Consider the following 113078-nt stretch of genomic DNA (forward strand, 5'->3'; position numbering starts at 1 on the left):
GTTACGCAGGCCGGCTTCAACGCTGTAACCGTCGAAGCTGATGTTCGGGGTGTCCAGGTCCAGCTTGCGGTAGGCAACGCGAGCAACGAAGTCGGTGCTGGTGGCGATTTCCTGGTTGTAACCTACGCCGACGCCCCACTGCTGGAAGTCGGAGTTGGAGCTTTCGAACACGTTGTCGTTGTCGTCAGCGTTCTGCTTGCTGTAATCGCCGAACACGTGGAAGTTCGGAGCGACGGCGTAGGACGCCTTCACGCCCCAACCATCAGCGTCGCGGCCTTCGGTCGGGGTGCGCACGTAGTCACCTTCGACGAAGTTGTAGGAGAGGTTTTCAGCAGCGGAGGCCGCAAACGGCAGGGCTGCGAGAAGGCCGAGGGCCAGCAGGGAATTCTTCATGATCGATACCTGTACTTATGGTTTGGGCCGGCGCTGAGGCGGATGCCGTTCGCTGCCGAGATGTAAATTCTCCGTTATTCGATGGAACGCGACATGAATTTTGGACTGACTGGTCCATGAATCATCGCGCCCAGTTCAGCTCCGCTTCCTTGTCATCAAATTGCAATGCGCGTACCGCACGCGCAAAGTGTGATGCATTGGCGGTTACATCGCGTCGATGTGACGCGCATGTATAGAAGCGCCTGTTTTTCAGTGATTTTTACCGCGTTTGCGGCGTGCAAGCACATTGCGCTGACACTGTGACTGGGAGCATGCCAGGCTTGTCGAACAAGCGTGGAGCTGCATCGTGGCGAAGAAAAAGACGTTGGCGCGGTTTCTGGCCGAGACGCTGCAGAGCGCGGGGGTGGAGCGGATCTGGGGGTTGACCGGCGACAGCCTCAACGGCCTGACCGATGCCTTGCGCGAGATGCAGACGATCGAATGGATGCATGTGCGCCACGAAGAGGTGGCCGCATTCGCTGCCGGCGCCGAGGCGGCGGTGACCGGCAAGCTGGCGGTGTGTGCGGGTAGCTGCGGGCCGGGCAACCTGCATCTGATCAACGGGCTGTTCGATTGCCATCGCAGCCGCCAGCCGGTGCTGGCGATCGCCGCGCATATTCCCTCGTCCGAGATCGGGCTGAACTATTTTCAGGAGACGCATCCGCAGGAACTGTTCCGCGAGTGCAGTCACTTTGTGGAGTTGGTGACCAATCCGGCGCAGCTGCCGGAAGTGCTGCACCGCGCGATGCGTGCGGCCATCCTGCAGCAAGGCGTGGCGGTGGTGGTGATCCCCGGCGATATCGCATTGCTGGAAGTGGACAGGCACATTCCCACGGCCTGGCCGCAACTGCGCCAACCGCGCGTGCTGCCGGCCCCCGAAGATGTGCAGCAACTGGCCGCGCTGCTGCAACAGAGCGAAGCGATCACGTTGTTGTGCGGCAGCGGCTGCGCGGGCGCACACGATGCGGTGGTGGCATTGGCCGACACCCTGGGCGCGCCGATCGTGCATGCCTTGCGCGGCAAGGAACATGTGGAGTGGGAGAACCCGTTCGATGTCGGCATGACCGGCCTGATCGGTTTCAGCTCCGGCTACCACGCAATGCTCAACTGCGACACCTTGATCATGCTGGGTACGGACTTCCCGTATCGGCAGTTCTATCCGAAGGACGCGACCATCGTGCAGGTGGACCGCGACCCGAGCGCGCTGGGACGGCGCACGCCGTTGCAGCTGGGCATCGCAGCGGATGTGGGCGAAACCATCGCCGCCTTGCTGCCGCAGCTGCAGCGACGCGAGAAACGCGACTTCCTGGACAAAGCGCTGGCGCACTATCGCAAGGCGCGCGAGGGACTGGACGATCTGGCGGTGCCGGCCGATCCAGGCGAGCCGCTGCATCCGCAATTCGTGGCGCGCATGATCAGCCAGATCGCCGACCAGGATGCGGTATTCACCTGCGATGTCGGCACGCCGACGGTGTGGGCCGCGCGCTATCTGCGCATGAACGGACAACGCCGCTTGCTCGGTTCGTTCAACCACGGTTCGATGGCCAATGCGATGCCGCAGGCGCTGGGTGCGCAGTCGGCGTATCCGGGCCGTCAGGTGATTGCGCTGTCCGGCGATGGCGGTTTTGCGATGCTGATGGGCGATTTCATTTCGCTGGCGCAGCTGCGCCTGCCAGTGAAGATCGTGGTGTTCAATAACGCCTCGCTGGGATTCGTGGCGATGGAGATGAAAGCCGCCGGCTATCTGGACACCGGCACCGAGCTGCGCAATCCGGACTTCGCAGCGATGAGCAATGCGATGGGCATCCTGGGCATCCGGGTCGATGAGTCCGCGCAACTGGAGCGGGCGTTGCGGCAGGCTTTCGCGCATTCCGGTCCGGCACTGGTGGATGTGCGCATCGCCACGCAGGAACTGGCGGTGCCGCCGGCAATCAAGCTGGAACAGGCCAAGGGCATGGGCCTGTATCTGCTCAAGGCAGTGATGAGCGGGCGCGGCGACGAGGTGATCGATCTGGTCAAGACCAACATGCGCTGACACAGTTACCGCGTTCTGAAACTGTACGTCTTTACCGGACCCTCGCATGCCTCGTTCGTTGTTGCGCCAGCTGCTGCTGATCTGGGTGGTGATCCTGGCTGCCTGCGTGGGCGTGGCCACGATGCTGTATGGCCTGTACCGACAGACCGAAGGCGTGCGACTGGACGATGCGCGCCAGCAATTGACCGCGCAATGCGCACGCATCGTGCAGCGCTACGCCGGCGCAAGCGAGGCGGCGCGTAGTGGCGACAACGGCGCCGGGCTGGCCGCGGTGGTGGTGCAACTGGTGCTGGCCGATGCGCCCGGGGTGGAGGGCGGGGTGTGGAACCTCGACAAGGGATTCGTTGCCTACGCCTATCCCACCTACGACGGCAGCGATCACAAGACCGATATCCCGGCCGCCGAGTGGACCACGATCGTCAGTACCGCGCGGCAGAGTGCGGTGGGCAACAAGGCCGTGGATTTTCGTCGAGACGGCAGCCGCGAAGTGGTGTTGATCAGCGCCTGCCCATTGGCCGCGGGCACCGCCGCTTGGACCATGTCGCGGGTGCCGGCCAGCACCTCCGATGCCTGGCGGCCACTGGCGATCGGCATGCTGCTGATCTTCGCCATGGTGGCGGTGTCGGCGATTGCCCTTGGCGTGGTGGTACGGCGCTGGAGTCAGCGCCTGCAGCGCATCCAGCAGGCGCTGGCCGCCGATACCGAACTCCCGCAGATACCGGTCACCGGCGCACCCGAGCTGGACCGGCTGGGCGCTGCGGTCAGCGATTACGCACAGCGCAATGCGCAGGCCTTGGCGCAGACGCGGCGGCTGGCCGACGAGCTGGCACGGCACGAGCGGCTGGCCGCACTCGGGCGCCTGACCGCCACGGTGGCGCATGAGATTCGCAACCCCATCGCCACGATGCGCCTGGCGGTGGAGAACGAAATCGCCACGCGCCAGGGCACGCCGGACGATGCCGCGCACGGTGAGCTGATGCTGGGGCAGATCCGTCGCCTGGATGGGGTGGTCGAAAGTCTGCTCGGCATGGTGCAGCCAATCCGGCTGCAGCTGGAGACGGTGGTGGTGCAGGACTGGCTGGCGAGCTTGCTCGATCCTGCCGTGCTGCCGCCGGGCGCGCCGGCGCCACAGCTGCGCGTCCCGGACGCGCCGCTGCAGTGGATGCTCGATCCGCAGCAGCTCGGCCGTGCCGTCCACAATCTGCTGCGCAACGCGCTCCAGCACGCCGATGCAGGCAGCGCGGTGACACTGGAGGCCAGCGCCCGCGATGGGTTGCTGCAGCTACGGGTGAGCAATCGTGGCGCGGCCATCGCCGATGCCATCGTTTCGCAATTGTTCGAGCCGTTCGTCAGCGGCCGCGCCGACGGCAATGGCCTGGGGCTTGCGCTGGTGCGCGAGATCGCCCGTGCACATGGCGGGCAGGTGCGTTATGCACACGCCGACGGTATGACCCATTTCATTCTGGAGCTGCCATGGCGCGCATCCTGATCATCGACGACGATGCGGCGTTTCTGGCCACCTTGCAGGCAACGCTGCGCTCGCTCGGCCATACGGTGATCGCGGTCGACAACGGCGCCGACGGTTTGCTGCGCCTGAACGAGGGCGGCATCGAGCTGGCGTTCGTGGACTTCCGCATGCCCGGCATGGACGGAATCCAGGTGCTGCGTGCGCGTGCAGACGATCCCCGCGCGCGCCAGGTGCCGCTGGTGATGCTCACCGCGTACGCCTCCAGCGGCAACACCATCGAAGCGATGACGCTGGGCGCGTTCGATCACCTGGTCAAGCCGGTGGGGCGTGCCGATATCGTCGAGGTGGTGGAGCGTGCATTGGCAAGTCGCGCCGATGCCAACGCAGATACCGCAGCGAGCGAACCACCCGACGACGACGACGGCCTGGTCGGCCACAGTCCGGCGATGCGTACCGTGCATAAACGCATCGGGCTGGCGGCGGCCTCCGATCTGCCGGTGTTGATCACCGGCGAAACCGGTACCGGCAAGGAGCTGGTCGCGCGCGCGCTGCATCGCGCCAGCGCACGCGCAAATGCGGCGTTCGTGGCAGTCAACTGCGCGGCGATCCCGTTGGAGTTGATGGAAAGCGAATTGTTCGGCCATCGCAAGGGCGCCTTTTCCGGGGCGACCAGCGACCGCATCGGCCTGATTCGCGAAGCCGATGGCGGCACGTTGTTCCTGGACGAGATCGGCGACATGCCGCTGCCGATGCAGGCCAAGTTGTTGCGCTTCCTGCAGGAGGGCGAAGTGACGCCGCTGGGCGGGCGCGGCGCGCAGAAGGTGGATGTGCGCGTGCTGGCGGCAACGCATCGCGATCTGGCGGCGTGGGTGGCGGCAGGACAGTTCCGCAGCGATCTGCGCTATCGCCTGAATGTGGTGCCGATCGAACTGCCGCCGCTGCGCGAACGCGGGCAGGACATCGTGCTGCTTGCGCAGTATTTTTTGCGCAGCGGCGAAGGCGCGGCGCGTACGCTGTCGGCGGACGCGCAAGCGCGGCTGCCGGCCTACCCGTGGCCCGGTAACGTGCGCGAGCTACGTAACGTCATGCAACGTAGCCAGCTGCTGGTGCGCGGCCACAGCATCGTTGCCGCGGATCTGGACGACGCGCTCGAGTACGATGCCGAGCAGCCCACGACTGCAGCGCCACCGGAAGGCACCTTGCCCGAGGCGGTGGCGCGGCTGGAAAGGCAGATGATCCAGGACGCCTTGGCGCACAGTGGCGGCAACCGCGCCGAAGCCGCGCGCCGGCTCGGCATTCATCGCCAGCTGCTGTACCGCAAGCTCGATGAGTACGGCCTGTAGTAGTTGCAGCGATCAGACCGGACGCGATGGTGCAGGCTGCCGCTTCGGTCACGACGCAGTACGCGCACAGCAGCACGTGCACCTGTTGTCATGCGCACCTGTTGGTTGCATGCCGCCGCTGCCACTTGCAGCATTGGCCAATGGCCTTCCCCCAGCAAACGGTGCAGCCGGAAAGCGCAGCACCACGCGTTCGAGATCCAGCCCGGACATCGGCACGCGCACGCTACCGTCGAGGATGCTAGGCACGTTCTTGCCTTGCAGGGGTGACACGCAACCAGCTGCAAAGTGTCTGCAAAGCGGACAGTGGTGGATGAAACGCAGACGATTGTCCGCGCGCGTGCAGACACAAAACCCTTGTAAAACAACGGATTCCCTGTTGGCACGATTGCTGCTTTATCTCCAGGGCGAGCGGCGCTCCTGCCGCGTTGGAGACATCGCATGATTCGTCAGACCGCACTTGCTTTCGCACTGGCTTGCAGCGTGGCAACCGCTGCCGCGCAGGCTCCCACACCGCCGGCAGCACCGGTGGCGCCGCGTGCGCCGGTCGGCACGCCACCGCCGGCTCCGCCGCTGCCGCCCGCACCGCCCGCACCGCCTGCGCCGGTGGCCGCCACCCCGGTGCGCATCACCGGCACGGTCGAGCGCTTCATGCTCAATCCCAATGGCGAGGTCGACGGCCTGTGGTTGCGCGATGGCACCCAGGTGGCATTTGCACCGCATCTGTCCGCACAGTTGCAGGCTGCGGTGCGCCGGGGCGATACGGTGAGCGTGCAGGGCTATCGCCTGGGCAGCCTGCCGGTGCTGCGCGCCAGCAGCATCCGCTCCAATCGTGGTGGGCGCGAAGTGGTCGACCAGCCGCCGGCGGGCGCCATGCCGCCGGCGCCGCCAGCACCTGCCGCGTTGACGCCGTTGCAGGCGGAAGGACGCATCGAGCGCTTGGTCTACGGCCCGGGTGGCGAGACCAATGGCGCGTTGCTGAGCGACGGCACGCTGGTGCGGATGCCGCCGCATCTGGCGCTGCAGTTCGGCGATCTGTTGCGGGCCGGTGCGCCATTGAGCGTGAGCGGCTTCGGGGTTGCCACCGCCAACGGCCGCGCCATCGAAGCCACCCAACTGGGCCGCGATCGCGCCTCGCAGCGTGCGTTGTTCAGCCCGCCGCGCCCGGACGGCCCGGTGCCGCCCGTACCACCGACACCGCCTGTCCCGCCGGCCGCACCGCCAGCGCCGGCCCCGGCGCCGCGTTGATCCAGGGCGCCGCCGCCCACGCGGCGGCGCTCACATCGTTTCGTTCCCCTCTACGCACCTGTTCACCACGCCGCATGCGTGGCGACGGGTGCGGCTTGCCGGCATTGGCCGGTTCTCACTTCTCTGGAGTTTTTCATGCATTGGGTCGACCCTGATTTCCTTCCCGAAACCCGCGGCACGCTGGCGCGCTTTCTGCTCAATCCAAAGGCCGATATCGACGGCCTGCTGCTGACCGACGGCACCGAGGTGCACACGCCGCCGCACCTGTCCGCCGCCTTGCTCAAGGCGCTCAAGCCCGGCAGCACCTTGAGTGTGCGTGGCCTCAAGCCGCGCGATGTGGACATGCTGGTGGCCCTGGCGATTGATCCGGAGGGTGGCAAGCGCATCGTCGATGAAGGCCCGCACGGGCCGCATGCCAAGCCCAAGCCCAAGCCGCCCGCCGGCAAGCCGCCCAAGCCGCAGCTCACCCAGCACAGCGGCACCATCGCGCGCCTGCTGCACGGCCCGCACGGGCAGGTGCATGGCGTGTTGCTGGACGACGAGGTCACGGTGCGGTTCCCACCGCATGCCGGGGCCGACTTCGCCAAACAACTGGTGGTCGGTAAGACGCTGGTGGCCGAAGGCGATACCAGGACGACCCCACACGGGGTGCTGATCCACGCGCATGCCTTGGGCGCCAAGGCCGCGTCGCTGAAGCAGATCGAGCATCCGCATGGTCCGGGTGCGCATAAGCCGAAGCCGAAGCCGAAGCCGAAGCACTAGCAGCCTGCAACGCGACTGCCGTGTTGGGCGCCGCGCGATCGCAATTGGGTCGTGCATGCAGGCCGGCGCGCGCAGTCGCCTTTCATCGTTTCGTGGAGAGCGCCGATGCGCATGAGCACACCGCATCCCCGTGGCAGCCGCGCACTGGAGGCGCTGCATTTCAGCGTGGCCGATGTGCAGGACGGGCTGGGGCCATTTCTCAGCGTATTCCTGCAATCCAGGGGCTGGTCGGTGGCGGCGATCGGCACGGTGATGAGTGTGGGCGGCATCGCCGGCATGCTCGCCACCACCCCGGCCGGTGCACTGGTCGATAGCACCCGGCGCAAGCGCGCCGTGGTGGTGGTGGGATGCCTGGTGATCCTGTTGGCCACGGCGCTGATCTGGCTGCATCCGACCTCCTCCGGTGTGGTCACCGCGCAGATCGTCTCGGCGTTGGCGGCAGCCGGCATCGGCCCGGCACTCACCGGCATCACCTTGGGGCTGGTGCACGCGCGCGGATTCGATCATCAACTGGCGCGCAATCAGGTCGCCAACCACGCCGGCAACATGCTGGCTGCGGTACTGGCCGGCTGGCTGGGCTGGCGCTACGGGTTTGCGGCGGTGTTCGTGCTCACCGCCGCGTTCGGTGTGCTGGCGATTGCGGCGGTGCTGATGATTCCAGCTGCGGCCATCGACCATCGTGCCGCGCGCGGCCTGGGCCACGCCGACGGCGCGGACACCCTCAGCGGCTGGCGGGTGTTGTTGACCTGCCGGCCACTGGCCTTGCTGGCCATCACCCTGGGGCTGTTCCACCTGGGCAATGCGGCGATGCTGCCGCTCTACGGCATGGCCATCGTGGCCGCGCATGCGGGCGATGCCAACGCGCTGACGGCGACCACCATCGTGGTCGCGCAGGCCACGATGGTGGTGGTGGCGTTGCTGGCAATGCGCTGGATCCGCGTGCACGGACACTGGTGGGTGCTGCTGGTGGCCTTCATGGCCTTGCCGTTGCGTGCATTGGTGGCGGCGTCGCTGATCCATGGCTGGGGCGTGTTTCCGGTGCAGATCCTCGACGGACTCGGCGCCGGCCTGCAGGCCGTGGTGGTGCCGGCACTGGTGGCGCGATTGCTGCAGGGCACCGGGCGCGTCAATGTCGGCCAGGGCGCGGTGATGACGGTGCAAGGTGTGGGCGCGGCGCTGAGCCCGGCGTTAGGCGGCTGGCTGGCGCACGCCTTCGGCTATCGCATCGCGTTTCTGGCGCTGGGCGGCATCGCCTTGCTGGCGGTGGCGCTCTGGGCAGGCTGCCGCGGCATGTTGCAGGCAGCGACCGATGCCCAGGTGATGCAATGAGGTCATGGCAGCGGCGCGGAGCAGCATGCAAACGGCAACGCCCGCGACTGGCATACGCACGGAGCACGCTTTGAATGACAGACCGATACGGGAACCATGCTGCGCGCCGGGATTGGGCCAGACGATGCCGCAGTCAGCCAGCCGTCTGCATTGCCACGGTTATCGGCCGCCGCTGAAGTCCCACTGACGCCAGGCTTCGAACACCATCACCGCAACGGTGTTGGACAGATTGAGGCTGCGGTTGTCTGGGCGCATCGGCAGGCGCAGCCGGTGCTGTGGCGGGATCGACTCCAGCACGTCGGCGGGCAAGCCGCGTGTTTCCGGGCCAAACAGGAAGGCATCGCCATCGGCAAATTGCGGTGTGTCGTAACGCACGGTGCTGCGCGTACTCAGTGCAAACACGCGCTTGGGCGCGATCGCGGCCAGGGCGGTGGGCAGGTCGGCATGCACCTGCAGGCTTGCGTATTCGTGATAGTCCAGGCCGGCGCGTTTGAGCTGCTTGTCGCTGAGGTCGAAGCCGAGCGGCTCGATCAGGTGCAGGCGCGCGCCGGTATTGGCGCACAGGCGAATCACATTGCCCGTATTGGGCGGAATTTCCGGCTGAAACAGGATGACATCGAGGACGGGGGCTGACATGCGCGCAGTGTAGCTGCGCGCGTGCTCAAAGGCTGATGGCGGCGTTGACCAGCGCTTCCAGTTCGACCGGCGACGGCTGCAGCTGCGGCACCGGCAGGTTGACGATGACCTGGCCCATCAGCGCGCCGATGGCGGCAGCAGCTTGGCCGGAGGTGCTCTGCGCGCTGGCAGCGGCGTTGCGGGTCACCAGGTCGGCGCGCTGGTCGGCGGACGGACGCACCTGCACCGCAGCCAGGGTGAGGATGCGCGGGCCGGCCTGCTCGGCGGCGAGGGCGGCCAGTTGCTCGGCCGATGGACGCACCTGCACGGCGGCCAGGGTAGGGATGTCGCTGCTGCGCTCCAGCGCCTGCTGGGCGATCTGGTCGGCCGACGGGCGGACCTGCACGGTGTCCAGCGTGGTCAGGCTGGCGGCCTGGGCGAAACCGGCCAGGGCGGTACCGGCAAACAGAGCGGCGGAGAGGGCGATGCGCAGGGTCTGGGTCTTCATGGCGAGGTCTCTTGGTGTGGGTGATTAGTGGTGTGGTAGTAATGTAGTACACCGTTTCGGTAAGTGCAATAACTTTCGCGGCGCAGTTTTATTTATTCAGCTGGCAGTCATTTTCATTGATCGAGGTCGCTGCCCGCTGCTTGCCCATGCCATGCAGCAAACCGCGTGCCAGTTCCAGTGGATTGTTTTCAAAAGGATTTATGCGCCGCAGCGGTGTCCGCGTCCGGACACCCGGACGCGGTTGCGGGCGCCGGACACCGGCCGAAGCGAGAGAACATGACGATCTGCGTGGTGTTCAGCGCGATGAATGCGCGGCGTGCGGGCATGCAGCGCACGCCGATCGCCACCCGGCAACTGCGGCACAATCCGGCTTCGTCCTCAGGTGTCTAAGACTTATGCGCGTGCTGATGCTGTCTGTTCTGGTTGCCACCACTGCCACGGCCTGCACCTGGGTGCCGATCGAGCAAGGCGGCAAAGGCGTGCAAGTGCTGCCCGCAGGCCCTGTGCCAGCTGGCTGTCAGCAGCAGGGCGAGGTGGTGGTATCGGTCAAGAGCAAGGTCGGCTTCTACAACCGCAACCCATTGCGGGTGCAGGAAGAACTGGAAACGCTTGCACGCAACGAGGCGCCGGGCGCCAATGCCAATACGGTCCAGGCGCAGGGCCAGCCGGCCGATGGCAGCCAGCGTTTCAACGCCTTCCGCTGCCCGCCGCGCTGAACCGTTGGGCTGGGGCGCGGCCGCTGCAATTGTAAAGATGCGGTAAAACCAGCCAGCGGCTAGACTAGCGCCCCCTCGCCTGACGCCATGGCGCTACTTCGATGCTCTTCCAGAATGTCTCCATCGCGGGACTGGCGCATATTGATGCGCCGCACACGCTGACTTCCAAGGAAATCAACGAGCGCCTGCAACCGACCTACGACCGCCTCGGGATCAGAACCGACGTGTTGGGCGACGTTGCCGGCATCCATGCACGGCGCTTGTGGGACCAGGATGTCCAGGCCTCGGACGCTGCCACCCAGGCTGCGCGCAAGGCACTGCTCGACGCCGGCATCGGCATCGAGAAGATCGGCCTGCTGGTCAACACCTCGGTGAGCCGCGACTACCTGGAGCCGTCCACCGCCTCCATCGTGTCCGGCAACCTCGGGGTCGGCGACCACTGCGTCACCTTTGATGTCGCCAACGCCTGCCTTGCCTTCATCAACGGCATGGACATCGCCGCCCGCATGCTTGAGCGCGGCGAGATCGACTATGCGCTGGTCGTCGATGGCGAAACCGCCAACCTGGTGTACGAAAAGACCCTCGAGCGCATGACCTCGCCCGACGTCACCGAAGAAGAGTTCCGCAACGAACTCGCCGCGCTGACCCTGGGCTGCGGTGCTGCAGCCATGGTGATGGCGCGCACCGAGCTGGTGCCCGACGCCCCGCGCTACAAGGGTGGCGTGACCCGCTCGGCCACCGAGTGGAACAAGCTGTGCCGCGGCAACCTGGACCGCATGGTTACCGACACCCGCCTGTTGCTGATCGAAGGCATCAAGCTGGCACAGAAGACCTTCCTGGCCGCCAAGCAGGCGATGGGCTGGGCAGTGGACGAGCTGGACCAGTTCGTCATCCACCAGGTCAGCCGCCCGCATACCGCCTCGTTCGTGAAGTCGTTCGGCATCGACCCGGCCAAGGTCATGACGATCTTCGGCGAACACGGCAACATCGGCCCGGCTTCAGTCCCGATCGTGCTGAGCAAGCTCAAGGAGCTCGGCCGCTTGAAGAAGGGCGACCGCATCGCGTTGATGGGGATTGGCTCGGGGCTGAACTGCTCGATGGCGGAAGTGGTCTGGTGAGTTGCAACATGTGACGTGTTAAGAAAAATGGATTTTTAGTACACGTCATTGCATCATGTTCGCTCTTGCAACATGACCGGTGTAGGCATGGACGACGCGCTGGTGTTCAATCCCGAGCAGCCCTACAACGCGCTCCCGCCGCTTCCTCCGGCGGGAGATATCGAAACGCGCGCCTTGCTCAAGGCCTGCATCGTGGCGCGCACTGCGTTGGCCGAGCTGAAGCAGGCCACCGCATTGCTGCCAAATCCGGCAGTGCTGATCAATACGATTCCGATCCTGGAAGCACAGGCGAGTTCGGAGATCGAAAACATCGTCACCACCACGGATGACTTGTTCCGTTATGCAGACGATCAGGAGCGCGCCCAGAATCCGGCAACCAAGGAAGCCCTGCGTTACCGTAGCGCGCTCTACGAAGGGTTCCAGTCGCTGCAGCAGCGACCGCTATGTACAGACACCGCCGTGGTGGTGTGCAGCCGCATTAAAGCTGTGCAAATGCAGATCCGTCGCGTGCCCGGGACGGCGCTGGCCAACGATCAGATCCAGCAGATCATCTATACCCCGCCCGTCGGCGAGACATTGCTGCGCGACAAGCTGGCCAATTGGGAGCGTTTTATTCATGAATGCACCGATATCGATCCATTGATCCGGATGGCGGTCGCGCACTATCAATTCGAAGCGATCCACCCGTTCACCGATGGCAACGGGCGTACCGGACGTGTATTGAATCTGCTGATGCTGATCGAGCAAGGCCTGCTCGATATCCCCGTCCTGTACTTGTCGCGCTACATCATTCGCCATCGCAGCGACTACTATCGACTGCTGCTGGATGTCACCCGGTACGGTCGCTGGGCCGAGTGGATTCAGTACATGCTTGCCGCCGTTGCAGAGACAGCTGCGTGGACGACGGCGAAGATCCAGGCGATCCGAGGATTGGAGACGCAGGCGCGTGATCATGTGCGCGAACACGCCCCCAAGGCCTACAGCCGCGAACTTGTCGAAGTGGTCTTCAATCAGCCCTATTGCCGCATCCAGAATGTCGTGGACGTGATGGGCGTGACTCGGCAGACCGCTGCACGCCATCTAAAGGAACTGGTGACCATCGGTGTGCTGCAAGAGCAGCGGCTGGGCAAGGAAAAACTGTTCCTGCACCCTGCATTCCTGAAACTTCTGTCCGGCGATGGTCATCAACTACCGCCTTATCCAATGCCTTCGACGGAAGCGCGATGAAGCCTGTAATTGATCCAGGTAGCCGTCTTGCGCGCAGTGGGTTGAGCATGTCGCAGCGTGGCGACCACTATGATGTCCAATCTCTACGCACGGCAGGCCAACGCTTGCGCCATGTGCGCTCTCTCGAATCGAATCGGATGCGTTTGGCATGAACTACCCCGGCTATCCCTTCACTCCCCAGCGCCTTGAGGTGCGTCCCGGCATTGCGATGTCGTATCTGGACGAAGGTCCGCGCGATGGCGAGGTGGTCGTGATGCTGCACGGCAATCCGTCGTGGAGCTATCTGTGGCGGCACCTGGTGAGCGGCCTGTCGGATCGTTACCGCTGCATCGTGCCGGACCATATCGGTATGGGGGTGTCCGACAAGCCGGACGATGCGCCCGACTCGCAGCCGCGTTACGACTACACGCTGCAGTCGCGCGTGGATGATCTGGACACGTTGTTGCGGCATCTGGGCATCACCGGTCCGGTCACGCTGGCGGTGCACGACTGGGGCGGCATGATCGGGTTCGGCTGGGCGTTGTCGCATCATGCGCAGGTCAAGCGGCTGGTGATTACCAACACCGCCGCATTCCCGTTGCCGCCGGAAAAACCGATGCCGTGGCAGATCGCGATGGGTCGGCATTGGGGACCGGGCGAGTGGTTCATCCGCACATTCAATGCGTTTTCCTCCGGCGCGTCCTGGTTCGGGGTGTCGCGGCGGATGCCGGCGGATGTGCGTCGCGCCTATGTGGCGCCCTACAACAATTGGCGCAACCGGATCTCCACCATCCGCTTCATGCAGGATATTCCGCTGTCGCCCGCCGACCAGGCCTGGTCACTGCTGGAGCGCTCGGCGCAGGCATTGCCGTCGTTCGCCGATCGCCCGGCGTTCATCGCCTGGGGCCTGCGCGATATCTGTTTCGACAAGCACTTCCTGGCCGGCTTCCGCAAGGCATTGCCCAATGCCGAGGTCACCGCGTTCGACGATGCCAATCACTACGTGCTGGAAGACAAGCATGAAGTGCTGGTGCCGGCGATCCGTGCGTTTCTGGAGCGCAATCCGCTGTAAGCGCTGCTGGCATCGCCGCGCAGGCACTCGCTAGGTGAGGGCCTGTGGTGTGCAGACCGCGGATGCACTAGTGGATGGGACCGGCAATGCCGTCGGTCTGTTGGCCGTTGCGAGCGGATGGCGTAGTCACTCGCAGCGGTGGCCGTTACAACGGCGGCAGCGGATTGCGTTGGGCCTCGTCGACGCCCAGCCAGTCGGCGTCGGTCAGCGCGTGCAGGCCGTGCGCCAGCCGGGATTTGTCGCATTGTGCGCTGCGCTGGCCGAATTCCAGCGACGCCGGCACAGCGGCGCAGGCGGAGGGCCGGCGATCATGGATGCTGCAGCGGCTGTAGCGGCCGATGTCCGCGTCCAGCGCGATGCAGCGCGGCTGCGATTGCGAGGTGCCGCGCATGACGCGCTCGTGCGTGCGCAGCGCATCGGTCAGCTCGATCGGTACCCTGCCGCCCAATGCGGGATCGGCCTCGCTCCAGTGGAAACTGACGCGGAAGTAGGCGCAGCAGGCGCCGCAGGTAAGGCAGGGATGTGCCATGGAATGCCGGGCCTTGCGCGGCGAAACAACGTGGTGAGCGCGGCATTCTGACCGAACCACGCTGCGATACAAGTGGCACGGCTGCGCGCCGGTTAGCGGTTCATCTGCATCGCTCGACGCAGCGCGTGTGTGCACCGCGGGGCGCCTCGCGCAGGGCGGGGCATTTCACGCTAGCACTGCGCTGCATCGTTGCGGCCAGACGACGCGCAATCACCGCGTCAGCCATCGCTGCGATGGGAGCACGCACCAGCGCAGGCGCTTTGAGCGCGATCAAGCGGCCGGCACCGTCGGCGCATGGGTGATAATGCGGCAATGACTACGACGACTCTCTGCAATATCGCCGCCACCTTGCCGGAACTCGCGCGCGAGCGCCCCGAGCAGATCGCCATCCGTTGCCCGGGCCGCCGCGCCGCCAACGGGTTTGCCGCCTACGATGTGACCTTGAGCTATGCCGAGCTGGACGCGCGCAGCGATGCGATCGCTGCCGGCCTGGCCCTGCACGGCATCGGACGCGGTGCGCGCGCGGTGGTGATGGTGCGCCCGTCGCCGGAATTCTTCCTGCTGATGTTTGCCTTGTTCAAGGCCGGTGCGGTGCCGGTGCTGGTGGATCCGGGCATCGACAAGCGTGCGCTCAAGCAATGCCTGGACGAAGCGCAGCCGCAGGCATTTATCGGCATTCCGCTTGCGCAGCTGGCGCGTCGTCTGTTGCGTTGGGCGCGCTCTGCAAAGCAGATCGTCAGCGTCGGTGGCCGTTACGGCTGGGGCGGGGTGACACTGGCGCGCGTGGAGCGCGATGGCGCCGGCGCCGGCAGTCAGCTGGCCAACACCGGGCCGGACGATGTGGCCGCCATCCTGTTCACCAGCGGCTCGACCGGCGTGCCCAAGGGCGTGGTGTACCGCCACCGGCATTTCGTCGGCCAGATCGAATTGCTGCGCAATGCCTTCGGCATGCAGCCCGGTGGCGTGGATCTGCCGACGTTCCCGCCGTTTGCCCTGTTCGATCCGGCACTGGGGCTGACCTCGGTGATTCCGGACATGGATCCGACCCGCCCGGCTACTGCCGATCCGCGCAAGCTGCACGATGCGATCGACCGCTTCGGAGTCACGCAGTTGTTCGGCTCGCCGGCATTGATGCGCGTATTGGCCGACTACGGCCAGCCCTTGCCAAACGTGCGCCTGGCCACCTCGGCCGGTGCGCCGGTGCCGCCGGACGTGGTGGCCAAGATCCGCGCGTTGTTGCCGGAAGATGCGCAATTCTGGACGCCGTATGGCGCTACCGAATGCCTGCCGGTGGCAGCGATTGAAGGGCGTACGCTGGACGCCACCCGCGCGGCCACCGAGGCCGGTGCCGGCACCTGCGTCGGCCAGGTCGTCGCGCCGAACGAGGTGCGCATCATCGCCATCGACGATGCGGCCATTCCCGAGTGGAGCGGCACGCGCGTGCTGGCGGTGGGCGAGGTCGGCGAGATCACCGTCGCCGGCCCCACCACCACCGACACCTACTTCAACCGCGACGCGGCCACGCGGATTGCCAAGACCCGCGAGCGCAACGCGGATGGCAGCGAACGCATCGTGCATCGCATGGGCGATGTGGGCTACTTCGATGCCGAAGGGCGCTTGTGGTTCTGTGGGCGCAAGACCCACCGCGTGGAAACCGCCACCGGCCCGCTCTACACCGAGCAGGTGGAGCCGGTCTTCAACGTGCATCCGCAAGTGCGGCGCACCGCCTTGGTCGGTGTCGGCGCACCCGGACAGCAACAGCCGGTGCTGTGCGTGGAATTGCAGCCTGGCGTGGCGGCATCGGCATTTGCGCAAGTGGAAACCGCATTGCGCGCGCTGGGCGCTGCGCACCCGCACACGGCTGGAGTCACGCGTTTCCTGCGCCATTCCGGATTTCCGGTGGACATTCGCCACAACGCCAAGATCGGCCGCGAAACGCTGGCGATCTGGGCGGCGCAGCAGTAGCGCCGAGCCTCACGATGCGCGCGCGTTATCGACTGGATGACCTGCGCATCGATGTGGCGCGCCAGCGTGTGGAGCGTGACGGCGTCGCACTGGAGGTCGGCGGGTTGAGTTTCCGCCTGCTGCACTATTTGCTGCAGCAGGGGCAGCGGGTGGTCGGTTTCGACGAGTTGATCCAGAACGTGTGGGCACCTGCGCTGGTCAACGAAGAAACCGTCACCCAACGTGTGCGCCTGCTGCGGCAGGCCTTGGGCGACGACTCGCGTCAGCCGCGTTACCTGCGCTCGGTGCGCGGGCAGGGCTATCAACTATGCGTGCCGGTACAGTTGGAAGAGCTTCGCCTGCATTTGGGGTGCGGCGGCGTGGTGCCTGGATCATTGCGACAGGCGTGGTGCTGCTCTGCGTTGGCGCGACCTGGCGGCTGCAGTCGCGTGACACCCCGCCAGCACAATCGGCCTTGTTGCAGCGTGCCGACTACTATGCCGGCATCGGTCAGCGCGACGACAACGAACGCGCCATCGGGCTGTATCGGCAACGCTTGCAGCAAGCACCGGACGATCGGCAGGCTCAACTCGGCCTCAGTCGCGCCTACAGTGCGCGCGTGTGCCAACACGACGCCGATGCGGCGTTTGCGCAGCAGGCCTTGCAACTGGCCGATGTGGTGCTGGCAGTGCAGCCGCGTCTTGCCGCGGCATACGCGGCGCGTGGCTACGCACTGGATTGTCAGGGTCGCAATGGCGATGCGCTGGCGGCCTACGAGCAGGCGTTGCAGCTGGATCCCGCTGCCGATGCGGTGCGCGGCTCGGCCGCCTATCTGTACGAACGCCAGGGGAAACTGGTGCAGGCGCTGGTGGCCAATCTGGCGGTGCGCGATCCCTCGCGCGTGCGGTTCTTGCGGATCCAGATCGCCAGCAATCTGAGCCTGCTCGGCTATGCGAGCGCCGCCGAGGCGCGCTACCGAAAGAATTTTCAACTGTATCCGGACGACCCGTTCTCCAATCTGGCCTGGCCCAGGTTCCTGTTCGACCATGGCCGCGCGGCTGAAGCGCAGACCGCCCTGAGCGAGGCGCTGGGCCGCGGCACCGAGTATGCGGGGCTGTCGTTGCTACAGGCCGAACTTGCCTGGGTGCGTGGTGACAAGGCGCTTGCACATGCAGCGGTGCTACGGGCGGCGCAGCTGCGTCCACAAGGTAGCTTTGCGCAGACCGTGGCGTGGACGCTGCAGGCGCAGCCGCCACCGGCAGCCGCGACGCTGCAGGCGCGCGCACAGGAATTGCTGGTCAGCGTGGAGCGCGGTGGCGATCCGTTCGATGCAGTCGATGCGGCGGTATTGCTGCTGTGTGCAGAGGCGCCGGATGCAGCGATGCGCGCCCTGCAGCGTGCCGAAGCCGCCGGCTACCGCAATGCCGGCTATCTGCGGCAGTCACCGCTGCTGCAACCGCTGCGCACGCTACCGGAGTTTGCTGCGCTGCTGGCACGCATCGATGCCGATCTTGCTGCCCAGCGTGCGCAGCTGCGTGAGCGCAATCTGCCGCCGGCAGAAGCGACGTCCGAGCGGGGCTAAGACACTGCAATGTGTCGTTTGTGCGCTGCATGCTCAAATCGCATTGCATGCGCTGCGTGCCTCATAGAACAACTGCGCTTGCTGGTTGCGCAGTCGTATGGTGAACCGCCTTGGAAAACTGCTAAGCACGCCGCCAGCCGGGCGCAGCCGGCTTGTGGTTCCCATCCGCACACGACCATGTTGGCAGGTGAGATGTCCTTACCGCTTGCGGGGCCCTTAGCGGCATGGATGCTGCCAAGGAGCCTCTAGGGACGGAGTTACGGCGTGTCCCGCAAGCGTTAGGGCATTGGACTCCCTTGGCAGCATCCAAACGACGCTAAAAGCGCAAACCCTTGGCCACGTCGAGAAGTGATCGAGCGGTGTGGATGCGTCTGTCAGTTGCTTTCGGGGAGCGCCTTGAGCACATAGTCGGTCAGCAACCGGTGTGATTGCTGGTGCATCTGCCGGGTGTTGTAGGCACGGCGGGTGAGCACGACCACTAACCGCTCTTCGGGCACGACGAATACGTAGTTGCCGCCATTGCCGGACATCGCCCAGGTGTCGCGTTGTACGCCGCGTACAGGAAACAGGAAGTGCCAGAGTTGATAGCCATAATCGGCATCCTCGCGTGCCTGCGCATGCACGCTGGTCATCGCCCGCACCCAGTCTGCGGGAATGACCTGGCGGCCTTGCCAACGCCCCTGTGCGAGCAGCAGTTGACCGAGTTTGGCCAGGTCGCGGCTGCGATAACGGGTGCCGCCACCGCCCATACCCACTCCTTCGGACGAGACGTTCCATTGCGCCTGCGTGATTCCGAGCGGCGTTTCGAGGACCTGGGCTGCGAATGCCTGCAACCGCTGTCCTGTGGCTCTTTCCAGCAATGCACCGAGCAGGAAGGAGCCTGCCGTGCAGTACGAAAACGCGCGGCCGTGCGGACTTTGCGCAGGCCGCTGCATCCACGGCGCGTAGCCACGGATCGGCAGATCTAGGGCGAACTGGGTCCAGTCCGCACTCACGTACATGCGCTCTTCGTTGCCGGCAGAAAATTCGTTGTCGTCGTTGCATTCCAGCTGCGAGCTCATCGTCAGCAGGTCCTCGATGCTGATGTCGCGCTTGCGCGGATCGGGATGCTGCCACTGGTGATCGCCAAAGTAGTCGTAGACCTTGGCCTGCGCGTTTGGGATCAGTTTGCGCTCGATTGCCGCACCGACCAGCAACCCGGTGACGCTTTTGGTCAGCGAGCGGGTGTCGTGCAAGATCTGGCGATCGGCACCGCCCAGGTAGTTTTCGTAGACCAGCACACCGTCGCGCACGATCAGCACGCTGGTGGTGGATGGCGCCAGATCGGCGGCCAGCGCCTGTTCCATCTGCGCGAGCACGGTGCGGTTCCAGCCATGGGCGGCCGCGCTGGCGACCGGCCAGCCGTCATCCAGAGCAGGTGGCGTGGCGGCCGTTGAAGCTGAAGGTGTCGGAGTGGTGGCCGTCGGCGTGGCAGCTCTGGGCGTGGCAACAGGTGGTGCGGCGTGCAGCGCAGAGATGGCGAACAGCGCGGGTAACAGCAGAGACGGGCGGGTCATGGTGGCTCCAGAGATCGACGGAGCCACCATGACGCCAGCGGTGCGAATGAACTGCCTGATGTCTCGATGAAGATTTATGAAGCTCTTTGCGATCAATGGCTTGCGTCTGGCGCAAACGGTTACCCGTCTGCGCCGCGTCGCGATAACGGTCCGGTCCGGCTATTGTGTGCGCCCTGCAGGAGCGATGGGTGTGGCGCAATGAAGGTGTTGGTAACCGGTGGTGGTGGCTTTCTTGGCCAGGCGTTGTGCCGCGGCTTGATCGCGCGTGGGCACGAGGTGGTGAGTTTCCAGCGCGGCGATTATCCGGTGCTGCAGAGTTTGGGCGTGGGCCAGATCCGTGGCGACCTGGCCGATCCGCAGGCGGTTCGGCATGCCTTCGCCGGCATCGATGCGGTCTTCCATAACGCCGCCAAGGCCGGTGCGTGGGGCAGCTATGACAGCTATCACCAGGCCAATGTGGTGGGCACGCAGAACGTGCTCGACGCATGTCGGGCCAATGGTGTGTCGCGCCTGATCTATACCTCCACGCCCAGCGTGACCCACCGCGCCACCAATCCGGTGGAAGGGCTGGGCGCCGACGAAGTGCCGTATGGCGAGGACCTGCGCGCGGCGTACGCGGCGACCAAGGCGATCGCCGAGCGCGCGGTGCTGGCGGCCAACGATGCGCAACTGGCGACGGTGGCCTTGCGTCCGCGCCTGATCTGGGGCCCGGGCGACAATCATCTGCTGCCGCGTCTTGCAGCGCGCGCACGTGCCGGGCGGCTGCGCATGGTCGGCGACGGCAGCAACCTGGTGGACAGCACCTACATCGACAACGCCGCGCAGGCGCATTTCGATGCGTTTGCGCATCTCGCTGCAGGTGCTGCGTGTGCGGGCAAGGCGTACTTCATCTCCAACGGCGAGCCCTTGCCGATGCGCGAGTTGCTCAATCGCCTGCTGGCCGCGGTGGATGCACCGGCGGTGACGCGTTCGTTGTCGTTCAAGACTGCGTACAGAATCGGTGCAATCTGCGAGACCATGTGGCCACTGTTGCGTCTGCCTGGCGAAGTGCCGTTGACGCGTTTTCTGGTGGAACAGCTGTGCACGCCGCACTGGTACAGCATGGAGCCGGCACGTCGCGACTTCGGCTATGTGCCGCAGGTCAGCATCGAAGAGGGGCTGCAACGGCTCCGATCCTCATCTTCCAACGACATCGCCATCACTCGATAAAGACCGCCACATCTTCAGGATACGTCTGCGCCGATTCGGCACGACAACTTCTGGAATCCTTGCCATGCTGCATTACGCCATCATCTTCTTCGTCATCGCCATCATTGCCGCCGTGCTGGGCTTCAGCGGTATCGCCGGTGCGGCGACCAACATCGCCTGGATCCTGTTCGTGGTGTTCCTGATCCTGGCTGTGATCTCGATGTTCCGTCGCGGCAAGGTATAACGCCTAGCTGCGATACGTCACGGCAGCGGCGCTGCCGGTCGACGCTCGCATGGCCCGCTTCCGCAAGGAGGCGGGCCATGTGCGTTATGGACGCTCCATCGTTGAATCGCTTCTGTTTTAAAGCAGTTTTTCGAGATATTGCACGTGCTTGCCGTTGCCCAGCAGCGCATCGCCGATCGGCTGGAAACCCAATTGCAGGTGCAGCGCCAGCGATGCCGGATTGGGTGGGAGCAGGTTGACCTCGCAGACCAGGCGCGGTTGTGCCGCTGCACGTGCGGAGTGGATGAGTTCGCCATACAGCTGCCTGGCAAGCCCGCGCCGCTGCGCATGTGCAGCGACCACGATGCGGTCGATGTAGACAAAGCGCGCGAAGCGTTGCGCCATCCATGCAAAGTTCGGATTGGCGTATGCCGCGCCTTGATCCAGCGCGATCAGCAGGCCATCCGCGGGCGCGACGAGGCGTGCGTGCCACGCCAGTTGCAGCAATGCAGCCAGCCCTTCGGCATCCAGCAACGACAGCTCGGTGGCATGCGCATTGTTGAGCGCAAGCAGTGCGCGGTGGTCGTGCGGTTGCACGGCGCGCACAAGGGCCTGGCTCATGCGCCTGGCTCGACCGCGCTGCGCAGCAGCTGATCGTCAGCATGCCGTTGCAGTGCCAGCTCGATCAGCTGGGTGATCAAGCGGCGGTAGTCCAGCCCGCTTGCCTGCCAAAGCTTGGGGTACATGCTGATCCGGGTGAAGCCCGGCAATGTGTTGACCTCATTGATCACGATGCGGCCATCGGCGCACAGGAACACGTCCACACGCGCCATGCCGGCGCAGTCCAGCGCCTGGTAGGCCTGCACCGCAATCTGCTGGATGCGCTGCTGCGTCTGCGCATCGATGTCGGCCGGGATCACGACGTCGGCGCCGTGTTCGCTGATGTACTTGGTCTGGTAGGAGTAAAACGCGTCGTGCACCACCACTTCGCCGCACACGCTGGCCTGCGGGGTGGCATTGCCCAGCACGGCGCATTCGATCTCGCGCCCGGCGATCGCCGCTTCCACCAGTACCTTGTGGTCGTATGCCAGCGCCAATGCGAGCGCGTCGGCAAACGCATCGGCACTGCGCACCTGGCTGACACCGACCGACGAACCCTGGTTGGACGGTTTGACGAACAACGGCAAACCCAACTGCGCGATCAATGCATCCACGTCGGCATGTGCGGCGGTGTGGCGGTTGAAGCAGGCGAACGGCGCCACCTCAAGCCCGGCATCGCGCAGCACGCGCTTGGCCAGGTCCTTGTCCATCGCCAGCGCCGAGCCGAGTACGCCGGAGCCGACGAAGGGCAGATTGGCCATACGCAGCAGCCCTTGCAGCGAGCCGTCTTCGCCGAGCGTGCCATGCACGATCGGAAACACCACATCGATCTGTGCCAGCGCCTGCTCCGGCTGGGTCGGGCGCAGCTGCTGTTGCTGCGCGCCAGGCAGCAGGGCCACGCCGCAACCGCTGCGATGCAGGGCGATGCGGGCCGGGTCGTCGGCATTGAGCAGGAAGCTGTCGCGGTCGTTGACGTGCCACTGGCCCTGCTTGTCGATGCCGATCAGCACCGGCTCGAAGCGCTGCGGATCCAGCGCATCGAGAATATTGCGCGCCGATTGCAGCGAGACCTCGTGCTCGGCCGATTTGCCGCCGAAGATGAGACCGACCCGGATCTTGCGCATTGCCTGCTCCTGCCACCTGCATGATGAGGTCGCCAGCATGCCCGCGGCAGGCGCGCCGAAGGAAGTCCTGCCTGACCAAGACACGCGGCCTGGCCACAAGGCGCCCCGTCACGGTCGCCACCCCGGCCTCCGGCTTGCACGTGCCACACCACCGTCAAGCAGTGGCGACATGCGGGGACGGTAGAATGCGCCCATGCCCGGATCCCTGTTCAACTCACTCAAGCCGCTCGCCGGCCAGGCCCTGCAAGCCGCGCTCAACCGCGCGCTGGCACTGGACCCCGATACCCGCGACGCCCTGCTGCCACTGGAAGGCCAACGCATCGCACTGACCCTGGAGGCGCCTGCGCTGGCCCTGCAGATCCGCGTGCACGAGCGCCGCTTGCTGGTCGGCCCGGTGGACCAGGCACAGGAGCCGGACCTGGCCGTGCGCAGCAGCCTGGCCGGCTTGCTCGGCCAGCTGCCGTTCCTGGCCAACGCGCGCCGCAGCGGCGCACCGGCCGGGCGGCTGAAGGTCTCCGGCGATGCCGAGCTGGCGCGCCAGCTGCAGCAACTGGCCGGCCGCTTCGATCCGGATTGGCAGCTGCCGTTCGTGGCAGTGTTCGGCGAGATCCTCGGCGTGCAGATCGCCAATGCGGTGCGTGCAGCGCTGCAGCAGGCACGCCGCAGCGCGGTGGATCTGGCGCATAGCGCGGCCGAATTCGTGACCGAGGAATCGCGCGACGTGGTGCCGCGTGCCGAACTGGACGCCTTCCACGACGATGTCGACGAACTGCGCGACGACGTCGAACGGCTGGCCGCGCGCGTGGCGCGCCTGCGCGCGGCCGGAGGTGCGGCATGAAGGCGCTGCTGCGGGCCAGCCGCATCGGCCGGGTGATCCTGCGCTACCGCCTGGACGACCTGTTGCAGGACACGCCGGCCGAGCGCTGGCTGCGCCTGGCCAAGCCGTTCGTGCCACGCGCCAGTGCCGAAATCGCCGCGCAATCGCGCGGTGCGCGGCTGCGGCTGGCGTTGCAGGAGCTGGGGCCGATCTTCGTCAAGTTCGGGCAGATCCTGTCGACCCGGCGCGACCTGATTCCGGCCGACGTGGCCGATGAACTGACCCTGCTGCAGGACCGCGTCAAGCCCTTCGACGGCGAAGCGGCGCGGCTGATCGTCGAGCGCGCGCTGGGCCTGCCGGTGAGCGTGGCGTTTGCCGCGTTCGACACCGTGCCGCTGGCCTCGGCCTCGATCGCGCAGGTGCATGCGGCCACCTTGCCGCCGGATGCCAACGGCGTGCGCCGCGAGGTGGTGGTCAAGGTGCTGCGCCCGGATATCGAGCGCCAGATCGATGCCGATATCGCGTTGCTGCAGTCGCTGGCCACGCTGGTCGAGCGCACCCACCCGCGCGCGGACAAGATCCGGCCGCGCGAAGTGGTGGCCGAGATCGAAGGCACCCTGTCGGCCGAACTCGACCTGCAGCGCGAAGGCGCCAACGCCAGCGTGCTGCGCCGGTTCTGGGAAGGCTCAGACGATCTGTACGTGCCCGAGGTGATCTGGTCGCACACCGCCGAGCGTGCACTCACGCTGGAGCGCGTGTACGGCATTCCGTCCGACGACATCGCCAAGCTCGATGCGGCCGGTATCGACCGCAAGGCGCTGGCGGCCAAGGGCGTGCGGGTGTTCTACACGCAGGTGTTCCGCGACAACTTCTTCCATGCCGATGCGCATGCCGGCAACATCTGGGTCGACAGCGACCCGGAGCGCCGGCTCAATCCGCGTTTCATCGCGCTGGATTTCGGCATCATGGGCCAGCTCTCGCAGGAAGATCAGTACTACCTGGCCGAGAACTTCATGGCGATCTTCCACAAGGATTACCGCCGCATGGCCGAGCTGCACGTGGAGGCGGGCTGGATGCCCGACAACGTGCGCATCGACGAACTGGAAGCGGCCGCGCGCTCGGTGTGCGAGCCGTACTTCACCCGCCCGTTGTCGGAGATTTCGCTGGCCGAAGTGCTGATCAAGCTGTTCCGCGTCGCGCAGCGCTACGAACTGACGCTGCAGCCGCAGCTGATCCTGTTGCAGAAGACCTTGCTCAACATCGAAGGCGTCGGCCGCCAGCTCGACCCCAGGCTGGACATCTGGGCAGTGGCGCGGCCGGTGCTCGAACGCATCCTGCGCGAGCGTTACAGCCCGCGTCGCGTACTCGGCGAGTTGCGCAAGCGCCTGCCGGAAATCATGACCCATGCGCCGGACATGCCGCGCCTGGTGCACAGCTGGTTGAAGCAGCAGGTGGAAGGCCGCCACCAGATCGACATCCGCTCGGCCGAGCTGCGCGCGCTGGACCTGAGCCTGCGCAAGCTGCAGACGCGCGTGGTCACTGCCATCACCGGCAGCGGCCTGCTGGTGGTGGCTGCCGTGCTGTATGGCCTGCACCCGAATGGCTGGTACCTGGGCACGGTGCCGGTGTGGAGCTGGGTCAGCGGCGGCGCCGGCTCGGTGGCCCTGCTGGTCGCCTGGCTGCGGCGCTGAAGCACGAAAGCACTGCAACAGGTGGCCTGCCGCATCCGGCTGGGGAGCGGCAGCGCCTGCAGCGGCACGATGACGAAGCCGTCCCTGGCGAGGTAGTGATGATCGATCTGCAGGCGTTGAAGGACGAACTGGCGCGGTTCGGTAGCGACAACGATGCGCACCAGCCGGAGCGTGGCCGGCGCATGCTCAATATCACGCCCGACACCGGGCAATTGCTGGCCGTGCTGGTACGCGCCACCGCTGCGCGGCGCGTGCTGGAAATCGGCACCTCCAACGGTTATTCGACGCTGTGGCTGGCCGAAGCGGCCGCCGCAATCGGTGGGCAGGTCACCACGGTGGAGCTTGCGGCCGACAAGGTGGCCCTGGCGCAGGCCACGCTTGCACGCAGCGGCCTTGCGGCGTCGGTGGAGGTGGTGCACGGCGACGGCGGCGCGTGGCTGACCCAGGCCGCCAGCGCCAGCATCGATCTGGTCTTCCTGGATTCGGCGCGTGGCGAGTACGTGCGCTGGTGGCCGGCACTGCGCCGCGTGCTGCGCGGCGGTGGCCTGTTGGTGGTCGACAATGCGCTGTCGCATGCCGACGAACTGGCGCCGTTCACCGCGCTGCTGGCTGACGATCCGGCAGTCACCTGCAGCGTGGTGCCGGTGGGCAAGGGCGAATTGCTGGCGGTGTGCGGCGCGGCCTGAGCGTGCGTGGCCGAGCTGCCACGCCCTCAGGCCTCAAGGCGCGTGGTCGGCATGCGCCGTAGGGCGCGGCGACGCAGTGGCATGCGGTGTCGACGATGCGGATAATCCGCCGGTGAGCACATCCCCCAAGCACTTGCAGATTCTCTTCCAGGACGAGCTCCTGGCCGTCGTCGACAAACCCGCCGGCCTGATGGTCCACGACAGCAAGCTGGCGCGCGGGGAGGACGACTTCCTGGCCGACCGCCTGCGCGAACAGCTGGGCCGGCCGATCTTTCTGGTGCACCGGCTCGACCGCGCGACCAGCGGCTGCCTGCTGCTGGCGTTCGACCGCGAGGCCGCCAGCGCGCTGGGCAAGGCCTTGATGGCCGGCGAATTGGAGAAGGACTATCTGACCGTCTGCCGCGGCTGGCCGGCCGAGGAGCGCTTCATCGTCGACCACGATCTGGACGGCGGCCCCGGCAAGCCGGTCAAGAAGCCGGCGGTGACGCACTTCCAGCGCCTGGCCACCGGCGAGCTGGAGATCCCGTCCACCGGCTTTGCCACCTCGCGCTATGCGCTGCTGCGCTGCCAGCCGCAGACCGGGCGGTTCCGGCAGATCCGCCGGCATATGAAACACCTGTCGCACCACATGATCGGCGACACCAGCCACGGCGATGGCCGGCACAACCGCAGCTTCCGCATGCTCGGCATCCACCGCATGCTGCTGCACGCCGAGCGGCTGGGATTTCCGCATCCGGCCGACGGGCGGCGCATCAGCGTCACTGCGCCGCTGGATGTGGAATTTTCCAAGGCCTGCGCGTTGCTCGGGTGGGAGATGGCCGCGCTGGGAGCGGTGCAGACGGTTTGATGCGGTGTGCGAGGCTAACGGTCAACACGCCCACACGATCTGCTGAAGATCCGCACAACCGTACCTCACCTCAACCCCTCTCCCGCAGGAGAGGAGCCAAGCGCCTCCTCGCTGCATGGGACAAGCGGGTTGGCGCAATCATCGTCAGCGCCACCACCGCCACCGTCGCAAGCAGCAACCGCCGCAGCAGGCACGCTGTTCCGATTCCCCAATCCCCGCCCTTCAGGGCTTCTGCGGTGCCGCCGCCGGCGTATTGACGATCTTTTCCAGGTCCTTCTGCAGGTCGGCGAACAGCGGCAGCATCTTCTGCTGGATCGCGCCCATCAGGTTCTGGGTCAGTGCCGGGGTCTTGTCCAGCAGGCTCTGGCCGGCCGAGCTCTCGTAGAACTCGGCCATGGCCAGCACGTCCTCGCGCGAGAACGAGCGCTTGTAGATGTCCACATACATCGGGCGCAGCTCCGACCACGACAGCGCCTTGCGCACGGTCTGGCGGGTGCGCTCCTGGATGCGCTGCAGCTGGGCCTGCTGGTCGGCGTCGAGCTGGCGCTGGGCGGTGAGCTGGGCGAACTGTTGCTGCTGCATCGCCTCGATCTGCGGCAGCATCGTGTCCAGCATGGTCTGCGCGCGCGAGGCGGCCAGCAGGCGGTTGACGTCGGCATCGCTGGGCGCCTGCGCAAACGCAGCGGGCGTGGCAAGTGCCAGCGCGGCCAGCACGATCAGGCGGCGCGCCAAGGCGCGGGCGGCGGCAACGGAACGGGGCGGTGTCATCGGAGCATCCTGCACAGTCGGGGGAACCGGCCGCAGCATACGGGAAGCCGGCGTTCGCGCGCGCGTCCATGCCGGTGCCGATACAATCGGGTTGAATGGCCAGCGACCCGATCCAGATCACCCCCAGCCTGACGATCCCGCCCAGCGAGATCGTCGAGCGCTTCGTGCGCGCCAGCGGCGCGGGCGGGCAGAACGTCAACAAGGTCTCCACCGCGGTGGAACTGCGTTTTGACGTGGCCGGGTCGCCGTCGCTGCCCGAACCCCTGCGCGCGCGGCTGCTGTCGCGGCGCGACCGGCGCATGACCGCCGATGGCGTGCTGGTGATCGACGCGCAGCGCTTCCGCACCCAGGACCGCAACCGCGAGGATGCGCGCGAGCGGCTGGTCGAGATCATCAGTGCCTGCCTGTCGGTGCCCAAGCGCCGGGTCGCCACCAAACCGAGTCATGGTGCCAAGCTGCGGCGGCTGGATGCCAAGCGTGAGCGCAGCCATATCAAGCGTGGACGCTCTGCGTCCCACTGGGAGTAAGCGTGAGTCACACCGACCCGTCGTTGCCACCGGTAACACAGGCCAACATCCTGCTGCAGCCCTCTCCACCCAGAATGCCACGCGCCCATGGCCGCTTCGGCCGCTGGCTGGGGCGCACGGCACTGCGTCTGACCGGCTGGCGCCTGCTCGGGCGGCTGCCCGACGAACCCAAGCTCGTGATGATCGTCGCCCCGCATTCGTCCAACTGGGACGGCTTCCTGGGCTTTGCGGCCAAGTTTGCGCTGGGCTTCGACGTGCGCGTGCTGGGCAAGGCGCAGCTGTTCTGGTGGCCGCTGGGTCCGCTGCTGCGCAAGCTCGGCGCCATCCCGCTGGACCGCAGCTCGCCGCAGGGCACCATCGGCCAGGCGGTGCGGCTGATCCGCAATTCCGAACAGATGTGGTACGTGATCACCCCCGAGGGCACCCGCAAGCGGGTGGAGCACTGGAAGGCCGGCTTCTGGAAGATCGCCTCCGATTCCAAGGTGCCGATCCTGCCGGTGTATTTCGACTACCCCAGCAAGACCGTGGGTATCGGCGAGCCGTTCTGGACCGGCACCGACATGGCCGCCGATATCGCCGCCATCCGCACCTGGTACCGGCCGTGGCGCGGCAAGCATCGCGATACGCTGTGAGGATGCGGCCGCGTGCTTGAAAGGTTTTGTCGCTGCCGGTCGCCTGCAGTTATGACCGGCGCCGCCAGGCACCTCGCTGCCTCCACCGAGGAAACACCATGATGGGCTTGTCCGCACGCGCACTGTGTTTGTCGCTCTCGCTCCTGCTTGCTGCCGGCCCGCTGCTGGCGGCCACGCCGATGCTGGTGATCCACGGCGGCGCCGGGGTAGAAAAATCCAGCCTTTCCAGCGAGGAACAGGCGCAGGCGCGCGAGGCGATGCAACGCGCGCTGCGCGCCGGGCATGCGGTGCTGCAAGGTGGCGGCAGTGCGGTGGATGCGGTGGCGGCCACAATCACCGTGCTGGAGGATGCGCCGCAGTTCAACGCCGGGCGCGGCGCGGTGTTTACCCATGACGGCAAGAACGAACTGGATGCCGCAATCATGGACGGCGCCACCGGCAAGGCCGGCGCGATTGCCGGCGTGCACACGGTCAGGAACCCGATCCAGCTAGCGCGCAGCGTCATGGACCATTCCAAGCACGTGATGCTGGTCGGTGACGGCGCCGAACAATTCGCGCGCGAGCAGGGCGTCACGTTGGTCGACCCGGGTTATTTCCGCACTGACAAGCGCTGGCAGCAACTGCAGAAAGCGCGCAAGGCCGAAGCCGGTGACCGCCAGGCGCAGGCCGAACTGGACCTGGAAACCGCCAAGCATTTCGGCACGGTGGGCGCGCTGGCGCTGGATCGCGCGGGACACCTGGCCGCCGGCACCTCCACCGGCGGCATGACCAACAAGCGCTATGGCCGCGTCGGCGATGCGCCGATCATCGGCGCCGGCACCTACGCCAACAGCCAGTGCGCGGTGTCCGGCACCGGCTGGGGCGAGTTCTACATCCGCGCGGTGGCCGCCTACGACATCTGTGCACGCATGAAATACGCCGGGCAGTCGTTGCAACAGGCCGCCGACACGGTGATCGACCAGGAGATTCCCAAGGCCGGCGGCGACGGCGGCGCCATCGCGCTGGATGCGCAGGGCAACGCCGCATTCCCGTTCAATACCGAAGGCATGTACCGCGGCTGGATCGGCGCCGACGGCACCCCGCACGTGGCGATCTTCAAGGACGAGACGCTGTAGCGCGCGCATTCTCAACCGCACCCATCTTCCCAATCCAACGGCACATGCCGACGCTGCGCAAACCCGCTAGCGTGACCGGCTGCGCTACCCACTCAGGAATCACACGCCATGTCGCGTACCGTCGTTCTGGCCGCTGCCATCACCCTGGCACTGGCTGCTTGTTCTGGAAAAGATTCGTCCGGTAAGGAGTCCACCACCGTGCCCGAAAAGACCGCCACCACCCCGGCCGCGGATGCCGCGCCGAACCCGCTGCTGACCGCCAGCACGCTGCCGTTCCAGGCGCCGCCGTTCGACAAGATCAAGGACGCCGATTACTTGCCGGCCTTCGAAGAAGGCATGCGCCTGCACCTGGCCGACATCCGCAAGATCGCCGACAACCCCGAGCCGCCCAGCTTCGACAACACCATCGAGGCGATGGAGCGCAGCGGCGAAACGCTCACGCGCGTGTCGCGCATCTTCTTCGGGTTGGTGCAGGCCGATACCAGCGATGCACGCCAGAAGATCCAGGAAGAGATCGCGCCCAAGCTGGCTGCGCACCAGGACGAGATCAATCTCGACCCGAAGCTGTTCGCACGCGTCAAGACGATCTATGACCAGCGCGACACGCTGAACCTGGAGCCGGAGCAGAAGCGTCTGGTCGAGCGCGACTACGAAGAGCTGGTGCGTGCCGGTGCGCAGCTGTCGGAGGCCGACAAGGCCAGCCTGCGCAAGCTCAATATCGAAGAAACCACGCTCTCCACCCAGTTCCATACCCGTCTGGTAGCCGCCTCGGCCGCCGGTGCGGTGGTGGTGGACGACAAGGCCAGGCTCGACGGCCTGAGCGAGGGCGACATCGCCGCCGCCGCCGATGCGGCCAAGGCGCGCAAGCTCGACGGCAAGTATCTGCTGACCCTGCAGAACACCACCCAGCAGCCGGTGCTGGCCTCGCTGAAGGACCGTCAGCTGCGCGCCGACGTGCTCAAGGCCTCGGAAACACGCGCGGAAAAGGGCGATGCCAACGACACCCGCCAGACCATCCAGCGCCTGGCGCAGCTGCGCGCACAAAAGGCCAAGCTGCTCGGCTTCGACAATTACGCCGCCTACAGTCTGGGCGACCAGATGGCCAAGACCCCGGACGCCGCGCTCAAGCTGCTGACCGACACCGTGCCGGCCGCCACCGCCAAGGCGCGCCGCGAAGTGGCCGAGATGCAGAAGGTGATCGACGCGCAGAAGGGAGACTTCAAACTCGCCGCCTCCGATTGGGACTTCTACGCCGAACAGGTGCGCAAGGCCAAGTACGACCTGGACGAGGCGCAGATCAAGCCGTATTTCGAGCTGGACAACGTGCTGCAGAACGGCGTCTTCTACGCGGCCACGCAGTTGTACGGCATCACCTTCAAGCAGCGCACCGACATCCCGACCTATCACGCGGACATGAAGGTGTATGAAGTGTTCGACGCGGACGGCACCTCGATGGCGCTGTTCTACACCGACTACTTCAAGCGCGACAGCAAGTCCGGCGGCGCCTGGATGGATGTATTCGTCGAGCAGGACGGTCTCACCGGCGCCAAGCCGGTGGTCTACAACGTCTGCAACTTCACCAAGCCGGCCGCCGGCCAGCCGGCGCTGCTGAGCTTCGATGACGTCACCACGCTGTTCCATGAGTTCGGCCACGCGCTGCACGGCATGTTCTCCAAGGTGAAGTACCCCTCGATCGCCGGCACCAGCACATCGCGCGACTTCGTCGAGTTCCCCTCGCAGTTCAACGAGCACTGGGCGTCCGATCCCAAGGTCTTCGCCAATTACGCCAAGCACTACCAGACTGGCGCGGCGATGCCGGCCGAGCTGGTGGAGAAGATCAAGAAGGCCAAGACCTTCAACAGCGGCTACGCGACCACCGAGTACCTGTCGGCCGCGTTGCTCGATCTGGCCTGGCATACCCAGCCTGCCGACGCGCCGCTGCAGGACGTGAGCAAGTTCGAAGCCGACGCCTTGAAGCGTTTCAAGGTGGACCTGGCTGAAGTGCCGCCACGTTATCGCAGCAGCTATTTCGACCACATCTGGGGCGGCGGTTATTCGGCCGGGTATTACGCGTACTTCTGGTCGGAAGTGCTCGACGACGACGCGTTCGAATGGTTCAAGGAAAACGGTGGCTTGAACCGCAAGAACGGCGACATCTTCCGCGCCAAGATCCTTTCGCGCGGCAATACCGTCGACCTGGCCACGTTGTATCGCGATTTCCGCGGCAAGGATCCCAGCGTCAAGGCGCTGCTGGAAAATCGCGGTCTGACGGAGTGAGCGACTGGGTGACGCGCCTGCGTCGTTGGCGCATGCGTGTGCAGTAGCTGCAACAGCAATCGAAACGGGATGGCCACGCGCCATCCCGTTTTTGTTTGTGGATGCGTGCATCAGGTGATGGTGTTGCGACTGCCTTTGCCGGTGGTGCTTTGCTGTTGCCTTTTGGGGCCGCCAGCCCGCAGCGGAACTGGCAATAGCGGAGCAGTGACCGAAGCAGCATTCGAAGTAACACCCAACTGGTGCCATGCCTTTCGTCACTTCCACCGACCCGCTGCGCAAGCGCATCTTCAGCAGGCCATCCCCCGCCATCATTCACACCAACAGGTGCCTCATGAGCCAAGCCACTGCGACCACCTCACGTCTGCAACGCGCCGCGCACTGGTCGCGCAAGGAACTGCTGCCGTTGTTGGTGCTGCTGGTGCTGATGACTGCAGCGCGGTCCTCGTTCGCCAATCACTACCAGGTGCCGAGCGGTTCGATGCAGCCCACCCTGGAGCCGGGCGATCGGGTGGTGGTGGACATGCATGCCTACGGCTGGCGACTGCCGTTGAGCAACCGCATCCTCGTCGATGGCGATCGACCGCAGTGTGGCGAGGTGGTGGTATTCGATTCGCCGCGCGATGGCACACGCCTGATCAAGCGTGTGGTGGCGGTGGCAGGCGACCGGGTCGACCTGATCGATGGCCATCTGCAGATCAACCACAAGCCGTTGGCAGTGGAAGGTGGCGATGCCGAACGCTTCGGCGCGCACCTGGCGCAGTTGAATCTTGGCAATGGCGGCGGCCCGAACATCGCCGGGCTGACTGTGCCGCCCGGCAAGCTGCTGATGCTGGGCGATCACCGCGGCAACAGCCTGGATGGACGTTACTTCGGATTGGTCGATGCAGCGGCTGTCTACGGCAAGGCGGTGGCGGTGTATTACCGGCGTGGCGAAGGGCTGGAGTGGCAGCGCCTGTGATGCATGGTCTGCGCGTACACGCCAGCAGAAGCAACGGCGTTAGCGCCCTGCGTTAGCGAAGCAGCGCAGGGCTCTGTCGGCAGTTATCGCACACGTTGCTTCGATGGCAATGGCCCAGGCAAACGCGCGAACGCCACCACTCATGCATTGGCTAGCGCGGCGCCACCAGGCCATCCGACGCCTGAGTCGCAGCATCCTGTCGCCACCAGCGTAGGCGATTGCCGGGCGCGTTCAGATCCACCCGCTCGCCCATGCGCGGCGTCGCCAGCGCAACGCCGGCGCTGTCGGCCAAGGCCACGATCCGGTCCAGCGGTTCCTGCCACGCGTGCATGGCCAGGTCGAAGGTGCCGTTGTGGATCGGCAGCAGGGTCTGCCCGCCGACGTCCAGATAGGCCTGCAGGCTCTGCTCCGGCTGCATGTGCACATGCGGCCACTGCTGGTCGTAGGCGCCGTTTTCGATCAGCGCCACGTCGAACGGACCGAGCTGTTGGCCGATGGTCTTGAAGTGCGGGCCATAGCCGCCGTCGCCGCTGAAGAACACGCGCAGCTCGCGCTCCTGGATCGCCCAGGAGCACCACAGCGAACGCCCACTGTCGAACAGGCCGCGCCCGGAAAAATGCTGGGACGGGGTGGCGGTGAGTTGCAGGCCATCGATGTTGATCGTGTCCCACCAGTCCAGCTGGCGCACCTTGCCCGGGTCCACGCCCCAGCGCACCAGCAGATCGCCCACGCCCAGGGGCGCGACGAACACGCCGACGCGGTCGGCCAGGGCACGGATGCTGGCGCGGTCGAGGTGGTCGTAATGGTTGTGCGACAGGATCACCCCGGCCAGTGGCGGCAGCTCGTCCAGCGCGATCGGTGGCGCATGGAAGCGCTTGGGCCCGGCAAACGGCACCGGCGAGGCGCGCCTGGAGAACACCGGGTCGGTCAGCCACAGGCCACCGGCCAGCTTCATCAGCACGGTGGAATGGCCCAGGCGATACAGGCTGCGATCGGGCGCGGCGAGCAGCTGCGCGCGTGTCAGCGGCTGTACCGGTAGTGGCGCGGACGGCACCGTGGTGCTGGGTTTGTCGAAGAGGAAGGTCCAGATCAGACCGATCTGCTTGCGCAGGCTGAGCGCGGTGGTCGGCAGCGGCAACGCATTGCGGAACCGGCCGCCGCGGAACTGCGGCGAATCGGCATACGGGAAGGGGCGAGAGGAAGCCATGGGGAGTCCGACCGGGGCAGGGAACGACAGCAGGAGAAAATTACACTGAGCAGTGTAGTTTCATTCGGCTGAAAGTAAACTGTCCGGTGTAAAATGATCCGATGTCGAGCGCATCTTCCCCCCAGCCCGCGCCGCAGCGGCTGACCGACCGCAAGCGCCACGCCATCGTCGAGGCGGCCATTGTCGAGTTCCGCCGGCATGGCTTCGAGGCCACCAGCATGGACCGTGTGGCGGCCACCGCGGGCGTGTCCAAGCGCACCGTCTACAACCATTTCCCCAGCAAGGACGCGCTGTTCGGCGAGATCCTGCGCGGGCTGTGGCAACGCAGCGCCGACGCGGTGAATCTTGTCTACCGGTCCGACCAGCCGCTGCGCGCGCAGCTGATCCAGCTGCTGCAGCAGAAGCTACACCTGCTCGACGACCCGGCGTTTATCGACCTGTCGCGTGTCGCCATTGCCGAAGGCATCCATTCGCCCGAGCGCGCGCGTGCGCTGATCGCGCAATTGGGCAGCAAGGAAGAAGGCACCACCACCTGGGTGCGCGCCGCACTGGCCGACGGCCGGCTGGCGGGCGTGGAGCCGGAGGTCGGCGCGCAGCAACTGCAGGCACTGATCAAGGGCTTCGCGTTCTGGCCGCAGATCGCCATGGGCCAGCCGCCGCTGTCGCCGCAGCAACGCACCCAGGTGGCCGAATCGGCGGTGGCGATGTTCCTGGGTTTGTACGGGCGCGAGTGATGGCCCTGCGATGCGCGTGCCAGCGCCGCGCCGCCCCGCATCGCAGGCCGTATCTTCCTCGCATTGCAGGTCGACCGCAGCGCTGCAGGGCAACGACTGCGTCTTGCGCCGCGCTGTCTGTGCAACCCATGCCGCTGCAGCCTGCGCATGTTGCGCGCTCAGTCCTTCGACCACACCGCCAGCGTATAGCCATGCGGATCGGTGAAATGAAAACGTCGCCCGCCGGGAAACGCAAAGACCGGCCTGGTGATCTGCCCGCCCGCCGCTTCGATGCGTGCCTGGCTGTAGGCGAGGTCGTCGGAGGCCAGGACCACCAGCGCACCACCGGGCTGGGCGGGGCCGTGGAAGAAGCCGCCGCTCAGCCGGCCGTCGCGGAATTCGCAGTAATCCGGGCCATAATCCTGAAACGTCCAGTCGAAGGCTTGCGCGTAAAAAGCCTTGGCGACGGCGATCGAGTCGACGGCGAATTCGAGGTAGTCGATGCGGTGCTGCGGCGTGTTGTCGATCATGGCGTGGCGTCCTCCGGGAGTGGAGGTACAGCATGCAGTCGGCGCGCGTGCCTGGCTTGGCGAAAACGGCCAACTCAGCGTGCGTGGCGCCGTACCAACACGCGTGGGCTCAGGCCGGTGAGCTGGCGCGCATCGCGCACCAGGTGCGGCGCATCGCCGTAACCGGCATCCAGCGCGGCGTCGGTCAGACTGCGGTGCTGGCCGGCGATACGCAAAAAGCGCTGCAGACGCAGCACCCGCTCCAGCGTCTTGCTGCCATAGCCGAACGCATCCTGGCAGCGACGGCGCAACGAGCGCTCGCTGAGACCCAGGGCCTGGGTCAATTCGCTCAGCCGGGCGGGGGTGCCGGCACTCAATCGATCGAACAGCCACGCCATCTGGCGGTCTTGCGATGTGCCGTGCTGTCGACACAGCGCCTGCAAGGTGTGCAGCGGGTCGGCACCGTCTTCCAGGCGGTGTTGCCAGGTGCGCCCTTGCACGCCCCACAGCGATTCCAGTGCAACGCGTTGGTCGGCAATGGCATGTAGCGGGAGCTTCAGCAGGCCGGCTGCCGCACCCGCTGCCAGGCGCACCCCGCTCAGCGCACTGCCCGGTGCCAGCGCTGCCATGGCGGCGGTGCGATCGGGCCCGGCAACCAACAGCAGCGTGCCATCCCAGATCAGATCGACGCTGCCATCGGGCAAGACCAGCACGGGGTCCGTTGCGGCCGTGCCCTGGCGAAAACGCCAACTGCACTGCAGCTGCGCGTGTAACGCCGGCGGTGCCGGGCTCTCGGCATAACAGGACTCGGAGAGTTCGGACATCAGTGTGTTGTGCGAAGAGGTGGATGCCGTGCGGCTCGGTGGCCGCGGCGATGAGAGTGCATGGCGTCGACCGCATTCGGTCGACATCGCAGGCCCGCGCCGACGCAACCATCGTGGCCGCATCCGGCAGGCTGGCGCTGCCTCGTCAATGCGGCCGGTTGCCCGCGCCCAGCACGTTGGCGGTGACAGTGTGCCGGCCGCGTTGCAACCAGGCCACCATCGGCGAGGCCATCACCGTGGTCACCAGCGTCATGCCGAACAATAGGGTGAACAGGTCGGGCCCGATCACGCCGCTGTCCAGGCCGATCTTGATCACCACCAGTTCCATCAGGCCGCGTGCGTTCATCAGCGAACCCACGCTCAGGCTATCGCGCCAATCGTGGCCGCCCAGGCGCGCGCCCAGGGTGCAGCCGACCAGCTTGCCGGTCACCGCCACGCCGACCACCAGCGCAAAGCCGGCCACACCTGCGCCGACGAACACGCCGGGGCTGGTGGCCTGGCCGGCGACCGCAAACAGCACCGGCATCAGCAGGGTGATCGCCAGGGGTTCGATGCGCCCCGCCAGGTGTTCCAGCAGGCGGTCATCGCGCGGTACGCAGATGCCGAACAGGAATGCGCCGAAGATCGCATGCAGGCCGATCCATTCAGCCGCTGCGGCGCAGGCCAGCACACCGATCAGCACCCACACCAGCGCAGTTGACGCATAGCCTCCATCGCTTGCGCGCGGGGTGAGCACGCGCGCATACACCGGCTTCAACACGCCGAACACCACCTCAATCAGCACCACCGCACCGGCCGCAGTGAACGCAACGCCGCCATGGCTGTTGCCGCCGGTCAGGGTGAGCACGATCGCCAGGAACATCCACACCGTGGCATCGTCGATCACCGCCGCGCCCAGGGCCAGGCGGCCGGCCGGCGTGCGCGTCATGTTGCGGTCCTTGAGGATGCGCGCCAGCACCGGAAACGCAGTCACCGACATCGCTGCGGCAATGAACAAGGCAAAGGGCCAGAAGCCGATGCCTTGCGGAGCAAAGCGCGCAAACAACCACGATGCGGCGGCCAGCCCCAGCAGCAACGGCAGCACGATACCGGACAGCCCCACCAGTACTGACGCGCGCACCTGCGCAGTGGTGCCTTCCGGCGCACGCAATTCCACGCCGACGATGAACATGAAAAGCACCACGCCGATGTTGGCCAGGCCCGACAGCGGCGGCAAGCTGCTGGCGGCGAACAACATGTCATGCAACTCCGGCAGCCACGCGCCGAATGCAATCGGCCCCAGCAGCAGGCCGGCGGCCATTTCGCCGATCACCGGCGGCTGCCCGAAGCGTTGCAGCAGCGCACCGCATGCACGCGCCGCGCCCAGGATCAGCGCCAACTGCACCAGCAATAACATGGTCGGATTCATTGCGTCAGCCTTGGTTGGTTGAGTCGGCTCGCCCATGCAGTGCGGAACGGTTGCGCATCTGGTCAGTTGTTTCCCCGGACTGATCAGCGGTGACATGCCGTCCCCACAGCATCGGCCTAGTCTATGACGACAACCGCCGTGCGTTTGCATCGAGCCGACATGCTGCGGCAATGCGGCGTGGTTCGCGCTGTAGGCGGGAACCGTCGTCGGTGCTGCTTGTGTGCGCTTGCACGGCTTGATCGAACGACGCCTTCAACGGCAACCCGCATGTCGCACACGGCATCGCAGATGGAGCGCGCGTAGCGGCCTCATGCGCGGTGCCTGGCGAGCAAGCTCAGGCGCGATGCGAGCTCATGCCTGCACAGCAGGCAGCAGACTCACCGCTCCGAATCGCCACTCTCGTCATACCCGCGCGGGGTAAACAGATCCGGCTGGATCAGCTCGATAAAGGCACGCGCCTGCGGCGATAGATATTTGCCCTTGCGCACCACCACGCCATAACTGCGGGTGGGGAAGTAGTCCTTCAGCGAGCGGGTGGCGAGTTTGTCGCGGTCTGCATCGGTGACGCAGATCGCGGTGACGATGGAGATGCCCATGTCCATCGCCACGTATTGCTTGATCACTTCCCAGCCGCCCACCTCCAGCGCCACGGTGTAGGGCACCCGTGCCTGCTGGAAGATCAGATCGACCAACCGATAGGTCACCTGCCGGCGCGGTGGCAGGATCAGCGGATACGGCGACAGATCCTGCAGTGTGACCGTGGACTTGCTGGCCAAGGGGTGGTCGGGCGGGGTGATCAACAGCTGTTCGAAGCGGTACACCGGCGCGTAGTTGAGGTCGGCCGGCACGTCCAGCATCGAGCCGATCGCCAGGTCCACTGCGTCTTCGCGCAGTAGGTCGGTGCCGTCGGCGCTGATGGCGTTATGCAGGGTCAGCCGCACGTCCGGGTGGCGCGCGCGGAAGTTCGCCACGATGCGCGGCAGCAGGTACAGGATGGTGGAGCTGTTGGCGGCGATATTGAGCTCGCCCGCATCCAGCCCACGCACCTTCTCGCGAAAGCTCGTCTCCAGCCCGTCCAGGCTTTCCACCAGCGGCAGTGCCATGTCGTAGAGCAACTGGCCCTCGCGGCTGGGTGCCATGCGGCGCCCCGAGCGCTCGAACAAGGCCACGCCCAGGTCGCGTTCCAGCGCCTGCAGTTGCAGCGTCACCGCCGGCTGGCTCACGTACAGCGCCTCAGCCGCCCGTGAGACAGAACCCAGACGCACCGTCTGGCAGAACGCGCGCAGCGGCTTGAGCCGGTCGGATTTGTATGAAAATCGCGGGGTTGGCGCCATATGGGTATGTTCTGAAACCCAATATAAGTCAGGCTTATTTACAGCATTGATAAAACTGCTTTGTCAAATAGTTGCTAGCGGAGCACGGTGCAGGTCCGGACGCACAAGGACTCCCAGACATGTCTGCCACCGCTTTTGCCCCACGTCCTACCGAACGCGCCACGCCCGGTCTGTCGCTGACCATGCAGATCGCAGGCCAGGCAGAACTGCTGCCGGCCGCCGCGCTGGCCTTGCTGGTGTCGTTGCACCGCGCGATCGAACCCGGTCGCCAGCAGCGCCTGGCCCAGCGGCGCGCCCGCCAGGCCGAGTTCGATGCCGGCCAGCTGCCGGACTTCCGCCCAGACACCCGCGCCATCCGCGATGGCGACTGGCGCGTCGCCGCACTGCCGTCGGCACTGCAGGACCGCCGCGTGGAGATCACCGGCCCCACCGATCCGAAGATGGTCATCAACGCGCTGAACTCCGGCGCCAAGGTGTTCATGGCCGACTTCGAGGATTCCACCGCGCCGACCTGGCGCAACCTGCTGGCCGGCCAGCGCACGCTGGCCGCTGCGGTGCGCGGCGAGCTCAGCTTCGATGCGCCCAACGGCAAGCATTACGCGTTGCGCCCGGAAGCCGAGCGTGCGGTGTTGATCGTGCGCCCGCGCGGCTGGCATCTGGATGAGAAGCACGTGCTCATCGATGGGCAGCCGCTGGCTGGCGGCCTGTTCGATGCGGCGGTGTTCGCCTTCCATAACGGCCGCGCGCTGCTGGCCAAGGACCGTGGCCCGTATCTGTATCTGCCCAAGTTGCAGAGCATGGAAGAAGCCGCGCTGTGGGAGACCGCGCTGGCGCATATCGAAGCGATGCTTGGCCTGCCGCACGGGCAGATCAAGGTGACCGTGCTGATCGAAACGCTGCCGGCGGTGTTCGAGATGGACGAGATCCTGCACGCGCTGCGCGAGCGCATCGTCGGGCTCAATTGTGGCCGCTGGGATTACATCTTTTCGTATCTGAAAACCTTCCGCGCGCATCGCGACCGCGTGCTGCCCGAACGTGGCCAGGTCACCATGACCCAGCCCTTCCTCAAGGCGTATTCGGAACTGTTGATCAAGACCTGCCATCGCCGCGGCGCGCATGCGATGGGCGGCATGGCCGCGCAGATTCCGATCAATCACGACGAGGCCGCCAACGAGCAGGCGATGGCGCGCGTGCGTGCCGACAAGCTGCGCGAAGTCAGCACCGGGCACGATGGCACCTGGGTGGCGCATCCGGCGTTGATTCCGGTGGCGATGAAGATCTTCGACGAGCACATGCCCACCGCGCATCAGCAGCATGTCTTGCGCAACGACGTGCAGGTGACGCGCGACATGCTGATCGCGCCTTCACCGGGCACCGTCACCCGCGCCGGGTTCGAGGGCAATGTCGAAGTCTGCGTGCGTTATCTGGCCGCCTGGCTGGACGGCAATGGATGCGTGCCCATCCACAACCTGATGGAAGACGCCGCCACTGCCGAAATCAGCCGCGCGCAGCTGTGGCAGTGGTTGCATCACGGCCAGCACCTGGACGACGGCACTGCGATCGATCAGCCCCTGTTGCAGGCCACGTTGCGTGCGCTGCCGGCACGCCTGGGCGCGACCGATGCACTGCCGGGCGCCGCGCGCATCGACGACGCCATTGCACTGCTGGATACACTCAGCCATGCCGATGCGCTGGCCGACTTCCTCACCGTGCCGGCGTATCGCCTGATCGATTGAGCCAACGCTGCAGCGACACGCCGGCGCACGCGCGCTGTCGCTGCAGTCCATCCACGTCATGCACCACACCGCCGGTTGCGCCCACGCGCGCAACGACGGCCTTGCCATGCCCGGCGCGCGTGTCATTGCGCCCTTCCTTCCTCGTTGCATCCGTCGTATCCCTGCCAGGAGAACGCACCATGAGCAGCACACTGCAGACCGCCGAACAGATCCAGCAAGACTGGGCCAGCAACCCGCGCTGGGCCGGCATCACCCGCAACTACACCGCCGCCGACGTGGTGCGCTTGCGCGGCACCGTACATGTCGAGCATTCGCTGGCGCGGCTGGGCGCGGACAAGTTGTGGAATGCATTGCACGCCGCGCCGTTCGTCAATGCGCTGGGCGCGTTGACCGGCAACCAGGCGATGCAGCAGGTCAAGGCCGGGTTGAAGGCGATCTACCTGTCCGGCTGGCAGGTCGCCGCCGATGCGAACCTGGCCGGGCAGATGTATCCGGACCAGTCGCTGTATCCGGCCGACTCGGTGCCGGCGGTGGTCAAGCGCATCAACAATACCTTGTTGCGTGCCGATCAACTGCATCACGCCGAAGGCAACGACGAGATCGACTTCCTGCAGCCGATCGTGGCCGATGCCGAGGCCGGCTTTGGCGGCGTGCTCAACGCCTTCGAGTTGATGAAGGCGATGATCGAAGCCGGCGCGGCCGGCGTGCACTTCGAGGATCAGCTGGCGTCGGTGAAGAAGTGCGGCCACATGGGCGGCAAGGTGTTGGTACCCACCCGCGAGGCAATCGAAAAGTTGAATGCCGCGCGTCTGGCGGCCGATGTGCTGGGTGTGCCCACGCTGCTGATCGCGCGCACCGATGCCGAGGCGGCCGATCTGATCACCAGCGACGTGGATGCCAACGACCAGCCGTTCACCACCGGGCAGCGCACCGTCGAAGGCTTCTTCAAGACGCGCAACGGGCTGGATCAGGCCATCAGCCGCGGGCTGGCCTATGCGCCGTACGCGGATTTGATCTGGTGCGAGACCGGCAAGCCGGATCTGGACTTTGCGCGCGCCTTTGCGCAAGCCATCCATGCAAGATTCCCCGGCAAATTGCTGGCCTACAACTGCTCGCCGAGCTTCAACTGGAAGAAGAACCTGGATGACGCCACCATCGCCAAATTCCAGACCGAGTTGGCGAGCTACGGCTATAAATTCCAGTTCATCACCCTGGCCGGCTTCCATGCCTTGAACTACGGCATGTTCAACCTGGCGCACGGCTACGCACGCCGCCAGATGAGCGCCTTCGTCGAGTTGCAGCAGGCCGAGTTTGCGGCGGCCGAGATGGGCTTTACCGCGGTCAAGCATCAGCGCGAGGTGGGCACCGGCTATTTCGACGCGGTGACGCAGGCAATCCAGCAGGGCCAGTCGTCCACCACCGCGCTGCGTGGCTCGACCGAGGAGGAGCAGTTTCATGGCGAGAAGGCCGCGTAACCCAGCGCACAGGCGCCGCAAACGCCTGCCAGCAGGCCGCGGGATGGATCGGAGCGTGCGGTCTTTGCCCGCTGGCAAGCCCGCACCAGCACCGCAAAACGGCGCTCGTATCGCTCGCGGTCTGCTGCAGACGGTTGGCGCGCACTGCCAGGAGGGGAGAAGGGCTCGGGAAACCGAGCCCGATTTTTTTTGCCAATACCCGTCATTTCGTCTCAAGCTTAATGAGAGGGAGTGTGACCTGGTGCTGAACAAAACGCTCCTGTACGATGCTGAGGCAGGCCGGCGCTGCAGGTCGGTCTAAGGGATTTTGGGATGACGTGCCATAACACTGCCGGCGCAGTGGAGCCGACGGGGAGCGTTGCAAAGACGCTGTCGGACGGGCTGCATGCGCTCATGACTGCCGAAGAGCTGGGGTTTTTCGCCCGCTTTGGCCGCGCCCGCGAATTGGCCGCCGGCCAGGCGCTGTTCGAGCGCGGTGCAGTGGGCACGCAGATGTTCATCGTGGTCAGTGGCCAGATCGATCTGGATTTCGGCGAAGACCTGATGCTCAAGCACCTGGGCCCGGGCGAATTCTTCGGCGAACTTGGCCTGTTGATCGGCGACCATGCGCGCAGTGCCGGCGCCAGCGCATCCACCGACACCCGTTTGATCGAACTGGCGCACGAGGACTTCCAGCGCCTGGTCGATCACGACCCGTCGATGGTGGCGCATTTCCTGCGCCGCTCCATCGTGCGCGTGGTCAACAACGAGCAGCTGCTGATCCGCCAGCTGCGCCGGCGCAACCACGACCTGGAAGCGGCGCTGGACAACCTCTACGTCACCTCGCACCAGCTCAACCACACCGAAGAACTCAGCCGCACCGACGAACTCACCGGCCTGCACAACCGCCGCGGGCTCGCCCTGCATCTGCAGGAATGCCGGCGCGCCGGTCGCGTGCCCGGGGTGGGTCTGATCCTGATCGATTGCGACCGTTTCAAGCGCATCAACGACGAATTCGGCCATCTCGCTGGCGACCGCGTGCTGCAGAACGTCGCCCACGCGCTGCGTTCGGTGATCGCCGACGGTGACCTTGCCTGCCGGCTCGGAGGCGACGAATTCTGCGTGCTGGTCGCGCAGGGCACCCGGGAGCTGCTGCATCACATCGGCGAATGCATCGTGCGCGCAGTGGAAGCGCGGCTGTGGAACGGCCAGAGCGAGCAGGGCTGCTCGGTCAGCCTGGGCCTGTGCATGATCGATGCCGACGCGGCATGGAACGATTGGTACACGCTGGCCGACAGCGCGCTGTACGAAGCAAAGCGGCAAGGCGGCAATGTGCTGTGCATGCATGAAGCGCTGGGGTCGGGCAGCACGCAGCCAGCCGGCAACGCAGCCACGTCGGACAATCGCTGAGCAATGAGCGCCCGCACCCACGCACGCAAGGATGCGTCGTCGGAAGCGACCCAGGCGCCGCGCTTGCGCACCTTGCTGCTGACCGACCTGTGCGACTCGACCGCGCTGGTCGAGCGCATCGGTGACAATGCCGCCGCCGCGCTATTTCGCGAGCACGATCGGTTGGTGGTCAAACTGCAGCAGCAGTGGCGCGGCCGGCTGATCGACCGCTCGGACGGATTGTTGCTGTTGTTCGATCGCCCCATCGACGGCCTGGGCTTTGCGTTGGATTACGCCCGCGGCCTCAAGGCGATGGGCGATGCGCGCGCGCTGACGCTATGCGCGCGCCAGGGCCTGCACGTCGGCGAAGTGCTGACCTGGCGCAATAGCGACGAAGCGGTCAGCATCGGTGCCAAACCGCTGGAAGTCGAAGGCCTGGCCAAGCCCACCGCCGCACGCCTGATGTCGATGGCGCGGCCCGGGCAGATCCTGTTGTCGGCAGTGGCCGAGTCGTTGACCCACCGCGCCGCACGTGAACTGGGCGACCGCGGCGAACGCATCCTGTGGAAATCCCACGGCCGCTGGCGCTTCAAGGGCGTACCCACGCCTATGGAGATCTATGAGGTTGGTGAGATCGATGTCACGCCATTGCGCGCGCCGAAACATTCGCCGAAGGCATGGCGGGATATTCCGCTGTGGCGGCGGCCGGCGGCACTGTTGGCAGAAACTGCCTTGGTCGTCGCCGTGTGCGTGTCGGCGTGGTTTTTCACCCGTTCCGAGCCAGCCATTGCGTTCTCCGAACGTGGGTGGGTGGTGGTCGGAGATCTACGTAATCTCACCGGCAATACGTTGCTCGACAGTTCGCTCGACCAGGCGCTGCGCATCAGCCTGGAGCAGTCGCGCTACGTCAATGTCCTGAGTGAGATGAAAGTGCGCGACACCATGGCGCGGATGAAGCGCGATCCTGATCGCGTAATCGTCGATCGCGCGATCGCCTCGGAAGTGGCGCTGCGCGATGGTGCAAGCGCTGTGCTGCTGCCGACTGTCGCGGAGATTGGCGGCAAGCTTCGTTTCAGCGTTGAGTTGGTGGATCCGCGGACCCAGACCACGGTCTACTCGGAGTTTGTGCAAGGCGATGGCTTGCCATCGGCACTGTCCTCGGTGGATCAGGTGACCCGCAAGCTCAGGCAGGGCCTGGGTGAGGTGGTGGCTTCGATCGACAAGAATTCCGTGCCGTTACCCGCCGTGACAACGTCCAGCCTGGATGCGCTGCGGGCTTATGCCCTGGGGGTCGACGCGACGGCGAAAGGCCAATGGAAAGAAGGGCTGGAGCTGTTCGAGCGCGCGGTGGCTATCGATCCGGAATTTGCGCTCGCGTATCTGGGGGCGGCACGCATCAAGGTGGCGGTCTCCGATCGCCGTGGTGCGCTTCCTTACCTGGAGAAGGCAATTCGTTTCCGTCAGCGTTTGCCTGAGCGTGACCAGTTGTACATGGATGCATGGGCAGCCGAGTTGCTAGCACCCGACAAGGCATTGACGCTGTGGAGAACGCTGGCCTCGCTCTACCCGGACAATTTTGCCGGCACCGCGAACGCATCATGGCACTTATTCGTTGCCAATCATTTTGCCGACGCGTTGCCATACGCGCAGGCGGCCGATGTTCCGCAGGACCCGCTGCGCGCGATCGCGACCGATCGGGTTGGACGCATTCTGCTGGCACAGGGAAAGGCCGAAGCGGCACTGCAGCGTTTTTCCATTCCCGGTGATGCCGATCGTGCCGGCCCGCTTCGGCGCCAGGCGAACGCGCTGGCGGTGTTGAATCGCCATGTCGAAGCGAAGCAAACGCTCGACAGGATCGTCGAGAAAGGCTACGCCAACGACGATGTGGTGCCATTGATCGATCGCACCAGCATCGCAATCGATCAGGCCGACTGGACCGCTGCGCGTGCAGCGATTGCACAAGGTTTGGCGCGCAGCAAGCAAGGCGACGATTTCAACCATCGCCAATTCTCGGTCATTGCGGTGACGAGCGATGCTTTGGTCGATCCATCCCTTGCGACGGCGGCAGCGCTCAAGCCGACGTTTGATCGGTTGGTGTCTGCTGTCATTGACGATGGATCGGCAACGGTAAACCTGCAGGACAATGCCGCGATGGTGCTGATCCTCGCAAGCCAGGCGCAGCGGAGCGGCGATAACAGCCTCACCGCCCGCGCACTCGCAGCGATCAAGCCGGCGCTTGTGCATGAAACGCCGGTGCTTGCCGACCTGCGCGCCATTGTCGAAGCCCAGCAGTTGGCGTTGTCGGGCGACCGTGCGGCAGCCATCGCACGCCTGCCGGTCAGCGATGGTGATCTTTTTCAGACACGCGTAACGCTCTACACGCTACTGCACGAGAGCGGTCGGCACGCTGAGGCGTTGCAACAGGCACGTTGGCTGCTTCTCCATCGCGGGCGTGCTTACATCGAAGCAAATGCGTCGCAAACGCTGCAGCCGCTCAATGTTGCCGATGCGCGTCTGGCCCAGCTCTGGATGGCCGAGTCGCTGCACGCACTCGGCCGTACCCAGGAGGCGCGCGAACAGGCGCAGGCGTTTGCGCGCGCCTGGTCTTTACCGAATCTGCCTGCTTATTTACGCAGCAGGGTGGAACGCATGCTGTCCGACTCGAAGGCGAAGATCACGGTGTGATTGGCCTTTTCGGTCAGGTAGCTTTGCAGCTCGGCACGAGCCGCTGCAATGTCCTGCTTGGATGCGAGCTGATTGGTGTTCATGCAGTAATAAGCCTCTCCCACGCTGGGGACGGCGTTGTCCGCACTCACGCCAGGTGCACCGATCTGGGCAAGCGCCTGCGCCGGATTGCATTGAAAGCAGTCGCGGAAGTCGTCGTCGGTTGCCAGTAGCTCCAGCAGCTTGTCGGCTGTGGATGCATCAAACGGAAGATGGGTGTTATTGGCTGCGTCGGTCATGGTGTGGCTTACCTGGAGAGTGAGGGAGTGTGCTGTCGTATGACGTGGGACCTGACACAATATCGACCGTGCTCATGCGTCCTTGAGATGTTCCTATGCAAATTCGTCGCTGTACCACGTTGTTTTTTGAACTGCGCGACGATTCGGTGTTTGATCTTGCACGATTGCTTGCCGGGGGCGATGGCCTGCGTCGCCGCACACGATGGCTGGCGCTCGCGCCTCATCTTGAGGCGGAGGTGGAGGTTTCAAAGGAAGAGCGTGAATGGTTGGGCGAGTTGAGTCCCTCGCGCTTGCAGTCCATCGATCAGATGCAGCCGTTGCCAATCTGGACGGAGCGTTTGATCGAGCAAGGTCTTGTGATCAGCGATCAACCACAACATGTTCAGCACCGCCGCAACGACGAGTGCGTGCAGCAGCAGCGCTGGTGGCCATTGGCCGCGTTGTGGCATCGATCTGCACGCTGGAGCGGCGAAGACAGTGTGGCCACCATGGAAGCGCATGGCCTGACAACTGCAGAAGGCATGGTCGGCCGACTGGGCGCCCCCCCGGCAGAAATCGTAGACCGAGGCGAGGGTGGCATCGAAGCGCGCATTGCCCTGCCGCGGTCAACCCCGGGCACGTTCGATGAGCTGCTGTCGCGTCGCGTCACCTGTCGCAATTTCGATAGGCAGCGTCCACTGTCACCCATCTTGCTTGGCCAGATGCTTGAGCGCAGCGTCATGGCAAGCGCGCGCATCGAAGTGGGGCACGACACCGCGTTCTTGAAGAAGCCGGTACCGTCAGGGGGCAGTCTCCATCCCACCGAAACCTATCTGCTGGTCCAGCGTGTCGAGGGAATGACGAGCGGTCTCTATCACTATCGCCCTGTCGATCATGCTTTGCAGCCATTGCAGTCGCCACCGCAGCCGCTGGTGGACTTCGCGCGTCGTGCCGTGTCCGGGCAGCACTGGTTTGCCGATGCGCCGGTGCTGGTGATCCTGGTGCCGCGATTTTTACGCAGTTTCTGGAAGTATCGAAACCACGCCAAGGCCTACCGCGCAATGATTCTGGATGTCGGCCATATCGCGCAGACGCTTTATCTGAGCGCAACCGACCTGGGGCTGGGAGCGTTTGTCACCTCGGCAATCAACGAGGTGGACATCGAACAGGCGCTTGGCCTGGACGGCCTGCAGGACGGCCCACTGGCCATCTGCGGATTCGGTTGGCGTGGCGAGGAAATGAACAATACCGAGCTGGATCCCGGCGGGGCAGTGTGGCCGGCTGGTCGTGATCCAGAGGCGGCCAAGGACATCGGATCCCATTAGCGAGAGACCATCACACATCTCTCGATCTGGACCGCTTGGCGAGGGAAGTCAGGCATGCCGGCTAGTTGGAGAACCTCGCTACAACCGTCAGCGCTCGTCGTTGCAGGCGAACGCTGACGTAGATCCAAAGCAAGCACTTCGCAATGGCGTTACCGCCGAATCGCCTGCGTATGCGTCTTCAATGCATCGCTCAGACCGTTCACCTTGTCGGCGCCTTCCGGCACGGTGATGCTGGAGCCGGTCAGGTCGTCGCCGATCGGTTGCACGCGGCCGCCCAGGCACTGGCCCAGGAACCCTTCGGTCACTGCGTTGAAGGCCTTGCTGTTTTCCGGGCGGCGGAAGCCGTGGCCTTCGTCGGGGAACAGCACGTAGGTGACCGGAATGTTCTTGGCCTTCATCGCGTTGACGATCTGGTCGCTCTCGGCCTGCTTGACGCGTGGGTCGTTGGCGCCCTGGCCGATCAGCAGCGGCTTGCTGATCTTGTCGACATGGCTGAGCGGGGAGCGCTCGGTCAGCCACTGCTTGCCGGCCTCGGTGGCCGGGTCGCCCATGCGTTTGGTCAGCTGCTTGTAGAAGCTGGCCCAGTACGGTGGCACGGTGCCGAGCAAGGTGTTGAGGTTGGCCGGGCCGACGATGTCCACGCCGCACTTGAACGCGTCCGGGGTAAAGGTCAGGCCGACCAGCGTAGCGTAGCCGCCGTAGCTGCCGCCCATGATCGCTACGTCCTCGGGCCTGGTCACGCCTTGCTTGACCGCCCACTGCACGGCGTCGAGCAGGTCGTCATGCATCTTGCCGGCCCACTCGCCGTTGCCGGCGTTGGTGAAGGCCTTGCCGAAGCCGGTGGAGCCACGGAAGTTCACCGCCAGCACCGCATAGCCGCGATTGGCCAGCCACTGCTCATACGGCCCGTAGCCGTAGCTGTCGCGCGCCCACGGGCCACCATGCACGAACAGTACCAGCGGCACCGGCTTGTCGGCCTTGCCATCGTGATTGGCGTCAGCCTCGGCGGGCAGGGTGAGGTAGCTGACCAGTTTGAGGCCGTCGCGCGCGGTCAGTTCCTGCGGCCACATCGGGACCAGCGGTTTGCCGTCGAGCGCGGGGCGGGCGGAGAACAATTTGGTCAGCTTGCCGCCGTCTGCACGGTCGTAACGGTAGTAGCTCAGCGGTGTCTCTGCCGCCGAATACCCCACGATCCAGATGCGATCGTCGAGGGTGCGTGCGGCAACGCTGGCATCGCCGCTGCCGAGCGACTTGAGCTTTTGCAGGTCGGCGGCAATGCTGGTGTCCAGCGCCTTCCATTCCTCGCGCAGATAGTCGGTGGACACGGCTTGCACCACGCCGGTCCTGGGGTCGTTCAAGGTGGCGCCGACATCGGTGCGCGGGTTTTCGAACAGCAGCGTGCGCGCATTGCTGGCGGTGTCGATGGCATACAGCGCCGCGGTGTCGCGATTGCGCGAATCCTGCATGTACAGCGTCTTGCCGTCGTCGGTCAGCCCGTCGGGCGAGGTGTTGCTGACATCCTCGAACGGGATGCGGTCCACGCTCTTCCAGCGCTTGCCGTCCGGCACCAGCAGCTCTCTGCCGGCATCGTCGGTGGCGCGCGTGGCGTAGCGCAGCTGGTAGTTGCCGTCGAGCAGATAGGAATCCAGGCTGTCGGTGTTCTGCTGCACCAGGCTGCGCTTGCCCGAGGCCAGGTCCACCCGATACAGGTCATGCCATTTGGGATCGCGGTCGTTCATGCCGACCATGATCGACTCGGGGTGCTGCGCGCTGACGCGATACACCTCGGCGTTGGTCTTCTTGAACGGGGTGAGGTCCTTGCTGCTGCCATCGCTCAGATTCACCGAGAACAGATGGAAGTCCTCGTCGCCGCCGTTGTCGCGCAGGTACAGCAGCGTGTTGGGTTGATAGGTCCAGAAATAAGTGCGGATGCCGCGTGCGGTGTCCTTGGTGATCGCGCGCGCCTGATCCGGTGCATCCACCGGGGCGACCCAGACATTGAGCACGCCCTCCAGCGGCGCGACCCAGCTGAGGTATTTGCCGTCCGGGCTGATGCTCACGTTCGCCCGTTCCGGGTTGCCGAACAGCGCATCGCGGGTGATCAGTTCGGTTGGCGCCGCAGGTGCTTGCGCAGCGGCCGGGGCTGGCGCGGCAGCCTTGTCGGTGGTGGGCGCGGCGTTGTCGCTGCAGGCAGACAGCGCGAGCAGCATGCTGGAAACAAGAAGCAGGCGTTGCATGGACGTCTCCGGTCTGGGGCGCGGCCACTCCAGCCGCTTTCCCCACGCTAGGGCCAAGGCCGGCCGTTGCGGACGTGCCGTTGGTCACGCCGGCAGGTGCCGCTACGCAGACGCGGACACAAATTCCACCAACGCGACCCCCTCGGCGACCAGCTCGCCCTCGGCCACCAGGTACGCCGCCACGGTGCCGTCGCCGGGCGCGTGCAAGGTGTGCTCCATCTTCATCGCTTCCAGCACCACCAGGGCCTGCCCGCGGGTGACCGACTGCCCCACCGGGGCGACCAGCGACACGATGCGGCCCGGCATCGGTGCGGTCAGGCCACCAGTGTCGTGCGCGGGCTGATCTGCTTCGGCCAGCGCGTCATGGTGGCGGAATGTCGCCCGCTGCGTGGCATCGCGCAATGTCAGGGTGTCGCCGTCGCGCAGGACCTGCATGCGCCATTGCCGGCCATCCATTTCCACGCGCAGCGCATCGCCCTGCAGGTGGTAGCGCAACGTGTGGGTATCGCCTGCAGTCGTGACCTGCCAGCCATCGCCAAGCGGGCGCACGCCGAACTGGCGGCGCTCGCCCGCGGCCTCCAGCGTCATGCTGCGCGCCGCATGCGCGCCGATGCGCCAGCCATCGGTGTGTTGCCATGGCGAAAACGGGTCGGCCGGATCGGCGGCGGCCTTCGGCAACGCGTCGGCAATCAACGCCGCTGCCAGACACCACCAGGCATTGGCCGGACTGACCGCCTCGGGAAACAACATGGCCTGCTCGCGTTCGATCAGCGCGGTATCCAGATCGGCAGACGCAAACGACGCGGTGCCGATCAGGCGCGCAAGGAACGCGCTGTTGGTGGTGACGCCCACCGCATGGAATTGCGCCAGCGCCTCGCGCATGCGTGCCAGTGCAGCGGGGCGATCCACATCCCATACGATCAGCTTGGCGATCATCGGGTCGTAGTACGTGCTGATGCTGTCGCCTTGCTCCACCCCGGCATCGACGCGCACATGCGCACCGGCTGCGGGAAACTGCAGCTGCCGCAGCGTGCCGGTCGACGGCAGGAAGCCGCGGTCGGCATCTTCGGCATACAGGCGCGCTTCCAGCGCGTGGCCATGGATGCGCAAGTCCTGCTGCCGCAGTGGCAACGGCTCTCCCGCGGCGACATGCAATTGCCACTCAACCAGGTCGGTGCCGGTGATCAACTCGGTGACCGGGTGCTCGACCTGCAGCCGGGTGTTCATTTCCATGAAATAGAAATCGCCATCCGGGCCGGCGATGAACTCCACCGTGCCGGCACCGACATAACCCACGGCGCGCGCGGCATCCACGGCGGCCTTGCCCATGGCGGCGCGGCGTTGTTCGCTCATGCCGGGAGCAGGCGCCTCTTCCAGCACTTTCTGATGCCGGCGCTGCACCGAGCAATCGCGTTCGAACAGATAGACGACCTCGCCCCGGGTATCACCAAACACCTGGATCTCGATATGACGCGGCCGCTCGACGTATTTCTCCACCAGCACCTGCGCATTGCCGAAAGCCGATTGCGCCTCGCGCTGGCAGCTGGCCAAGGCCTCTTCGAAGGCCGCGCTGGTATCCACCCGACGCATGCCCTTGCCGCCACCGCCGGCGCTGGCCTTGATCAGCACCGGATAACCGATCGCATCGGCCTGCGCACGTAGGAAGGCCGGTGCCTGTTCGTCGCCGTGGTAGCCCGGCGTCAGCGGCACGCCGGCGTGTTGCATCAGCGCCTTGGCCGCACTCTTGTCGCCCATGGCGCGGATGGCTGCCGCCGGTGGGCCGATGAACACGATGCCGGCCTGCGCACAGGCATCGGCAAACGCCGCGTTTTCCGACAGGAAGCCATAGCCCGGATGGATCGCCTGCGCACCGCTTGCGCGTGCCGCCTCCAGGATCGCATCGCCACGCAGATAACTCTGCTGCGCCGGTGCGGCGCCGAGATGGATCGCTTCATCGGCCAGCCGCACATGCCGCGCATCGCGATCGGCATCCGAATACACCGCCACGGTCGCGATGCCGAGCTTGCGACAGGTGGCGATGACCCGGCACGCGATCTCGCCGCGATTGGCGATCAGGATCTTGTCGAAATAGGGCGGTCTTGCTGCGGTGGTGAGTTCGCGCTGGGTCATGACGAAGTTCTCTGCACGCCGCCATGCTGGCGGGCACTGCGATGGAAAGACGGTTGCATGGATTGCGTCACACGCCGTGCGATGGCTGCTAACGCCGCTGCGCCCCCGCGCGACGCGCTGCTCGACGCAGGCAACGCGCCCGGCCTCATGCACTGCTCCAGGCGACACGCAACGCCTTGCGTGCAGGTGTGTGTACACCGCCAGACAGCCAAGAGCAGCACCTGCAAACGGACATCACCACCTCACATCCGGAACACGCCAAAGCGTGTCGTCTCGATCGGTGCATTCAATGCGGCCGACAGTCCCAGCCCCAGCACGCGACGGGTATCGGCCGGGTCGATGATGCCGTCGTCCCACAGGCGTGCACTGGCGTAATACGGATGCCCCTGCTGCTCGAACTGCGCACGGATCGGCGCCTTGAACGCAGCTTCCTCTTCGCCCGACCAGGCGCCACCCCTGGCTTCGATCCCGTCGCGGCGCACGGTGGCCAATACGCTGGCGGCCTGCTCGCCGCCCATCACGCCAATGCGCGCATTCGGCCACATCCACAGGAAGTTCGGTGAGTAGGCGCGACCGCACATGCCGTAGTTGCCGGCACCGAACGAGCCGCCGATCACCACGGTGAACTTGGGTACCTTGGCGCAGGCCACCGCCATCACCAGCTTGGCACCGTCCTTGGCAATGCCGCCATGTTCGTACTTGCGCCCGACCATGAAGCCGGTGATGTTCTGCAGGAACACCAGCGGAATGCCACGCTGCGTGCACAGCTCGATGAAGTGCGCGCCCTTGAGCGCGGACTCGGAAAACAGGATGCCGTTGTTGGCGATGATGCCCACCGGGTAGCCATGCAGATGCGCGAAGCCGGTGACCAGGCTGCTGCCGTAGCGCGGCTTGAATTCGTCCAGCTGCGAGTCGTCGACGATGCGGGCGATCACCTCGCGCACATCGAAGGGCTTACGCGTGTCGGCGGGAATCACGCCATACAGTTCGTCGGCAGCGTAGCGCGGCGGCAGCGGTGCCTGCAGCGCCAGCGACGCAGGCGGCTTGCGCCAGTTGAGCCGCGCGATGATGGCGCGCACGCGTGCCAGGGCCTGCAGGTCGTTGTCGGCAAAGTGGTCGGCCACGCCGGAGATGCGCGTGTGCACATCGGCACCGCCGAGTTCTTCGGCACTGACTTCTTCGCCGGTGGCCGCCTTGACCAGGGGTGGGCCGCCGAGAAAGATCGTGCCCTGCTCACGCACGATCACCGTTTCATCGCTCATCGCCGGCACGTAGGCGCCGCCGGCGGTGCACGAGCCCATCACGCAGGCGATCTGCGGGATGCCGTTGGCCGAGAGGTTGGCCTGGTTGTAGAAGATGCGCCCGAAGTGATCGCGGTCGGGAAACACTTCATCCTGCAGCGGCAGGAACGCGCCGCCGGAATCGACCAGGTAGATGCACGGCAAGCGGTTCTGCTGCGCGATTTCCTGCGCGCGCAGATGCTTCTTCACCGTCATCGGGTAATAGGTGCCGCCCTTGACGGTGGCATCGTTGGCCACGATCACGCACTCCATCCCGGACACGCGCCCGATGCCGGCCACCACACCGGCGCATGGCACCTGATCGTCGTACATGCCGTGCGCGGCCAATGGCGCGATTTCCAGCAAGGCGCTGCCCGGATCCAGCAAGGCATCGATACGCTCGCGCACCAGCAACTTGCCGCGTGCGCTGTGCTTGGCACGCGCAGCCTCGCTGCCGCCCAACGCGGTCTGCGCCAGCGTGCGGCGCAGATCCTCCACCACGGTACGCATCGCAGCAGCGTTTTGTTGGAAGCTCTCGCCGCTGACCTGCAGCTGGCTGGTGATCACGCTCATGGTGGCTCCGTCAGGCGGTGCGTTCGAACAGCTCGCGGCCGATCAACATGCGTCGGATCTCCGAGGTGCCCGCGCCGATTTCGTACAGCTTGGCATCGCGCCACAGGCGCCCGGTGGGGTAGTCGTTGATGTAGCCGTTGCCGCCCAGCACCTGAATCGCCTGGCCGGTGAGCCAGGTGGCTTTTTCGGCCGCGTAGAGAATCGCGCCAGCCGCATCCTGGCGCGTGGTCAGCCCGGCATCGCAGGCGCGCGCCACCGCATACACGTACGCGCGGCAGGCGTTGAGCCCGACGTACATGTCGGCCAGCTTGGCCTGCATCAACTGGAAGGTGCCGATCGGCGCGCCGAACTGCTTGCGCTCGTGCACGTACGGCAGCACCACGTCCATCGCCGCAGCCATCAAGCCCAACGGGCCACCGGCCAGCACTACACGTTCGAAATCCAGCCCGGACATCAGCACGCGCACGCCGCCGTTGAGCGTGCCCAGCACATTCTCGGCCGGCACTTCGCAATCGATGAACACCAGCTCGCAGGTGTTGGAGCCGCGCATGCCGAGCTTGTCGAGTTTCTGCGTGGTGGAGAATCCCGGCATGCCCTTCTCGACGATGAAGGCGGTGATGCCGCGTGCGCCGGCATCCGGGTCAGTCTTGGCGTACACCACCAGCACATCGGCGTCCGGGCCGTTGGTGATCCACATCTTGCTGCCGTTGAGCACATAGCGGTCGCCGCGCGCATCGGCGCGCAGCTTCATCGACACCACATCCGAGCCGGAGCCGGCCTCGCTCATCGCCAGCGCGCCGACATGCTCGCCGGTGCACAGTCTGGGCAGGTAACGCTGCTTCTGTTCCGGTGTGGCGTTCTTGCGCAGCTGGTTGAGGCACAGGTTGGAATGCGCGCCGTACGACAGGCCGATGGCCCCGCCGGCCCGCGAGATTTCTTCCATCGCCACCACATGCGCCAGGTAGCCCATGCCGCTGCCGCCGTACTCTTCTTCCACGGTCAGCCCGAGCAGGCCCTGCTCGCCGAACAGGCGCCACAGCTGGGCAGGGAAGACATTGTCCTGGTCGGCCGCGGCGGCGAGCGGGGCAATATGGTGGCTGGCGAAGGCTGCCACGCTTTCGCGCAGCAGATCGATGTCTTCGCCAAGCGCAAAATTCAGGGACGGCACGTGCATGGTGCGACTCCGCAGGGATCGGGATGTGCCGGGTGGGAGCGGGCAGGCCGCACGGCGTTTGTGCGCAGCCTAGCGGTCCGCAATGAAAAAGTGAACTAAAATTCAACTATTGAACCCAGAATCACACCATGGCTTATCGACGCTCCGCCCTGATGGAAGAACGCCTGGCCGGCAATCGCGAACGCATCCTGCACGCGGCCCGCGCCCTGATCGCCGAAGGCGGCTACCGCAATGCGCCGGTGACCGCCGTCGCCGCTGCCGCCGGCGTGTCCACCGGGCAGATTTACCGCCACTTCCCGTCCAAGGCCGAGCTTTTCGTGGAAGTTCTAAACGCGGCAGTGCAGCGCGAGATGACCATCCTGCGCGCCATCACCACCACCCGGGCCAGCGCTGCCGAGCGCCTGCGCAATGCGATCGCCACCTTTGTGCGGCGCGCGTTGGCCGGCCCGGCGTTGGCATACGCCTTCATCGCCGAGCCGGTGGAAAGCGAGGTGGATGCCGAGCGCATCCGTGGCCGGCGCCTGTTCGGCGAGGTGTTCCGCCAGTTGCTCGCCGAAGGCGTGGCGGCCGGCGAGTTTCCGCCGCAATCGCTTGACGCGGCGGCGGCCTGCATCGTCGGCGCCTTCACCGAGGCGCTGGTGGGACCGATCGCCCCCAGTCGCGGCGACCCGCAGCAGGGCGAGCAACTGGTCGAGGCGATCTGCGGGTTCTGCCTGCGCGCGGTCGGCGCGCGCCAGCCGGCGGACTGACAGTGCACTGACTGAGCGTCCAGCTGGGCTGTATAGATGCTGCTGACTGTGCATATACTGTGCACTCGTCTTGCTGGAGTTGTGCGATGGTCGCCGTTCTCAATCCCCTGGCCCTGACCGAACGCCTGCGCGTGCCGGATCGCACCATCCTGTCGCCCTCGGCCATGGCCGGCCTGCTGGATCTGTCGCAGCAGGAGCTGGCCGAGCTGGCTGGTGTGCATCGCAACAGCCTGCGCGTGCATCCGGAAAGCCCGCGCGTGCAGGACCTGCTACGCAACCTGTCGCGTCTGCTGGTGGCGATGACGCAGCTCCAGCCGGACGAACGCCAGGTGGTGTTCCACCTCAAGAACACCCCGATCCCCGCGTTCGAATTCGCCACCTTGCTGGAAGTGGTCAAACAGGGCCGCACCGACGATGCGCTGACCTATCTGCGCACCGTCGCCTCGGGGGCCGCCGGTTGAAGCTGAGCGCCCCGGCGCACTGCACGCTGTATCGCGCCTTCACCCCGCGCTGGGCCGCCGAACCGCTGAGCGGTGCCGGTGCGGCACGCTCGGGCGGGCGTTTCAATCGTTTCGGGCAGCCGGCGCTGTATCTATCGCTGCAGCTGGAAACCGCTGCCGCCGAATATGCGCAGGCCGCGCTGTTCCTGCCGCCATTGACCCTGGTCAGTTACGCCGCCGAGCTGCCGGCGTTGGCCGATCTGCGCCTGCTCGATGCAAGCTGGGATCCGCTCTGGGCCGATTGGATCGAGGACTGGCGCAAGGCCCTGGTCAACAAGATCGAACCGGTGAGCTGGGTGCTCGGCGACATGCTGCGCGAGGCGGAGATACCGGGCGTGATCTTTCCCAGCATGGCGTTGCCGGAGGGCATCAACGTAGTGCTGTTTCTGGACATGCTGCAGCCCGAACAGGTGTTGCGCGTGCTCGACGATGGCCGCCTGCCGCGCGACGGGCGTAGCTGGGGCGATCCGCCGATCGAGGCGTAGCGGGGCCCTTCAACCCAGCAACAGCTGCAGCGCACCCGCCAGCACCGGCGCGGCCACAGCCGTGGGCAGAATCAACCCACGCCGATACGGCAGCAGCCACAGCGACAGCAGCGCGGCAGCGCCGGTCAATGTGCCCAGCCACAACACCGGGCCGATGCCCCAGCCTTGCGCGTGTACCGCCAGGCCGAAGGTGAGCAGCAACAGCAGCCAACCCAGCACGCGCAGTTGCCTTGAACGTGCGGCTCCCAGCGTGCGGCCACGCACTTCCTGCTGATGCTTGTCCATCGCCAGGCACAGCGCGGCGAATCCGGAAAAATTCAGCGCCAGCAACAGCCACACGCTCATGCGCTTTCCTGCATCGGCACGCTGCCTTGCGCAGGCGCGGCTGCAGTGGCGCGCGCGCGTCGTGCCGATGCCGGTTGCGGCGCCTTCCAGTGTTGCAGGCGCCATCCCGCGATCCCGAGGGACACGCCAAGGAACAAGCAGACCAGATCGACCCCGGCCAGCGTCCATTGCCCGGCCGGCAACGTCACGCCCAGATGCACATCGGTGGTGATCGCATTGACCACCGGCACCAACGCGAACAAGGCCGCACCCAGATACAGCTGCCAGCTCCACATCGCGCGCCGTGGCCACACGAACGCGGCCAGCAATGCAGCGGCCCATGCGACGAAGAACAGATTGGCCTCCATCGCCGCGCGCCCCTCCAGGCCCACCGGCAACAAGCGGTTGGCCCAGAAGAAACTGGCGAAGGCGATCGGCAGGCCGGCGACCGTGCCGATGTTGAGCGCATCCACCAACCGCAGCCCGAAGCCGATGCGCCCAGCCTTCAGGTGTTTGGGGCGTTCCTTCACTGCCCACATCACCACGCCGCTGGCCACCATCAGGCAACCGAGCAAACCGGAGCCGAAGAACAGCGCGCGCATCCACGGCCCGGCAAAGTGGGCGATATGCAGGCCCACCATCACCCCACGCGTCTGGCTGGCACCGCCCGGCGGCCCGCTACGCTGCAGGCGCTGTCCATTGATTGCATCGAACAAGATGGATGGCGCATCGGTGGAGAGATTGCCAGCGCGCTGGGTGACGCCGACCGCCGCATGCGCGTCGTTGGGAAGCGACACCGCCACATTGCCCACCTCACCGCCGCGCCAGTCGCTGCGCGCACGCGCCACGAATTGTTCCAGCGGCAGCATGCGCGCCGGCGTGCCGGAGGCGCTTCGCGTATCGGCGACCCGGTTGGCGGATTCTTCGTAGAAACGCATTTCGTTGTCGGGGTACTGCGCCTTGATGCCCCACGGCAGGTACATGAACATCAAGGTCACGATGCCGGTGTAGGTGATCATCGCGTGGTACGGCAACGCGGTTACCGCGCTGACATTGTGGAAATCCAGCCACGAGCGCAGGCCCTTGCCCGGGCGAAAGGTGAAGAAATCCTTGAAGATCTTCTTGTGCGTGATCACGCCGCTGATGATTGCCACCAGCATGAACATCGCGCAGAAACCGACGATATAGCGCGACCACATCACCGGCAGATAATGCAGATCGAAATGCAGCCGGTAGAAGAATTCGCCGCCCAGGGTGTCGCGTGCGGAAATCTCCTTGCCGGTGGCCGGGTCGATGATGGCGTTGCCGTACATCTCGCGGCGGCTGGCCGGTTTGCCATCGGCTGGCGCAGGGTTTTGCCAGTACATGCTGACTACCGGATTGCGCGTGTCCGGCAAGGTGATGTTCCAGCTCTGCGCATCGGCTGCATGCGTCTGCAGATACTGCTCGGCACTACGCAGCGCGGTTGCGTTGCTCACCGTGGTGGTGGGCAATTCCGGGCGCATCCAGCGGCTGATTTCGTCGCGGTAATAACTCGCCGTGCCGCCCATGAAGATCAACAGCAGCACCCAGCCGACCAGCAGCCCGGTCCAGGTATGCAGCCATGCCATCGACTGGCGGAATCCCTGCTTCATGCCACGCCCCGTTGCAGCCATGCGGCCAGTGCGAACATCAGCGCCGCCGGCACCGCGATGCCGGCCCAGGCGCGCCACACGCTGGCGGTGGCGAAGGCCCATAGCGGCGCGCAGGCGCACACCACGATGCCGACCAGCATGCTGGTCAACACCGCCTCGCTGCGTGGCATCGGCAGGACCAGCGCCAGCAGCAGATTGGTGGCGCTGGCGAGTGCATAGCCGCCAAACATCGCCGCCAGCGTGCGCCCAAGCACGCCCAGCCAGGGGCGCCTGAACCAGGGAAGCGGCAGGGACGGTGCGGTGGACATCGGATCAGCCAGGCGTGTGGCCGACTTACTCGGCCAGGAAGGTCAACGTGCTGATGTGATGGATCATCGACACCTGCTTGCCGGCGATCTCACGCTTCACCGGCTCCTTGTTGGTGGCGACCAGGATGTGCCGGCCGGCGCGCAGCTTGGGCAGGGTCACCTGGCCCTTGGCGTCGGAGGTCAGCGTCTTCTGCCACTTCTGCGGGTCGATCACCGTCACCTCGACCTTGGGCAGCGGCTTGTTGCGATAGAGCACGGTCAGCGTGTTGCTGTTGGCGGCGGTGGGCACCAGTTCGAAATCGAGCTTGGCCGAGGGCGTGGCGCGCCCGGCGCGTGCGTAGTAGCTCACGGTCTCGAAGCCGCCGGCCTCGCCCTTCCACGGCTCGAACACGCTGTCGTCGCTCAGCCAGGCATCGCCGGTGCCGGACAACGGCGCGGTGAGGAACTCGCTGCCGCGCTGCAGGGCGCCTGCCTTGCCGGCGTTGCCGAACACGGTCGGCTTGACCACGCGCTTGATCTCGTCCTCGCCGTGATCCAGGGCCTCCTGCGCCGGCTCGCCGAAGTAGATGCGTACCGGGCCGCCGCCGTCGCGCTCGATCCAGATCTCGTGAGCCTGGGCAGACAGACTGATGCTGGCCAAGGCCAGGCAGGACAGCAGGAAGGACTTCATCGCGGCGACTCCTCGTAAGCGGGACCGGGCGAGGCGAGAACCGCGTCACCGTGGATTGATGGGAATGATACGCAATTCCCTCAAGCGAGACCAACGTCTCATGCGGCATTGCGGCAATTCATCGGGCTGCGCAGACCGGCGTGCCTGCAAGACCCATAGCGCGCCAGGGCGCAGCGCACACCGCTGCAATCACTGTCATGCACAGTGGGCAGACGGGCGCGAACTGTGCTCTATACTCCGGCGCTAGCAGAGGTCTTCGACCAACAGCCAGGGGTGAGCGCGTGCGGAATTACGACCTCGAGTTCCTGAAGAAATTCTCGATGGTGATCGGACTACTGGTAGTGATCACCCTGGGCCTGATTGCCCTGGCAGCCTATTTGCAACGCGCCATTCCAGACGAAGTCTCGCCCACCGCGGCCAAGCGCGTGCAGCAACGCATCGCCCCGGCCGGCGCGGTTTATGCCGGCACCACCGGCGCGTCCGCACAGGCCGCAGCCCAGGCGGCAGCGCTGGCCAAGGCCGCCTCGCAGTCCGCCTACGGCGGCAGCACCGACGGCAAGACCATCTTCGACAACCTGTGCACCGCCTGCCACACCACCGGCGTCGGCAAGGCACCGACGCTGGACCATGCGCATTGGGACGCGCGCATCGCCCAGGGCAAGGACACCTTGTACAAGCATGCGATCGAGGGCTACACCGGCCCGGATGGGGGCATCATGCCGCCCAAGGGCGGCAACCCGGCGTTGACCGAAGAGCAGGTGCGGGCCACGGTCGACTGGATGCTGAGCAATCTGAAGTAGGCGCCTGCAGCGGCAACAAGCGACTGACACAATCGGTCGGGGTGCGGCCAGGTTGCAGCGCCTGCCGTGCGCGGGTGCGTCGACTGCTCAATCGTGAGGCTTGCGCGCGCTGGAGCACGCTTTGCTTTCGTAGGGCGGCAGCCATTGCGCGAGCATTTGCACTCGCTGCACGACGTGCTTGCAAGCTGACGTCAGCCTTGGTCACCCACGCCAGTGCAATTGCTTCGGGGAATGCCCGCAACTGCCGGCACCTGTGCACCGGCTAGGTTGCCCACGCAGCAGCTGGTCGCCACTCGCAACGTTTTGCTAGCCTGTCGCGGTTCTCGCGCGCCGCCTTCGGGGCGGCGCTTGCATGTGGTCTACGTCTTTCTGGAGTGTGTCGATGTCGCGTTGCTCGCTGGTTGTGCTCGGTGTGATCGGTCTGTTGGCGCCACTGCTGGGCAGCGCCGCCGAGGGCGCGCCGCAACGTCTGTCGATCGCCGACGTGCAGGGCGAAGACACCCGTAGCCCCTATGACGGCCGTGTGGTCGACGTGGAGGGCATCGTCACCGCCGATACGCGTACCGGCCTGGCCGGGCTGTTCGTGCAGCAGCCCGGCTTCGAGCCGCGGCGCTCGCACGGTCTGTTCGTCACCGGTGCCGGCGATGCCGACGTGGCGGTGGGTGACCGCGTGCGCGTCGTCGGCACCGTGCGCGAGGTGTCGGCAGGCGGCGAGGCGAGCCTGACCACGGTGGATGCCAGCAGCATCGAGCGACTCGCCAGCGGCCAGCCGGTGCCGGTGCGCATGCTCAGCGGGCCGCCGGCCAACTGGGAAGCGCTGGAGGGCGAGCACGTGCGTATCGCTGCGCTGACGCTCAATGGCAGCGATCGTCTGGACACCTATGGCGAGTTGGTCGCCGCGTTCGGCGGGCGCTTGTGGCAGCCCAGCGAAGTGGCCGCCGCCGGCACCCCGGCCTTCGCACAGGTGCAGGCCGACAACGCCCGTCGCCAGGTGTTGCTGGACGACGCGCGCAATGGCCGCAGCCCCAAGACGGTGGCCTATCTGCCGGCCGATCCGGTGCTGCGCAGTGGCAGCCTGCTCAAGTCGGTCGACGGCATCGTCGACCAGCGCTACGACGGCAACTACCGCATCCAGGTGCTGAGTCCGTTGACGCTACCGGCCATGCCGACCGCGGTGGCGCCACAGGTGGGCGGTGACCTGCGTATCGCCTCGTTCAATCTGGAGAACTTCTTCAACGGCAATGGCCGCGGCGGCGGCTTTCCGACCAAGCGCGGTGCGCGCACGCACGAGCAGTTCCAGGCGCAGCTGACCAAGCTGGTGTCCACCATCGTGCCGTTGCACGCCGATGTGGCTGCGTTGATGGAGCTGGAAAACGATGGCAATGACGCCGATGCGGCGGTGGCGCAACTGGTCGCCGCGCTCAACGCGGCCGACAAGGACAAGGACTGGCAGTTCGTCGACACCGGTAGCGGCCCGGGCGATGACGCGATCCGGGTCGGCATCGTGTACCGCAGTTCGCAGGTCACGCCGGTCGGCAAGCCGGCCACGCTGACCGGCGGGCCGTTCGACAGCCACAGCCGGGTGCCGCTGGCGCAGGCGTTTCGCAGTACCCGCGGGGCAACCTTCGTGGTGGTTGCCAATCACTTCAAGTCCAAGGGCTGCGGCAGCGCCAGCGGCGCCGATGCCGACCAGCGCGACGGCCAGGCCTGCTGGAACGCCACCCGCACCGAATCGGCCAAGCGCCTGCACCAGTGGCTGCAGACCGACCCCACCGGCGCGCAGACCAAGCTGGCCGTATTGCTGGGCGATTTCAACGCCTACGCGATGGAAACGCCGATGCGCAGCCTGCGCGCCAGCGGCTGGCAGGACGCCTTTGCGGTGGCCGGCGTGAAGCAGCCCTACAGCTACGTCTACGATGGCATGAGCGGGCGGCTGGACCACGCCCTGCTCAGCCCGGCGATGGCCAGGCAACTGCGCGGCGCGGTGGAATGGCATATCAACGCCGATGTCATGGACGATGCCGGCTATGCCAAGCGCAATCTGCCCGGCCCGTGGCGCAGTTCCGACCACGACCCGGTGCTGCTGGGTTTTTCGCTGTAGCGCGCTAGCTGGCACACGTCCCGGCACGGCGGCGCAGCCGCAGGTTGAGCAGGTGCGTGCTGGCCAGCAGCAGGCTGCCGGTCACCGTGATCGGGGTTTCCCAACTGCCGCCGGCAAGCCCGCTGGCGCCCAGCACCAGGCCGCTCAGCCCGAAGACCGCCAGCGCCCACACCGGCGCGGGCAGCGCATGCCGGCGATGGCTGCTCCACAGCGCGTAGCCGCTCAGCGGCACGGCAGCCGTGGCGAACACCACATGCACCCATTCGGCCTGACTCCAGGCACCCAGCAGCGGCAGTGCAGCGGCCAGCAATGGCAGCGCCAGACAGTGCAGCAGGCACAGGCTGGATAAGGCGATGGCCGAGTTGTCCAGCACGGAAGCGGTAACGCGCATCGGGGGTGTCCTGTCGAGCGAGTGTTATATAGTAACACTTCACTCCAGCCAGGCCCTCAGGATGTCCCCGTCCCCCAAGCGCGATTCACGCCTCCCCGTCACCGTGTTGTCCGGCTTTCTCGGCGCCGGCAAGACCACCTTGCTCAACCGCATCCTGCATAACCGCGACGGCCTGCGCGTGGCGGTGATCGTCAACGACATGAGCGAGGTCAACATCGACGCGCAACTGCTGCGCGAGGGCGGCGCGGCCTTGCGGCGCACCGAAGAGACGCTGGTGGAATTCAGCAACGGCTGCATCTGCTGCACGCTGCGCGACGATCTGCTGCAGGAGGTACGCAAGCTGGCCGAACAGAAGCGCTACGACTATCTGTTGATCGAATCGACCGGCATCGCCGAGCCGATGCCGGTGGCTGCCACCTTCGCGGTGCGCGATGCCGACGGCTTCAGCCTGGCCGACATCGCCCGGCTCGACACCATGGTGACGGTGGTGGACGGCAGCCGCTTCCTGCAGGACTTCGGCTCGGCCGCCACGCTGGCCGAACTCGGCCAGCAAGCCGGCCCGGACGATAGCCGCGGGCTGGTGCAATTGCTGGGCGAACAGGTGGAATTTGCCGACGTGCTGGTGATCAGCAAGTGCGATCAGATCGATGCACAGCAGCTGCAACGCCTGCGTGCGGTGTTGCGTGCGCTCAATCGCGAGGCGGCGATCGTGGATGCGGTGCATGGCGAGGTGCCGCTGCGCCAGGTGCTCGACACCGGCCGCTTCGATTTCACCCGTGCGCAGCTGGCGCCGGGCTGGATGCAGGAACTGCGCGGCCAGCACACGCCGGAAACCGAGGAATACGGCATCAGCAGCTTCGTCTATCGTGCACGCCGGCCGTTTCATCCGCAGCGTTTTGCGCGCATGGTGCAAGGCGGGCTGCCGCAGGTGATTCGCAGCAAGGGATTTTTCTGGCTGGCCAGCCGCATGGATTGGGTCGGCGAATTGTCCAGCGTGGGTGGCGCGACCCAGACCAATGCAGCGGGCTTCTGGTTTGCCGCACGCCATCGCGTGGACGCGCACGCCATCGGCGAGCCGCTGCAGACCAGCATCACGCCATTGCCGTATACCGATATCGGCTGGCAGCGTCAGCAGACGCAATGCTGGACCGCGCCGCTGCCGCAACTGCACGAGGTTGGCGATGCCAGCGAATACGCCGCGATGCAGCGGCTGTGGCACCCGCTGTGGGGCGACCGTCGCCAGGAGCTGGCGGTGATCGGCGTGGACATGGATGCGCCGCGCACGCGCGCTGTGCTGGATGCCTGCCTGCTCAGCGATCACGAACTGCGCCAGGGCCCGGCGCAATGGCAACTGCTGGACGATCCGTTTCCGCACTGGCAGCGTTGATCGCGGATTGGATCACGCTGTCGACATCCGTTCGCCCTTGGTTCCGGATGCAATCGGAAGCGGGCTTGTATCCTTCAGTGCGGCGTGCGGATGGGCCGCACTGGGCGGCGTCGCATGCCTCACCAGTGGCTGCCGCGCGGCGTGCACGTGCACGTGCAAGCTGCGCTGCCAGGATCTTCAGTAGTAGCCGTTGTCGATTGCCTCTTGATGGGCATCTCTTTCTTCTTCGAGCGACTGTCGACGCTGTTCGGCGGTGGTGGGGATGCCGGACATCAGGCGCGGCGCTCCCAACCTTTCCAGCTGGTCGTCGGTGCTTCTGACGATCTGTTCCAACGCAAGCATGTTCTGGTAGCCCTGCATCATGCGTTGCAGGCGCCGTATCTGGTCCTTGGGGGCGTCGCCTTGCTTCAATGACTCCAGGCGCCGCTGCGCGCGTGCGTAGTTTCTGGCCAGGGCGGCTCTGTCGACGGATTTACGCCGTGCCTTGAGCACTTCGCGCCGGTTGTGCTGCATGGCGTCCATCTGCACCATGGCCAGGCCGCTGCTCGTGGTGCGCGGTGCGCAGATGTCTTCCATCGGTGCCAGTGCGACCAGCAGTGCCTCGAGCTGACTATCGCGGACCTCGTTGCGCCATGCGATCAGGGCTGCACGTGTCTTGAGCAGGTGTTGCTCCTGCGGAGTTGCCTCGCGGTCCTCCATGAACAGCTGCTTTTGAATATCGCTGCACTGCCTGGTGATCTCTTCCAGTTGCAGATCCAGGCGGCGCAACGAGGGCTGCCGTCCGGGCTGGGGACGTGGGGAGGGCGGCGACGATTGTGTGGGCGTGATCGGCACTGGGGGCGATGCCGGCTTGCCGTGCTGCGGCGGCTGGCCCCCGTCACGGCGCATTCTTTCGGGGATGGGCGGTTGCATTCTCCGATCGACGGGACGTTGCGGCCCGTGCAGTTGCTGCGCAGGCGCTGGCTTGGGCGGAACCGACATCGACTGTCTTGTGGGCGGGGTCTGTTGCGGTTGCGGTCGCTGTACCCGCTCATGATCCGTTGCGTTGGGCACCGGTGGCTGCCGACGCTGATCGACACGGGCCTGCGTCCCGTGCTGTTGCTGCGCGCGACCGGGCGTCACGGCTGCCGTGTGCGCAGGTGGGCTTTCCACTGTTTCAAGCGTTGGAGAGCCCATGCACGTCAACGGCAACTGCTTGCGTAACGATGCCAGCGATTTACGCGCCGAGGCGAGCATGCCGCGATGGGATTTCGACGCGCCCTGTGCTGCTGCGGACTTGGGAGCCTGAGAGAGCGGATGCTGCGCTGACGCGCCTGGAATCAACGGCGTCGTCTTGGTCGGATTGGCGCCGTGCGGTTCCGGGGCGACGCGATGACGGCTGTTAAACAACTGACTCAGGCGCATCACACACTCCCTTGGGTCGTCTGCACGCATGATAGCCAGCGCTGCATCCCCCTCAAGGCGAGTTGCGAACCGGCGTCGCGCCGGCCGAATGCCGCCATCAGCCCGAGCGCATGCCCCAGGCGATCGCTGCGATTGCCGGCGCCGCCAGCAACAGCCCCACCCAGCCGCGTCGGCCGATGCGCTCGCCAAATGCCAGCTTGCCGACGAGTGCTCCCAGGATGACCACGCCCAGGTTCATGCTGGCAAAGACGGTGGCCGGGCTATGCGGCAGCAGCTGATGGGCGCGCACGTAACACAGGATGTTGCCGAAATTGAGCGCGCCCAGGAGCACGCCGGCGAGCAGGTTGCGAAAGCTCAGGCGCGCGACACCGCCCAGGCGAACGACTTGCAGGCCAAGCATCAGCACACCTGCCAGCGCAAAGCACAGCGTCAATGACGTCAGCGACGGCGTACCGGCCTGCGCGATGTGCTTGAGCAACAGATCGATCAGGGCAAAGCCCAGCCACACGCCTGCCAGCCATGGCCAGCCGATCGAGGCCGGCGCTGAATCCGCACCGGCGGCCTGCCGCGGCCGTTGCAGGATGCAGACGATGGCCAGCAGACCCAGGCCCAGTCCCGCCAGCTTCCAGGCATTGACCTGTTCACCGAAGAGCGTGAACGCCGCCGCCAGCGAGAGCAGGAGCGACAGGCGTTGGGCAATGTCGGTACGGACGATGCCGGCGGTGGCGACCGCGCGTGCCAGCAGCATGAAGATCGACGGCAGCGCCACCGCCAATGCAAACAGTGCCAGCCAGGGCGTGGTCGGCGCGCGCAGCGTGTCCAGTGACGGATGCAGGGTCAGCCACGCAAGCAGCGCGGCAGTGGCGTAGTTCCAGGTGATCGCCTGCGCAGCGTCCAGGCGATAGCGCGGCAGCAGCTTGAGAACCACCGACACCAGGACACTGCAAACGACGGCAAACAGCAGAAAATGCATGGGCAACGCAACGAAGTGTGCAGGCAGGGCGATGAACGCGGCCGGCGGGGCGGCTATTATGACGGTATGTCCAATCCCTTATTCCCCACCGAATCGGCTGCACTGACATTGGACGGGCCGGTCGGCCCGCTCGATGTCGCGGTCGATCTGCCCGAGCCGGACGTCGTCGCGCAACCGGTCACCGCCATCGTCTGCCACCCGCTCTCCACCGAGGGCGGCAGCATGCACAACAAGGTCGTCACCATGGCTGCGCGCGCGCTGCGCGAGTTGGGGATCACCGTAGTGCGCTTCAATTTCCGCAGTGTCGGCAACTCGGCCGGTGCGTTCGATCATGGCGAAGGTGAGCAGGACGACCTGCGCGCGGTCGCTGCATGGGTGCGCAGCCAGCGCCCGGGCGACACGCTGTGGCTGGCCGGTTTCAGCTTCGGGGCGTATGTATCGTTGCGCGCCGCCGGCTCGCTTGAACCGCAGGTGCTGATCTCGATCGCGCCGCCGGCCGGGCGCTGGGATTTCAGCGACATGCAGCCGCCGGCGCAGTGGCTGGTGGTGCAGGGCGATGCCGACGAAATCGTCGACCCGCAGGCGGTGTATGACTGGCTGGAGACCCTGGAGCAGCAGCCCGAGCTGGTACGCATGCCCGACACCAGCCACTTCTTCCACCGCAAATTGATCGACCTGCGCGGTGCGATCCAGCATGGTGTCCGGCGCTGGTTGCCGGCCGCCGTCTGACCGCGGCAGGGCCCATGCGTATCGCCCGGCGATGCGCCGTTGAGCGGGCAAGGCAGCAGCCGGCCTGCGGAGAACACGATGAGTGAGATGACCCCGTCGCAGCGCTACGCCGCCGGCGTACAACGCGGCGACTGGCGCGCCGACCCAGCGCAGCAAGCGGCCCTGGCGGAACTGGACCGTATCCACGAGGCATTGGTGGACAGCGCGCAGGACGGCTGGCTGGATCGGCTGTCGGCGTTCTGGAAAAAGCCCGAGCCGGTGCGCGGCCTGTATTTCTGGGGTGGAGTGGGGCGCGGCAAGACCTTCCTGGTCGACCTGTTCTACGACGGGTTGCCGATCAAGCAGAAGTACCGCACGCACTTCCATCGCTTCATGCGCGGGGTGCACGAGCAACTGCGCGAGCACGCCGGGCAAAGCGATCCGCTGGCCAAGATCGCGCAGCAATGGCGCGAGAATCTGCGCGTGCTGGTGCTGGACGAATTCTTCGTCACCGACATCGGCGATGCGATGTTGCTGGCGCGCCTGCTGGAACGCCTGTTCGCCGAAGGCGTGACCCTGGTGACCACCTCCAACACCGCGCCGGAAAACCTCTACGCCAATGGCCTGCAGCGCGACAGCTTCATGCCGGCGATCGGTCTGCTGCAGAAATTCTGCGTGGAACTCTATGCCGAAGGCACCGAGGATTACCGCATGCGCGCGCTGACGCGCTCACCGGTGTATCGCGCGCCCCTGGATGCGCAGGCCGATGCGTGGCTGACGCAGCGCTGGGGCGAGCTGAGCGGAAATTCCGAGCCGCGCAGCGGCAACATCGAAATCGAGGCGCGCAAGATTGCCGTGCGCGCGCGCGGCAAGAGCATCGCCTGGTTCGATTTCGCCGCGCTGTGCGAGGGCCCGCGTGGCCCGGGCGATTACATCGAGATCGCGCGTGAATTCACCACCGTGTTGCTGGGCGGCATCCCGCACTTCGATCGCATGAACGAGGACGCCGCGCGCCGCTTCGTCAATCTGATCGACGAGCTGTACGACCGCCACGTCAACCTGGTCTGCACCGCGCAGGACGCCCCGCCCGCGTTGTATAGCGGCCAGCGCCTGGCCGGCGCCTTCGAGCGCACCGCCTCGCGCCTGATCGAGATGCAGAGCGCCGAGTATCTGGCGACCGCGCATCGGGCCTAGACATGCAGACGCGGCCCGGCCCCGGATTGCACAAGATCGTTGTGATCGATCAGGACGGCGGCCTGGGCCAGTTTGGCGGCGGTGCCTGGCTGCACGATGCAGCGCTCTGGCCAATGGATCCATCGACCGGCCGGCCGATGCTGCCCATCGTCATGCTCACCGGCTTGTTTCTACCTACGGCCTATCTGCCCGACGATATGGTGCTGACGGTCTTCGCCTCGATCGAGCAGCCCGGCGGCGCGGATGGCCGGTCGTCGCTGCGTAGGCTCGCCGTCAACCAGCAAGGTGAGTCCGACAAGCTCGCGCAGGGCCACAGCAAGGTGCTGCTGCATCGACGTGCCGCGCAGGAGGTGTGCGTCGGTGACAGTGCGCGGTTGCTCGGGCGTCATTTCATCGGGCTGCAGCCATTTGGCGACCACGACATGGCCGAAGAGCTGGAAGATGAAGACAGCGGCGCAGGAATGAGCAAACAACTCGGCCGACCATGCTGGTTGCAGGACCCGATCTATATGAGCCCGCGCTACTACTTTCTTGCCCAGTTTGTAGAGGCGGAATTGGGCCGGGTCGATTTCGGCTACGCCGGCCTGTTCGGTGACGGCACTGGTTATCTGTTTGCAGACCAGCGCGCCAGGAAGCTGGGCGACGGCGTTGCGGCGGGACATTTCTTCATCCAGTTCACCTAAGTCTTTGCGTCGTGCGCTCGCGTGCGGCCGTGGTGCGGCCACCAGCCCCGTAAAAGCGACAGATCAAAAATCGCTTGCAATTAAATCGTGCGCTATGTAAATTGCAGCCATGGACACCGCCACAGCCACTGACGCCCGGACCAACGCGCTGCTGCAGCTCGACAACCAGCTGTGCTTTGCGCTGTATTCGGCCAACCTGGCGATGCACAAGCTCTACCGCGGGCTGCTGAAGACGCTGGACCTGACCTATCCGCAATATCTGGTGCTGCTGGTGCTGTGGGAAACCGACGGCCGCAGCGTGTCGGAGATCGGCGAGCGCCTGTACCTGGACTCGGCCACGCTGACCCCGCTGCTCAAGCGGCTGCAGGCTGCCGGACTGGTCACCCGCACGCGTGCTGCCAGCGACGAGCGCCAGGTGATCATTGCGCTGACCGATACCGGCCGCGCACTGCGCGCCAAGGCCGGGGCGGTGCCGGAGCAGGTGTTGTGCGCCTCAGCGTGTTCGTTGGACGAATTGCGTCAACTCAAGCAGCAGCTGGAAACGCTGCGCTCAAACCTCGGCACCGGGTAAGCCGGCCCCGCAAGGTCCGCACGTTTCTGCAACATGTCGTACACGATTTAATCGTCAACTACTCAGCTACATCACGCGCTGACAGCGCTCATTCTGGAGAACCACCATGGCATCACCTGAAAAAGTCCTCTACACCGCCCACGCCACTGCCACCGGTGGCCGCGAAGGCCGCGCCGTGTCTTCCGACAAGGCGCTGGATGCCAAACTGTCCACCCCGCGCGAGCTGGGCGGCGCCGGCGGCGACGGTACCAACCCGGAGCAGCTGTTCGCTGCCGGCTACGCAGCCTGCTTCATCGGCGCGATGAAGGCTGTCGCGGCGCAGGACAAGCTCAAGCTGCCGGGCGAAGTGAGCATCGACAGCAGCGTCGGCATCGGCCAGATTCCGGGCGGCTTCGGCATTGCCGTGGAACTGCGCATCGCAGTGCCGGGCATGGACCAGGCCGAACTGCAGGCGCTGGTCGACAAGGCCCACCAGGTCTGCCCGTACTCCAACGCGACCCGCGGCAACATCGACGTCACCCTGACCCTGGCCTGATCCACGCCAGCACCACCACGCGTCACACGTGGTGGAGTCAACAACGGCCCGGCGCCTGCGTCGGGCCGTTTTTTTTGTTGCAGCAGCAGGAGCGCTGCCCTGAAGAACACAGGCAGCCGGCGTCGCTGTGTCAGCGCGACCTGGCATGGACGCAAGACACGCCAACGAGTCGATGCACCCGCGTCCGGGTGCGCACGCACGCGCTGGCGATGCGCGTTACCGCGCGGCACACTGTTGCGATGACAGTGCCTGCTTCTGCGACCCCGATCGGACTTTGCTGCGCATGAGCGCAACGCGTCCCACCTTGTTGCTGCTCCCCGGTCTGCTCAACGATGCGCAGTTGTGGCAGGCACAGCGCGTGGCCCTGGCCGAGCTTGCCGACTGCGTGGTCGGCGACATCACCCAGGGTGAGAGCATGCGCGCGCTGGCGACACAGCTGCTGGCGCAGATGCCGCCGCGGTTTGCACTGGCAGGATTTTCCTTGGGTGGCTACGTCGCGCAGGAAATCCTGCGTATCGCGCCGGAGCGCGTGGAGCGGCTGGCCTTGCTGGATACCTCTGCACGTGCCGATTCGCCCGAGCGTGCGGCGCAACGGCGCGCGCAGGAAGCGAGCGTGCGTGGTGCCAGTGCCTTCCACGGATTCGGCGAACGGCTGCTGCGGCACTACGTGCATCCCTCGCGCTGGCAGGACGAGGCCTTGCTGGAGCGGGTGCGTGGCATGACCCAGCGCCTGGGCGTGGAGGTGTTCCTGCGGCAGAACCGGCTGGAGCGGGAAGACGGTTGCGCGCTGCTGCGCGCCTATGTCGGCCCGCTGCTGGTGCTGTGCGGCCAGGACGATGCGATCACCCCGCCCGCATTGCACGAGGAAATGGCCGCACTCGCAGTGCAGGCGCGCCTGGTGCAAGTGCCTGCGTGTGGCCATCTGTCGCCGCTGGAACAGCCGCAGGCGGTGTCGGATGCACTGCGGCAATGGCTGCTCGCCTGATCCCGCGACGACCGAGCCGACCCAGCCAGGCCTGCCGCCGTGCGATCCCATGCGGCGAGATGGCATCAACCAGTGCGCGATGAGGGGCTCTGAACCAGCGGTCTTGGGAAGACGATCAGTGCGCCGTCGGCTGCTACGCAATGCCTGCATTCATGCATGCAAGGCGTCATACGCAGTCACGGCAGCCATCTGGCCGAAGTCACTCGTTGGGCTGCCACAAGGCGTCAAGTTCGCCTGCGCTACACCGCCGCCGTCACCGCGCGGCCGTCGCCACAACGCTGTTGGATACCGGCCCATCGGCGTCGTCTTTCTGCTGATGCGTGTGGAGTTCCAGCATCTGCAGCGGCTGGCCCTGAAAGCGATACTCCAGTGCCTGCTGCACCCCATACAGGGCCTGCGCCTGCGTGCACAGCGTCTGTGCCTGTGCTTCCAGCGCCTGGCTGCGTACCTGCATCTGCTGCTCCATGCGCGCATCCAGCTGCTCGCCGCGTCGCTCCAGCTGCGCAGCGCGTCCGGTCATCACCGTCCACATCACGCTGCGGGTCAGGCTGCCGGCGAGGTCGTCGGCTGCGCGTTCGACACTGGCTTCGAAACGTTCGTCGAACAGCGCCTGCTCCCAGCGCCCACGCCCCAGCGTGGCATCGACCTGCGCGAGTGCGGTGCCGCGCAGCCGCTCCACCTTGCGCTCCTGGCGCGTGCTGTCGGTCAGCATCTGCACCACGCCGGCCAGTGCGTCGAAGCTGATGTCGACCACCGAGCGGGCAATGGCGGTCACGGCCGGCATCAGTGCGCGGGCACCCTGCTCGAGTTCGCGCAGGCGTTGCGCGTCGGCAGCGCTGACCGCTTGCGGTTGGCGATCGATGTTGAGTTCGCCACCGTGGAAGAAAATCTCGCGCGGTACGCCTTGCTTGCGACGCAGCCAGATGCCACCGCTGTCGGCCAGCACGTCGTAGGAGGTGCTGACGTCACATTGCTGTGCGGACACCTGCGGCCTGGCGGTTGCGGCCTGTGCGCTACAGGCCGCCAGCAGCAGGAGCGGGGCCAGGACGGTGCGGATGCGCATGGCGGATGCCCGGGAGTGGTGATGCGGCAGCATGGCGCGTAGCTGCACGCCTGCCATGGGCAGGAAGTCAGGGTGCCGCAGCGGCGTCTTGGCCTCGACGGCGCAAAGCGTGAACCGGGTCGAGCATCGTTGCGCCGACATCCTGCAAACGTTTGGCTCACTTGATTCTCACGGTGTATGGTGTGAATTATGTTGCACAGCAGCATCGGAGCTCAGCAATGCTCGACTCACGCATCGAAAAGGTTGATCTGGCACTCACCGAGATTGCCAAGGACCCATCGGAGAAGGTGGCGCTGTGGCAGTGGGCGTGCCGCGAGATGCTGCACGAGACGCTGATCGGCATGCACCAGCTCTCGCACCTGGCGGGTATTTCCCAGCAGGTTGCCAACGACTGGCGCGCGCCGGTGGATGTGATCGCACCCGAGAAGCCTTATCTGGCCCCCTCCGCGTTGGCCGACCGCCGTCTCCCGCAGGTGCTCGATGGCCTAGGCAATACGCATGACGACAACGACCGCGCCACGCTGTGGCGGCTGCGCTATGCGAGCCTGATCGCCGCCACCCTGCAGGGCATGCAGGCACTGGCCGACAAGCACCGCATCGACCGCCAGGCGATGGCACTGTGACAGTGAGCTGACAGCGCTACGCGGCCGCAAGCGCTGCGCCGGCTTCCGAACGGTCGCTTCACGTCAACATGCTTGCTTCAATGCCGGACGGCGGCCTCTTCCAAATGCCGCCACGCATGCCGCACGATCCAGCGCGCCTGGTCCCAGGGCACCGACAGCAGCGGTTGATAGTGGTAATAGCCGTCCTGCAGCACGCGATACAGCTGCGCCTCGGTCGCGCGTGGATAGGCCAGATAGATGTCGTAGCCAAGCGTGAGTAGCCGGGCGTAATCGGCAAAGGCGTAACCACCCAGATGGCCTTCGGCGTGGACACCGCGCCAGTAGGCGATCTCGGTGTCGAGATCGACGCTGCGGCGGGTCAAGACGGATGCGCTGTGCATGGGTAGGACTCCGTTGCCGAGACTACCCCCCTGTGCCCGGCACCGTAGCAGCGCCTGCCGCGTGCAACCAGCACGCGACGACGAGCGGTCATCGCGGTGGTTGCGCCACGGGCCGGACAGTGCCGACCCGTGGCAGCCGGGACCTCAATCCCAGTCGGGTGCGATGGCCTTCGGATTGGCCAGCCGCTGCCCGCGGTCCAGTGCGGCAATCTCGGCCATGTCCTGCTCGCTCAACCGCAGCGTCTGCGCCTTGAGATTGCTCTCCAGATTGTCGCGCTTGGTCGAGGACGGAATCACCGAATACCCCTGCTGCAGTGCCCAGGCCAGGGTGACCTGCGCCGGGGTGGCGTCATGGCGTGCGGCGATCGCCTGGATCACCGGATCCTTCAGCACCTCGCCCACCGCCAGCGTCATGTACGAGGTCACGTGGATGCCTTGCTCGCGCAGGAACGCGATCAGGCTGCGGTTCTGCAGGTACGGATGCACTTCGATCTGATTGGTGGCGATGGCCTCGGCGCCCAGGATCTCGATGGCCTGCTTGATCAGCGCGATGGTGAAGTTGGAGACGCCGATCGCACGGGTCAGACCCTGCTGCCTGGCCTCGTTCAAGGCTTCCAGGTAGTCGCGCATCGGCACCTGATCCTTGGGCGAAGGCCAGTGGATCAGGGTCAGGTCGACGTGGTCGGTGCCCAGTTTGCGCAGGCTTTCCTGCAGGCTGGGCAGCAAGGCGCTGCGGTCGAACTTGTCGACCCAGATCTTGGTGGTCAGATACAGCTGATCGCGCGGCAGGCCGGATGCAGCGATGGCCTGGCCGACCTGTTCTTCGTTGTCATAGATCTGCGCGGTATCGACGGCGCGGTAGCCCAACTCCAGTGCATTGCGCACCGAGTCGATGACGACCTGGTCCTTGAGACGGAAGGTGCCGAGGCCGAATGCGGGGACTGTCATTGTGTTCCTTTGGTAATCGGGAATGGGGAATCGTGCATCGCAAAAGCTGATGTCGTGCGGGGTGCTGTGAGCCATTAATCCAGTGCGACGACGGCCTTGCCGAAGTTCTCGCCGCGCAGCAGGCTGATCAGGCCCTGCGGGGCGCTGTCCAGGCCGTGCAGGACGTGTTCGCGGTACTGGATCTGGCCATCGCGCAGCCACTGGCCCATCTCGCGCAGGAAGGCGGGCATCAGGCGGATGAAATCGTGCTGGATGAAGCCGCGCACGGTCAGCCGCTTACGCAGCACCTGGCCCATGAACTCCGGCAGCCGATCCGGCCCCGGCAATGCCTGGCCGCGGCTGTTGTAGGTGGCGATCACGCCGCACACCGGGATGCGCGCGAAGTCGTTCAATTGCGGCAATACCGCGTCGAAGACCTTGCCGCCGACGTTCTCGAAATAGATGTCGATCCCGTCCGGAGTGGCCGCGCGCAGCTGTTCGGCAAAGTCGTCGGCGCGATGGTCCAGCGCCACATCCACCCGCAGCACCTCGCGCAGGTAGCGCACCTTTTCCTCGCCACCGGCAATGGCCACCACGCGCAATCCCTGCAGACGCGCCAGCTGGGCCACGGTGGCGCCGACCGGCCCACTGGCTGCCGCCACCACCAGGGTTTCGCCGGCCTGCGGCTTGCCGATTTCGTGCAGGCCGGCGTAGGCGGTGAAGCCGGGCATGCCGTACACGCCGAGCGCAGTGCTCAGCGGCAGGGCATCGTCCTTGGGCAGCTTGCGCAACGGCGCGGTGGGCGTGAGCAGGCTATGGCTCTGCCAACCGCCGGGCAGTACTAGCAGGTCGCCTGGCTGATAGCCGGCATGGTGCGACTCGAGCACTTCGCCGACGGTGCCGCCTTCCATCACCGCGTCGATCTCCACCGGTGCGGCGTAGGACGGGCCTTCGTCCATGCGTCCGCGCACGTACGGGTCTAGCGACAGGAAGCGGTTGCGCACCAGGATCTGGTCGTGCCCGGTGGGCGGCAAGGCGACGTCTTCACTGCGGAAGTTGTCGGCGCTCGGCTCGCCATGCGGGCGAGAGGCCAGCACGATGCGGCGATTGGTGATCGATGTCATGGGGGATTCCTTGCGGAAAAGGCCGCGCGTACGCGACCGGGGGAGCGCAGCCGCGATGGCGGCTGCGCGCGGAAAGACGCGCGTGGTCGACTGCGTATGCGGCGCAAGCCGATGCGTCAGGCGGCGTCGGCCGGCTTGGGGGCGCTTGCGGCATCGAGCTGTGCAATCTGATCGGCGCTCAGCGACAGCTGCGCGGCGGCCAGCACATCGTGCAACTGGGTCACGCTGGTGGCGCTGACGATCGGTGCGGTCAGGCCGGGGCGTGCGATCAACCAGGCCAGTGCGATCTGTGCCGGCGTGGCGCGGTGGGTGGCCGCCAGATCGTCCAGCGCCTGCAGGATGCGCAGGCCGCGCGGATTGACGTATTGCTTGACCACCGAGGCACCGCGCGCGCTGCTCTTGCCGGCGTCGTCGGCGCTGCGGTACTTGCCGGTCAGAAAGCCGCTGGCCAGCGAGTAGTAGCTGATCACGCCGAGCTCGCGTTCGCGCACCAGCGGCTCCAGCTCGGCCTCATAGCCGGCGCGATCGTAGAGGTTGTATTCCGGTTGCAGGCTTTCGTAACGCGGCAGCTTGTACTGCTCGGAAATATCCAGGGCATCGCGCAGGCGTGCGGCGCTGTAGTTGGACGCGCCGATCGCGCGCACCTTGCCCTGTTCGATCAAGCGGCCGAATGCGGCCAGCGTGGCTTCCAGCGGAATCGATTCGTCGTCCTCGTGCGCCTGGTACAGATCGATCACATCGGTCTGCAGGCGGGTGAGCGAATCTTCCACCGCGGCGGCGATGTTCTCCGGCGACAGGCCCGGATGCTCGCTCCATTTGGCCACCTTGGTGGCGATCAGCACCTTGTCGCGCTTGCCGCTGCGTGCGAGCCAGCGCCCGATGATGGTTTCCGACTCGCCACCGCGATTGCCCGGCACCCAGCCGGAGTAAGCATCGGCGGTGTCGATCAGGTTGAAGCCGGCATCGACGAAGGCATCGAGCAACGCGAACGAGGTCGCCTCGTCGGCGCTCCAGCCAAACACATTGCCACCGAACACGATCGGTTGAACCTGCAGGCCGGAGCGGCCTAGCGCGCGGGAGTGGGTCATCACGTTGCTCCTGATTCGAACTGCCGACAGGATAGTCATGTGTGCCGATGTTGCGTGTGACACCTGCGTGGATTCAGCGTTCCGCAGATCGCCCTCATCGACTCACGTCGTCTGAACATGTGGCCCGCCGCGCCTGGTGCGGCGCGTCATGCGGCGCACGGATCCCTGCACATGGCAGGCTTCGGGCCGCATGCTAGGCTCGCGCTACTTTTTCCCGCAAAGGGCGCTGCGATGATCCGCAACAAGCTGGTGTGTGCATGTGTGGTGGGAATGGCAGTGGCGATGAGCGCGCCACTGGCAATGGCAATCAAACCGGCCGATAGCGCCAGCTTGCCGGCGCCCGATGCGGCGCTGCAAAAAGCCATCGACGGCAACTGGCGCGATCGCGTCTACATGCAGCGCGATGTCTATCGTCATCCCGGCCAGACGCTGGCGTTCTTCGGCATCAAGCCGACCCAGACCGTCATCGAAATCACGCCGGGCGGCGGCTGGTACTCGGAAATCCTGGCGCCGTACCTGCGCGACAAGGGCAAGTATGTTGCCGCGGTGGTCGACCCGGCGGCGGTGCCGGAGGGGCGCGGCCGCGATTCGGCACAACGTGGGCGCGACGAGCTGGAGAAGAAGTTTGCCGCAAAGCCGGAGGTGTACGGCAAGCCGTCGTTCGTTTCCTATGTGCCCAAGACGCCGTCGTTCGGCGTGGACAACTCGGCCGATCTGGTGCTGACCTTCCGCAACGTGCACAACTGGCGCATGGCCGGCAATGCCGAGGCGATGTTTGCCGGCTTCTACAAGGTGCTCAAGCCCGGCGGCGTGCTCGGCGTGGTCGAACACCGTGCCAAGGCCGACGTGCCGGCCGACGACAAGAGCGGCTATGTCGGCCAGGCGCAATTGATCGCGATGGCCGAAGCGGCCGGATTCAAGCTCGCCGGCAAGAGCGAGGTCAATGCCAACCCGCGCGACACCAAGGACTATGCCGGTGGCGTGTGGACCCTGCCGCCGAGCAACAATCACGACAAGGCCGACGATGCCAAGTACAAGGCGATCGGCGAGAGCGACCGCATGACCTTGAAGTTCGTCAAGCAGTGAGACGCGGCCTGCATGCCGACGCATTGCGCGTCGGCATGCAGGTCCTGCACTGCCCGCGACGGTGCGTCGATGCTGGCATGGCGCGCGTCATGCGATGACTGCGCAATCGGCTGCACGACCGTAAGGACGGCACGGCAGCGCAACGACGGCCAGTTGGACCAACGCTGCGCTGGTTTGCATGCGGCAGGCCACTGATGCACAACCGCCCCGCGTAGCGATGCGGCGGCGTCAGCGTGCAACGCGGTTGCGGGCAGCAGCGCACCGCTTGCCGCCGGTGGCGCGACCTCTTCAACCCGGTGCACGACTCACGCGCCACGCGCGTGGCCTGCAACGACCTTGCGCAACAGGATTGGCATGTTGGTGTTGTTGAACAAACCCTATGGCGTGCTGTCGCAATTCAGCGACCGCTCGCAGCCGCCCAAACGCACGCTGGCCGAATTCGGCCTGCCGGCCGACGTCTATGCGGCCGGTCGCCTGGATCACGACAGCGAAGGCCTGTTGCTGCTGACCGACGATGGTGCACTGGCGCATCGCTTGACCGACCCGCGCCACAAGCAACCCAAGACTTACTGGGTGCAGGTGGAAGGCGACCCGGAACCTGCGCAACTGCAGGCCTTGCGCGATGGCGTGCTGCTCAACGACGGCCCGACCCGCCCGGCCGAAGTGCGCAGGCTCGATCCGGCACCGCAGCTGTGGCCGCGCGATCCGCCGGTGCGCGTGCGCAAGACCGTGCCCGATGCCTGGCTGGAGCTGCAGATCACCGAAGGCCGTAATCGGCAGGTGCGGCGCATGACTGCCTCGGTGGGCCTTCCGACCTTGCGTCTGATCCGCGTGGCGATCGGCGACTGGACCCTGGATGCGCTGGCGCCCGGCCAGTGGCGCATCGAACACACGCATGGCGCGCGCCCAAGTAGGACGCGACGTGGAGCCTGATGCATTCGGTACAGCGGTCGCTGCACAGCACGCGGCGCTGAGCTCGATGCATCTTGGACGGCGCTGCTTACAGAACCGCTCATGCGGCATGAGCAGCAGGATTGGTAACGCGAGCAGATGCAACGGTTGCGTGCCTGCGTGGCCGATCCACCCTGCGATGCGGCAATACGGCGCGGGTCAGGACAGGCGCGGTAATGACAAGCGCGCGACCATGGGAAAGCAACGCGGTCACACGCGATCGTTAATCGCTATGGCCCCGCACATGTAGTGCCGCGTTCTTCGAGCACGCAAGTGGGTGTCGATGACTAGCCGTTTCATTGTGGAACCGATCCACAAACAAAAACGCCACGGCGCAGGGCCGTGGCGTTATGTTTTTTGCCTGGAAGGACGGCTTATTCGATGCCGTCGCTCGGGGTCACTGCACCGCGGCGCTGGTAGGCGGCGCGACGTGCGCTGGCATTGCTGGCGTGTTCGCGGTCCAGACGGTGGACGTTGCCGCCGAGCACCTGCTGGTCACGCTGGCGCTTGCGATACACGGCATAACCGATCAGGCCCAAGCCGGCAACCGCGGCGGCCACAGTGACGGCCGGGTTGCGCTTGACCACTTTGCTGACGACCTTGCCGCCGGTGCGCACTGCACCCAGGGCAGCACCGGTCTTCAGCCATTCGCTGGCGCCCGGACCGAAATGACGCAGGCTGCTGCCTGCATGACGGGCCTGATCGCCGGCATTGGAGGCGGCGTGACGCAGGTGGTCGCCAGCATTGCCAGCCAGTTCCAGGGCACGCTCCAGGGCGCGTTCGGTGATCACAGTCAGCTTGCTCATTGGAGGCGTTTCCTTTCTGAGTACGTGGGCCGCAGTGTGTGGGCTGCTGCGTATAGACGGTGTTAGCGGTGGTAGGGCTTGTTTGGGTTGCGGTTAAGTAATGATGCGGGGCGATGCTGTGATCGGCGTTTACCTGGATCCGGTATCTACCTGGATGTGGCAGAAGCCTGACCTGGCCGGTGTCGACGCTGACGTCGCTTCTCCCGCCGGGAGTAAGGTGCCCGAAGGGTGGATGAGGGAACGGGCGAAGCCACGTGCACTTGAGCAGCGCGAGGGCTTCGCCCCCGTACCTCACCCCAACTCCTGCCCCGAGAGGAGAGGGGCTCACATCAGGTGCCGCGCGGCTTTGCCCGATGGGTTGCCGTTGCGGTCCATGGATCTTCCGGCCACGGATGTCTGGGATACCGCCCCTTCATCTCCTTCCTGACATCCGGGTACGTGGTGACCCAGAAGCTCTTCAAATCCTGCGTCACCTGCAACGGGCGTCCGCCGGGCGAGAGCAGATGCAGGGTCAGCGGGATGCGGCCGTCGGCGATGCGCGGGGTTTCCGCCAGGCCGAACAGTTCCTGCAGCTTGACCGCCAGCACCGGCGGCAACGGTTGCTCGGCGTGGTCGAGGGCGTAGACGATCTGCCGCTCCATGCCCGAGGGCACGCTGATGCGGGTGGGCGCGTGGCGGTCGATCAGCTGGCGGCGGTCCCACGGCAGGGCGGCCTTGAGCGCCTCACCCAGACTGGCCTCGTCTAGCGCATCCAGGCGGGTCTTGCCGGCGAAGGCCGGGCGCAGCCAAGTGTCCAGTGTCTCCAGCAACGCGGCGTCGGACAGGTCGGGCAGCGCAAGCTCGGGCATCCAGGCACGCAACGACTGCAGGCGGGCCCGCCATTGGCGCAGGCCGTCGGTCCACGGCAAGGCATCCAGGCCGAGCTGCCGCACCGCCTCGGTCAGCGCGCCGGCGGCCTGCGCCGGATCGACGCGGCCGGCCGGGCGGCTGTCGAGCACGATGCGATCGAAGCTGGATTGCCGACGCGCGACCAGGGCGCGCTTGTCCGCGTCCCACTGCACCAGATCCTGCTGCACGAAGCGCTCGGGCACGCTGCGGCGCAGATAGCCTTCGTCCACCGGCGCGGCACGCAACAGCAGCGCGTCCTTGGCTTCGTAGCGCAGCTCGCTGGCAACCAGCCAGGGTTCGCCGCGCAGGTCGCTGTGGTCGAACAGGCGCGCGCTGCGGCCGTTGGCCAGCAGGTAGCGCAACGGGTCGCTGGGATGGCGTACGGCAATGCGGTCGGGGAAGGCGTGCGAGAGCAGGTCGCCGAGCGCGTGCGCTTCCACGCTGGCGGGCGGCGCACTGTCGCAGCGCAGCCGGCGGCGCCATTGTTTGGCGGCGCTGTCGATCGCGGCCAGGCCGCCGCGGTTGGCATCGTGCGCGCTGCGGCCTTGGCGGAATGCGGCCAGTGCGCGCCAGCGCGCAGCCAGTCCATCGCCACCCTGACGCAGCGGGTCGCGCGCTTCCAGCAAGGCGGCCAGGTCGCAAGCCAGCGCCACACGTGTCGCGTCGCCAGCCTGCGCCAGCATCGCGGCCAGGCGCGGATGGGTGCCCAGCGCGAGCATGCGGCGGCCCAGCGCGGTGATGCCGCCGCTGCCGGTGAGCGCGCCCAGCCGCTGCAGCAATTCGTGCGCGGCGGCCAACGCACCGGCCGGCGGGGTATCGACGAAGCGCAGCGCGGCGCTGCCCCAGGCGGCCAGTTCCAGCGCCAGGCCGGCCAGTTCCACCTGGGTGATCTCCGCGCGCCGCTGCGGTTCCAGCCGTTGCGATTGCGGCCACAACCGATACGCCCAGCCGCTGGCCACACGTCCGGCGCGGCCGGCACGCTGGTCGGCCGAGGCCTGCGCGATGGTGGTGATGTCCAGGCGCGAAAAACCGCTGTTGGGATCGTAATGCGGCTCGCGCGCCAGCCCGCTGTCGATGACCACGCGCACGCCGGGCAGGGTCACCGAGGACTCGGCGACGTTGGTCGCCAGCACCACGCGGCGGCGCCCGGACGGGTCGGGTTGCAGCACCTGGCTTTGCGCCTCGACCGACAGCTCGCCATGCAGCGGCAGCACCTGCACCGCCGGGTCGAACACGTCCTGCAGCGCGCTGTGCACGCGTGCGATCTCGCGCTGGCCGGGCAGGAACACCAGCACATCGCCCGGATGGGTGGACAAGGCGTGTTCCACCGCACGCCGGGTCTGCGGTTCTAGCGCTTCGTCGCGGCGCGCGGGGAAGTGCGCAATCTCCACCGGGAAACTGCGCCCGGCGCTGCTCAGGCGCGGTGCGTCGAGAAAACCGGCCAGGCGCTCGCCATCCAGCGTGGCCGACATCGCCACGATGCGCAGGTCCTCACGCACCTGCGCCTGCACGTCCAGCGCCAGCGCCAGGCCAAGGTCGCCGGCCAGATGGCGTTCGTGGAATTCGTCGAACAGCAGCGCGCCGATGTGTTCCAGCATCGGGTCGTCCTGGATCAGCCGGGTCAGGATGCCCTCGGTGACGACCTCGATGCGGGTACGCGCGGAGGTCTTGTTCTCGAAGCGGATGCGGTAGCCCACCGTCTCGCCGACCGGCTCGCCCAACTGGCGCGCCATGAATACGGCGGCGCTGCGGGCGGCCACGCGCCGCGGTTCGAGCATCACGATCTTGCGGCCGGCCAGCCACGGTGCGTCCAGCAAGGCCAGCGGTACCTGGGTGGTCTTGCCGGCACCGGGTGGGGCTTCCAGCACCAGCCGCGGATGGGCGGCCAGGCTGTCGCACAGCTGCGGCAGCAGGGGGGAGATCGGAAAGGCAGGCTCGGTCATGCGCGGGAAGGATACGGGCACGTCACAGATGGCGCGACGGTCGGGCCGTCGGGTGAAGCCTGTCGGGGAATTCGGAAGTGCTATTACCTTTTGGGCATTCAAGGCTGACTTTGGCGCCGGCGCTGCTTCAGGCCGGCAGCGTGCCTGTCGATAACCGCTGTACTCCCCGATTTGGACGCCCCATGTCTGCTGCCACCCCGAAATTCGTCAGCCTGCAAAGCAAGCTGCTCGGCGCGCTCGCGCTGGGCCTGTCGGTCATCCTGCTGTGTGCCCTGGGCGGTCTGGGCACGGCGTGGCTGAGCCTGTCCGGCAAGGTGCCGCCGGAGGTGGCGCAGGCCTCCAGCAGCGAAGAGATCACCCGCGATTTCCGCCTGCAGGTGCAGGAGTGGAAGAACGTGCTGATCCGCGGGCGCGATCCGGCGCTGCTGGACAAGCACCTCAGCGCCTTCCGCGAGCAGGGCAGGAAGGTGCAGGCCAGCACCGAGGCGCTGGCCAAGGCAACCCAGGACCCGCAGGCGCGCACGCTGGCGCAGGACTTTGCCAAGGCGCATCTGGGTCTGCAGCGCAATTACGAAGCGGCGCTGGGCAAGTTTGCCGAGGCCGGCTACGACACCCAGGTGGGCGACCAACTGGTCAAGGGCCAGGACCGCGCGCCCAGCCACACCCTCGAAGAACTGGTGAAGCGCAGCAAGACCCTGGCCGATGCGGCGGTGCTGGCCAGTTCGCAATCGGCGCAGCACAAGCTGGTGCTGTCGGCGGTGGCCACGATCGCCGCGGCGCTGTGCCTGGTGGCAGTGCTGGGCTGGTGGATCCGTCGCTCGATCGTGCGCCCGATTGAAAACGTCGCGCGTGCGGCACGCCAGGTGGCGGCCGGCGATCTGTCGGCGCGTGCGGCGGTCAGCACGCGCGATGAAATCGGTCTGCTCGGCCAGGCCATGGGCCAGGTGGTCAACACGCTCACCGACGTCTCCACCGCGCAGGCCGACATGGCACAGCGCCACGAAGCCGGGCAGATGAGTTACCGCATGGACGCGCAGGCCTTCCCGGGCGCGTACGGCCGCATGGTCGACGACACCAATGGCTTGATCGGCGCGCAGGTTGGTCTGATCGGCGACATGCTGCAGGTGATGCAGCATTACGCGGTCGGCGACATGTCGGTGGACATGCCGCGCCTGCCGGGCGAGAAAGCGCAAATCACCGAGGCGATGGACACCACCAAGCGCAACTTGGCGGCGATCAATGGCGAAATCCGTGGCCTGGTCGACGCGGCTGCGGCCGGCGACTTCGCCACGCGCGGCAATGCCGAGGCCTACCAGTTCGAATTCCGCGCCATGGTCAGCGGCGTCAACGGCCTGATGCAGAACGTGGACCAGAATCTGGCCGAGCTGTCGCAGCTGCTCAAGGCGATCGCCGACGGCGACCTGACCGCGCGCATGCACGGCAACCAGCAAGGCGTGTTCGCACGCATGCGCGACGATGCCAATGCCACCGTGCAGCGCCTGACCGATATTGTCGGCGACATCACCGTGGCCGCGCAGACCATTCGCACCGCCTCGGCAGAGATTGCCGCCGGCAACAACGACCTGGCCCAGCGCACCGAACAGCAAGCTGCCAACCTGGAAGAAACCGCCGCCTCGATGGAAGAGCTCACCTCCACCGTGCGCCAGAACGCCGACACCGCGCAGCAGGCCAGCCGCGGCGCGCAGGCGGCCGCGGAGATCGCCGGCCGTGGTGGCGAGATGGTGGCCAGCGTGGTCGACACCATGGGCGAGATCGAGGTGTCGTCCAAGAAGATTGCCGAGATCATCAGCGTCATCGACGGCATCGCGTTCCAGACCAACATCCTGGCCTTGAACGCGGCAGTGGAAGCGGCGCGTGCCGGCGAACAGGGCCGCGGCTTTGCCGTGGTCGCCTCGGAAGTGCGCGCGCTGGCGCAGCGTTCGGCCGGCGCGGCCAAGGAGGTCAAGCAGCTGATCGACGCTTCGGTGGACAGCGTGGAGCGCGGCAGCGCGCGCGTGGATCAGGCTGGGCAGACGATGCAGCAGATCGTGCAGTCGGTGCAGCAGGTGACCACGTTGATTGCGGAGATTTCCGCCGCATCGCGCGAACAATCCTCCGGCATCGAGCAGGTCGCCCGCACCGTCAACGACATGGACGAAACCACCCAGCGCAATGCCGCACTGGTGGAAGAAGCCTCCGCCGCAGCACGTGCGATGGAAGAGCAGGCAGTGGAACTGAGCGAAGCCGTATCGGTGTTCCGCCTGGACGCACGCCGGCCGCGTCTGGCGGCTGCGGCTTGATCGCTTAAGGCGTTGTAGCGGCCCAGGTGCAGCTGCTTGAATCAAAAGCCCGGTGCGTCGAGGGCGCGGTGCCCTCGGCACCTGCGGGACACGCCGTGCATCCGTCCGTGGAGACTCCTTGGCAGCCTCCATGCCGCCAAGGGTCCCGCAAGCGGCGGGGACGCCGCACCGAGCGTTGGTCGATGGTCGCGTGAAAACCTGGTTTTGCTTTGGGGTGCCGAGAAGTTTGAGATCGCTTCGTTCAAAGCTTGCCTGTTGCTAGGCGTCGATTGAGAGGCCAACTGGACGCCCACAATCCGAACAACGCACATCGTGCATTGCTTGCACCAAGCACACCGACCATCTCGCTTGGTCCTTGTCCGCTCACCGTCGCGGGACCTTACGCGGCATGGATGCCGCGTAAGAGCCTACATGGACGTACTTGCGGCGTGTCCTGCGATGGTGGGCGGGCAAGGGCCCTGCAACCAAGCCGCAGATCGACCGCTCCACGATCGATCCACCGACACCATCCAGTCACTTCGAGACACACGAAAACTGCGCTAAAAACCTGCGGATTCAAGTCGCAGCGTCGTCGGACGACCAAGCCAGGCCAAACCAGTCCGACCTCAGTATCCGGTCATCAACCCGCTTCGCGCATCCGCGCGGTCAGGCCCTTGAGGAAGGCGCGCAGCAACTGGTCGCCGCAGGGGCGAAAATTCTTGTGGCCGGGCTGGCGGAACAGCGCGGACAGTTCCGGCTTGGACAGCGGGAAGCCGGCGCTGGCGAAGATGGCGTGCATGTCCACGTCTTTCAGCTCGAAGGCCACGCGCAGTTTCTTCAGCACCAGGTTGTTGCCGACCCGGGTTTCCAGCGGGCGCACCGGCTGGCTCTCGTCACGGCCGCGAAAACGCAGCACCAGGCCATCGAGGAAGCGTGCCAGCATTGCGTCGGTGCAAGGCTCGAAACCGGGCTCGTCTTCCTTCTTCAGCCAGGCCTGTACCTGCGGCTTGTCGAGCGCGAACTCCGGGTCGGCCAGGTGGGTGATCTCCACCACCTTGTCGTCGCTGAGGTCGAGCATGTAGCGGATGCTGCGCAGTACATCGTTGTGGATCATGACAATTCCGGGGCCCCGGCCTGTCGCCGGAAAGGCGCCATTCTACGGGGCCGACGCGGAACGCGGCGTGTGCCCCGCCGATCCGTTGCCGAACCGGCGGCCGCTCAGCTGCCGCGATAGGTGGAATACCCGTAGGGCGAGAGCAGCAACGGCACGTGGTAATGGCCGTCGTCGGCGATGCCGAACGCGATCGGCACCTGTTCCAGGAAGGGCGGGTCGGGCAGCGCGGTGCCGGCGGCGCGCCAATAGCCGGCCACCTCGAATTCCAGCCGGTAGCGGCCGGGTTGCAGCGTGAGTGCGGCCAGTTCGGGGCAGCGCCCGTCTTGGTTGGTGACCCCGTTGAAATGCAGCGTGGCGCCGGCGAACAGGCGCAAGGCGATGCCTGCGGCGGGGCGGCCCGTGGCCGTATCCAGCACGTGGGTGGAGAGCGTGCTCATGCCACCGCCTGGGTCGGTTGCGGCCATTGGCCGACGAACTCGGGCTGGTCGTAAGCCAGATAGCTGTCGACGATGGCCTGGCGGTCGTCCAGGAACAGCTGGTCGGCCACCGCGCGGGCCAGCCGCGGCAGCGCGACCTTGAGCCCGGACAGTGCTGCCGCCGACGGGCCGTGGTTGATCAGCGCCGAATAGTTGAAGGCGAACAAGCCGTGCAGCAGTGCGGCATCGTCGGGCGTGCGCGGCAGCAGTTCGAAGCCCGGCCCCAGGTAGGGGTGCGCATCCAGCACCGGATTGGCCTGGCCCGGCGGCGGCTGGTAGCGGTCGCCCCAGCAGGCGATGCGCCCGGACAGCGCGGCCAGTTCCGGGCGCAGTTGCGGGTCGGTGACCAGGCCGGTGGCAACGGCCAGAAAATCGAAGCGGTGCTCGCCCTGCGGCGTGCGCACCACCACCTCGCCATCGCGCTCGGCCACCTCCAGCCATGGCGCGCCCAGGTGCAGCGCGAAGCCGGCATGCGCGCAGGCACGCTGGAAGGTGTCGTTGGTCGGCGGCTGGTTGTGCGCGAAGAAGCTGGCCATCATCCGGTACTTGTCCGCATCCGGCAGCGTCAGAAAGCGCGGGATGATGCCGGCCTGTTCCATGTGGCGGAATGGATTGATGCGCGGCAATGCGCTGCGGCGCACGAATACCTCGGCACTGGCGACGCCTTGATCCAGCGCGAAACAGGCGTTGTCGAACGCGGAGGCGCCACCGCCCAGGATGCCCACCCGCTTGCCGGCCAGCGCGGCGAAGTCGATCTGGCCGGAGGTATGCGCATAGCGCTGTGCGGGCAGGGCGCGGCTGATCCAGTCCGGCACCATCCACTGGCCGCCGCCCTGGATGCCGGTGGCCAGGATCAGCTTGCGCGTCAGCAGCGGCGCGCCCATCGCCAGATGCAGGCGGTGGATGCCCGGCGCCACGTCCGGCTCCACCCGCGCCAGCCGCGTGGCATTGCGCACCGGCAGGCGCAGCACCGCGCGGTACCAGCGCAGGTAGTCCATCCAGCTGCCGCGCGGGATCTTGTCCAGCGCGTCCCAGCCGGCGCCGCCGTGTTGTGCTTCCCACCAGGCGCGGAAGGTCAGCGACGGCACGCCCAGGTCGATCGAGGTGATCTGCTTGGGCGTGCGCAAGGTCTGCATGCGCGCGTAGGTCACCCACGGGCCTTCCTGCCCGGCCGGGTTTTCATCGATGACCAGCAGGTTGTGCACGCGCTCGCGTTGCAGCGCGAACGCCGCGCCCAGGCCGCTCTGGCCGGCGCCGACGATGACCACGTCGTACACATGGCCTGCCGGATGCACGCGCGGCTGCACCCAGGCATCGCCGCCATGGGCCAGGCGTTGCAGGTCGTGGTGGAGCTCGCGTTCGAGTTGGGCCAGGCTCATGGCAGTGCCTCCAGGCGCAGTTGCACGATCTTGCCGATCTCGGCGAGGGCGGTGGACAGTTCTTCGCTGCGCGAGGCATCCAGCCGGCGTTCCAGCGCAGCCAGGATGCCGGCCTTGTCGTGCAGCCGCACGCAGATCACGAACGGAAATCCGAAGCGATGGCGATAGGCCTGATTGAGCGCGTGGAAGCGCTTGAATTCGGCTTCGCTGAGCCGGTCCAATCCGGCCGAGGCCTGCTCGGCGGCCGACGCGGCGGTGAGCGTGCGGTCGATCGCCGCCTTGCCCGCCAGCTCCGGATGCGCGCGGATCAACGCAACCTGGTCTTCCTGCGACGCGTCGAGCACCACCTGCATCAGCCCGCGGTACACATCGGCGAACGGACGCCGCCGTGCCGCGCGTTCGACCACCCACGGCGAATGCTCGAACAGCTCGCGGTAGCGCGCCACGAAGGCGGCATCGTCCAGCACGCTGTCGTCGATCACGCTCATGCATGCGTCCCCTGCAGCGACACATGCGCGGCCACCACTTTCCAGCCGTCGGCAAAACGCACCCAGCTCTGGCTCTGGCGGCCGCGCGCGCTGCTGCCGTCGCGGATAAATTCTGCATGCGTGGTGGCGAAGTCGTGGCCGAAGCCATGCACTTCAACATGTGCGAGCTGGCGCTGCGGCGAGCCGCCGCGGCCGATGCGGAAGGCGCGGATCGCCTCGATGCCGTACAGCACCTCGCCCACGCCGTAGCGCACCGTGCTGGGTGCGGGGTGGAACAGCGCATCCATTGCGGCGATGTCGTCGTCCATCAGGGCCTGTTCGTAGGCATGGAAGGCGGCGGTCACTTGCGCGATCACCTCGGGCAGGTCGATGTCGGCGGTGTCGATGCTCATGCCGGATGGACCTGCAGCCAATGCCGCGCAATATCGATGCGGCGCGCAATCCAGGCATCGCCACTGGCCAGCACGTGATCGACGAAACGTGCCAGGGCCGCCGCGCGCGCCGGCTTGCCGACGATGCGCCCATGCAGGCCGACCGACAGCATGCGCCCGCCTTCGCTGCGCAGTTGCTCGAAGCCATCGCGCAGATAGCGGAAGAATGGCTCGCCATCGGCAAAGCCGTTGTAGGCGACGAATTTCATGTCATTGGCGTCCAGCGTGTACGGCACGATCAACTGCGCACGGCTATGCCGGTGGTCGTAGTACGGCACATCGTCGGCATAGCTGTCGGCGTCGTAGACAAAGCCGCCTTCCTCGGCGACCAGCCGCGCGGTGTTGGGGCTGGTGCGGCCCTGGTACCAGCCCAGCGGGCGGCTGCCGGTGGCGCGGGTGTGCACGGCGATGGCTTCGGCGATATGCGCACGCTCGGTGGCCGCATCCACATGCTGGTAATCGATCCAGCGCAGGCCGTGGCTGGCGATCTCCCAGTCGGCGGCCTGCATCGCGGCGACTGCCTCGGGATTGGAGGCCAGTGCCTGCGCCACGCCGAATACGGTCACCGGCACATTGCGCGCAGTGAACAACCGATGCAGCCGCCAGAAGCCGGCACGGCTGCCGTATTCGTACAGGCTTTCCATCGCCATGGCACGCGCGCCGGGCTGCGCTTGCGTGCCGACCATCTCCGACAGGAAGGCTTCCGAGCCGGCATCGCCGTTGAGCACGCAGTTTTCCGCGCCCTCTTCGTAATTGATGACGAACTGCACTGCGATGCGCGCGCCACCGGGCCACTGCGCTGCAGGCGGGGTGGCGCCATAGCCGACCAGGTCGCGCGCTGTGTTCATGCCTGCGGCTCCGCGTGCCAGGCAGCCAGTGCGGCTTCCACCGCCAGCCCTGGTGTGCAGGCGTAGCCTTCGGCGCGCAGCACCGCTTCCAGGGCGGCCAGGGTGATCAGCACCTTGTGCTTCATCGCGTTGTAGCCCATCGCGCCGATGCGCCAGATCCTGCCCTGCAACGGCCCGAACGCGGTGCCGATCTCGATCTCGAAATCCTCGCGCATGCGCCGGCGCACCGCATCGCTGTCAATGCCGTGCGGGATCACCACGCCGGTGACATTGGTCATGCGGTGCGCATCGTCGCCGAACACCTCCAGCCCCAGTGCGCGGATGCCGGCACTGACCGCACGCCCGGCGGCGGCGTGACGGGCGAAGCGGGCATCCAGGCCTTCCTGCAGCGCCACGCGCGCGCATTCGCGGGCGCAGTACAACATGGTGGTGGCTTCGGTGTGGTGATTGAGGCGCTTGTCCGACCAGTAATCCATGATCATCGCCAGATCGAAATAATTCGAGGCGATGCGCGGCCCGCTGCCGTTGACGATGTCCTCGCGCACGATGCCGCGCTCGACATGGCGACGCGCGAAGATCGCCTCGGCCGCCGCGTCGGAGACGGTGATCGGCGCCGAGCCGGACGGCCCGCCCAGGCATTTCTGCAGGCCGCCGGTGACCACGTCCACGTCCCAGCGATCGCTGGCGATGGGCATGCCGCCGATGGTGGCAGTGGCATCGACGTAACTCAGCGCGCCGGCCGCGCGGCACAGCGCGCCGAGGCCATCCAGCGGCTGGGCCATGGTGGTGGAGGTGTCGCCGTGCACGGTAGCGACCAATTTGGGTGCCACGCGCTCGATCGCCTCGGCGATTGCAGCAAGCGGCACCACCTCGCCCCAGGGCGCATCCACGGTGTGCACGTCGGCACCAAGCCGGCCCAGGATCTCGGTGAGCAGCAGGCCGAAGCGGCCGAAGTTGATCACCAGCACGCGGTCGCCCGGGCTGACCAGCGACACCAGCGCCGCCTCGATGCCGGCGCGCGCGGTGCCGTCGACCAGAAACGTCCAGCGATTCTCGGTGCCGAACAGCGGCCGGTACAGCGCCATCACCTCGTTCATGTAGGTGGTCATTTCCGGATCGAACTGGCCGAGCAGATCGGCGGCCATCGCGCGCAGCACGCGCGGATGCGCATTGACCGGGCCCGGGCCCATCAACAGCCGTTGCGGGGGATCGAGCTCGCCGAAGGTGTGCAGGTGACGCAGGTCAGGTGACAAGAGGATCTCCCAGGTGTTCGATGAAGTGGCGCATGACCGCCAGTGCGAGCTCGGCATCGGCCGGGGCCACGTATTCGTCCGGATGATGGCTGATGCCGCCGGCGCAGCGCACGAACAGCATCGCGGTGGGGCAGAGCGCAGCCATCACCATCGCATCGTGGCCGGCGCCGGACACCAACTGGCGCGGCACGATGCCTTGTGCGGCGACTGCGTGTTGCAGACGGGTCATCAGTGCCGGTGCGCAGGGGCTGGCGGCCAGCGTCTGCAACGGGTCGATGGCGATGGCGACGTTGCGGGTTTTGCTGATATGGGCCAGTGCGCGTTCGATCTCCAGCACTGCCGCATCGCGCATTGCATCGTCGCCGGCACGCACGTCCAGCGTGCAGTCCACCCGGCCGGGCACCACGTTGGTGGCACCGGGCGCGACCTGCAGCTTGCCGACCGTGGCGACCAGGTCGTCGCTGCCGGCGCGTGCAATCCCTTCGATCGCCAACAGGGCTTCGGCAGCGGCGTTCAATGCATCGCGACGCAAGGCCATGGTGGTGGTGCCGGCGTGGCCGGCGCGGCCGTCGAAGCGCAGGGCGAAGCGCCGTTGCGCGGCGATCGCGGTGACGATGCCGACCGGCAGGCCTTCGGCTTCCAGCACCGGGCCTTGTTCGATATGGGTTTCCAGATAGGCCAGCACGCTGCCGGGCGCGCGTGCGGCTTGCTGTATGTGCGCGATGTCCAGATCCCACTCGGCCAGCGCGCTGGCCACGTCGGTGCCGGCCGCGTCGGTGACCGACAGCGTGGCGGGGTCGAGCGTGCCGGCGACTGCGCGGCTGCAGAACATCGAGGCAGGAAAGCGCGAACCTTCCTCGTCGCCGAAAGCGATCACCTCGATCGCGAACGGCAGGCGCCGGCCCTGGGCATGCAGCGCGGCGACGCATTCGATGCCGAGCAGGATGCCGAGTGGGCCGTCATAGCGCCCGGCATCGCGCACGCTGTCCAGATGGCTGCCGATCAGCAGCGCCGGTGCGTCGGCACGCGCGCCTTCGTAGCGCCCGATCAGGTTGGCCGCTGCGTCCAGACGTACCTGCATGCCGGCCTGGCGCATCCATTCGCCCACCTGTGCGACGGCGGTGCGATGCGCCGGGCTGAGCCAGGCGCGGAACAGCCCGTCGGGTGTGTCGCTGTAGGGCGGAACACCTAATGCGTCGCAGCGGGCGACCGCGCGTGCGCCTGAGCTGTGGACAGGTGAGCTGCGTTGCGCGCTCAGCATGGGGTGCCGTGCGGGGGTGTTGTTTCAACGCAGCTGCCAGGACCGCGATGCGACAGGGACTGATACATGAGGCCTCCGCAGGCGGTGTGGAAAGGGGGCGGGTATCGCCGACGTTGGTCGCCTCGCAGCAATGGCATCAGGTGCTTGTGCGGCCGGCGGCGGCCGTCGAATCGACTATACGAACCGGTCCCGTCACCCCAAAGCGGTTTTTTTAGGGCTGGGCGTTGCAAAAAATGCGACGGGCGGCTTGTGGCCGGCTTTGTCCTTCTCCCGCCGGGAGAAAGTGCCTGCAGGGCGGATAAGGGTGCGGCAGCATCAAGGTAGTTGAGCAGCCGTACCCTCACCCCAACCCCGCTCCCGCAGGAGAGGGGCTTTGGTATTCCTTTTTCATCGGCTGCTACAGTCATGTGGATTCCATGAAAGAGATTCACCAATGGCGCGAGACAACTTCAAGGACCTGCTGGCGCTGATTGCCATCGTTCGCGAGGGCAGCTTTACCCGCGCCGCCGCCAAGCTGGGCGTTTCGCAGTCGGCGCTGAGTCATACCATTCGCGGGCTGGAAGCGACGCTGGGTCTGCGCCTGCTGACCCGCACCACACGCAGCGTGGCGCCCACCGAAGCCGGCGAGCGGCTGATCCAGACGGTGGCGCCGCGCTTTGCCGAAATCGAAGAGGCGCTGTCTGCGCTCGGCGAAATGCGCGACACACCGGCAGGCACCGTGCGCATCACCGCCACCGACTACGCCGCGCGCGCGATCCTGTGGCCCAAGCTGTCCAGGCTGCTGCGCGACTACCCCGAGATCAAGGTCGAGATCGTGGTCGACAACGGCCTGACCGACATCGTCGCCGACCGTTACGACCTAGGCGTGCGGCTAGGCGACCAGGTGGAAAAGGACATGATCGCCGCGCGCATCGCGCCGGACATGCGCATGGCCATCGTCGCCGCGCCGTCCTATTTCGCGCGTCGGCCCATCCCCAAGACGCCGCAGGACCTCACCGCGCACAGCTGCATCAACCTGCGCATGAAAACCGCCGGTGGCATCTACGCCTGGGAGCTGGAAAAGGACGGGCGCGAAGTCATCGTGCGCGTGGATGGCCAGCTGACCTTCAACGGCACCTATGAAGCACTGGACGCGGCGGTGGACGGCTTCGGCATCGCGTTCGTGCAGGAGGATCTGGCGCGCCCGCATATCAAGGCCGGACGGCTGCGCTGGGTGATGAAGGACTGGTCGCCGACCTGGCCGGGCTTGCACGCGTTCTATCCCAGCCGTCGCCATTCCTCGTCCGCCTTCAACCTCGTCGTGGATGCGCTGCGCTACAAGGGCTGAGGGATCCGCGCCAGGGAGAGGCGCTCGACGCAGGCAAGTGGTTGATGAGCGGGCTTCATAAGCCCGTGCGGATCCGCCATCTTTATCGCTGCCCACTGCCTGCGTAAGCTGCAGCACATCCAGACACGCGCACGCCCGAGCCGCAGCATCCGTTGCTGCATTGCGCCCGTCGTACGTCGCTGCGCTGGCAGGTCGATGCAGTGCATCGCTGCCTGCAGCGCATCCCTTCCGAACACCAGGTTCGCTATCAAGCGCGGCGTCAGCGCGCTTGCGGCGTGGCGTTCGTCTCGCATCCCACTTCGCACAAGGACCCCACATGCAAGCCAGTTCGCTCGCTACCGATCCATCCTCGCGCGCTGCGCCTGTCGCAACCCGCCAGACCTGGAGTGCGGTCGGCTCGATGTCGCTCTGCGTTGCGCTGCTGATCGCCTCCGAATTCATGCCGGTCAGCCTGCTCACGCCGATCGCCGCCGATCTGCACGCCAGTGCCGGCATGGCCGGCCAGGCGATCTCGATCTCCGGCCTGTTCGCGGTGGTCGCCAGCCTGCTGATCGCACCGCTGTCGTCGCGCTTCAACCGGCGCCATGTGTTGATTGCCCTGACCGGGGTGATGCTGTTGTCGCTGCTGTTGATCGCCAATGCGCACAGCTTCGGCATGTTGATGGTGGCGCGTGCGCTGCTCGGCATCACCATCGGCGGCTTCTGGGCGTTGTCCACCGCCACGGTGATGCGCATCATGCCCGAGCATGCGGTGCCCAAGGCCTTGGGCACCATATTTATCGGTAACGCGGTCGCTGCTGCATTCGCCGCGCCATTGGGCAGCTATCTGGGCGCCACCATCGGCTGGCGCGGGGTGTTCTGGGGCATGTTGCCGTTGGTTGCGCTGACCATCCTCTGGCAATGGCGCAGCCTGCCGTCGATGCCCGCGCAGGGCGCCACTTCGCTGGGTGGCATCGTCACCTTGTTGAAGCGTCGCTATGTGGCGCGTGCCATGCTCGCGGTAATGCTCGGATTTGCCGGTGCGTTTTCCGCGTTCACCTACTTCCGCCCGTTTCTGGAAACCATTGCGCAGGTCGATGTGTCGCAACTGTCGTTGCTGCTGCTCGGCCTGGGCCTGGCCGGATTCGTCGGTACCTATGCCGCCACCGCGTTGGTGCCGAAGCGCTTGTTCACCCTGCTCAGCGTGCTGCCGGTCGCGCTGGGTGTGGCGACCATCAGCATGCTGCTGGCCGGTCACCTGGTGTGGGCCGTGGCCGTGGCGATGATTGCCTGGGGCACGCTCAACTCGGCGATGCCGGTGGCCTGGTCCACCTGGTTGAGCCGCTGCGTCAAGGACGCACCGGAAAGCGGCGGCGGCCTGATGGTTGCCGCAATCCAGCTCTCCATCATGCTGGGCGGGGCCGCAGGCGGTGTGCTGCTGGATCATGTGTCGATCGGCGCCACCTTTGTCGGTGCCAGCATGTTGCTGCTGGCCGCGTCACTGGTTGCAGGGCGGGGCGATCGTTTACAGCCGTGAGGGATGGTGATGAAAATCCAGATCCTGGCGCAGGGCATCCACACAGTAGTCGACAAACGTGCGTACCTTGGATGAGCTGCGACGGCCTTCCACGTAGACCACGTGCACCGGCTCCGGTGCGATTTCGAACGTGTCGAGGATGCAGGTGAGCTTGCCGCTCTGAAGGTGTTCGCGGATCTGGTACGCCGGTACCTGTGTCAGTCCCCAACCCTGTACTGCGGCGGTGATGGCGGCATTGAACGAGGTCACGCTCAGCCGCGAGGCGACATCGACCAGATGCTCGCGCCCATTGATGCGGAACGGCCACTTGGGTGGGCGCTCGGACGGTGCGGTGGAGATGGTGGCGTGCTGCGGCAGATCGTCCGGCTGTTGCGGAGTGCCGTGTGCTGCCAGGTAGACGGGTGAGGCGCAGACCATGCGACGCACGCTGCCGACCGGGATCGCGGTCAGCGATGAGTCCGGCAGGGCGCCAATGCGCACGGCGACATCGATGCCCTCGTCCAGTAGCGGCAGCACGCGGTCGACCAGGATGGCGCGCGCGGTCATCGACGGATAGTCGCTGAGAAAACGCGTCACCACCGGGGTGACATGCAATGCGCCGAACATCTGCGGCGCCGTCACCGTCAGCAAGCCGCTGGGAAGTGCGTGCAAGCCGGCCGCCCTGTTTTCGACATCCTCCAGATCGGCAAGCAGGCGCCGGCAGTCGATGGCGTATTGCTGCCCGGCCACGGTAAGCCGCATTTTGCGCGTGCTGCGCATGACCAGCAGCACGCCCAGGCGGCTTTCCAGCTGCGCGACGGTGCGGGTGACCGTTGCGGTGGAAATGCCAAGACGCCGCGCAACGCCGGCAAAGTTTGCCTGCCCTGCCAATGCGGCAAACAGCGTCATTTCCTGAATGCGGTCCACATGCGTCTCAGAGATGAATGTGGCAGCAGCCTAACAGCCTGCCGATGCACCTTGCGCGACACACCACGGCCTGGCGATCGCACGCGGTTGCGCTCCTGCGCGCAGCATTGCAGCAACGGCAATGGTGAATTGACCTCCCTGGTGGTTCCCGGCATCTGCCTGCGCACCTAGCATGGCCGCCACTTCGTCGATCTGGAATTTCCATGGAGCATTCCGATGCGCCCATCGCGGACAACATCGCTCGCGCCAGCACAGATATCGGTCGTCGCAACCTGCTGCGGGCGTCGTGCATAGGCACCGCATTCGCACTGGGCGCCGGTGCGCTCGACGCTGCCGACCTTTCCAGCACCACGATTGCACTCAAAGAGGACACCATGCCGAACGATGAAGCATTCCGCGTCAGCTTCCACACGCAACAGGTCGGCGATATCGAGGTGTTCTATCGCCAGGCCGGGCGCAAGGATGCGCCGGTGCTGTTGCTGCTGCACGGCTTCCCCAGTGCCAGCCATATGTTCCGCGATCTGATGCCGCTGCTGGCAAGCCAGTACCGCCTGATCGCGCCTGATCTGCCCGGCTTCGGCAACACCAAGGCGCCACCGCGCGGGCAGTTCGATTACACGTTCGACAATCTGTACAAAGTCGTCGAAGGCTTCACCGAGGCATTGGGACTGGCCAGCTACAGCGTGTACGTGTTCGATTACGGCGCGCCGGTGGGCTTTCGCCTGGCTGCGGCAAACCCGCACAAGGTGAGCGCCATCATCAGCCAGAACGGCAACGCCTATCTGGAGGGTTTCAGCGACCAGTGGGGTCCGTGGCAGGCGTACTGGCGTGAGCCGACTGCAGTCAACCGCGACGCCTGCCGTGACTCGCTGTCGCCGCAGACCATTCGCGACTGGCAGTACGCGACCGGTGCCGACCCAAGCAGGCTGTCGCCCGATGGCTACACCCTGGACATCGCGTACATGGCCCGCCCGGATGCCGAAGAGATCCAGCTGGATCTGATTCTCGACTACCGCAGCAATGTGGCAGCCTATCCCAGCTTCCACGCGTATTTCCGCACCCATCAGCCGCCACTACTGGCGGTGTGGGGCAGGCATGATCCCGCCTTCATCCCGCCGGGTGCGCAGGCCTATCGCAAGGACCTGCCGAACGCCGAAGTGCATCTGCTGGATGCCGGACACTTCGCGCTGGAAACGCATGCGGTCGAGATTGCACAGTACATCCGCGACTTTCTGTCGCGTACGCTCAAGCCAGCGGCGTAACTCGCGCATCTATACGGCCACACTGCGGGCGCGGCGACAGGGTTGCGTGCGAGCGCGGGAGTGGGAGTGCATGAACGTGCTAGGTTGCCGCGGTCATTCCCCCAGAGAAATGCCGAGATGCTGACCGCGTACCGATGGAGCGGACTGCTGGTGCTTGCCAGCCTTTTGCCGGTGTCTGCCATGGCCGGCACGCCCGATGGCGGTTACCGGCAGCCACCGGAACCATTGTTGAGCGTGTTACGCGCGCCGCTCAATCCGTCGCCGCGGTTGGACCCAACCGGCAAGACCTTGTTGCTGGTGCAGCGCACGCAGTACCCGCCGATCGCGCGCGTGGCCGAGCCGTATCTGAAGCTGGCCGGCGTGCGTGTGGAGCCGCGTACGCATAGCCGCCACGACATGTCCAATGGCTATGGCATTCGTTCCTGTCTGCAAGGCTTCAGCCTGGTGGATATTGCAAGCGGCAAGCAGACCGCCGTGCGTTTGCCGGCGGGCGCCTGTCCCGCGTCGCCGGTGTGGTCGCCGGACGGGCGCCGCTTTGCGTTCAACAACACTGCCGCCGACCGCGTCGAGCTATGGGTGGGCGAGGTGGCCACCGGCACCGTGCGCAAGGTCGAGGGTGTGCAACTCAACCCGGTGCTGGGCGGCGAGATCCAGTGGCTGGGCGGCAGCGACACGCTGCTGCTGAAGACGGTGCCGCAAGACCTGGGTGCCGCCCCGCGCAAGGCTGCGGTGCCGCCCGGCCCCGAGGTCAAGGAAACCATTCAGGGCAAGGGCGAAAGCAGCACCTACGAGGCGCGCGACACGCTTTCCAGCCCTGAAGACGAGGCCCTGTTTAGCTACTACGCCACCTCACAGCTGCTCACGGTGGATGCGGCCACCGGCAGTCAGCGCAAGCTCGGTTCGCCTGCGGTCTATAGCGTTGTGGATGGTGCGCCCGATGGTCGCCACGTGCTGGTGGAGCGGTTGAAGCAGCCGTATTCCTACGTCACCACCTATACCCGTTTCGCCCACGACGTGGCGGTGCTGGATCTGGCCAACGGCAGCGAGCGCGTGCTGGCCGATCTGCCGGTTGCCGACCGGGTGCCAGTGCAAGGTGTGCCTGTCGGTCCACGTGCCTATTCCTGGCGTGCCAACCAACCGGCCACGCTGGTCTGGGCCGAGGCGCTGGATGGCGGCGACTGGAAAACCGATGTGCCCGCGCGCGACAAGTTGATGTCGCTGGCGGCACCGTTCACCGCCAAGCCGCGTGACGTCACCCGCGTGCAGCGGCGTTATGCCGGCTTGTCGTGGTTTGCCGCAGGCGGTCGGGCGCTGCTGGACGAGTACGACGAAAACCGCCACTGGCGTCGCACCACCTTGTTGGATGTCGACCGCCCCGGCACTGCCGGACGGGTGTTGTTCGATCTGTCCACCGACGACCTGTACGCCTATTCCGGCGTGCCGCAGCTGCGTATGCTGGCCAACGGCCAGTCCGTGTTGCGCGAAGAACAGGGTGCGGTGTTCCTGAGCGGGCGGGGCAGCTCGCCGGCAGGCGATCGGCCGTTTCTGGATCGCTATACGCTGGCCACCGGCAAGAGCCAGCGGCTGTTCCGCAGCGATGCCAACGTAGACGAGCTGTTTTTCGGTTTTGCCGGCGACGATGCCACGCGCCTGCTGACCTGGCACCAGTCGCTGACCGACCCGCCCAATTTATACCTGCGCACGCTGGGCCAACCGCTGCCGACGGCGGCGACGGGTGAGGCGATCCTTGCCTCCACCGCCACGCCGGTCACGCATTTTCCGGATCCGACCCCGCTGGTGCGGCAGATCAAGAAGCGCCTGGTGACCTACAAGCGCAAGGACGGCGTGGAGCTATCGTTCACCCTGTACACGCCGCCCGGCTACACCGAAGGCACGCGCGTACCGGCGATCCTGAACGCCTATCCGCTGGACTATGCCGATCCCTCCAAGGCCGGTCAGGTCAGTCGCGCCAGCGAGCGCGACTTCACCCGCCTGCGCTCCTACCAACTGCTGTTGCTGGTCGGTTACGCGATCATCGACAATGCTGCCTTCCCGATCGTGGGCGACCCCAAGACCGCTTACGACACCTACCTGCAGCAACTGGTGGATGACGCCACCGCTGCGGTGGACAAGGCGGTGGAACTGGGCGTGGTGGATCGCCAGCGGATCGGTGTCACCGGGCATAGCCATGGCGCGTTGATGACGGCCAACCTGCTCGCACAGACCGATCTGTTCCGCGCCGGCGCTGCCACCAGCGGCAGCTACAACAAGACGCTGACGCCGTTCGGATTCCAGAACGAGCGCCGCTCGTTCTGGGCCGCACCGGAGGTCTACGCACAGGCGTCCGCGTTCTTCCACGCCGACAAGATCAACGAACCGTTGTTGATCGTGCATGGCATGGACGACGCCAACCCCGGTACCGAAACCACACAGGCACCGCGGTTGTTCCAGGCGATCCGCGGCAACGGCGGCACTGCGCGGCTGGTGCTGCTGCCGTTCGAACCGCATTGGTATACCGCGCTCGAATCCAATGAAGACGTGGTGGCCGAGATGCTGGACTGGTTCGACCGCTACGTGGAAAACGCGCCGCCGCGCGATGCGGGCAGCAAGCCAAAGCAGTAAGTGGTGTGCCAATGCAGCGTGTTAGTTCACGCTGGCATTGGCATCAGCTTGGGGTTGGAGTGTTCTTTGCAAGCAGATGATGCTTGGTAAAACGCGCTCCGGCCGCGCTTGGCAGGTGGCTGCAGTGGCCGCCACATTGCGGTGCACGCTTTACGTCAACCTACGCACCATATCGGCATTACTCTGCCCGTTAGAATTGCCCGTCGTGCTATCGGAGGCAATGTTCCAACGACGCAGCTGCGCTAGCGCGTTGACCCGATGTGAGATGTCGAGCACCTCACACCAACGCGGAACTTGTCAGGCTCAATCCGCCGACAGCGATCCCAGGGTGAAGCCGGACACGGCATTGACCTTGCCGCGCCAGAGCACGCCACGGTTGCTGGGCAGGGGCTGGCCGCCGGGCGAGAAGCAACGCGAGTCGATCAGGTGAATGAACTGCGGCGGCCGGCTGCTTTGCGCATCTTCCTCGGTGTCGTAGATGCTCGCGTGGCTGGCAAACGCACGACGGATATCCTCTTTTTCCTCGGCGTCGCCGGGATAGGCGGCAGAGAATTCCTGCGCAAACGCCTCGAAGTACTGCTTGCCGCTGACCAGCTGGCCGGACACGATGATGCCTTCGACAAACAGCGTGATGCCGAACTGCACGTTCGAGCTGTTGACGGTTGCGACCAGCTTTTGCAGATACCAGTCCAGGCTCTGGCCGTCGAACGCCAGCTTGACGTCTTCCAGGCTGGGTTGGTTGTCTTCTTGCTCTGTCATGTGGCTCTCCTTGGTGGAAGGGTTGATGCGTCTGTCGAAATAAGCGCGGCGAAGTAGCTACCCATCGCCATGCATGCCCAAGAAAGCAAGTGGTCCTATCCAATGAATGGAGCGGTTGGGTCCGCTAACGTCGCCTTGGAGAGCATGCCCAGAGTCTATGACATGTTTCCCTTGTTGGCCTGCAACTGGCTGGAGTCTCGGTCCTAAGTGCTAGCCGGTGCTGGAGTGCAAGCGGACGCTCTGACCTGATCGCTTGATTGGTTGCCGGCGATGTCCATCCGTCACCACGCAGGCGCAGCAAGCATCACCACGCCCCAACCATCACCACCCAGCCACCGCACCATCGGATCGCGGATCGCTTGCCCCGCTGATCACGCCATCGGCCTCGCGCACCAGCGCGCCTGCGTGTCCCACCACCGAGCTGTAGGCGGGCAACAGGTCCACCGCATGCCCGGCATCGCGCAGTGCCTGCACCAGTGCCGGATCAAAACGGTCTTCCAGCTTGAGTGATGTGCTCTCTTCGCCCCAGGTGCGGCCAAGCAGCCAGCGTGGTGCGGTGATGGCCTGTTGCAGCGGCACGCCGAAACGCGCGTAGCGGGAGAAGATCGCCGCCTGGGTCTGTGGCTGGCCTTCGCCACCCATGGTGCCGTAGGCCATGACGCGGCCATCGTCGAAGGTGGCCAGCGCCGGGTTGAGGGTGTGGAAGGGTTTGCGGCCCGGGGCGAGTGCGTTCCAGCCGTCGGGGGCAAGGCGGAAACTGCAGCCACGGTTTTGCCAGGTGATGCCGGTGCGCGGCAGCACCAGGCCGGAGCCGAATTCGAAATAGGTGGACTGGATGCAGCTGACCGCGCGGCCGTGCGCGTCGATGGCGCCGAACCAGACGGTGTCGCCGGCCTGCGAGGGCTGCGGCCAGGGCAGCGCGCTGCGCATGTCGATGCGTGCGGCGAGCGCATCGAGTGCGCCACTGTCATCGAGCAGCGCCTGTGCGTCCAGCGTCATCCAGTCGGGATCGCCGAGGTGTGCGTCGCGGATCAGGAAGGCCTGTTTGCTGGCTTCGACCAGGCCGTGGAGGTGCGCATAGCTGTCGGGCTGTGCGACCTGCAGGCGATCGAACAGGGCAAGGATCAGCAGCGAGGCCAGGCCTTGCGTGGGCGGTGCGTGGTTGTAGAGGCGTGCACCGTGGATGGTGACCGAGAGCGGTACGCTGGCGTCGGCGTGGTGGCTAGCAAGATCGTGCGCGCGCAGCGGGCTGCCGAGCGCCTGCAGGTCGGCGGCGATATCGTCGGCCAGTGCGCCGCGATAGAAACTGTCCAGGCCCTGGTCGGCCAGCCGTTGCAGGGTGTGTGCGAGCTGCGTTTGATGCAGCAGTGCGCCTTCGTGCAGCGGCGTGCCGTGGGGTTCGAAGATGTCCGCGTAGGCACCGGGTTGCACGCGCACATCGGCACCCTTGCTGGTGGCGATGTGCGCGCCGCCCAACGTCACCGGAACGCCGGCGCTGGCGTGGTGGATGGCGTCCTGCAACAGGCGCTGCAGCGACAGGCTGCCGCCTGCGTGCTGCAGGGCAAGCGCCCAGCCGGCGACGGTGCCGGCGACGGTATTGGCCGCGCCCGGGCCGCGCCACGGAATGCTGCTGTGGCCGCGATAGAACTCCAGTGTCGCAGCCTGTGCGGCACGGCCGCAGGCGTCGATGGCGTGCACGCGGCCGTCGGGGTCGTGGATCAGCCAGAAGCCGTCGCCCCCGATACCGGTCATGTGGGGGTAGACCACGGCCAGGCAGGCGGCGGTGGCGACGACGGCTTCAATGGCATTGCCGCCGTCGCGCAGCACATCGCGCCCGGCCTGTGCGGCCAGATGGTGAGGGGCCACGACCATGCCGCGGCGTGCGCGCAAGGTGTGCAGCATCAGCGCGTCTCCGCCGGTGGGCTGAAGGCGAGCAGGCCGTCGCGTTCGAGTTGCGCGGCGAGCGCGAACAGGCGGTCTTCGCGGCCGGGTGCGGCAATCAGCTGCACGCCCAACGGCAGGCGACCGGGGCGCGGCAACGGCGCGGCCAGCACCGGGCAGGCGGCCAGGCCGAGCGGCTGGGTGAAGATCCCCAGGTTGGCGCGTGCGGACACCGGCAGGCCGTCGATCTGGATGGTGTCCTGGTCGATGCGTGGTGCCACGCAGGGTGTGGCCGGCGCGATCAACACATCCACCTCGTCCCAGAGGCGCTGCATGGCGGCGCCAAACCACTGCGCGAAGCGGTGCGCATCGGCCACCGCGCTGGCGGGCAGTTGCAGGCCGGCGAGCAGGCGGTCGCGGGTGGCCGGGTCGAACTGCTCGGCCTGCGTGCTCAGGTCGGCGCGATGGCGGTGGCCGCCCTCGGCGGCGGTGAGCACGAAGGCGGCGGCGCGGGCGCGTTCTGCTTCGGGTAATTCGATGAGGGTGCTGCTGTTGCAGGCGGTCAGCAACGTGCCGAGGCCGGCATCCAGCTCGGGATCCAGGTTGCGCTGGAACCAGCCGCCCAGGCGGGCGATGCGCAGGCTGCCGGCATTGCACGACGCCAGCGGCTGACCGAGCATGACTTCATGGACGCGGCGCAGGTCGGCGATGGAGCTGGCGAACGGGCCGACCACGTCCAGCGCATCGACGAAGCCGAACACGCCATCCAGCGGCAACGCGCCGTGCGTGGGGCGCAGGCCGTATACGCCGCACAGCGCGGCCGGGACGCGGATGGAGCCGTTGGTGTCCGAGCCCAGCGCGAACGGCACCAGCCCGGCGGCCACCGCGGCGGCCGAGCCGCCCGACGAGCCACCGGCCAGATGACGGTGATCGTGCGGGTTGGCGGTGGTGCCGTAGTGCGCGTTGACGGTGGCGAAGCCGTAGGCGAATTCGTCCATGTTGGCGGTGCCGACCAGCACCGCGCCGGCGTCGCTCAGCCGTTGCACCACGGCCGCATCGCGGCTGGCGGGCGCGCACTGCGCGCGCATGACCGCGCCAGCGGTGGTGACCTGGCCGGCGACGTCGAACAGATCCTTGACCACGAACGGCACGCCGGCCAACGCACCGCCGTCGCTACCGCCGGCCAGCGCGGCCTGCACGCGCGCGGCATCGGCGGCGGCGCGTGCGGGCAGCAGGCGGGTGATCGCGCGCAGGCTGTCGTTGGCCTGGTTGATGCGCGTGAGCGTCTGGGTGGCAAGGCGTGCGGCCAGGCTGGGCTGGCTGCGGGTGGTGCTGACGATGGAGCCGATCAGCCCGCGCGGCGTGGTGGTGTCCGGCGCTGCGGGGCGCGGCGCGTTGAAGCTGGCGAGCAGCTGCGCGTGGCCACGCAGGACCTCGGTATTGCGATCGATGCCGGCCTGCCACTGCGCTGGGAGTTGCATGGGGTCACCTGATTGGGAGCGGGGATTCGCTCGTTGGGAGTCGGGATTGGGATGCCGCAGCCTCATCCGCGCCTCGGGTAGCTTCTCCCGAGGGGAGAGGGGGGAGCGGCGAGCCGACTGCTGGTGGTTGCGGCGCGGTGAGATGGTCTACCAGCAGCTGTTCGAACGCCTCGATATCCACCGCGTGCACCACCGTCTGTGCCTGCTCGCCCAGACCCGGTTGATAGCCGGGTGCCCACGACAGGATGTCGCCGTAGCCGGCATCGAAGGCGGTGTTGGTGTCGACGTAGAGCGTCTCGGTCCGTGTTGCCAGTTCGGGCCGCAGCCATACCGCGGTGGCCAGCTCGTCCCACATCGGAAAACCCGGTTCGCGGCGGCGCAAGGCATGGCCGATGCGGGTGTCGGCCGCGCTCATGCGCGCCAGCAGGTCGGGCGTGAGTTCGGTCGCGGTCGATGGGTCCACCGGCACCATGGTGATCCTGCGCCAGGGGGCGCGCATGACGATGCTGGCCGCTTCCGGATCCCAGCGGATATTGAATTCGCGGCGTGGCGAGTTGACGAACTCGCGTGCGAACTGCTGCGCGCTGATGCTGTTGCGTTGCTGCCGTGGGTTGAGGCTGCCGCCCATGTAGACCAGCTCGCGCGCCAGCGTGGCGAAGGCCGGATCCAGCGATTGCGCAAGCGCCAGATTGGTCAACGGGCCGGTGGCAATGATGCTCACCTCGCCCGGATACTGGCGCACCATGCGCAGCATGAACAACGCGGCCGGCTCGTCGGACGCGCGCACCACGCTGGGATTGCCCAACGGCAGGTCGGGCACCACGTCGTGGGCGTGATAACGCGGCGCGCTTTGCACGGTGTCGCCATCCACCCAGTGCCTGGTCCAGGCACCTTTCCAGACCAGCTTGCCGTAGAGCGCTTCCCAGCGCTCGGTGGCCAGTTCGCTGTTGAGCAGCGGATGCACCGGGCCGGGCAGCACCGGGATGTCGGGGTGACCGGCCAATTCCAGCAGGCGGCAGCTATGCGCCAGCACTTCGTCGCGCCAGATGTTGCCGCTGACCGCGCTGATGCCCAGCACCTCGACCTCGGGCGACTGCAACAGCAGCAGCTGCGCGGGTGTGAAGCCGTCGATGTCGTCTTCGAGAATGACGCGGCGTCTGGATGTGGTGGCGTGCGGGTCGGTCATTGCGCTTTTGTCGTGGAAGGTTGAATGCATTGCAACGGCGATGGATCGAGGGCGTTTGTGGGAGCGTTCCTGCGCGCGACGGCGGGTTACCGGTAAAGCCTGTTCGCGCTCTGGCGCGCTCCTACCTGCAGCAGCGTGCGCTCGTACTGGGCCAGGTCGGTTTCCAGCTGCCATTGCAGCCGGGCCTTCTCGCTGCCCTGGCGGAATGCGCGACAGGCAGCATCATCGGTTTCGCGCTGCAACGCGGTGGCGCAGGCCTGCGCAGCGTTACCGTCGGCATCCCACAGGCTGGTGCCGGGAAGGAAGCTATAGGTGAGGCCATTGCGGGCGAGCTGCTTGAGGGTGGGGTAATCGATGCCTTGTTCCTGCATCGCGCGTTGATATTCGTGGGTCATGTCCGCGCGGGAGACGCCGGCATCGTCGGTGGACAGCACCACCGGCACACCGGCGCGCAGATACATCGCCAGCGGATGTGCCGCGCCTTTGACGCCAAGGATCACATCGTTGCTGGTGAGGTTGATCTCCACCGCGACCTGCTGGCGGCGCATGCGCTGCAGCAGGCCGTCGGCGTCGTCTTCATAAGGCAGGTCCACGCCATGACCGATGCGGCGCGCACCGGCATCCACCGCCTGGCGGATATGCGAGCGCAGTTGCGCCGGCGGCACCAGGCCCAGGGCCAGCTCGCCGGCGTGCAGGGACAGCGGCACGTCGGGGTAGCGCGCGGCGAAGAAGCGGAACATCGCCATGTGCCGCGCGTAATCGGCCAGCGCCACCGGATTGTCTTCGGGCGCGACGATGTTCAACGCCACCGCGCGGCTGCCGCCGGCGGCGATCAGCGCATGCGCCAGCGCCATCTGCCCGAACACCATCGGCTGCGGCAACACGCGCAGCACGTAAGGCACGTAGCGGTAGGTGACCTGGCAGCCGGGACGTGCATCGGGCTGGTCGCAGTGCAGCACGCGGCGCACCTGGGCATCGGTGTCGGCAAGCGCGCGTTGTGCGTCCTGTACTAGCGGCGGCAAGGCATCCTGCAAGGCGCGCAGGTTGGCTGCGTCGTCGTCGCCCTTCCAGGGCAAGGACTGCATCTGTTTTGCGGCCTGATCCATCTGCGGCGGATTGGCGATGATTTCCACATAGGGCACACGGTCGCGTGCGGCCTGCTCCAGCACCGCGGCCACGGTGTCGGCAACGCGCGTGCGCACCACCGCGTCGAACTTGCCGAAGGTGCCGAAGAACTGACCGTGTCCGGTGGGTTGCGACGGGCTGGGCAGGAACTTGCGCATCGACAAGGCATCCACCACCCGGCCATACAGCGCGGCATTGCGCGTTGCCAGGCCGCGTGCCGGCTCCTGGCCGTTGCCACATGGCGGCGCGCGCAGGCTCAGGTCGTTTAGCTGCACGCAGGCGCCATCCTCGCTGGCCCACTGCAGGTAGTCCTCGGCATACACCGAGCCGGACAGATGGTTATGCAGGTCGCCGCCCTTGGGCATCGCCTGCAGCCAGGCACGCAGCTGCGCAGGCTGATCGACGGCGCTACGCAACAGCTGCGCCACCTGCTGCTCGCGTTGTTGTGCAGGGGTGGCTTGGCTGCGTGCCTGGGCGGCGGTGGGCAACAGCAGGCATAGCGCCACAATCAGACTGCGATGAACGATGGACATGCGATGGAAAGCTCGAAAAGAACGGCAATGGCGCAATCACGCCGGTAGATGCGAAGCATGCCTTGCATGCGTGGTGGACGGCCAGCACTGGAGTGGTTTTTTTGCTGGTGCTGAAAGTCGTGTTGGTGGGCGGACGCCTGGACGAGGTTGCAAGGCGGCTTAGTGCTACATGAGGCAACGCGCCACCATCAATGCCTGCGGATCGACAAGCGCTGCACCTGGTTTTCTTTGTCGCTCGCGATCCTCCCGCAGCTTCCTGCACATCGGCACACCAGGCCTGACGCGGCACATCAGCGCAGCGCAGGCAAGCGCGCTGCAGCGACCAGGCCGTTTCCGGCAGCGGGCACGCGATGTACGGGTGATGTGCTGCGGCTGCGTGCAGGTCATGACGATCGGCGGCACAACGCATCGTCATCTGCGGTGCCTAGCGATCGCATCGGCAGGAGCATCGGCATGGGTGAATAGCCGCACTCGCAGCAGCGCTGCACAGGCATCTGCCGCGCACAGGCCGCCTCAAAGATCCAGCACCAGCCGCGGCGAGCGACTACGCGAGCAGCACAGCGTGATCTGCCGGTTCTGTGCGTGTTCGCTATCGCTGAGCACACTGTCGCGGTGATCGGGGGTGCCCGCCAGGACGCCGGTCAGGCAGGCGCCGCACATGCCCTGCTCGCAGGACAGCGGCACCTCGATGCCGGCGTCCAGCAAGGCACTGGCGATGCTGCAGTCGGCCGGCACCTGCACCACGCGGCCGCTGGCGGCCAGCTCCACTTCGAAGGCGCTGTCGGCATCGTGGGCGATGCCGGGCTCGGTGGCGGCGAAGTGTTCGCGGTGCAGCTGCTCCGTCGTCCAGCCGTGCGCCCTGGCAAGCAGCGTGAAGTGGTCCATGAAGGCGGCCGGCCCGCACAGGTACAACTGGTCGCGCGCACGCGCCTGGCCCAATTCCTCGGGCACATGCACGCGCGGGCTCTCGCCGCCATCGCTCAGATGCACCTGCACCTGGCCATGCGCGAAGCCCCGCTGCAGCCGCTGCCCGAACGCCACGTCGGCGTGCCGGCGGGCGTAGTAGTGCAGCACGAAGGGTTCGCCGCGCGCTTCCAGCGCTTCGGCCATCGACAGCAGCGGGGTGATGCCGATGCCGGCGGCCAGCAGCACGTGGCGCTCGCCCGGATGCAGCGGAAACAGGTTGCGCGGTGTGGAGATGCGCAGGCGGTCGCCGGTGCTCAGCTGTTCGCACAGATGCCGCGAGCCGCCGCGCGAGGCGTCGGCCAGCTTCACGCACAGCAGGTAGTGGTCGCGCAGATGCGGTGCGCTGGCGATCGAGTACTGGCGGATCATGCCGTCGGGCAGATGCAGGTCCACATGTGCGCCGGCCTCGAAGGCCGGCAATTCCGCGCCGACCGGCTCCAGCCGGATCGCGCGTTGGCGATGGCCCTGGTCGAAGACCTCGGCGACGCGGACCTCGTGCAACTGCATGGCGTGCTCCTTGGCGGTCAGCGCAGGAAGAAATCGCTATAGCCCTGGCTGCGCAGGCCACGGCGGTAGGCGATGGAGCTGCGGTCGGCCGGGATATGCACTTCCAGCAGCGGGTCCAGCGGCAGGTATTCGGGGCGCTGCGCCTCGACCATGGCGCGGTCTTCCTCGAACACGCGCAGGTTGAAGGCGTGCACGTCCTCCACCGGCAGATGGGTGTCGAAGTTGCGCGCGATCGGCACCAGCAGGCGCGTCTTGTGCTTGGACACCGGGCTGGCCGCGTTCATGATCACCAGCCGTTTGCCCGGCACCGGGAAGTGGATGGTGAGGGTGGCGGTGAACGGCAGATGCACCTCGAAATGGCGCAGCCACTGGAAATCCGGGTCCACGTCCGGCAGCGGCATGTCCACCGAATAGTTGGCCACCGAGCTCAGGTAGTCGGCATTGAAGCCGGTTGGCGTCTCGGTGGTGGTGTAGGCCGGCACCTCGCGCTTGTCCGGCTGGGCAAAGGTGGCGGTGTGCACGAAGGCGAAATGCGCCACGTCGATGAAGCCCTCCAGCTGGCGCGCGGCACTGCCGCCGATGTCGAAGGCCGGGCAGACGATCTGCTGGAAGCCATCCTCGTCCCAGCCGGGCATCGGCGGAATCTGCACCTCGGCCGCGCTGACGCCGGCCGGTTTGGCCAGGCACACCCAGATCAACCCGTAGCGCTCGGCCACCGCGTAGGTGTGCAGGCGCATCTTGGCCGGGATGTTCTGGCTGGGACTGGCGGGGATGTGGTTGCAGCGCCCGCCCGAGCCGAAGCGCAGCCCGTGGTAGGCGCAGACCACGCCGCCGCCATCGGCGGTGCCCATGCTCAGCGGCACACCGCGGTGCGGGCAGACATCGCGCGCGGCCACCAATTCGTCGCCCAGCCGGTACAGCACCAGCGGCTCGTCCAGCAGGGTGGCCTTGAACGGCGCCTGCCCGACCTCGCTGCTCAGCGCCACCGCGTGCCAGTGCTGGGCCAGGCGCTGCCAGTCGGCGGCCTCGAAGGTGCAGTGCAGTGGCAGGGCGGGGACGGCGACATCCATGGGTCCAGTCTCTGGCGTAGGGCGGGAGCGGTGCCGGATTGACTCTAGGAAGCTGGGGGTGTGTTATCAAACATCGATTTTCAGCCAAGCCATTGCAAAAAATGCAACGCCAACCGAGCCCCGCCGCATGCTGACCTTTTCCCGCTTCACCCGTTACTTCATCGAAGTGGCCCGCTGCGGCAGCATCCGCAAGGCTTCCGACGTGCTGCACGTGTCGGCCTCGGCGATCGACCGGCAGATCCTCAAGGCCGAGGAGGAGCTGGGCGCGCAGCTGTTCGAGCGCCTGCCCGGGCGGCTGCGGCTGACCGCCGCCGGCGAGCTGCTGCTGGTGGACGTACGCGGCTGGGAGAAGGCCTATGCCCGCACCCTGGAGCGCTTCGACGAGCTCAAGGGGCTGCGCCGCGGGCATGTGGAGATCGCCATGATCGACGCGCTCAGCGAGGGCGTGGTGCCGGAGGCGGTGGCGGCGCTGGTGCAGGAGTACCCCGGCATCACCTTCAACCTGTCCACCGCGCGCAACCAGCGGGTGATGGAAATAGTGACCTCGGCCGATGTGGATATCGGCCTGCTGCTGGACCCGGTGAGCAGCGTGGACCTGGAGGTGCGCGCCTTTGCCGACATCCCGTTGGGGATTGCGATGCCGGTCGGCCACCCGCTCAGCACCCGCACCGAGCTGCAGCTGAGCGAAACGCTGGAACACCGCCTGCTGCTGCCGGCCGCCCCGCTGATCGTCGGCGAGCATGCCAAGGTGCTGTACCAACGCCAGCACATCGACGTGAAGCGGCTGACCCACTGCAACGATGTGCGCACGCTGCGCGGGCTGGTGCGCGCCGGTGCCGGCGTGGGCCTGATGTCGTGGCTGGATGCCGCGCCGGATGTGGCCGACGGCCGCCTGGCATTCGTGCCGTTCCGCCGCCACCTGACCAAGCCGATGACGCTGGCGCTGTGCGTGGCCCCGCAGCGGCAGCTGTCGCGCTCGGCGCTGCTGACGATCCAGGCGCTGGCGGCGAAGATCGATGCGATGGTGGTGCCGGTGGTGGGTTGAATCCCTCTCTCTCTCCTGGAAGAAGGGAGCAAAGCCCCTCTCCTGCGGGAGAGCGGTTGGGGTGAGGGGACGGGGCGACGCCACATTGGGTGGTGGGTCATGCGAGGCTCCGCTCGCACCCGCATCCGGTCCTGCGCGCCAGCTTCTCCCGGCGGGAGAAGGGACGCGAAGCGCTAAGCGCACACAATCCCCACTCGTTACACTTGCCCGGCTCTCCCCACACGACACCGCAGCATGCAGTTGATCGATATCGGCGCCAACCTCACCCACGACTCCTTCGACCGCGACCGCGACGCCGTGCTGCAACGCGCACGCGAGGCAGGCGTTGCGCAATTGGTGATCACCGGTGCCAGCCGCGAGCATTCGCCGCTGGCCTTGCAGCTGGCCCAGCAGCATCCCGGATTCCTCTACGCCACTGCCGGCGTGCACCCGCACCACGCAGTGGAGTTCACCGCCGAATGCGAGGCCGAAATGCGCACGCTGCAGGCGCACCCGCAGGTGGTGGCGGTGGGCGAATGCGGGCTGGATTATTTCCGCGATTTCGCCCCGCGTCCGGCCCAGCACAAGGCCTTCGAGCGCCAGCTGCAACTGGCTGCCGACAACGGCAAACCGCTGTTCCTGCATCAGCGTGAGGCGCACGACGATTTCCTGTCGATCATGCGCAGCTTCGATGGCCGCCTCGGCCCGGCGGTGGTGCATTGCTTCACCGGCAGCCGCGAAGAACTGTTCGACTACCTGGACCGCGATTACTACATCGGCATCACCGGCTGGCTGTGCGACGAGCGCCGCGGCCTGCATCTGCGCGAGCTGGTGCGCAACATCCCGGCCAACCGCTTGATGATCGAAACCGACGCGCCGTACCTGCTGCCGCGCACGCTCAAGCCGATGCCCAAGGACCGCCGCAACGAGCCGATGTTCCTGTCGCATATCGTCGAAGAACTCGCGCGCGATCGTGGCGAGGAGGTGGCGCTGACCGCGGCCAACAGCACCGCGGCGGCGCGGGCGTTCTTCCGTCTGCCCGCGCCTGCAGCGGCGGCATGACCTGCGCGGCGTGGGCGATCACGCCGCCAGCAACTCCCAGCCCTGCGCATCGCGCAAGCGCAGCCCCGGTTGCGGTGCATCCACGCTGACCCGCACGCCGCTTGCCCACGGCAGCTGCCGCTGCTGCGGAAACCAGCGCCGCGCCTGATCGACCACGATCAACAAGCCATCATCGTCGCCCAGCGCGGCAAAGCCCTCGAGCGCCGGCGCAAACGGCCGCACGCCGAAGTGGTGGGCGACACTGCTGGTCACCACCGCGACATCGTTGCTGGGTAAGCCGATCTCGCTCACGCACAGCAACTCGTCACCGTGGAACGCGCCGTCGCCGGTGGCCACCTGCACCGCCCGACGCGCGATCAACTCGAGTACCGCGCCATCGGGGCCGGCGAAATACACCGATCGCGACTGCCATACGCCATCCAATTGAAACTGCCGGCGGCCATGTGGATCGGCAAGCAGCTTGCTGCGTGCGCTGATCCACTGCGCAGCGGCGTCGAAGCGCGACGGCGCCACGTTGAACGCCAGATGCACGCTGCCCACCGGCTGCTGCGCCTGCACGCATTCCAGGCTGCTCCAGCCGATGCGGATGCTGTTGCCGTGCTGCGGCAGCTGCAGTACCTCGCGATAGAAGCGCAGGCTGAGGTCGGGGTCCAGGCAGGGCAGCAACAGATGGCGAAGATGCATGACGGGCGCAGGTGATGGAAGGTGCAGGCATTGAACGACCTCAATCGCGGTTGAGGTCAAGCGGTGTGCCTGGATGGTGTGCCCGGATTCCGCAGGGCACCTGCGCGCGTCGGCAACGTGCATGCTATCTGCAGCGAAGGCCCTGGCCGCGATGATGTCGCCACGCAAACAGCATTGCGGGCATGCGTGCTTCCACAGGATCAACGGTTCGGGTGTGGCTGATGGGGTGTGTTGATCAGACCTCGGTTCAAGAGAACCAGCGTCATCGCTGGTGGCAGGCAACGCAGTCCAACATCTTTCCGCCTGTTGGCAGGTAGGAGCGCACTTGTGCGCGAGGGCGTTACCGGGAGAGCCACATCGCGCACAAGTGTGCTCCTACAACAACCGTGGTGCTGTCGGCTCGAGACCAGCCTGGCTCACAGCACTTCCGCCAGCGCCCACAGATGCCGGACCAGCGGCGCGGTGTCCAGGGCGCCGGGCGCGATTGCCAGGGCCAGCCTGGCCAGCGGCATCTGGCCTTCGATATCCAGATAGCGCACGCCGGGCAGCTGCAGCTGCGCGGTGGAGGCGGGCACCACCGACACGCCCAGTTCGGCGGCGACCAGATTGACGATGGACGACATCTGCGGCGCGTCCTGGGTGATGCGCAAGGTCACGCCGGATGCGCGGCAGGCGGCGAGGATCTCGTCGTACAGGCTGGACCCGAAGCTGCGCGGGAACAGGATGAACGGTTCGCCCGCCAGCGCGGCCAGTGGCGCGCTGTTGCGGGCGGCCAGGCGATGCGCAGTGGGCACGGCGATCTTCATCGGTTCGTCGGCAAAGCGCAGCAGTTGCAGGTCGGGCGGCGTGCTCAGGCCGTAGCGCACGAAGGCCGCGTCCAGGCGGCCATCGGCCAGGGCCAGCAGCAGCCCGGCAGTGTTGGTTTCTTCCAGCAGCAGCTCGACCTGCGGCCATTGCCGGCGAAAGTCGCGGATCAGGTGCGGCACCACCGGGTTGAACGCGGCCGAGGCGGTGAAGCCCAGCCGCAGCCGGCCGGATTCGCCGCGCGCCACCCGCCGTGCGGTTTCCGCGGCGCGCTCCACATCGGCGAGCACGCGGCGCACCTCGACCAGGAAGGCCTCGCCAGCCGGGGTCAGCTCGGCGCCGCTGTGGGTGCGCCGGAACAGCGGCGTGCCCAGATCGCGCTCCAGCGCCTGGATCTGCTGGCTC

Annotated in this window: 101 protein-coding genes and 1 pseudogene (2 of these 102 only partly in view); 52 read left to right on the plus strand and 50 right to left on the minus strand. The window is 66.4% G+C overall.

All coding sequences use genetic code 11. The annotated features are described in order from the left end of the window. Positions 1 to 393: the 5' portion of a diffusible signal factor-reguated Ax21 faimly virulence factor gene (locus ABQY64_RS01185; RefSeq protein WP_016904049.1), read on the minus strand. 204 nt of this gene lie to the left of the window's left edge; the window shows 393 of its 597 coding nt (coding positions 1–393); the start codon lies at positions 391 to 393; the stop codon falls past the left edge of the window. 364 nt (positions 394 to 757) lie between these two features. Between ABQY64_RS01185 and poxB the strand changes: the two genes are divergently transcribed. The 6 genes from poxB to ABQY64_RS01215 all read left to right on the plus strand — a co-directional run bounded on the left by poxB (position 758) and on the right by ABQY64_RS01215 (position 8614). Continuing rightward, complete coding sequence (gene poxB, locus ABQY64_RS01190) at positions 758 to 2467, plus strand: ubiquinone-dependent pyruvate dehydrogenase (protein ID WP_181098388.1); 1710 nt, start codon at positions 758 to 760, stop codon at positions 2465 to 2467. A gap of 46 nt (positions 2468 to 2513) precedes the next feature. Next, positions 2514 to 3956, plus strand: coding sequence for a HAMP domain-containing sensor histidine kinase (locus tag ABQY64_RS01195; RefSeq protein ID WP_349780141.1), 1443 nt, complete (start codon positions 2514 to 2516; stop codon positions 3954 to 3956). Continuing rightward, complete coding sequence (locus tag ABQY64_RS01200; RefSeq protein ID WP_349780142.1) at positions 3941 to 5278, plus strand: sigma-54 dependent transcriptional regulator; 1338 nt, start codon at positions 3941 to 3943, stop codon at positions 5276 to 5278. Before ABQY64_RS01195 ends, ABQY64_RS01200 begins: the two co-directional genes overlap by 16 nt. Positions 5279 to 5716: 438 nt before the next feature. Next, positions 5717 to 6523 carry a hypothetical protein gene (locus ABQY64_RS01205; RefSeq protein WP_104599695.1) on the plus strand — a complete coding sequence of 269 codons (807 nt, stop codon included), beginning with the start codon at positions 5717 to 5719 and terminating at the stop codon, positions 6521 to 6523. A 135-nt stretch (positions 6524 to 6658) separates the two neighbouring features. Beyond that, the gene (locus ABQY64_RS01210; RefSeq protein ID WP_349780143.1) at positions 6659 to 7285 is read left to right on the plus strand and encodes a hypothetical protein; all 627 of its coding nucleotides are present in this window, start codon (positions 6659 to 6661) and stop codon (positions 7283 to 7285) included. Between the two features lie 105 nt (positions 7286 to 7390). After that, complete coding sequence (locus ABQY64_RS01215; protein WP_349780144.1) at positions 7391 to 8614, plus strand: MFS transporter; 1224 nt, start codon at positions 7391 to 7393, stop codon at positions 8612 to 8614. 159 nt (positions 8615 to 8773) lie between these two features. On the opposite strand, the gene ABQY64_RS01220 is transcribed toward ABQY64_RS01215, so the two are convergent. Continuing rightward, positions 8774 to 9250, minus strand: coding sequence for a tRNA (cytidine(34)-2'-O)-methyltransferase (locus tag ABQY64_RS01220; protein ID WP_039517704.1), 477 nt, complete (start codon positions 9248 to 9250; stop codon positions 8774 to 8776). Between the two features lie 25 nt (positions 9251 to 9275). Next, positions 9276 to 9737: a hypothetical protein gene (locus ABQY64_RS01225; RefSeq protein WP_039511132.1), complete on the minus strand. Its 462-nt coding sequence runs from the start codon at positions 9735 to 9737 to the stop codon at positions 9276 to 9278. A gap of 395 nt (positions 9738 to 10132) precedes the next feature. Between ABQY64_RS01225 and ABQY64_RS01230 the strand changes: the two genes are divergently transcribed. From ABQY64_RS01230 to ABQY64_RS01245, 4 genes are all read left to right on the plus strand, one after another. Next, positions 10133 to 10453, plus strand: coding sequence for a DUF4156 domain-containing protein (locus tag ABQY64_RS01230; RefSeq protein ID WP_349780145.1), 321 nt, complete (start codon positions 10133 to 10135; stop codon positions 10451 to 10453). 101 nt (positions 10454 to 10554) lie between these two features. Continuing rightward, positions 10555 to 11571 carry a 3-oxoacyl-ACP synthase III gene (locus tag ABQY64_RS01235; protein ID WP_016903994.1) on the plus strand — a complete coding sequence of 339 codons (1017 nt, stop codon included), beginning with the start codon at positions 10555 to 10557 and terminating at the stop codon, positions 11569 to 11571. 87 nt (positions 11572 to 11658) lie between these two features. Beyond that, entirely contained in the window at positions 11659 to 12798 is a 1140-nt protein-coding gene (gene fic / locus ABQY64_RS01240) for a protein adenylyltransferase Fic (protein ID WP_167704989.1), read from the plus strand. A gap of 148 nt (positions 12799 to 12946) precedes the next feature. Next, positions 12947 to 13849, plus strand: coding sequence for an alpha/beta fold hydrolase (locus tag ABQY64_RS01245; RefSeq protein ID WP_349780146.1), 903 nt, complete (start codon positions 12947 to 12949; stop codon positions 13847 to 13849). Positions 13850 to 13994: 145 nt separating this feature from the next. Here the strand turns inward: ABQY64_RS01245 and ABQY64_RS01250 are convergent, their stop codons facing one another. After that, entirely contained in the window at positions 13995 to 14378 is a 384-nt protein-coding gene (locus ABQY64_RS01250) for a YkgJ family cysteine cluster protein (RefSeq protein ID WP_039529059.1), read from the minus strand. A gap of 312 nt (positions 14379 to 14690) precedes the next feature. Here ABQY64_RS01250 and oleC point away from each other — a divergent pair, with 312 nt between their 5' ends. The 3 genes and pseudogenes from oleC (at position 14691) to ABQY64_RS01265 (ending at position 17904) form a co-directional block, all read left to right on the plus strand. Continuing rightward, on the plus strand, positions 14691 to 16343 hold the full coding sequence (gene oleC, locus ABQY64_RS01255) for an olefin beta-lactone synthetase (RefSeq protein WP_349780147.1): 1653 nt from the start codon (positions 14691 to 14693) through the stop codon (positions 16341 to 16343). A 14-nt stretch (positions 16344 to 16357) separates the two neighbouring features. Beyond that, positions 16358 to 16591, plus strand: a pseudogene (locus ABQY64_RS01260) (transcriptional regulator); the annotation flags it as partial. A 206-nt stretch (positions 16592 to 16797) separates the two neighbouring features. Continuing rightward, on the plus strand, positions 16798 to 17904 hold the full coding sequence (locus tag ABQY64_RS01265; protein ID WP_349780232.1) for a transcriptional regulator: 1107 nt from the start codon (positions 16798 to 16800) through the stop codon (positions 17902 to 17904). 374 nt (positions 17905 to 18278) lie between these two features. Here ABQY64_RS01265 and ABQY64_RS01270 read toward each other — a convergent pair whose 3' ends face one another. Further along, the gene (locus ABQY64_RS01270) at positions 18279 to 19460 is read right to left on the minus strand and encodes a serine hydrolase (protein ID WP_104593708.1); all 1182 of its coding nucleotides are present in this window, start codon (positions 19458 to 19460) and stop codon (positions 18279 to 18281) included. Between the two features lie 198 nt (positions 19461 to 19658). Here ABQY64_RS01270 and oleD point away from each other — a divergent pair, with 198 nt between their 5' ends. Both oleD and ABQY64_RS01280 read left to right on the plus strand, forming a co-directional pair. Further along, positions 19659 to 20669: a 2-alkyl-3-oxoalkanoate reductase gene (gene oleD / locus ABQY64_RS01275; RefSeq protein WP_047126370.1), complete on the plus strand. Its 1011-nt coding sequence runs from the start codon at positions 19659 to 19661 to the stop codon at positions 20667 to 20669. Between the two features lie 64 nt (positions 20670 to 20733). Next, entirely contained in the window at positions 20734 to 20892 is a 159-nt protein-coding gene (locus ABQY64_RS01280) for a DUF1328 domain-containing protein (protein WP_003468167.1), read from the plus strand. Between the two features lie 117 nt (positions 20893 to 21009). On the opposite strand, the gene ABQY64_RS01285 is transcribed toward ABQY64_RS01280, so the two are convergent. Then, positions 21010 to 21492 (minus strand): GNAT family N-acetyltransferase, encoded by a 483-nt coding sequence (locus ABQY64_RS01285; protein ID WP_349780148.1) that lies wholly within the window; start codon positions 21490 to 21492, stop codon positions 21010 to 21012. Next, a complete protein-coding gene (ddlA, locus tag ABQY64_RS01290; protein WP_349780149.1) occupies positions 21489 to 22595 on the minus strand; it encodes a D-alanine--D-alanine ligase in 1107 nt (368 codons plus the stop codon). The genes ABQY64_RS01285 and ddlA overlap by 4 nt, the downstream gene beginning before the upstream one ends. A gap of 193 nt (positions 22596 to 22788) precedes the next feature. On the opposite strand from ddlA, the gene ABQY64_RS01295 reads away from it, so the two are divergent. The 4 genes from ABQY64_RS01295 (at position 22789) to ABQY64_RS01310 (ending at position 26636) form a co-directional block, all read left to right on the plus strand. Beyond that, positions 22789 to 23433 (plus strand): SCP2 domain-containing protein, encoded by a 645-nt coding sequence (locus ABQY64_RS01295; protein WP_046345336.1) that lies wholly within the window; start codon positions 22789 to 22791, stop codon positions 23431 to 23433. Next, on the plus strand, positions 23430 to 25103 hold the full coding sequence (gene ubiB / locus ABQY64_RS01300; RefSeq protein WP_024939032.1) for a ubiquinone biosynthesis regulatory protein kinase UbiB: 1674 nt from the start codon (positions 23430 to 23432) through the stop codon (positions 25101 to 25103). The genes ABQY64_RS01295 and ubiB overlap by 4 nt, the downstream gene beginning before the upstream one ends. Positions 25104 to 25201: 98 nt before the next feature. Then, complete coding sequence (locus tag ABQY64_RS01305) at positions 25202 to 25789, plus strand: O-methyltransferase (RefSeq protein WP_127159628.1); 588 nt, start codon at positions 25202 to 25204, stop codon at positions 25787 to 25789. A gap of 76 nt (positions 25790 to 25865) precedes the next feature. Further along, a complete protein-coding gene (locus ABQY64_RS01310) occupies positions 25866 to 26636 on the plus strand; it encodes a pseudouridine synthase (RefSeq protein WP_039515630.1) in 771 nt (256 codons plus the stop codon). 222 nt (positions 26637 to 26858) lie between these two features. Here the strand turns inward: ABQY64_RS01310 and ABQY64_RS01315 are convergent, their stop codons facing one another. Beyond that, a complete protein-coding gene (locus ABQY64_RS01315) occupies positions 26859 to 27443 on the minus strand; it encodes a DUF2059 domain-containing protein (protein ID WP_181123418.1) in 585 nt (194 codons plus the stop codon). 56 nt (positions 27444 to 27499) lie between these two features. Here ABQY64_RS01315 and arfB point away from each other — a divergent pair, with 56 nt between their 5' ends. From arfB to lepB, 5 genes are all read left to right on the plus strand, one after another. Beyond that, on the plus strand, positions 27500 to 27931 hold the full coding sequence (arfB, locus tag ABQY64_RS01320; RefSeq protein WP_006449817.1) for an alternative ribosome rescue aminoacyl-tRNA hydrolase ArfB: 432 nt from the start codon (positions 27500 to 27502) through the stop codon (positions 27929 to 27931). A gap of 2 nt (positions 27932 to 27933) precedes the next feature. Then, on the plus strand, positions 27934 to 28563 hold the full coding sequence (locus ABQY64_RS01325; protein WP_024939028.1) for a lysophosphatidylcholine acyltransferase: 630 nt from the start codon (positions 27934 to 27936) through the stop codon (positions 28561 to 28563). A 98-nt stretch (positions 28564 to 28661) separates the two neighbouring features. After that, a complete protein-coding gene (locus tag ABQY64_RS01330; RefSeq protein WP_181123417.1) occupies positions 28662 to 29678 on the plus strand; it encodes an isoaspartyl peptidase/L-asparaginase family protein in 1017 nt (338 codons plus the stop codon). Between the two features lie 108 nt (positions 29679 to 29786). Continuing rightward, positions 29787 to 31955, plus strand: a complete 2169-nt coding sequence (gene dcp / locus ABQY64_RS01335; protein ID WP_349780150.1) for a peptidyl-dipeptidase Dcp — start codon at positions 29787 to 29789, stop codon at positions 31953 to 31955. A 331-nt stretch (positions 31956 to 32286) separates the two neighbouring features. Continuing rightward, positions 32287 to 32913 (plus strand): signal peptidase I, encoded by a 627-nt coding sequence (gene lepB, locus ABQY64_RS01340; protein WP_349780151.1) that lies wholly within the window; start codon positions 32287 to 32289, stop codon positions 32911 to 32913. Between the two features lie 151 nt (positions 32914 to 33064). On the opposite strand, the gene ABQY64_RS01345 is transcribed toward lepB, so the two are convergent. After that, positions 33065 to 34120: an MBL fold metallo-hydrolase gene (locus ABQY64_RS01345; protein WP_349780152.1), complete on the minus strand. Its 1056-nt coding sequence runs from the start codon at positions 34118 to 34120 to the stop codon at positions 33065 to 33067. A 101-nt stretch (positions 34121 to 34221) separates the two neighbouring features. Here ABQY64_RS01345 and ABQY64_RS01350 point away from each other — a divergent pair, with 101 nt between their 5' ends. Beyond that, entirely contained in the window at positions 34222 to 34854 is a 633-nt protein-coding gene (locus ABQY64_RS01350) for a TetR/AcrR family transcriptional regulator (RefSeq protein ID WP_349780153.1), read from the plus strand. 158 nt (positions 34855 to 35012) lie between these two features. On the opposite strand, the gene ABQY64_RS01355 is transcribed toward ABQY64_RS01350, so the two are convergent. The 4 genes from ABQY64_RS01355 to ABQY64_RS01370 form a co-directional block, all read right to left on the minus strand. Next, a complete protein-coding gene (locus ABQY64_RS01355) occupies positions 35013 to 35360 on the minus strand; it encodes a VOC family protein (protein ID WP_349780227.1) in 348 nt (115 codons plus the stop codon). A gap of 77 nt (positions 35361 to 35437) precedes the next feature. Beyond that, positions 35438 to 36166, minus strand: a complete 729-nt coding sequence (locus ABQY64_RS01360; RefSeq protein ID WP_024939022.1) for a helix-turn-helix domain-containing protein — start codon at positions 36164 to 36166, stop codon at positions 35438 to 35440. 145 nt (positions 36167 to 36311) lie between these two features. Beyond that, on the minus strand, positions 36312 to 37574 hold the full coding sequence (locus ABQY64_RS01365) for a cation:proton antiporter (protein ID WP_349780154.1): 1263 nt from the start codon (positions 37572 to 37574) through the stop codon (positions 36312 to 36314). Positions 37575 to 37951: 377 nt separating this feature from the next. Further along, complete coding sequence (locus tag ABQY64_RS01370; protein WP_166769426.1) at positions 37952 to 38908, minus strand: LysR family transcriptional regulator; 957 nt, start codon at positions 38906 to 38908, stop codon at positions 37952 to 37954. 119 nt (positions 38909 to 39027) lie between these two features. On the opposite strand from ABQY64_RS01370, the gene aceB reads away from it, so the two are divergent. From aceB to ABQY64_RS01390, 4 genes are all read left to right on the plus strand, one after another. Continuing rightward, positions 39028 to 40644 carry a malate synthase A gene (gene aceB, locus ABQY64_RS01375; RefSeq protein ID WP_349780155.1) on the plus strand — a complete coding sequence of 539 codons (1617 nt, stop codon included), beginning with the start codon at positions 39028 to 39030 and terminating at the stop codon, positions 40642 to 40644. A 179-nt stretch (positions 40645 to 40823) separates the two neighbouring features. After that, positions 40824 to 42119 carry an isocitrate lyase gene (gene aceA, locus ABQY64_RS01380; protein WP_349780156.1) on the plus strand — a complete coding sequence of 432 codons (1296 nt, stop codon included), beginning with the start codon at positions 40824 to 40826 and terminating at the stop codon, positions 42117 to 42119. 312 nt (positions 42120 to 42431) lie between these two features. Beyond that, complete coding sequence (locus ABQY64_RS01385; RefSeq protein WP_104574445.1) at positions 42432 to 43508, plus strand: diguanylate cyclase; 1077 nt, start codon at positions 42432 to 42434, stop codon at positions 43506 to 43508. A gap of 3 nt (positions 43509 to 43511) precedes the next feature. Continuing rightward, entirely contained in the window at positions 43512 to 46172 is a 2661-nt protein-coding gene (locus ABQY64_RS01390; RefSeq protein WP_349780157.1) for a putative peptide modification system cyclase, read from the plus strand. Here ABQY64_RS01390 and ABQY64_RS01395 read toward each other — a convergent pair. Further along, positions 46112 to 46450: an NHLP-related RiPP peptide gene (locus ABQY64_RS01395; RefSeq protein WP_349780158.1), complete on the minus strand. Its 339-nt coding sequence runs from the start codon at positions 46448 to 46450 to the stop codon at positions 46112 to 46114. The genes ABQY64_RS01390 and ABQY64_RS01395 overlap by 61 nt on opposite strands. Before the next feature lie 95 nt (positions 46451 to 46545). On the opposite strand from ABQY64_RS01395, the gene ABQY64_RS01400 reads away from it, so the two are divergent. Then, a complete protein-coding gene (locus ABQY64_RS01400; protein WP_104593702.1) occupies positions 46546 to 47754 on the plus strand; it encodes a putative peptide maturation dehydrogenase in 1209 nt (402 codons plus the stop codon). A gap of 149 nt (positions 47755 to 47903) precedes the next feature. On the opposite strand, the gene ABQY64_RS01405 is transcribed toward ABQY64_RS01400, so the two are convergent. From ABQY64_RS01405 to ABQY64_RS01420, 4 genes are all read right to left on the minus strand, one after another. Beyond that, positions 47904 to 49991 carry a S9 family peptidase gene (locus tag ABQY64_RS01405; protein ID WP_349780159.1) on the minus strand — a complete coding sequence of 696 codons (2088 nt, stop codon included), beginning with the start codon at positions 49989 to 49991 and terminating at the stop codon, positions 47904 to 47906. A gap of 102 nt (positions 49992 to 50093) precedes the next feature. Continuing rightward, positions 50094 to 52121: an acetyl/propionyl/methylcrotonyl-CoA carboxylase subunit alpha gene (locus tag ABQY64_RS01410; protein WP_349780160.1), complete on the minus strand. Its 2028-nt coding sequence runs from the start codon at positions 52119 to 52121 to the stop codon at positions 50094 to 50096. Between the two features lie 242 nt (positions 52122 to 52363). Next, on the minus strand, positions 52364 to 53974 hold the full coding sequence (locus ABQY64_RS01415) for a carboxyl transferase domain-containing protein (RefSeq protein WP_349780161.1): 1611 nt from the start codon (positions 53972 to 53974) through the stop codon (positions 52364 to 52366). Positions 53975 to 53984: 10 nt separating this feature from the next. Then, positions 53985 to 55148: an isovaleryl-CoA dehydrogenase gene (locus tag ABQY64_RS01420; RefSeq protein WP_349780162.1), complete on the minus strand. Its 1164-nt coding sequence runs from the start codon at positions 55146 to 55148 to the stop codon at positions 53985 to 53987. 128 nt (positions 55149 to 55276) lie between these two features. On the opposite strand from ABQY64_RS01420, the gene ABQY64_RS01425 reads away from it, so the two are divergent. From ABQY64_RS01425 to ABQY64_RS01435, 3 genes are all read left to right on the plus strand, one after another. Then, the gene (locus tag ABQY64_RS01425; RefSeq protein ID WP_349780163.1) at positions 55277 to 55897 is read left to right on the plus strand and encodes a TetR/AcrR family transcriptional regulator; all 621 of its coding nucleotides are present in this window, start codon (positions 55277 to 55279) and stop codon (positions 55895 to 55897) included. Between the two features lie 86 nt (positions 55898 to 55983). Further along, on the plus strand, positions 55984 to 56358 hold the full coding sequence (locus tag ABQY64_RS01430) for a hypothetical protein (RefSeq protein ID WP_016902050.1): 375 nt from the start codon (positions 55984 to 55986) through the stop codon (positions 56356 to 56358). Beyond that, positions 56355 to 56882: an RES family NAD+ phosphorylase gene (locus ABQY64_RS01435; protein WP_047127832.1), complete on the plus strand. Its 528-nt coding sequence runs from the start codon at positions 56355 to 56357 to the stop codon at positions 56880 to 56882. The genes ABQY64_RS01430 and ABQY64_RS01435 overlap by 4 nt, the downstream gene beginning before the upstream one ends. Positions 56883 to 56891: 9 nt before the next feature. Here the strand turns inward: ABQY64_RS01435 and ABQY64_RS01440 are convergent, their stop codons facing one another. Genes ABQY64_RS01440 through ABQY64_RS01455 form a run of 4 tightly spaced genes read right to left on the minus strand, consistent with a single transcriptional unit; the run spans position 56892 to position 59818 of the window. Then, a complete protein-coding gene (locus ABQY64_RS01440) occupies positions 56892 to 57227 on the minus strand; it encodes a DUF3325 domain-containing protein (protein ID WP_016902052.1) in 336 nt (111 codons plus the stop codon). Continuing rightward, complete coding sequence (locus ABQY64_RS01445) at positions 57224 to 58840, minus strand: PepSY-associated TM helix domain-containing protein (RefSeq protein WP_349780164.1); 1617 nt, start codon at positions 58838 to 58840, stop codon at positions 57224 to 57226. The genes ABQY64_RS01440 and ABQY64_RS01445 overlap by 4 nt, the downstream gene beginning before the upstream one ends. Then, positions 58837 to 59148 (minus strand): DUF3649 domain-containing protein, encoded by a 312-nt coding sequence (locus ABQY64_RS01450; RefSeq protein WP_024939006.1) that lies wholly within the window; start codon positions 59146 to 59148, stop codon positions 58837 to 58839. Before ABQY64_RS01450 ends, ABQY64_RS01445 begins: the two co-directional genes overlap by 4 nt. Before the next feature lie 25 nt (positions 59149 to 59173). Continuing rightward, on the minus strand, positions 59174 to 59818 hold the full coding sequence (locus ABQY64_RS01455; protein ID WP_349780165.1) for a DUF4198 domain-containing protein: 645 nt from the start codon (positions 59816 to 59818) through the stop codon (positions 59174 to 59176). A 281-nt stretch (positions 59819 to 60099) separates the two neighbouring features. Between ABQY64_RS01455 and ABQY64_RS01460 the strand changes: the two genes are divergently transcribed. Further along, entirely contained in the window at positions 60100 to 60618 is a 519-nt protein-coding gene (locus ABQY64_RS01460; protein ID WP_016902056.1) for a cytochrome c5 family protein, read from the plus strand. Positions 60619 to 61000: 382 nt separating this feature from the next. Further along, complete coding sequence (locus ABQY64_RS01465; protein ID WP_349780166.1) at positions 61001 to 62719, plus strand: ExeM/NucH family extracellular endonuclease; 1719 nt, start codon at positions 61001 to 61003, stop codon at positions 62717 to 62719. Between the two features lie 4 nt (positions 62720 to 62723). Here ABQY64_RS01465 and ABQY64_RS01470 read toward each other — a convergent pair whose 3' ends face one another. After that, positions 62724 to 63110: a MerC domain-containing protein gene (locus ABQY64_RS01470; RefSeq protein ID WP_104554608.1), complete on the minus strand. Its 387-nt coding sequence runs from the start codon at positions 63108 to 63110 to the stop codon at positions 62724 to 62726. Positions 63111 to 63171: 61 nt separating this feature from the next. On the opposite strand from ABQY64_RS01470, the gene ABQY64_RS01475 reads away from it, so the two are divergent. Next, positions 63172 to 64497 (plus strand): GTP-binding protein, encoded by a 1326-nt coding sequence (locus ABQY64_RS01475; RefSeq protein ID WP_349780167.1) that lies wholly within the window; start codon positions 63172 to 63174, stop codon positions 64495 to 64497. Positions 64498 to 64674: 177 nt separating this feature from the next. Here the strand turns inward: ABQY64_RS01475 and xopR are convergent, their stop codons facing one another. Together xopR and ABQY64_RS01485 are read right to left on the minus strand one after the other, a co-directional pair. Next, positions 64675 to 65901, minus strand: a complete 1227-nt coding sequence (gene xopR, locus ABQY64_RS01480) for a type III secretion system effector protein XopR (protein WP_349780168.1) — start codon at positions 65899 to 65901, stop codon at positions 64675 to 64677. A 97-nt stretch (positions 65902 to 65998) separates the two neighbouring features. Further along, positions 65999 to 66874 (minus strand): EamA family transporter, encoded by an 876-nt coding sequence (locus ABQY64_RS01485; RefSeq protein ID WP_349780169.1) that lies wholly within the window; start codon positions 66872 to 66874, stop codon positions 65999 to 66001. A gap of 66 nt (positions 66875 to 66940) precedes the next feature. On the opposite strand from ABQY64_RS01485, the gene ABQY64_RS01490 reads away from it, so the two are divergent. From ABQY64_RS01490 to ABQY64_RS01515, 6 genes are all read left to right on the plus strand, one after another. Then, positions 66941 to 67603, plus strand: a complete 663-nt coding sequence (locus tag ABQY64_RS01490) for an alpha/beta hydrolase (protein WP_047126712.1) — start codon at positions 66941 to 66943, stop codon at positions 67601 to 67603. A 78-nt stretch (positions 67604 to 67681) separates the two neighbouring features. Continuing rightward, positions 67682 to 68776, plus strand: coding sequence for a cell division protein ZapE (gene zapE / locus ABQY64_RS01495; RefSeq protein WP_026064606.1), 1095 nt, complete (start codon positions 67682 to 67684; stop codon positions 68774 to 68776). Between the two features lie 2 nt (positions 68777 to 68778). Beyond that, positions 68779 to 69459: a hypothetical protein gene (locus tag ABQY64_RS01500; RefSeq protein ID WP_349780170.1), complete on the plus strand. Its 681-nt coding sequence runs from the start codon at positions 68779 to 68781 to the stop codon at positions 69457 to 69459. 109 nt (positions 69460 to 69568) lie between these two features. After that, the gene (locus ABQY64_RS01505) at positions 69569 to 70030 is read left to right on the plus strand and encodes a MarR family winged helix-turn-helix transcriptional regulator (RefSeq protein WP_047127839.1); all 462 of its coding nucleotides are present in this window, start codon (positions 69569 to 69571) and stop codon (positions 70028 to 70030) included. A 106-nt stretch (positions 70031 to 70136) separates the two neighbouring features. Then, complete coding sequence (locus tag ABQY64_RS01510; protein WP_039515670.1) at positions 70137 to 70565, plus strand: organic hydroperoxide resistance protein; 429 nt, start codon at positions 70137 to 70139, stop codon at positions 70563 to 70565. A gap of 283 nt (positions 70566 to 70848) precedes the next feature. Beyond that, positions 70849 to 71550 (plus strand): alpha/beta fold hydrolase, encoded by a 702-nt coding sequence (locus ABQY64_RS01515; protein ID WP_349780171.1) that lies wholly within the window; start codon positions 70849 to 70851, stop codon positions 71548 to 71550. A 253-nt stretch (positions 71551 to 71803) separates the two neighbouring features. Here ABQY64_RS01515 and ABQY64_RS01520 read toward each other — a convergent pair whose 3' ends face one another. Then, the gene (locus ABQY64_RS01520) at positions 71804 to 72613 is read right to left on the minus strand and encodes a DUF2884 family protein (RefSeq protein ID WP_374151331.1); all 810 of its coding nucleotides are present in this window, start codon (positions 72611 to 72613) and stop codon (positions 71804 to 71806) included. A gap of 218 nt (positions 72614 to 72831) precedes the next feature. Between ABQY64_RS01520 and ABQY64_RS01525 the strand changes: the two genes are divergently transcribed. After that, positions 72832 to 73236, plus strand: a complete 405-nt coding sequence (locus ABQY64_RS01525) for a hypothetical protein (RefSeq protein ID WP_039528967.1) — start codon at positions 72832 to 72834, stop codon at positions 73234 to 73236. 77 nt (positions 73237 to 73313) lie between these two features. Here ABQY64_RS01525 and ABQY64_RS01530 read toward each other — a convergent pair whose 3' ends face one another. The 4 genes from ABQY64_RS01530 to ABQY64_RS01545 all read right to left on the minus strand — a co-directional run bounded on the left by ABQY64_RS01530 (position 73314) and on the right by ABQY64_RS01545 (position 76755). After that, entirely contained in the window at positions 73314 to 73616 is a 303-nt protein-coding gene (locus ABQY64_RS01530; protein ID WP_024938997.1) for a hypothetical protein, read from the minus strand. A gap of 144 nt (positions 73617 to 73760) precedes the next feature. After that, the gene (gene dkgB, locus ABQY64_RS01535) at positions 73761 to 74564 is read right to left on the minus strand and encodes a 2,5-didehydrogluconate reductase DkgB (protein WP_024938996.1); all 804 of its coding nucleotides are present in this window, start codon (positions 74562 to 74564) and stop codon (positions 73761 to 73763) included. A gap of 74 nt (positions 74565 to 74638) precedes the next feature. Then, positions 74639 to 75667 (minus strand): NADP-dependent oxidoreductase, encoded by a 1029-nt coding sequence (locus tag ABQY64_RS01540; protein ID WP_349780173.1) that lies wholly within the window; start codon positions 75665 to 75667, stop codon positions 74639 to 74641. A gap of 116 nt (positions 75668 to 75783) precedes the next feature. Next, positions 75784 to 76755, minus strand: a complete 972-nt coding sequence (locus ABQY64_RS01545) for an aldo/keto reductase (protein ID WP_104595800.1) — start codon at positions 76753 to 76755, stop codon at positions 75784 to 75786. 231 nt (positions 76756 to 76986) lie between these two features. On the opposite strand from ABQY64_RS01545, the gene ABQY64_RS01550 reads away from it, so the two are divergent. Together ABQY64_RS01550 and ABQY64_RS01555 are read left to right on the plus strand one after the other, a co-directional pair. Continuing rightward, complete coding sequence (locus tag ABQY64_RS01550) at positions 76987 to 77841, plus strand: class I SAM-dependent methyltransferase (protein ID WP_115510216.1); 855 nt, start codon at positions 76987 to 76989, stop codon at positions 77839 to 77841. Positions 77842 to 78195: 354 nt separating this feature from the next. After that, positions 78196 to 78774 carry a pseudouridine synthase gene (locus ABQY64_RS01555; protein ID WP_024938992.1) on the plus strand — a complete coding sequence of 193 codons (579 nt, stop codon included), beginning with the start codon at positions 78196 to 78198 and terminating at the stop codon, positions 78772 to 78774. Positions 78775 to 79166: 392 nt separating this feature from the next. Here ABQY64_RS01555 and ABQY64_RS01560 read toward each other — a convergent pair whose 3' ends face one another. Further along, the gene (locus ABQY64_RS01560; protein WP_016903604.1) at positions 79167 to 79598 is read right to left on the minus strand and encodes a hypothetical protein; all 432 of its coding nucleotides are present in this window, start codon (positions 79596 to 79598) and stop codon (positions 79167 to 79169) included. 329 nt (positions 79599 to 79927) lie between these two features. After that, positions 79928 to 82429, minus strand: a complete 2502-nt coding sequence (gene hrpB, locus ABQY64_RS01565; protein ID WP_349780174.1) for an ATP-dependent helicase HrpB — start codon at positions 82427 to 82429, stop codon at positions 79928 to 79930. Positions 82430 to 82611: 182 nt separating this feature from the next. Between hrpB and ABQY64_RS01570 the strand changes: the two genes are divergently transcribed. Then, the gene (locus tag ABQY64_RS01570; protein WP_349780175.1) at positions 82612 to 84729 is read left to right on the plus strand and encodes a methyl-accepting chemotaxis protein; all 2118 of its coding nucleotides are present in this window, start codon (positions 82612 to 82614) and stop codon (positions 84727 to 84729) included. Positions 84730 to 85348: 619 nt separating this feature from the next. Here ABQY64_RS01570 and ABQY64_RS01575 read toward each other — a convergent pair. From ABQY64_RS01575 to ABQY64_RS01610, 8 genes are all read right to left on the minus strand, one after another. Further along, positions 85349 to 85822 carry a DUF1456 family protein gene (locus ABQY64_RS01575; protein ID WP_016901421.1) on the minus strand — a complete coding sequence of 158 codons (474 nt, stop codon included), beginning with the start codon at positions 85820 to 85822 and terminating at the stop codon, positions 85349 to 85351. Between the two features lie 104 nt (positions 85823 to 85926). Further along, positions 85927 to 86286: a hydroxyisourate hydrolase gene (uraH, locus tag ABQY64_RS01580; RefSeq protein ID WP_349780176.1), complete on the minus strand. Its 360-nt coding sequence runs from the start codon at positions 86284 to 86286 to the stop codon at positions 85927 to 85929. Further along, the gene (gene hpyO, locus ABQY64_RS01585; RefSeq protein WP_349780177.1) at positions 86256 to 87677 is read right to left on the minus strand and encodes an FAD-dependent urate hydroxylase HpyO; all 1422 of its coding nucleotides are present in this window, start codon (positions 87675 to 87677) and stop codon (positions 86256 to 86258) included. Before hpyO ends, uraH begins: the two co-directional genes overlap by 31 nt. Further along, positions 87674 to 88165 (minus strand): 2-oxo-4-hydroxy-4-carboxy-5-ureidoimidazoline decarboxylase, encoded by a 492-nt coding sequence (gene uraD / locus ABQY64_RS01590; protein WP_104595794.1) that lies wholly within the window; start codon positions 88163 to 88165, stop codon positions 87674 to 87676. The genes hpyO and uraD overlap by 4 nt, the downstream gene beginning before the upstream one ends. Then, complete coding sequence (hpxZ, locus tag ABQY64_RS01595) at positions 88162 to 88557, minus strand: oxalurate catabolism protein HpxZ (protein ID WP_102250850.1); 396 nt, start codon at positions 88555 to 88557, stop codon at positions 88162 to 88164. The genes uraD and hpxZ overlap by 4 nt, the downstream gene beginning before the upstream one ends. Then, entirely contained in the window at positions 88554 to 89444 is an 891-nt protein-coding gene (gene puuE, locus ABQY64_RS01600; RefSeq protein ID WP_047126326.1) for an allantoinase PuuE, read from the minus strand. The genes hpxZ and puuE overlap by 4 nt, the downstream gene beginning before the upstream one ends. Then, positions 89441 to 90697, minus strand: coding sequence for an alanine--glyoxylate aminotransferase family protein (locus tag ABQY64_RS01605; protein ID WP_349780178.1), 1257 nt, complete (start codon positions 90695 to 90697; stop codon positions 89441 to 89443). Before ABQY64_RS01605 ends, puuE begins: the two co-directional genes overlap by 4 nt. Beyond that, positions 90687 to 91958 (minus strand): allantoate amidohydrolase, encoded by a 1272-nt coding sequence (locus ABQY64_RS01610; RefSeq protein ID WP_349780179.1) that lies wholly within the window; start codon positions 91956 to 91958, stop codon positions 90687 to 90689. Before ABQY64_RS01610 ends, ABQY64_RS01605 begins: the two co-directional genes overlap by 11 nt. Positions 91959 to 92391: 433 nt before the next feature. On the opposite strand from ABQY64_RS01610, the gene ABQY64_RS01615 reads away from it, so the two are divergent. Continuing rightward, the gene (locus ABQY64_RS01615; RefSeq protein WP_024939822.1) at positions 92392 to 93285 is read left to right on the plus strand and encodes a LysR family transcriptional regulator; all 894 of its coding nucleotides are present in this window, start codon (positions 92392 to 92394) and stop codon (positions 93283 to 93285) included. A gap of 316 nt (positions 93286 to 93601) precedes the next feature. Continuing rightward, positions 93602 to 94801 carry an MFS transporter gene (locus tag ABQY64_RS01620; RefSeq protein ID WP_349780180.1) on the plus strand — a complete coding sequence of 400 codons (1200 nt, stop codon included), beginning with the start codon at positions 93602 to 93604 and terminating at the stop codon, positions 94799 to 94801. On the opposite strand, the gene ABQY64_RS01625 is transcribed toward ABQY64_RS01620, so the two are convergent. Next, positions 94790 to 95689 carry a LysR family transcriptional regulator gene (locus tag ABQY64_RS01625; RefSeq protein WP_349780181.1) on the minus strand — a complete coding sequence of 300 codons (900 nt, stop codon included), beginning with the start codon at positions 95687 to 95689 and terminating at the stop codon, positions 94790 to 94792. The two genes, ABQY64_RS01620 and ABQY64_RS01625, sit on opposite strands and share 12 nt — an antisense overlap. A 221-nt stretch (positions 95690 to 95910) precedes the next feature. On the opposite strand from ABQY64_RS01625, the gene ABQY64_RS01630 reads away from it, so the two are divergent. Together ABQY64_RS01630 and ABQY64_RS01635 are read left to right on the plus strand one after the other, a co-directional pair. Beyond that, the gene (locus tag ABQY64_RS01630; RefSeq protein WP_349780182.1) at positions 95911 to 96969 is read left to right on the plus strand and encodes an alpha/beta hydrolase; all 1059 of its coding nucleotides are present in this window, start codon (positions 95911 to 95913) and stop codon (positions 96967 to 96969) included. A gap of 117 nt (positions 96970 to 97086) precedes the next feature. Then, complete coding sequence (locus tag ABQY64_RS01635) at positions 97087 to 99591, plus strand: prolyl oligopeptidase family serine peptidase (protein ID WP_349780183.1); 2505 nt, start codon at positions 97087 to 97089, stop codon at positions 99589 to 99591. Between the two features lie 303 nt (positions 99592 to 99894). On the opposite strand, the gene gvpU is transcribed toward ABQY64_RS01635, so the two are convergent. The 7 genes from gvpU to ABQY64_RS01670 form a co-directional block, all read right to left on the minus strand. Then, complete coding sequence (gene gvpU / locus ABQY64_RS01640; protein WP_039528928.1) at positions 99895 to 100350, minus strand: gas vesicle accessory protein GvpU; 456 nt, start codon at positions 100348 to 100350, stop codon at positions 99895 to 99897. 321 nt (positions 100351 to 100671) lie between these two features. Continuing rightward, entirely contained in the window at positions 100672 to 102252 is a 1581-nt protein-coding gene (locus ABQY64_RS01645) for a gamma-glutamyltransferase family protein (protein ID WP_349780184.1), read from the minus strand. Then, entirely contained in the window at positions 102252 to 103712 is a 1461-nt protein-coding gene (locus ABQY64_RS01650; RefSeq protein ID WP_349780185.1) for an AtzE family amidohydrolase, read from the minus strand. Before ABQY64_RS01650 ends, ABQY64_RS01645 begins: the two co-directional genes overlap by 1 nt. A gap of 4 nt (positions 103713 to 103716) precedes the next feature. Next, a complete protein-coding gene (locus tag ABQY64_RS01655; protein ID WP_349780186.1) occupies positions 103717 to 104898 on the minus strand; it encodes a nucleoside hydrolase in 1182 nt (393 codons plus the stop codon). An 86-nt stretch (positions 104899 to 104984) separates the two neighbouring features. After that, positions 104985 to 106556, minus strand: coding sequence for an adenosine deaminase (locus tag ABQY64_RS01660; protein WP_349780187.1), 1572 nt, complete (start codon positions 106554 to 106556; stop codon positions 104985 to 104987). Between the two features lie 513 nt (positions 106557 to 107069). Continuing rightward, a complete protein-coding gene (locus ABQY64_RS01665; protein ID WP_349780188.1) occupies positions 107070 to 108029 on the minus strand; it encodes a PDR/VanB family oxidoreductase in 960 nt (319 codons plus the stop codon). Positions 108030 to 108046: 17 nt separating this feature from the next. Continuing rightward, the gene (locus ABQY64_RS01670) at positions 108047 to 109099 is read right to left on the minus strand and encodes an aromatic ring-hydroxylating dioxygenase subunit alpha (RefSeq protein ID WP_184352959.1); all 1053 of its coding nucleotides are present in this window, start codon (positions 109097 to 109099) and stop codon (positions 108047 to 108049) included. Between the two features lie 127 nt (positions 109100 to 109226). On the opposite strand from ABQY64_RS01670, the gene ABQY64_RS01675 reads away from it, so the two are divergent. Then, a complete protein-coding gene (locus ABQY64_RS01675) occupies positions 109227 to 110144 on the plus strand; it encodes a LysR family transcriptional regulator (protein ID WP_349780189.1) in 918 nt (305 codons plus the stop codon). Positions 110145 to 110378: 234 nt separating this feature from the next. After that, positions 110379 to 111185: a TatD family hydrolase gene (locus ABQY64_RS01680; RefSeq protein WP_046344968.1), complete on the plus strand. Its 807-nt coding sequence runs from the start codon at positions 110379 to 110381 to the stop codon at positions 111183 to 111185. An 18-nt stretch (positions 111186 to 111203) separates the two neighbouring features. On the opposite strand, the gene ABQY64_RS01685 is transcribed toward ABQY64_RS01680, so the two are convergent. Further along, positions 111204 to 111869 (minus strand): hypothetical protein, encoded by a 666-nt coding sequence (locus tag ABQY64_RS01685; RefSeq protein ID WP_349780190.1) that lies wholly within the window; start codon positions 111867 to 111869, stop codon positions 111204 to 111206. Between the two features lie 416 nt (positions 111870 to 112285). Beyond that, a protein-coding gene (locus tag ABQY64_RS01690) for a LysR family transcriptional regulator (RefSeq protein WP_126968190.1) crosses the window boundary here: on the minus strand, positions 112286 to 113078 show its 3' portion. It continues 95 nt past the right edge of the window; the window shows 793 of its 888 coding nt (coding positions 96–888); the start codon falls outside the window, past its right edge; it ends in the stop codon at positions 112286 to 112288.

It is taken from the genome of Xanthomonas sp. WHRI 7065 (genome assembly GCF_040203115.2).
In the GTDB taxonomy this organism is placed as follows: domain Bacteria; phylum Pseudomonadota; class Gammaproteobacteria; order Xanthomonadales; family Xanthomonadaceae; genus Xanthomonas; species Xanthomonas arboricola.

What these genes read in the sequence shown, in the direction of transcription:
- ABQY64_RS01195 (WP_349780141.1), top strand. Translation starts at nt 2,514, where the DNA reads ATGCCTCGTTCGTTGTTGCGCCAGCTGCTGCTGATCTGGGTGGTGATC.
- ABQY64_RS01200 (WP_349780142.1), top strand. Translation starts at nt 3,941, where the DNA reads ATGGCGCGCATCCTGATCATCGACGACGATGCGGCGTTTCTGGCCACC.
- ABQY64_RS01205 (WP_104599695.1), top strand. Translation starts at nt 5,717, where the DNA reads ATGATTCGTCAGACCGCACTTGCTTTCGCACTGGCTTGCAGCGTGGCA.
- ABQY64_RS01210 (WP_349780143.1), top strand. Translation starts at nt 6,659, where the DNA reads ATGCATTGGGTCGACCCTGATTTCCTTCCCGAAACCCGCGGCACGCTG.
- ABQY64_RS01215 (WP_349780144.1), top strand. Translation starts at nt 7,391, where the DNA reads ATGCGCATGAGCACACCGCATCCCCGTGGCAGCCGCGCACTGGAGGCG.
- ABQY64_RS01220 (WP_039517704.1), bottom strand. Translation starts at nt 9,250, where the DNA reads ATGTCAGCCCCCGTCCTCGATGTCATCCTGTTTCAGCCGGAAATTCCG.
- ABQY64_RS01225 (WP_039511132.1), bottom strand. Translation starts at nt 9,737, where the DNA reads ATGAAGACCCAGACCCTGCGCATCGCCCTCTCCGCCGCTCTGTTTGCC.
- ABQY64_RS01230 (WP_349780145.1), top strand. Translation starts at nt 10,133, where the DNA reads ATGCGCGTGCTGATGCTGTCTGTTCTGGTTGCCACCACTGCCACGGCC.
- ABQY64_RS01235 (WP_016903994.1), top strand. Translation starts at nt 10,555, where the DNA reads ATGCTCTTCCAGAATGTCTCCATCGCGGGACTGGCGCATATTGATGCG.
- fic (WP_167704989.1), top strand. Translation starts at nt 11,659, where the DNA reads ATGGACGACGCGCTGGTGTTCAATCCCGAGCAGCCCTACAACGCGCTC.
- ABQY64_RS01245 (WP_349780146.1), top strand. Translation starts at nt 12,947, where the DNA reads ATGAACTACCCCGGCTATCCCTTCACTCCCCAGCGCCTTGAGGTGCGT.
- ABQY64_RS01250 (WP_039529059.1), bottom strand. Translation starts at nt 14,378, where the DNA reads ATGGCACATCCCTGCCTTACCTGCGGCGCCTGCTGCGCCTACTTCCGC.
- oleC (WP_349780147.1), top strand. Translation starts at nt 14,691, where the DNA reads ATGACTACGACGACTCTCTGCAATATCGCCGCCACCTTGCCGGAACTC.
- ABQY64_RS01270 (WP_104593708.1), bottom strand. Translation starts at nt 19,460, where the DNA reads ATGACCCGCCCGTCTCTGCTGTTACCCGCGCTGTTCGCCATCTCTGCG.
- oleD (WP_047126370.1), top strand. Translation starts at nt 19,659, where the DNA reads ATGAAGGTGTTGGTAACCGGTGGTGGTGGCTTTCTTGGCCAGGCGTTG.
- ABQY64_RS01280 (WP_003468167.1), top strand. Translation starts at nt 20,734, where the DNA reads ATGCTGCATTACGCCATCATCTTCTTCGTCATCGCCATCATTGCCGCC.
- ABQY64_RS01285 (WP_349780148.1), bottom strand. Translation starts at nt 21,492, where the DNA reads ATGAGCCAGGCCCTTGTGCGCGCCGTGCAACCGCACGACCACCGCGCA.
- ddlA (WP_349780149.1), bottom strand. Translation starts at nt 22,595, where the DNA reads ATGCGCAAGATCCGGGTCGGTCTCATCTTCGGCGGCAAATCGGCCGAG.
- ABQY64_RS01295 (WP_046345336.1), top strand. Translation starts at nt 22,789, where the DNA reads ATGCCCGGATCCCTGTTCAACTCACTCAAGCCGCTCGCCGGCCAGGCC.
- ubiB (WP_024939032.1), top strand. Translation starts at nt 23,430, where the DNA reads ATGAAGGCGCTGCTGCGGGCCAGCCGCATCGGCCGGGTGATCCTGCGC.
- ABQY64_RS01305 (WP_127159628.1), top strand. Translation starts at nt 25,202, where the DNA reads ATGATCGATCTGCAGGCGTTGAAGGACGAACTGGCGCGGTTCGGTAGC.
- ABQY64_RS01315 (WP_181123418.1), bottom strand. Translation starts at nt 27,443, where the DNA reads ATGCTGCGGCCGGTTCCCCCGACTGTGCAGGATGCTCCGATGACACCG.
- arfB (WP_006449817.1), top strand. Translation starts at nt 27,500, where the DNA reads ATGGCCAGCGACCCGATCCAGATCACCCCCAGCCTGACGATCCCGCCC.
- ABQY64_RS01330 (WP_181123417.1), top strand. Translation starts at nt 28,662, where the DNA reads ATGATGGGCTTGTCCGCACGCGCACTGTGTTTGTCGCTCTCGCTCCTG.
- dcp (WP_349780150.1), top strand. Translation starts at nt 29,787, where the DNA reads ATGTCGCGTACCGTCGTTCTGGCCGCTGCCATCACCCTGGCACTGGCT.
- lepB (WP_349780151.1), top strand. Translation starts at nt 32,287, where the DNA reads ATGAGCCAAGCCACTGCGACCACCTCACGTCTGCAACGCGCCGCGCAC.
- ABQY64_RS01345 (WP_349780152.1), bottom strand. Translation starts at nt 34,120, where the DNA reads ATGGCTTCCTCTCGCCCCTTCCCGTATGCCGATTCGCCGCAGTTCCGC.
- ABQY64_RS01350 (WP_349780153.1), top strand. Translation starts at nt 34,222, where the DNA reads ATGTCGAGCGCATCTTCCCCCCAGCCCGCGCCGCAGCGGCTGACCGAC.
- ABQY64_RS01360 (WP_024939022.1), bottom strand. Translation starts at nt 36,166, where the DNA reads ATGTCCGAACTCTCCGAGTCCTGTTATGCCGAGAGCCCGGCACCGCCG.
- ABQY64_RS01365 (WP_349780154.1), bottom strand. Translation starts at nt 37,574, where the DNA reads ATGAATCCGACCATGTTATTGCTGGTGCAGTTGGCGCTGATCCTGGGC.
- ABQY64_RS01370 (WP_166769426.1), bottom strand. Translation starts at nt 38,908, where the DNA reads ATGGCGCCAACCCCGCGATTTTCATACAAATCCGACCGGCTCAAGCCG.
- aceB (WP_349780155.1), top strand. Translation starts at nt 39,028, where the DNA reads ATGTCTGCCACCGCTTTTGCCCCACGTCCTACCGAACGCGCCACGCCC.
- aceA (WP_349780156.1), top strand. Translation starts at nt 40,824, where the DNA reads ATGAGCAGCACACTGCAGACCGCCGAACAGATCCAGCAAGACTGGGCC.
- ABQY64_RS01385 (WP_104574445.1), top strand. Translation starts at nt 42,432, where the DNA reads ATGACGTGCCATAACACTGCCGGCGCAGTGGAGCCGACGGGGAGCGTT.
- ABQY64_RS01390 (WP_349780157.1), top strand. Translation starts at nt 43,512, where the DNA reads ATGAGCGCCCGCACCCACGCACGCAAGGATGCGTCGTCGGAAGCGACC.
- ABQY64_RS01395 (WP_349780158.1), bottom strand. Translation starts at nt 46,450, where the DNA reads ATGACCGACGCAGCCAATAACACCCATCTTCCGTTTGATGCATCCACA.
- ABQY64_RS01400 (WP_104593702.1), top strand. Translation starts at nt 46,546, where the DNA reads ATGCAAATTCGTCGCTGTACCACGTTGTTTTTTGAACTGCGCGACGAT.
- ABQY64_RS01405 (WP_349780159.1), bottom strand. Translation starts at nt 49,991, where the DNA reads ATGCAACGCCTGCTTCTTGTTTCCAGCATGCTGCTCGCGCTGTCTGCC.
- ABQY64_RS01410 (WP_349780160.1), bottom strand. Translation starts at nt 52,121, where the DNA reads ATGACCCAGCGCGAACTCACCACCGCAGCAAGACCGCCCTATTTCGAC.
- ABQY64_RS01415 (WP_349780161.1), bottom strand. Translation starts at nt 53,974, where the DNA reads ATGAGCGTGATCACCAGCCAGCTGCAGGTCAGCGGCGAGAGCTTCCAA.
- ABQY64_RS01420 (WP_349780162.1), bottom strand. Translation starts at nt 55,148, where the DNA reads ATGCACGTGCCGTCCCTGAATTTTGCGCTTGGCGAAGACATCGATCTG.
- ABQY64_RS01425 (WP_349780163.1), top strand. Translation starts at nt 55,277, where the DNA reads ATGGCTTATCGACGCTCCGCCCTGATGGAAGAACGCCTGGCCGGCAAT.
- ABQY64_RS01430 (WP_016902050.1), top strand. Translation starts at nt 55,984, where the DNA reads ATGGTCGCCGTTCTCAATCCCCTGGCCCTGACCGAACGCCTGCGCGTG.
- ABQY64_RS01440 (WP_016902052.1), bottom strand. Translation starts at nt 57,227, where the DNA reads ATGAGCGTGTGGCTGTTGCTGGCGCTGAATTTTTCCGGATTCGCCGCG.
- ABQY64_RS01445 (WP_349780164.1), bottom strand. Translation starts at nt 58,840, where the DNA reads ATGAAGCAGGGATTCCGCCAGTCGATGGCATGGCTGCATACCTGGACC.
- ABQY64_RS01450 (WP_024939006.1), bottom strand. Translation starts at nt 59,148, where the DNA reads ATGTCCACCGCACCGTCCCTGCCGCTTCCCTGGTTCAGGCGCCCCTGG.
- ABQY64_RS01455 (WP_349780165.1), bottom strand. Translation starts at nt 59,818, where the DNA reads ATGAAGTCCTTCCTGCTGTCCTGCCTGGCCTTGGCCAGCATCAGTCTG.
- ABQY64_RS01465 (WP_349780166.1), top strand. Translation starts at nt 61,001, where the DNA reads ATGTCGCGTTGCTCGCTGGTTGTGCTCGGTGTGATCGGTCTGTTGGCG.
- ABQY64_RS01470 (WP_104554608.1), bottom strand. Translation starts at nt 63,110, where the DNA reads ATGCGCGTTACCGCTTCCGTGCTGGACAACTCGGCCATCGCCTTATCC.
- ABQY64_RS01475 (WP_349780167.1), top strand. Translation starts at nt 63,172, where the DNA reads ATGTCCCCGTCCCCCAAGCGCGATTCACGCCTCCCCGTCACCGTGTTG.
- xopR (WP_349780168.1), bottom strand. Translation starts at nt 65,901, where the DNA reads ATGCGCCTGAGTCAGTTGTTTAACAGCCGTCATCGCGTCGCCCCGGAA.
- ABQY64_RS01485 (WP_349780169.1), bottom strand. Translation starts at nt 66,874, where the DNA reads ATGCATTTTCTGCTGTTTGCCGTCGTTTGCAGTGTCCTGGTGTCGGTG.
- ABQY64_RS01490 (WP_047126712.1), top strand. Translation starts at nt 66,941, where the DNA reads ATGTCCAATCCCTTATTCCCCACCGAATCGGCTGCACTGACATTGGAC.
- zapE (WP_026064606.1), top strand. Translation starts at nt 67,682, where the DNA reads ATGAGTGAGATGACCCCGTCGCAGCGCTACGCCGCCGGCGTACAACGC.
- ABQY64_RS01500 (WP_349780170.1), top strand. Translation starts at nt 68,779, where the DNA reads ATGCAGACGCGGCCCGGCCCCGGATTGCACAAGATCGTTGTGATCGAT.
- ABQY64_RS01505 (WP_047127839.1), top strand. Translation starts at nt 69,569, where the DNA reads ATGGACACCGCCACAGCCACTGACGCCCGGACCAACGCGCTGCTGCAG.
- ABQY64_RS01510 (WP_039515670.1), top strand. Translation starts at nt 70,137, where the DNA reads ATGGCATCACCTGAAAAAGTCCTCTACACCGCCCACGCCACTGCCACC.
- ABQY64_RS01515 (WP_349780171.1), top strand. Translation starts at nt 70,849, where the DNA reads ATGAGCGCAACGCGTCCCACCTTGTTGCTGCTCCCCGGTCTGCTCAAC.
- ABQY64_RS01520 (WP_374151331.1), bottom strand. Translation starts at nt 72,613, where the DNA reads ATGCGCATCCGCACCGTCCTGGCCCCGCTCCTGCTGCTGGCGGCCTGT.
- ABQY64_RS01525 (WP_039528967.1), top strand. Translation starts at nt 72,832, where the DNA reads ATGCTCGACTCACGCATCGAAAAGGTTGATCTGGCACTCACCGAGATT.
- ABQY64_RS01530 (WP_024938997.1), bottom strand. Translation starts at nt 73,616, where the DNA reads ATGCACAGCGCATCCGTCTTGACCCGCCGCAGCGTCGATCTCGACACC.
- dkgB (WP_024938996.1), bottom strand. Translation starts at nt 74,564, where the DNA reads ATGACAGTCCCCGCATTCGGCCTCGGCACCTTCCGTCTCAAGGACCAG.
- ABQY64_RS01540 (WP_349780173.1), bottom strand. Translation starts at nt 75,667, where the DNA reads ATGACATCGATCACCAATCGCCGCATCGTGCTGGCCTCTCGCCCGCAT.
- ABQY64_RS01545 (WP_104595800.1), bottom strand. Translation starts at nt 76,755, where the DNA reads ATGACCCACTCCCGCGCGCTAGGCCGCTCCGGCCTGCAGGTTCAACCG.
- ABQY64_RS01550 (WP_115510216.1), top strand. Translation starts at nt 76,987, where the DNA reads ATGATCCGCAACAAGCTGGTGTGTGCATGTGTGGTGGGAATGGCAGTG.
- ABQY64_RS01555 (WP_024938992.1), top strand. Translation starts at nt 78,196, where the DNA reads ATGTTGGTGTTGTTGAACAAACCCTATGGCGTGCTGTCGCAATTCAGC.
- ABQY64_RS01560 (WP_016903604.1), bottom strand. Translation starts at nt 79,598, where the DNA reads ATGAGCAAGCTGACTGTGATCACCGAACGCGCCCTGGAGCGTGCCCTG.
- hrpB (WP_349780174.1), bottom strand. Translation starts at nt 82,429, where the DNA reads ATGACCGAGCCTGCCTTTCCGATCTCCCCCCTGCTGCCGCAGCTGTGC.
- ABQY64_RS01570 (WP_349780175.1), top strand. Translation starts at nt 82,612, where the DNA reads ATGTCTGCTGCCACCCCGAAATTCGTCAGCCTGCAAAGCAAGCTGCTC.
- ABQY64_RS01575 (WP_016901421.1), bottom strand. Translation starts at nt 85,822, where the DNA reads ATGATCCACAACGATGTACTGCGCAGCATCCGCTACATGCTCGACCTC.
- uraH (WP_349780176.1), bottom strand. Translation starts at nt 86,286, where the DNA reads ATGGCCGCAACCGACCCAGGCGGTGGCATGAGCACGCTCTCCACCCAC.
- hpyO (WP_349780177.1), bottom strand. Translation starts at nt 87,677, where the DNA reads ATGAGCCTGGCCCAACTCGAACGCGAGCTCCACCACGACCTGCAACGC.
- uraD (WP_104595794.1), bottom strand. Translation starts at nt 88,165, where the DNA reads ATGAGCGTGATCGACGACAGCGTGCTGGACGATGCCGCCTTCGTGGCG.
- hpxZ (WP_102250850.1), bottom strand. Translation starts at nt 88,557, where the DNA reads ATGAGCATCGACACCGCCGACATCGACCTGCCCGAGGTGATCGCGCAA.
- puuE (WP_047126326.1), bottom strand. Translation starts at nt 89,444, where the DNA reads ATGAACACAGCGCGCGACCTGGTCGGCTATGGCGCCACCCCGCCTGCA.
- ABQY64_RS01610 (WP_349780179.1), bottom strand. Translation starts at nt 91,958, where the DNA reads ATGCTGAGCGCGCAACGCAGCTCACCTGTCCACAGCTCAGGCGCACGC.
- ABQY64_RS01615 (WP_024939822.1), top strand. Translation starts at nt 92,392, where the DNA reads ATGGCGCGAGACAACTTCAAGGACCTGCTGGCGCTGATTGCCATCGTT.
- ABQY64_RS01620 (WP_349780180.1), top strand. Translation starts at nt 93,602, where the DNA reads ATGCAAGCCAGTTCGCTCGCTACCGATCCATCCTCGCGCGCTGCGCCT.
- ABQY64_RS01625 (WP_349780181.1), bottom strand. Translation starts at nt 95,689, where the DNA reads ATGACGCTGTTTGCCGCATTGGCAGGGCAGGCAAACTTTGCCGGCGTT.
- ABQY64_RS01630 (WP_349780182.1), top strand. Translation starts at nt 95,911, where the DNA reads ATGGAGCATTCCGATGCGCCCATCGCGGACAACATCGCTCGCGCCAGC.
- ABQY64_RS01635 (WP_349780183.1), top strand. Translation starts at nt 97,087, where the DNA reads ATGCTGACCGCGTACCGATGGAGCGGACTGCTGGTGCTTGCCAGCCTT.
- gvpU (WP_039528928.1), bottom strand. Translation starts at nt 100,350, where the DNA reads ATGACAGAGCAAGAAGACAACCAACCCAGCCTGGAAGACGTCAAGCTG.
- ABQY64_RS01645 (WP_349780184.1), bottom strand. Translation starts at nt 102,252, where the DNA reads ATGCTGCACACCTTGCGCGCACGCCGCGGCATGGTCGTGGCCCCTCAC.
- ABQY64_RS01650 (WP_349780185.1), bottom strand. Translation starts at nt 103,712, where the DNA reads ATGCAACTCCCAGCGCAGTGGCAGGCCGGCATCGATCGCAATACCGAG.
- ABQY64_RS01655 (WP_349780186.1), bottom strand. Translation starts at nt 104,898, where the DNA reads ATGACCGACCCGCACGCCACCACATCCAGACGCCGCGTCATTCTCGAA.
- ABQY64_RS01660 (WP_349780187.1), bottom strand. Translation starts at nt 106,556, where the DNA reads ATGTCCATCGTTCATCGCAGTCTGATTGTGGCGCTATGCCTGCTGTTG.
- ABQY64_RS01665 (WP_349780188.1), bottom strand. Translation starts at nt 108,029, where the DNA reads ATGCAGTTGCACGAGGTCCGCGTCGCCGAGGTCTTCGACCAGGGCCAT.
- ABQY64_RS01670 (WP_184352959.1), bottom strand. Translation starts at nt 109,099, where the DNA reads ATGGATGTCGCCGTCCCCGCCCTGCCACTGCACTGCACCTTCGAGGCC.
- ABQY64_RS01675 (WP_349780189.1), top strand. Translation starts at nt 109,227, where the DNA reads ATGCTGACCTTTTCCCGCTTCACCCGTTACTTCATCGAAGTGGCCCGC.
- ABQY64_RS01680 (WP_046344968.1), top strand. Translation starts at nt 110,379, where the DNA reads ATGCAGTTGATCGATATCGGCGCCAACCTCACCCACGACTCCTTCGAC.
- ABQY64_RS01685 (WP_349780190.1), bottom strand. Translation starts at nt 111,869, where the DNA reads ATGCATCTTCGCCATCTGTTGCTGCCCTGCCTGGACCCCGACCTCAGC.